62 protein-coding genes and 2 tRNA genes (1 of these 64 only partly in view) are annotated in these 81,141 nt (G+C 52.6%); 49 read left to right on the top strand and 15 right to left on the bottom strand.

The annotated features are described in order from the left end of the window. The 5 genes from FFI90_RS17630 to FFI90_RS17610 all read left to right on the top strand — a co-directional run. Positions 1 to 1,176, top strand: a 1,176-nt coding sequence (locus tag FFI90_RS17630; protein ID WP_246123654.1) for a TolC family protein, incomplete at its 5' end; no start/stop codon positions are given. Between the two features lie 319 nt (positions 1,177 to 1,495). After that, complete coding sequence (locus FFI90_RS17625) at positions 1,496 to 1,864, top strand: hypothetical protein (protein WP_094625228.1); 369 nt, start codon at positions 1,496 to 1,498, stop codon at positions 1,862 to 1,864. Positions 1,865 to 1,868: 4 nt separating this feature from the next. Then, the gene (locus FFI90_RS17620; protein ID WP_144779944.1) at positions 1,869 to 2,831 is read left to right on the top strand and encodes a DUF932 domain-containing protein; all 963 of its coding nucleotides are present in this window, start codon (positions 1,869 to 1,871) and stop codon (positions 2,829 to 2,831) included. A gap of 87 nt (positions 2,832 to 2,918) precedes the next feature. After that, positions 2,919 to 3,920: a YqaJ viral recombinase family nuclease gene (locus FFI90_RS17615; protein ID WP_144779942.1), complete on the top strand. Its 1,002-nt coding sequence runs from the start codon at positions 2,919 to 2,921 to the stop codon at positions 3,918 to 3,920. Positions 3,921 to 3,980: 60 nt separating this feature from the next. After that, complete coding sequence (locus tag FFI90_RS17610; RefSeq protein ID WP_133006099.1) at positions 3,981 to 4,868, top strand: recombination directionality factor; 888 nt, start codon at positions 3,981 to 3,983, stop codon at positions 4,866 to 4,868. A gap of 213 nt (positions 4,869 to 5,081) precedes the next feature. Here the strand turns inward: FFI90_RS17610 and FFI90_RS17605 are convergent, their stop codons facing one another. Next, positions 5,082 to 8,021 carry a DEAD/DEAH box helicase gene (locus tag FFI90_RS17605; RefSeq protein WP_144779940.1) on the bottom strand — a complete coding sequence of 980 codons (2,940 nt, stop codon included), beginning with the start codon at positions 8,019 to 8,021 and terminating at the stop codon, positions 5,082 to 5,084. Between the two features lie 269 nt (positions 8,022 to 8,290). Here FFI90_RS17605 and FFI90_RS17600 point away from each other — a divergent pair, with 269 nt between their 5' ends. From FFI90_RS17600 to FFI90_RS17580, 5 genes are all read left to right on the top strand, one after another. Then, the gene (locus FFI90_RS17600; RefSeq protein WP_144779938.1) at positions 8,291 to 11,170 is read left to right on the top strand and encodes an SNF2-related protein; all 2,880 of its coding nucleotides are present in this window, start codon (positions 8,291 to 8,293) and stop codon (positions 11,168 to 11,170) included. Positions 11,171 to 11,310: 140 nt separating this feature from the next. Further along, on the top strand, positions 11,311 to 12,414 hold the full coding sequence (locus FFI90_RS17595; RefSeq protein ID WP_144779936.1) for an AAA family ATPase: 1,104 nt from the start codon (positions 11,311 to 11,313) through the stop codon (positions 12,412 to 12,414). Further along, positions 12,411 to 13,001: a DUF4276 family protein gene (locus tag FFI90_RS17590; protein ID WP_133006095.1), complete on the top strand. Its 591-nt coding sequence runs from the start codon at positions 12,411 to 12,413 to the stop codon at positions 12,999 to 13,001. Before FFI90_RS17595 ends, FFI90_RS17590 begins: the two co-directional genes overlap by 4 nt. A 44-nt stretch (positions 13,002 to 13,045) precedes the next feature. Further along, positions 13,046 to 16,414, top strand: a complete 3,369-nt coding sequence (locus FFI90_RS17585) for a site-specific DNA-methyltransferase (RefSeq protein WP_144779934.1) — start codon at positions 13,046 to 13,048, stop codon at positions 16,412 to 16,414. A gap of 10 nt (positions 16,415 to 16,424) precedes the next feature. Then, on the top strand, positions 16,425 to 19,772 hold the full coding sequence (locus tag FFI90_RS17580; RefSeq protein WP_144779932.1) for a DEAD/DEAH box helicase family protein: 3,348 nt from the start codon (positions 16,425 to 16,427) through the stop codon (positions 19,770 to 19,772). 84 nt (positions 19,773 to 19,856) lie between these two features. On the opposite strand, the gene FFI90_RS17575 is transcribed toward FFI90_RS17580, so the two are convergent. Further along, entirely contained in the window at positions 19,857 to 21,167 is a 1,311-nt protein-coding gene (locus tag FFI90_RS17575; RefSeq protein ID WP_144779930.1) for a hypothetical protein, read from the bottom strand. 99 nt (positions 21,168 to 21,266) lie between these two features. On the opposite strand from FFI90_RS17575, the gene FFI90_RS20535 reads away from it, so the two are divergent. The 6 genes from FFI90_RS20535 to FFI90_RS17545 all read left to right on the top strand — a co-directional run bounded on the left by FFI90_RS20535 (position 21,267) and on the right by FFI90_RS17545 (position 26,958). Then, positions 21,267 to 21,497 (top strand): helix-turn-helix transcriptional regulator, encoded by a 231-nt coding sequence (locus FFI90_RS20535; RefSeq protein ID WP_144779928.1) that lies wholly within the window; start codon positions 21,267 to 21,269, stop codon positions 21,495 to 21,497. Continuing rightward, the gene (locus FFI90_RS17565) at positions 21,494 to 23,008 is read left to right on the top strand and encodes a YfjI family protein (protein WP_144779926.1); all 1,515 of its coding nucleotides are present in this window, start codon (positions 21,494 to 21,496) and stop codon (positions 23,006 to 23,008) included. Before FFI90_RS20535 ends, FFI90_RS17565 begins: the two co-directional genes overlap by 4 nt. A gap of 273 nt (positions 23,009 to 23,281) precedes the next feature. Further along, complete coding sequence (locus FFI90_RS17560; RefSeq protein ID WP_144779924.1) at positions 23,282 to 23,998, top strand: YagK/YfjJ domain-containing protein; 717 nt, start codon at positions 23,282 to 23,284, stop codon at positions 23,996 to 23,998. 753 nt (positions 23,999 to 24,751) lie between these two features. Next, on the top strand, positions 24,752 to 25,252 hold the full coding sequence (gene pncC / locus FFI90_RS17555; RefSeq protein WP_144779922.1) for a nicotinamide-nucleotide amidase: 501 nt from the start codon (positions 24,752 to 24,754) through the stop codon (positions 25,250 to 25,252). Positions 25,253 to 25,417: 165 nt separating this feature from the next. Then, entirely contained in the window at positions 25,418 to 26,467 is a 1,050-nt protein-coding gene (gene recA, locus FFI90_RS17550; RefSeq protein WP_144779920.1) for a recombinase RecA, read from the top strand. Positions 26,468 to 26,487: 20 nt separating this feature from the next. Further along, the gene (locus FFI90_RS17545; RefSeq protein WP_144779918.1) at positions 26,488 to 26,958 is read left to right on the top strand and encodes a flavodoxin family protein; all 471 of its coding nucleotides are present in this window, start codon (positions 26,488 to 26,490) and stop codon (positions 26,956 to 26,958) included. 7 nt (positions 26,959 to 26,965) lie between these two features. Here FFI90_RS17545 and FFI90_RS17540 read toward each other — a convergent pair whose 3' ends face one another. Further along, positions 26,966 to 27,343, bottom strand: coding sequence for a PilZ domain-containing protein (locus FFI90_RS17540; RefSeq protein ID WP_144779916.1), 378 nt, complete (start codon positions 27,341 to 27,343; stop codon positions 26,966 to 26,968). A gap of 245 nt (positions 27,344 to 27,588) precedes the next feature. Here FFI90_RS17540 and FFI90_RS17535 point away from each other — a divergent pair, with 245 nt between their 5' ends. Genes FFI90_RS17535 through FFI90_RS17525 form a run of 3 tightly spaced genes read left to right on the top strand, consistent with a single transcriptional unit; the run spans position 27,589 to position 32,296 of the window. Next, the gene (locus FFI90_RS17535) at positions 27,589 to 30,000 is read left to right on the top strand and encodes a Lon protease family protein (RefSeq protein ID WP_144779914.1); all 2,412 of its coding nucleotides are present in this window, start codon (positions 27,589 to 27,591) and stop codon (positions 29,998 to 30,000) included. Between the two features lie 39 nt (positions 30,001 to 30,039). Beyond that, a complete protein-coding gene (gene fixJ, locus FFI90_RS17530) occupies positions 30,040 to 30,666 on the top strand; it encodes a response regulator FixJ (protein ID WP_144779912.1) in 627 nt (208 codons plus the stop codon). A gap of 46 nt (positions 30,667 to 30,712) precedes the next feature. Beyond that, positions 30,713 to 32,296, top strand: coding sequence for an ATP-binding response regulator (locus FFI90_RS17525; protein WP_144779910.1), 1,584 nt, complete (start codon positions 30,713 to 30,715; stop codon positions 32,294 to 32,296). Here FFI90_RS17525 and FFI90_RS17520 read toward each other — a convergent pair. Next, the gene (locus FFI90_RS17520) at positions 32,293 to 33,168 is read right to left on the bottom strand and encodes a MaoC/PaaZ C-terminal domain-containing protein (RefSeq protein ID WP_144779908.1); all 876 of its coding nucleotides are present in this window, start codon (positions 33,166 to 33,168) and stop codon (positions 32,293 to 32,295) included. The genes FFI90_RS17525 and FFI90_RS17520 overlap by 4 nt on opposite strands. A 308-nt stretch (positions 33,169 to 33,476) precedes the next feature. On the opposite strand from FFI90_RS17520, the gene FFI90_RS17515 reads away from it, so the two are divergent. Both FFI90_RS17515 and FFI90_RS17510 read left to right on the top strand, forming a co-directional pair. After that, complete coding sequence (locus tag FFI90_RS17515; RefSeq protein WP_144779906.1) at positions 33,477 to 34,508, top strand: AraC family transcriptional regulator; 1,032 nt, start codon at positions 33,477 to 33,479, stop codon at positions 34,506 to 34,508. 134 nt (positions 34,509 to 34,642) lie between these two features. Further along, positions 34,643 to 34,719, top strand: a tRNA-Asp gene (locus tag FFI90_RS17510). A 58-nt stretch (positions 34,720 to 34,777) separates the two neighbouring features. Here the strand turns inward: FFI90_RS17510 and FFI90_RS17505 are convergent. Continuing rightward, positions 34,778 to 35,659, bottom strand: a complete 882-nt coding sequence (locus FFI90_RS17505; protein ID WP_144779904.1) for a LysR family transcriptional regulator — start codon at positions 35,657 to 35,659, stop codon at positions 34,778 to 34,780. Between the two features lie 196 nt (positions 35,660 to 35,855). Here FFI90_RS17505 and FFI90_RS17500 point away from each other — a divergent pair, with 196 nt between their 5' ends. After that, positions 35,856 to 36,983, top strand: a complete 1,128-nt coding sequence (locus tag FFI90_RS17500; RefSeq protein WP_144779902.1) for an S-(hydroxymethyl)glutathione dehydrogenase/class III alcohol dehydrogenase — start codon at positions 35,856 to 35,858, stop codon at positions 36,981 to 36,983. A gap of 212 nt (positions 36,984 to 37,195) precedes the next feature. On the opposite strand, the gene FFI90_RS17495 is transcribed toward FFI90_RS17500, so the two are convergent. After that, complete coding sequence (locus FFI90_RS17495) at positions 37,196 to 38,239, bottom strand: AraC family transcriptional regulator (RefSeq protein ID WP_144779900.1); 1,044 nt, start codon at positions 38,237 to 38,239, stop codon at positions 37,196 to 37,198. A 146-nt stretch (positions 38,240 to 38,385) separates the two neighbouring features. Here FFI90_RS17495 and FFI90_RS17490 point away from each other — a divergent pair, with 146 nt between their 5' ends. The 21 genes from FFI90_RS17490 to FFI90_RS17390 all read left to right on the top strand — a co-directional run bounded on the left by FFI90_RS17490 (position 38,386) and on the right by FFI90_RS17390 (position 65,505). After that, a complete protein-coding gene (locus FFI90_RS17490; RefSeq protein WP_144779898.1) occupies positions 38,386 to 40,455 on the top strand; it encodes an NADPH-dependent 2,4-dienoyl-CoA reductase in 2,070 nt (689 codons plus the stop codon). Positions 40,456 to 40,568: 113 nt separating this feature from the next. After that, complete coding sequence (locus FFI90_RS17485; protein ID WP_144779896.1) at positions 40,569 to 41,813, top strand: DNA repair protein; 1,245 nt, start codon at positions 40,569 to 40,571, stop codon at positions 41,811 to 41,813. A 137-nt stretch (positions 41,814 to 41,950) separates the two neighbouring features. Further along, complete coding sequence (locus FFI90_RS17480) at positions 41,951 to 42,835, top strand: NAD(+) kinase (RefSeq protein ID WP_144779894.1); 885 nt, start codon at positions 41,951 to 41,953, stop codon at positions 42,833 to 42,835. Positions 42,836 to 42,837: 2 nt separating this feature from the next. Next, positions 42,838 to 43,857, top strand: coding sequence for a metallophosphoesterase (locus FFI90_RS17475; RefSeq protein ID WP_144779892.1), 1,020 nt, complete (start codon positions 42,838 to 42,840; stop codon positions 43,855 to 43,857). A gap of 49 nt (positions 43,858 to 43,906) precedes the next feature. Beyond that, a complete protein-coding gene (locus FFI90_RS17470) occupies positions 43,907 to 44,770 on the top strand; it encodes a rhomboid family intramembrane serine protease (protein WP_144779890.1) in 864 nt (287 codons plus the stop codon). Between the two features lie 166 nt (positions 44,771 to 44,936). Next, entirely contained in the window at positions 44,937 to 45,230 is a 294-nt protein-coding gene (locus FFI90_RS17465) for a YeaC family protein (RefSeq protein WP_144779888.1), read from the top strand. A 35-nt stretch (positions 45,231 to 45,265) separates the two neighbouring features. Next, positions 45,266 to 46,066: a DUF2797 domain-containing protein gene (locus FFI90_RS17460; protein WP_425463113.1), complete on the top strand. Its 801-nt coding sequence runs from the start codon at positions 45,266 to 45,268 to the stop codon at positions 46,064 to 46,066. An 83-nt stretch (positions 46,067 to 46,149) separates the two neighbouring features. Next, the gene (gene pepN, locus FFI90_RS17455) at positions 46,150 to 48,801 is read left to right on the top strand and encodes an aminopeptidase N (RefSeq protein WP_144779884.1); all 2,652 of its coding nucleotides are present in this window, start codon (positions 46,150 to 46,152) and stop codon (positions 48,799 to 48,801) included. A 135-nt stretch (positions 48,802 to 48,936) separates the two neighbouring features. Further along, positions 48,937 to 50,325, top strand: coding sequence for a DUF1329 domain-containing protein (locus tag FFI90_RS17450; protein ID WP_144779882.1), 1,389 nt, complete (start codon positions 48,937 to 48,939; stop codon positions 50,323 to 50,325). Positions 50,326 to 50,468: 143 nt separating this feature from the next. Continuing rightward, entirely contained in the window at positions 50,469 to 51,617 is a 1,149-nt protein-coding gene (locus tag FFI90_RS17445; protein ID WP_144779880.1) for a WD40/YVTN/BNR-like repeat-containing protein, read from the top strand. 45 nt (positions 51,618 to 51,662) lie between these two features. Further along, a complete protein-coding gene (locus FFI90_RS17440; protein ID WP_144779877.1) occupies positions 51,663 to 54,047 on the top strand; it encodes an efflux RND transporter permease subunit in 2,385 nt (794 codons plus the stop codon). 185 nt (positions 54,048 to 54,232) lie between these two features. Further along, positions 54,233 to 55,216 carry a TAXI family TRAP transporter solute-binding subunit gene (locus tag FFI90_RS17435; protein WP_144779875.1) on the top strand — a complete coding sequence of 328 codons (984 nt, stop codon included), beginning with the start codon at positions 54,233 to 54,235 and terminating at the stop codon, positions 55,214 to 55,216. Between the two features lie 80 nt (positions 55,217 to 55,296). Further along, a complete protein-coding gene (locus tag FFI90_RS17430; protein WP_144779873.1) occupies positions 55,297 to 57,906 on the top strand; it encodes a TRAP transporter permease in 2,610 nt (869 codons plus the stop codon). Between the two features lie 201 nt (positions 57,907 to 58,107). Further along, positions 58,108 to 60,033 (top strand): threonine--tRNA ligase, encoded by a 1,926-nt coding sequence (thrS, locus tag FFI90_RS17425; RefSeq protein ID WP_144779871.1) that lies wholly within the window; start codon positions 58,108 to 58,110, stop codon positions 60,031 to 60,033. Next, positions 60,030 to 60,575: a translation initiation factor IF-3 gene (gene infC, locus FFI90_RS17420; RefSeq protein ID WP_186318013.1), complete on the top strand. Its 546-nt coding sequence runs from the start codon at positions 60,030 to 60,032 to the stop codon at positions 60,573 to 60,575. The genes thrS and infC overlap by 4 nt, the downstream gene beginning before the upstream one ends. 94 nt (positions 60,576 to 60,669) lie before the next feature. Beyond that, positions 60,670 to 60,861, top strand: a complete 192-nt coding sequence (rpmI, locus tag FFI90_RS17415; protein WP_144779869.1) for a 50S ribosomal protein L35 — start codon at positions 60,670 to 60,672, stop codon at positions 60,859 to 60,861. A gap of 45 nt (positions 60,862 to 60,906) precedes the next feature. Beyond that, positions 60,907 to 61,260 (top strand): 50S ribosomal protein L20, encoded by a 354-nt coding sequence (gene rplT, locus FFI90_RS17410; RefSeq protein ID WP_144779867.1) that lies wholly within the window; start codon positions 60,907 to 60,909, stop codon positions 61,258 to 61,260. Between the two features lie 161 nt (positions 61,261 to 61,421). Continuing rightward, entirely contained in the window at positions 61,422 to 62,420 is a 999-nt protein-coding gene (gene pheS, locus FFI90_RS17405; RefSeq protein WP_144779865.1) for a phenylalanine--tRNA ligase subunit alpha, read from the top strand. Positions 62,421 to 62,480: 60 nt separating this feature from the next. After that, entirely contained in the window at positions 62,481 to 64,853 is a 2,373-nt protein-coding gene (gene pheT / locus FFI90_RS17400) for a phenylalanine--tRNA ligase subunit beta (RefSeq protein ID WP_144779863.1), read from the top strand. A gap of 3 nt (positions 64,854 to 64,856) precedes the next feature. After that, on the top strand, positions 64,857 to 65,159 hold the full coding sequence (ihfA, locus tag FFI90_RS17395; RefSeq protein ID WP_071264800.1) for an integration host factor subunit alpha: 303 nt from the start codon (positions 64,857 to 64,859) through the stop codon (positions 65,157 to 65,159). Further along, positions 65,140 to 65,505 (top strand): MerR family transcriptional regulator, encoded by a 366-nt coding sequence (locus FFI90_RS17390; RefSeq protein ID WP_144779861.1) that lies wholly within the window; start codon positions 65,140 to 65,142, stop codon positions 65,503 to 65,505. Before ihfA ends, FFI90_RS17390 begins: the two co-directional genes overlap by 20 nt. A 68-nt stretch (positions 65,506 to 65,573) precedes the next feature. Here FFI90_RS17390 and FFI90_RS17385 read toward each other — a convergent pair whose 3' ends face one another. Continuing rightward, the gene (locus tag FFI90_RS17385) at positions 65,574 to 65,762 is read right to left on the bottom strand and encodes a YgaP family membrane protein (RefSeq protein WP_144779859.1); all 189 of its coding nucleotides are present in this window, start codon (positions 65,760 to 65,762) and stop codon (positions 65,574 to 65,576) included. Between the two features lie 116 nt (positions 65,763 to 65,878). Here FFI90_RS17385 and FFI90_RS17380 point away from each other — a divergent pair, with 116 nt between their 5' ends. Then, entirely contained in the window at positions 65,879 to 66,487 is a 609-nt protein-coding gene (locus tag FFI90_RS17380) for a Crp/Fnr family transcriptional regulator (RefSeq protein ID WP_144779857.1), read from the top strand. Positions 66,488 to 66,558: 71 nt separating this feature from the next. On the opposite strand, the gene FFI90_RS17375 is transcribed toward FFI90_RS17380, so the two are convergent. After that, positions 66,559 to 67,992, bottom strand: coding sequence for an aldehyde dehydrogenase family protein (locus FFI90_RS17375; protein ID WP_144779855.1), 1,434 nt, complete (start codon positions 67,990 to 67,992; stop codon positions 66,559 to 66,561). A gap of 178 nt (positions 67,993 to 68,170) precedes the next feature. Here FFI90_RS17375 and FFI90_RS17370 point away from each other — a divergent pair, with 178 nt between their 5' ends. Beyond that, positions 68,171 to 68,809: an SDR family oxidoreductase gene (locus tag FFI90_RS17370; protein ID WP_144779853.1), complete on the top strand. Its 639-nt coding sequence runs from the start codon at positions 68,171 to 68,173 to the stop codon at positions 68,807 to 68,809. A gap of 231 nt (positions 68,810 to 69,040) precedes the next feature. On the opposite strand, the gene FFI90_RS17365 is transcribed toward FFI90_RS17370, so the two are convergent. Both FFI90_RS17365 and FFI90_RS17360 read right to left on the bottom strand, forming a co-directional pair. Then, positions 69,041 to 69,117 (bottom strand) — tRNA-Pro (locus tag FFI90_RS17365). 161 nt (positions 69,118 to 69,278) lie between these two features. Then, positions 69,279 to 70,922 (bottom strand): FMN-binding glutamate synthase family protein, encoded by a 1,644-nt coding sequence (locus FFI90_RS17360; protein WP_144779851.1) that lies wholly within the window; start codon positions 70,920 to 70,922, stop codon positions 69,279 to 69,281. Between the two features lie 270 nt (positions 70,923 to 71,192). Between FFI90_RS17360 and FFI90_RS17355 the strand changes: the two genes are divergently transcribed. After that, positions 71,193 to 72,785 carry a BCCT family transporter gene (locus FFI90_RS17355; protein ID WP_144779849.1) on the top strand — a complete coding sequence of 531 codons (1,593 nt, stop codon included), beginning with the start codon at positions 71,193 to 71,195 and terminating at the stop codon, positions 72,783 to 72,785. A gap of 105 nt (positions 72,786 to 72,890) precedes the next feature. Here FFI90_RS17355 and FFI90_RS17350 read toward each other — a convergent pair whose 3' ends face one another. The 4 genes from FFI90_RS17350 to FFI90_RS17335 form a co-directional block, all read right to left on the bottom strand. After that, entirely contained in the window at positions 72,891 to 73,838 is a 948-nt protein-coding gene (locus FFI90_RS17350; protein ID WP_144779847.1) for an alpha-L-glutamate ligase-like protein, read from the bottom strand. A gap of 1 nt (position 73,839) precedes the next feature. After that, on the bottom strand, positions 73,840 to 75,357 hold the full coding sequence (locus FFI90_RS17345) for an inactive transglutaminase family protein (protein WP_144779845.1): 1,518 nt from the start codon (positions 75,355 to 75,357) through the stop codon (positions 73,840 to 73,842). After that, positions 75,357 to 76,157 (bottom strand): ATP-dependent zinc protease family protein, encoded by an 801-nt coding sequence (locus FFI90_RS17340; RefSeq protein ID WP_246123652.1) that lies wholly within the window; start codon positions 76,155 to 76,157, stop codon positions 75,357 to 75,359. The genes FFI90_RS17345 and FFI90_RS17340 overlap by 1 nt, the downstream gene beginning before the upstream one ends. Before the next feature lie 129 nt (positions 76,158 to 76,286). Further along, on the bottom strand, positions 76,287 to 76,661 hold the full coding sequence (locus tag FFI90_RS17335) for a hypothetical protein (RefSeq protein ID WP_144779843.1): 375 nt from the start codon (positions 76,659 to 76,661) through the stop codon (positions 76,287 to 76,289). 294 nt (positions 76,662 to 76,955) lie between these two features. Between FFI90_RS17335 and FFI90_RS17330 the strand changes: the two genes are divergently transcribed. Next, the gene (locus FFI90_RS17330; protein WP_246123650.1) at positions 76,956 to 78,374 is read left to right on the top strand and encodes a DNA recombination protein RmuC; all 1,419 of its coding nucleotides are present in this window, start codon (positions 76,956 to 76,958) and stop codon (positions 78,372 to 78,374) included. Between the two features lie 5 nt (positions 78,375 to 78,379). Then, positions 78,380 to 79,258 (top strand): hypothetical protein, encoded by an 879-nt coding sequence (locus FFI90_RS17325; protein ID WP_342779390.1) that lies wholly within the window; start codon positions 78,380 to 78,382, stop codon positions 79,256 to 79,258. On the opposite strand, the gene FFI90_RS17320 is transcribed toward FFI90_RS17325, so the two are convergent. Next, positions 79,255 to 80,280 (bottom strand): AraC family transcriptional regulator, encoded by a 1,026-nt coding sequence (locus FFI90_RS17320; protein ID WP_144779841.1) that lies wholly within the window; start codon positions 80,278 to 80,280, stop codon positions 79,255 to 79,257. The genes FFI90_RS17325 and FFI90_RS17320 overlap by 4 nt on opposite strands. Before the next feature lie 188 nt (positions 80,281 to 80,468). Here FFI90_RS17320 and FFI90_RS17315 point away from each other — a divergent pair, with 188 nt between their 5' ends. Then, positions 80,469 to 81,141 carry the 5' portion of a CaiB/BaiF CoA transferase family protein gene (locus FFI90_RS17315; protein ID WP_144779839.1) on the top strand. Its footprint extends 419 nt past the window's final position, so only the first 673 of its 1,092 coding nucleotides appear in the window; its start codon is at positions 80,469 to 80,471; its stop codon lies beyond the right edge, outside the window.

The raw sequence follows: 81,141 nt of genomic DNA, 5'->3' as shown, positions 1-81,141 counted from the left end.
GGCAGCCTCCAAACGGAATTCCGGGCTGAAGGATCTCTTTTTCGTCATCGTCTTCACCTGATTCATTATGTGAGTGATCATACACTCAAAATCAGGTGGCCAAAGTCACTATGCCACTACACAGATACTTGGGCCGACCCGGTCATCAAGTATGGCATTGCGCCTGAAACTCTAGAGGGACCTAATACAGTTGGGCATCGCTTTGAGGTAAGCCAGCAGCTGCCCTGGCCGGATCATCTGTCGGCGTCTCGCAAGGCAGCGGAGGCCGGAATGCTTGCCGTCCAGCAGGAGACTCAGTGGCTAATAAGGCAGCTGACAGCTCGCGTTAAGGAGGCGTATGCATATTGGTGGTATACCAATGAAGCGATCAATCTCCATCATGAGACACGCGCTTTGGTAGAGCAACTGGCCACCGTAACGGAACAGAGGCTTGACTATGGCATCGGCTCGCAAAGTGAAATGCTCAGGGTCAAAACGGAGTTGGACACTCTAGATGCCAGACTAGTAGAGCTGCAAGCGGAAAAGGCCGGGCTAGCCAGCGACCTGATTCCTCTGCTTGGGCGTCGTCCGACGGGGGCCAGTTTGCAACTGACGGAGGCATCTGAAACGCTTCTGTTCGCCGATGGACAGTTGGAACCAGATCATCCGCTGATTCGGGCAGCCGAGGCAAGGGAAGCCGAGGCGCGCGCGCGGCTGGATGTTGCCGAAGTCGATCGTAGACCTACGTTCACAGCTAATGCCGGCTATAACAGCCTGTGGGCTGACGAGAGAAAACGTTGGGTCGTCGGCATTGGCGTTCGGATTCCATTTAGTGGGCAGCGCCAGCACAGCGCCGTTCGAAAGGCGACTGCCGAAGCCTCACAAAAACGATGGCTGGCCACTCAGGCTCAGCGGGAATGGCGGGCTTCGATCGCTAAACTGAGGGCAAGCGTTGAGGCCGGCCATGGTCGCCTGAACATCCTCAACGAGCGACACTTGCCAAACCAGCGCGCGCACTGGGAAGCCAGTCTGAACGAGCTGGCCAGTGGCACTGGCAGACTGGAGGACGCAATAAATAGCGCAAGACAGCTTACTGGGGTCAAACTCCGTCGAGCTGGGGTGATCCGTGATCTATATAGTGCCTCGGCCGGATACGAAGCCCTGATACCGGTGCGTACTATCAATGCGTTAAATTAAAGAGGTAATTCAATGGTCAAGTCTTCGGGCATTTTGGATAGCACCAGAAAGTTCCATTCCAAATGCCCGAAGACTCGAAAAAACCACTTGGACCAAAACTCATGAACCTTCCTGAATGTTCGCTTTGCGACCAATGTGGCCACCAGGGCAATACAATGGGCGCGGTCTGGAGTGGTGTCCCAGGTTCAGGATCATCAGTTCATCCGCCTCGGTGCGGCCCTGCCAGGCATCGTTATTCGAACTAATCTCAAACCTATATCACCTCTGTGAACCAAGGCACCAACGGTGCCTTCCCTCCCAATTCACAGAGGTAATTCCAATGTCCGAACAATGCCCCAGATGCCTGTCCACCCGGATTGGCAGGAACAACTACGGAAAAAAGGCGGCTGGCGTGGTCGGTGCTGCCGCTGGCGTGTATGGCGGCTACGCCTCCGCAATTGCAGGTGCTCGAACAGGTGCTGTCGTTGGAGCGATGGCTGGCCCGGTGAGTGGTATCGGTGGTGCGGTGATCGGCGGTTTGCTGGGCGGTGTCACCGGTGTCTCCGCTGGCATCATCCTGGGCGATGTGCTCGATGAAGTCGTGCTTGATAATTACCGCTGCCTGGAGTGTGGTCATTCGTTCAGCATCGAACCTGACCCGGAAGACGAGACCACCGATAACCCCACCTCAAAATTCCCTAAGGAGTAACCCCATGGCTCATCTGATCGAGCAAATGGCCTACGTTGGCAAAACCCCTTGGCATGGTCTGGGGAATGAACTCACCTCCAACCAACCACTAGAAGTTTGGGCCAGGCAGGCTGGCCTCGACTGGCAGATCCAGGAAAGCCCCGTTCGCTACGTGACTAATGCCGGAAGCCCGCTGGGTGAGATCTTGTCCTACCCGGATTCCAAGGTGCTGTATCGCTCAGATACCAAAGCGCCGCTGTCGGTCGTCGGCAACCGCTTCAAGGTGGTTCAGCCCGAAGAGATCCTGGAGTTCTATCGGGATCTGACCGAAGTTTCCGGCTTTGAGCTGGAAACAGCCGGTGTGCTGAAAGGCGGCCGGAAAATGTGGGCGCTGGCTCGCACCGGCCAATCCGGTGTGCTGAAGGGCAATGATCAAACCAACGCCTACATACTGTTGGCCACGGCCTGTGATGGCACTATGGCCACGACGGCTCAATTCACCAGTATTCGGGTGGTGTGTAACAACACCCTGGCTGTGGCCTTGAAGGATTCCACAGCCAATGCCGTGAAGGTGAAGCACAACACGGCGTTCGATGCGGACCTGGTGAAGAAGCAACTCGGCATTTCAGTCAGTGCGTGGGACAATTTCATGTATCGCCTGAAAACCCTGAGCGAGCGGAAGGTGAAAACCACTGAGGCCAGGAATTACTTTCTGAAGGTGTTCACGGACGACTCCAGTACCGGCGTTGGCAAAACCAACGAACGGTCCATGGCCAAGGCCCTGTCCTTGTATGAAGGGGAGGGCATGGGCGCCACATTGGCATCGTCGGACGGCACTGCCTATGGATTGCTGAACGCAGTTACCGAGTTCATTGACCATCAACGCCGCGCCAAAACCGTTGACCATCGGCTGGATTCCGCCTGGTTCGGTAATGGCGCTTCCATCAAAAACCGCGCACTCGAGCAGGCCATGTCACTTGTGGCCTGACTTCTATCTCAAAACCCTAAAACCGCCATAAAGCCCACCGGAGCCTCGTGCTCTGGTGGGCTTTTTTTATGTCTGGAGGAAAACACCATGGGCATGAGCGCAAACGTCATTCAGAAGCAACGGCCAGCACTGCGGCTGGTTTCAACCAAAGGCCTCAGCCGTGACGAATGGCTGAAGGTCCGTAAACAAGGCATTGGCAGCAGTGATGCTGCGGCAGCGGTGGGCATGAACCCATACCAGTCTCAACTGGAGCTCTGGATGGTCAAAACCGGTCGAGATGCCGGTATGCCAAAGCCGGACTCGGATGATCCGGAATCACCGGTTTACTGGGGGCATATCCTGGAACCCATTGTGGCTGAGCAGTACAGCCGACAAACAGGCCGCAAGGTCCGGCGAGTGAATGCGGTACTGCAGCATCCTGATCCAGACAAGCACTGGATGTTGGCCAACCTGGATTATTCCGTGGTGGCTGATGACGAAGTGCAAGTTCTGGAATGCAAAACCGCTGGTGAGTTTGGGGCACGTCTCTGGAAAGGCGGTGTGCCCGACTACATCCAGTGCCAAGTTCAGCACCAGCTGGCAGTCACGGGCAAGCAGGCTGCGGATGTCTGTGTGTTGCTGTGCGGCCAGTCACTCAAGATCTTCCGAATCGAGCGAAACGAAGAGCTAATCGAAGCGTTGATCACACTGGAACGCCAGTTCTGGGATTACGTGGAAGCGGATACGCCACCCCCGGTGGATGGCACGGCGTCGGCAGAACGTGCGCTGCGCCATCTCTACCCCGAGGACCAGGGCGAGACCCTGGATTTCAGCGAGAGCAAGGAACTGTCCGATGCCTTCAGCGAACTGCTGGCGATTCGCTCTGAAATGGAAACTCTCAAGTCCACGGAATCTCACCTGAAGCAGCGCATTCAAAGCCACATGGGCGAGGCCTCCAAGGCCACGTTCCCGGGTGGCAGCGTGAGCTGGAAACGGAGCAGGGATTCCGTGGGGCTCAACGCCAAACAACTACTGAAAGACCAGCCGGAATTGCTGGAGCAGTATCCCCTCACCAAGCCGGGCAGTCGCCGGTTTCTGATCCATGCCTAATGTCCCCTTGGCCACGCGGGTGTAACGAGTGCCCCGTGGCCTTTTTTCAGGAGAATCATCATGATTAAAGGGTTAGCCATCACGCCTCCCGTGTTGGGGCGCATCAGTATTGGTCGGGTTGTTGAGAAGAACGGCATTCGGCTGCCACAGAAAGACAATCAATTCACCATCACCTCCCAGATCCAGGAAAAGGATGGCTGGGTACTGCACCCGCTGGATGAGGAGCTGAGAAAGGACGCACCCAACAACAAGCTGCGAACCATTCCGGTACGCATGCTGTTCAACGAGGCAGACCTCAACCTGCGCGCTGAATACACCATGTTCGACCGCAAAAGTGGTCGGCCCATGTGTGTCGGGAACGGCGATGCCTGCAAGCGCCTGACGCAATCCGGTGTCCAGTCATTACCGTGCCCTGGGCCAACGCTGTGCGAGTTCGGCAAAGGTGGCCTGTGCAAGCCCTACGGCCGTCTGAACGTGAAGATCGGTGACGACAATGATCTCGGCACCTTCATCTTCCGCACGACGGGTTACAACAGCATCCGGACACTTGCGGCCCGACTGAGCTATTACCAGGCGGTGTCTGGCGGTTTGCTGGCCTACATGCCGCTGGAACTGAAGCTACGGGGCAAAAGCACGACGCAGAGCCGACGGACGCCCATTTTCTATGTGGATTTGGTGATCAAGGAAGGGTTGTCATTGCAGGAAGCGGTAGCGGAGGCAAAAGAAACAGCCAATAAGGTGGCAGAGGAGGGCATTGACCAAGCCGCGCTGGATGCGGCGGCTGCCAAGGGGTTTGGGAATGCGTTGTTTGAGTATGATGAGGACGAGATGACTGAAGTTGTGGAAGAATTTTATCCACCTATTCCAGACGAAGCCTCTGCTCAAAGCCCAGCTGTAGTTTCAGAGCTTAGAAAAAACCTAGTGATTAACAAGTCCGTTACCGGATAGAGCTCATGGAAAAGAGTGGCCCTTATTGGCCACTCGCTTTCTTTTTTTTTGTTTGGATTGACGAGAGTTTATTTGCCAAGTCATGGATAAAGGTCAGAGGTGAAAGCGGTGGTTACAAGAATTGTTGGCGCCGAACAGAAAACCACCAACAAACTGTGGCGGCATAAGCGAAGTAGGTACCGGAGGTGCGAATTACCGCGTGATTACAGTAGATTACGGGCTAACAATGACCTTGATGTCCGATCCTGTGATGCTCTTGATGTATGAGTAGCTTGTTCCCAAGACGGCAAGCTGCTCCTTCGATACCTTCTGCGCTGATATTGCGGGTTGCACGATAATAAATTTGAAGATTAGCTCGTGGTCATAGCATTTGTTGCGCAGAATCTCCAGCTGTTGGGGGGTGCCTTTTAGGATTCTGTCGAAGTCCTTGAGCAGTGATTGCTGGTAGCGCTCCATCAACCTATTGAAGAACTTCTCGCCGGTGTACAGCCATTTCACCGATCTGGATGCCTGACCGCATACCTCATAGACGTCGGCGACTCGCGCACCGGGCGCGGCTACACCATCCTTCATTGGGCAGAATTTGCAGTGGTAGAGGTCTACGTAGATCACATCCTTGCTTTCCCGGATTGCCACCAGGTCAGCGATTTCGCCTTTACCGTCATCGTTGAAGACGATCGAATATTCGTCAGCGATCTTGGTGAATGTGAAGCCTTGTACTGAGTCCGTACGTTGCTCCGCACGCATGGACTCTTGATGGATTTTGGTTGTCCCCCAATTCCATGGTTCGAGCAAGCCGGCCGGTAATTTGACATCCACGCTGTTGAGCGAGTAGTGACGGTAGTTGCCCTGCACCATGGAACCGTCGACCTTGAGCAACACAAGCGGCTCTGCGTCCAAGTATGAGTCCAGTGGCATTTCGTGTGGGTAAAGGATCTGTAAATCAGGGCAGGAGGTCTTGTACCCGTCCTTCAACAAATTAATGGTGATAGTAGTGAGGCGACGCTCCTCTTCATCGTTGACCGCGACCAAGACGGGGATCTCTAGTGTCTGTGGGCCACTGTACTCAGGCTTACCAAGCTCGACGTCAAGAAGGTTGAAAGTCTCTCCCCGAAAATACAGCGAGATCCTTTGCTCGTTTTCGATCGCGATTGACTCAGGCCAATCGGCGTAGAATAGGCCTTCTGGCCATCGGTCCTTGATTTGGTCAACACGCATGACATTTTTGAGCACGTCACCAGGGTCGATGGTGTTGTCGTTGAGTTTGACCGACATGCGCTTACACCACTCGACCCAGTAGTTGATCGGAGAGGAGTTCATCTCCCAGATCTTGCCTTTGTGCGAGCAGCCCACTGTGGTTCGTTCTCCACCATCAAAACCGGTGGCGAAGATGTTGGATTTTGTCGCGTTGCCCTTTTCAATGTCGCTGATCACCTGGTTGATATCGCGCCCCACATGCATCGTGAACCGCAGGTCTTTTCGAGCGCGGGACAAGCCAACGTTTTGCAGCTTCATCAGCTTGATGTCTTGTAGCGTACGGAAGGTCGGCTCACCGTTGATGCGACGAGAGTCTTTGGCCACTAGGTTGAGAAAGCGAGTTGCTTGGGTGTCGTCACCTGAGGTGTGAATAAACAAGGTTTTCTGTGCCTTGTTATAAAATGCGATGTACAAATTCCAGTTAGTATCGACTATTTCTTCGGTCTGAGCCCATCCAACCAGTGCCTCTCGCCGAGTCACGGCAATAACTGTGTCGGCCTGATCATTGATCGAGATATACTTCAGCGTTTCTCTACGCCCATCCAGACTCTGCGCTCGATGTGGCGTCCAGTCTCCGGGGGAGAGGTGATACGCCACGGCGCTGATTTTAGGGTTCGGGTTCAGCCCAAAAATCACTTGGGCATCGTCCCGATCAGTGAATTGCTCATTAAAGTCCTCTTTCATTATTTCCCGGCCGACTTTTTGCTCACTCACGTTGCGAATGACAGCCCCCCAGTCAGCACTCTCCTTGTAGAGGTCTGCCATCTGATGATCGGTCTTTTGGTTAGCGATGTTCGCCACGAACTTGGCATCACCAAGGGCGGCATCGACTCTCGTCAGCCGGCCAATGAATTGGAGGGTCACTGCAGGACTTTGGTGTTGATCATGAATGGCGGCGATTTTCAGCTCAGGCAGATCGAAGCCCTCTCCTAGCATGTCGACACAAACGATGATCCGGTGCTTTTTCTTGACGATATTCGCCAGAACCTTGGCTTGGTTCGGCACCTTGCTATGGATTAAAACTGGGGTCAGGTCGGCGTGCTGTTTGTAAATCTCGAACAGGTCTTTCGCACGCTTTTGCGACTTGGACCGTACGATCATCAAGTGGTTATACCCCGCGTCGAGATCACCCCTGAGTAACTCAACCGCCTTGTCCGCAATGGCCTGGTCGGACAATTTAAGGTTGTACTCTCGTACCGGATGAAACTCGATGCCTTTGAAATAGCCATCGAGCTGCGCATCCCGAAGAGGGTAGTTGTAGATGATCTTTCCAGCCAGAGCCAGACCATCTTCCCGGAATGGCGTCGCTGTGAACTGAATACAAGGTTTGCCCCCGAAGGCAGTTCTGATCCGGTTCCAACTAGTTGCCGCGACGTGGTGTGCCTCATCGATCATCAGGTGGCTGCATGTTTTCACCAGCGCGCTCAAGGCGGCTTCGTCGAACAGCTGCAGGGCTTGCGGAGTGGCCACAATGATATTAGAGGCAGCCAATTCAGCAACTTGTGCCTCTGACATCTTCGAGTCGATGGCAGTAACGATAGGATTGAGAGCTCTATCTGATACCGCCCCTACATTACGAAGTGTCTTCAGTTCAGCGCATTTGTTCACCAATTGAGTTCTGAGGGCGTCCGAAGGTACAAGAATCAGTGTCCGATTCATTCTCGCAGCGATTAGCAGTGCGAGCATTGTGTCGGTTTTGCCCGTGCCCGTGGGCATGACTACGGTAGCCCTAGTGGTTGGGTCGACCACCAGATGGCCAAGGGTAGCGTAAAGAGCAGCCAGTTGTGGCTTTCTCAGGCCAGGCGTCTTGGTCTCAGGGTCGTCTTGGCCGAAATTAAAGAGGTGGTTTTTCCAACTCTGGTATACATCTGAATGAGTGATTACTGCGTCGTCCATGGCGGTTACCTGAGAGAAGAAAGAACTTCCTGATTAGGGCAAAAAATGGTATCACGCCCCTACTGCTTGCATAACCCTGTCTAAATACGAATCTGAAGACCAACACTTTTCTAATGAAACTCATTCAAGCTTTGGATGAAGGACGCTATAAAGGTTTGGTAGCGAGCATACAGCAACAGTGATTCTGGGTAAGCGACGGGTACTATTGATTCTTGCCGTTAGCAGGCTACAGTTGAAACTGCTTGCGCCTCCAAAAAAGGAAGTAACTCATGACCATAACGGACTACCACGCCAAGTATTTCGCCTACGAGCTCACCAGGCAGCGCCGTGGTGGTGATGTTGGTCGCCTCACTCAGTCCTTGTTCGATGCTTCGGTAGATCTCAACCCCCACCAGATTGACGCAGCGTTGTTCGCTCTGCAGAACCCGCTGGTTAAAGGCGTGATTCTGGCGGATGAGGTGGGTCTGGGTAAAACCATCGAGGCAGCCCTGGTGCTGGCTCAGTACTGGGCAGAACGTAGACGGCGGTTGATCGTGGTATGCCCGGCGGCGCTGCGTAAGCAATGGGCGAACGAACTGGCAGAAAAGTTTCATCTGCCATCGCAGGTGCTAGATGCGCGCACCTACAAGGAATTGCGGAAGCAAGGGATCGCAGATCCGTTCGACCAACCTGGCGTCAACGTTATGTCCTATAACTTTGCCGCCAAAATGTCGGATAAATTACGGCTTACTCCGTGGGATCTGGTTGTATTCGACGAGGCCCACAAACTCCGTAACGCCCACCGGGAAAGCCACCGCACCGGCCAGGCCATCAAGGAAGCGTTTGGTGCCTGCAACAAGTTGCTGCTGACCGCCACGCCCCTGCAAAACTCACTCATGGAGCTGTACGGCCTATCAACGGTCATCGACAGCCAGTTATTCGGTGATGCGCTCAGCTTCCGGCGTCAGTATCTCCGTGGTGGAGAAGATCTGGAGGGGCTGAAAGACCGACTTCAAGAATTCACCAAGCGGACATTGCGCAAACAGGTTCTGGAATACATTCGGTATACGCAACGGCGCGCGATCACCATACCTTTTGCCCCGTCGGAAGATGAGCTGCGGCTCTATCATCTTGTTTCGGCCTATCTTCAGCGGGAAAACAGTTATGGCGTTCCGCTGCAACAGCGCCACCTGGTTACTTTGGTAGTCCGGAAGCTCCTTGCCTCTTCCACCAGCGCTATTATCAACACGCTAGAGACAATGATTGACCGGCTGAAACGGCTGGAGCAAGCGCAGGAAGATGAAGACAACTGGCTGGAAAAATTGATTGGCAGTGAAGATGTCGAAGACGACTTCCTTGATGAAGCGGCCGTAGAGGAGGGCGTATACGAGGCTGATGTTGAAGAACAGCGTGAGCCCATACAGCTGGATCGTCTCCGTGGCGAAATTGCGGAGCTGGAACAGTATTTAGATCTGGCTCACAAGATTACGGAAGACGCTAAATCAGGGGCCTTGCTGAATGCCCTTGAGCAAGGCTTCAGCCACATGACCGAAATGGGCGCTGAACGTAAAGCCGTGATCTTTACGGAAAGCCGGCGTACCCAGGAATACTTGCTGCAATTCCTGGGGCGCCATGGCTACCTTGGCAAGGTCGCAACGTTTAGCGGGACCAATAACTCAGCGACGACGCAGGCAATTTATAAGCGTTGGTTAGCCCGGAATGAAGGCTCTGATCAAATCACCGGAAGTCCAGCGGTTGATCGCCGAACGGCGATTATTGATCACTTCCGGGATGACGCAGAAATACTCATCGCGACCGAGGCGGCGGCAGAGGGCGTAAACCTGCAGTTCTGCAGTCTGGTGGTGAATTACGATTTGCCTTGGAACCCTCAGCGTGTAGAGCAACGTATTGGCCGCTGCCACCGCTATGGTCAAAAGTTCGATGTGGTTGTCATCAACTTTCTCAACCAGAAGAATGAAGCTGATCGGCGGGTTCTTGAGCTGCTCAGCGAGAAGTTTCATTTGTTCGATGGCCTGTTTGGCGCGTCAGATGAAGTGCTAGGCCGAATCGAGTCCGGTGTCGACTTCGAGAAGCGCATAGCGGCCATTTACGACACGTGCCGCTCTCAGTCAGAGATAGAGCGGGCCTTTAATGAGCTTCAGAAAGAACTGGAAGAAAACATCAATCTGAGAATGCAGGAGACCCAGGAAAAGCTCCTGGAGCATTTTGATGCGCAAATCCACGACCTGCTCAAAATCCAGCGTGAGCGTGCTGAGCAACAGCTGGATCGGGTAAGTCGTTTATTTTGGCAACTGACCCGTCATCAACTGGCTCGGTTCGCCACTTTCGACGAAAAGCGTCTTGCCTTTGATCTGAAAGAAAGCCCCTTGGCCAAGGTGCCCTCAGGAGCTTATGAATTGATTCGCAAAGGCGAGAAGCCATCAGAGCATGCTCACCTCTACCGCTTGAGCCACCCGCTAGGTGAGTATGTTTTGGACACCGGGCGCAGACTGGAAACGCCGGTTACCGAAATGGTGTTCAACCTTTCCGGGCACGAAGCGAAGCTTTCCGCCCTCCAGAACCTGCCGGAAAAATCTGGGTGGCTAGAGCTTAATCTCCTGGAGTTGCAAAGTTTTCAGCAGGAAGAGCATCTGGTCTTTACCTCAATCACCGATGGTGGAACATTGCTGGATGAAGAGCAGTGCGAGCTCATCTTCCGGTTGCAAGGTGAGGCCTTATCCAGCAACTCGGATGGCCCTGAGGTTCAGCCCGATAGTCTTTTGACTGAAACCGTTACCCGACAGCTGGACGCTCGGCTCAGCCGGTTGTTGGATGAAAACAACCAATACTTTCAGCGAGAACGCTCAAAGCTTGAAGCCTGGGCGGATGATCAATTATTGAGCGCAGAACAAAAGCTAGAGGATACCCGGGCACGAATCAAAGAAGCCAAACGGCAGGCTAGAATGGCTGAGAGCGTTGAACAGCAGAAGCACGCCGAGGAGGAGCTGCAACGTTTGAGTCGGTTGCAGCGCAGGCAGCGACAGGAAATATTTGATGTTGAGGATGAAATTGAAGCCCGCCGAGATGCATTGATTGATGCCCTGGAAAGGCAAATGCATCAAAGCAGCAGCTCTCATCATCTGTTTCGCATTCGCTGGCGCCTGGAATAGAATCAAGGTCAAAACAAATTAGAGATTACCCCGGCATTTGTGGGAGAATTCCGCCCATTTTGATCTACCGGCAAGCCAGACTAGCTGGCCAGGTCGATTTGTCCGTACTGGACGTAGGTATCTGACGGGAAAGCTTAATCATGCCTAAGCTAGGTTATCTGAACCATCTCAAGCTGAGCGGTTTTCGTTCAATCAAGGAAATGGACCTGCCCCTTGGCCGGCTCAACGTCCTGATTGGGCCTAACGGCGCCGGGAAGTCCAACTTCATCAACTTCTTCCGCTTCATGAACAAGCTGCTCCAGAAAGATCTCCAGCTCTATGTGGCAGAGCAGGGTGGAGCTGATGCCGTTTTGCACTTTGGGCGGAAGCAAACGCCGGTACTCTCAGCCAATCTGAGATTTGATCCCAATTCCTACACTTGTGAACTGATGCCAACAAACGATGGTCGTCTGGTATTCCAGTCTGAAACCTGTCGTTTTGACGGCAACAAAATTGGGTATGGCGGTGGGCTTAAGCAAAAGAATTTGGCCGACCCTGGGGCAGCAGAATCAGGCTTGCCAAAGCCTAACACCGCGACCATTGCGGGCCACGTTGCTGGGTACATCGAAGATTGGAAGGTCTACCACTTCCACGACACCAGTAAAACTGCTGTTATTAAGCAACCGTGCGAAGTTCAGGACAACGAACGCTTGAGAGAGCAAGGTGAAAACCTCGCGGCGTTCCTGTTTGACGTACAGGAACATCAGCCGGAAGCATACCAGCGAATCGTTACAACCATTCAGCGCGCGGCACCGTTTTTCCATGACTTCATCCTGGAGCCCGATCGCCACAATGACAGAAAAATCCGGCTCCGTTGGAAGCATAAGGGCAACGATGCTTATTTTGATGCCCATTCGTTGTCTGATGGGACTCTTCGCTTTATTTGCCTCGCAACGCTGCTGCTTCAACCAAAGTTGCCGTCGGTGATCCTATTGGATGAGCCGGAATTGGGCTTGCACCCGTACGCGATCCAGTTGCTGGGTTCCATGCTGCGTTCTGCAAGCGAGAGCACACAGATTATTGCCTCAACCCAGTCTGTAACCCTGGCCAACGAGTTTCAGCCAGAAAACGTGATTGTGGTAGAGCACAGGGACAACAACTCTCAGTTCCGGCGGCTTGAGCCGAAAGCCTTTGAGTCCTGGTTGGAAGACTATCGCCTGGGCGACCTGTGGGAGAAAAACCTGCTTGGAGGCACGCCCCTATGATCAGGCTTGGAGTCAGTGTTGAGGGGGCGACGGAGCGGGAATTTGTTACCAGAGTTCTCGCTCCTTTTTTGAGCCAGCATGGCATCTTTGCCAGCCCGATAGACATGCGTGGCAAGGTATCACTGGATCGCATCGGTAACGAGTTGAAACGGTTGATCCCGGCCTTTGATTACGTGACCACATTTTACGACTACTACGGCTTCCATAAACGCCCAGAGGGTGGCGTGGAAGCCGTTGAGCATGCCATTAAAGAGCTCCTTGAGCCGGGACAACAACATCTCTTGCTGCCATATGTGCAGCTATACGAATTCGAGGCGTTGGTGTTGGCTGCGCCAGAACAGGCGGAGGATACGCTTGGCGTAAATGGCCTGGCCGAACAGCTGAGGCAAATCGTCACAACAGCAGGTGGCGCCGAAAATGTAAACGACGGCTATGAAACCTGCCCCTCCCGCCGAATTAAAGGCCTGGCTGCCACCTACGACAAAAAGCTCCACGGCCCGGTAATACTCGAACAATCACTGGATGCCGTACGCAATCAGTGCCCCAGATTTAACGCTTGGGTTTCAAGCCTCCTCGAATTGGCCTGAATCTACCCCAACCTGCCAAGTTTGATCTTTAAACAGGGAATACCATGAGTAACGCGACACAGCAGTTCAAGGCCCAGCAACGTCGACAGAAATTTGCCGACCTTTTGCGCGAAATGTTCCAGCTGAATCAGCCAGAACTGGATTTCGGGCTCTATCGCATTATGCATGCCCGTAAAGACGACATTAATCGGTTTATTGATCAGGACCTGCCGAGAATCACGCAGGAAGCATTTAGCCAATACGCCAGCCAGGATCAGGCACAGCTTGAAGCCGAATTGGAAGAGCACATCAAGAGCGCGAAAGGCCTGGGTATGGACCCGGACGCGATTCCCAAAGTGCAGGAGATTAAACAGCAACTGCAGGGTGGATTTGATCTGGCTCGGGAAGAGGGCGAAGTCTACGATGCATTGGTCACCTTCTTTAATCGTTACTACAACGAGGGCGACTTCCTGTCACGCCGGGTCTATAAAGACGGCACTTACGCGATTCCCTACCAGGGGGAAGAAGTGGTGCTGCATTGGGCCAACAAAGACCAGTATTACATCAAAAGCAGCGAAACCTTGCGGGATTACAGCTTCCGCCTGAACCCGGATGCTGGCCCTGGCGAAGATCCCATGCGGGTTCATTTCAAGCTGGTGGATGCGGAAGCCGGTGCCAAAGACAACAACAAAGAATCCACTGATAGTCGCCGAGTCTTCGTGCTGGATGCAGAGAACCCGTTTGAGCTGATCACAGGTGAAGCAACCGAGTACGGTGACCAGCATACCGAACTGCAATGTCGGTTCGTGTTTCGGCCTGCAACGGAAAGCGACTGGACAGAAGCCGAGAAGAAGAAGGCGACAGCTGCAGCCCAGAAGAAACCGCCGACACAAGATGCGCTCCGAGCGATTGCTGAAGAAAGGCTTTTGGGAGCAGTCTCTGATTTGCCCGAGCCTTGGAAAAATGCGTTGGCAAAGCCTTACCGTAAAGCCGATGGCAACCAGGCTGATTATTCAATGCTGGCTGGGCAACTGAATAACTACACCAAGAAGAATACGTTTGATTATTTTATCCACAAGGATCTTGGTGGGTTTTTGACGCGGGAGCTAGATTATTTCGTTAAAAACGAGATTTTGAATTGGGATGATATTGCATCATTGAAAAAAGATACAGCCAGGATTAGCCCCCTGCTTAGCAAGATTGATGTTATTAGGTCGCTTGCCCAAACGATAATTAAATTTCTGACCCAATTGGAAGACTTTCAAAGACGGCTATGGCTAAAGAAAAAATTTGTTGTCGGCGTTAATTATTGTGCGAGTCTGGGCAAGCTGAGCTCTGAATCTAAAATCCTCAAGGAGATCTTGGGTAGCGAAAGACAGTTATCTGAATGGCGGGAAATATACTCGATTGATGTAGCCGAGATTAGAGATTTTTATAATGAACAGGGTGGCGAGGCTGTGGCGCAGCACCCAAAATATAAAAATATGATAGTAGATACAAAAAACTTCGACTCTGACTTTAAAGAAAGATTTATTTCTGCTTTCGATAATATCTCTGAAGAGTTAAATGGTGTCCTTGTAAAAGCTGAGAACTCACAGGCGCTTCGTCTCCTTAAATCGGAGTATTCGAACAAGGTGAAGCTTATTTACATTGATCCACCTTACAATACTGGCGGAGACGGTTTTTTATATAAGGACACCTTCCAGCATTCGAGTTGGTTATCAATGATGGGCGATAGAGTTGAGTTGTCATCTTCATTTTTGTCAAATGATGGCGTTTTTGTGTCAAATATTGACGGAAATGAGGCTAGTAGGTTTGATTTGCTTTTGTCCGATATTTTTGGTGAAAGTAATAAAGTAGGAACGCTGGTATGGAAAGGGGCAACAGATAATAATCCTACTCGGATTGCTACTGAGCATGAATACCTAGTTTCCTATGCAAAATCGAAGGATGATCTCGAATCCCATTGGAGTACCTCGAGCAACGAAACTAAGCAATGGATAATGTCAGAGTTCGAGAGTATAAAGTCTAAATCAGAAAGTTTGGAGCAACTCGAAGAGACCTTTCACAGTTTCATGAGGTCCAACAAAAATCAGATCGGTGATCTTTATCGTTACAGAAACGTGGACGAAGAAGGTCCTTTTGTTGCACGGAGAAATATGGAGAACCCTGGTAAAAGGGGGTATGACTATGATGTTATTCATCCGGTGACTGGAAAGCCTTGCACTAAGCCATATTGGGGCTGGCGCTTTTCTGAAAATAAGATGAATAGTTTTCTGAGCGAAGGTCGTATTATTTTTGGTGATTCAGAACAAAAAATACCAGAACTTAAAGTGTATCTTCGCGACGTTCGCTTTCCCCTTCGAAGTGTTTTTAATCTTGATGCCAGAAAAGGGTCAAATGACCTAGACAAGCTTTTTAATGCAAGGGATGTGTTTAAAAATCCAAAGCCAAAAGATCTTGTCTCAAAGATTCTTCCATATATGACTAGTGATAACAGCTTTGTTCTAGATTTATTTGCTGGATCGGGTACGACCGCTCATGCCATCATAGATCAAAATAGAGAAGCGGAGTCAAATATCCGGTACATGTTGGTTGACCAAGGCGACCATTTTGATAAAGTCCTAGTTCCTCGTATAAAAAAATCTGTTTATAGCTCCACATGGAAGAGTGGGGCACCAGTGGATAATGAAAGCGGGACTCCACAGTTCTTTAAGTACTTGGCATTGGAAAGCTACGAGGACACTCTTGGAAACTTGGCATTCTCCACGCCAAGTGGAGCTTCTAGCTTGTTCGGATCTACTGATAAAGAATTATCTACTGCATGGCAGTCATATTTAATTAACTATATGTTGGATATTGAAACTAGAGGCTCTCAATCATTATTGAATGTGAATTCATTCAGTGATCCTAAAGGATATCGTTTAAACGTTCGTTCCCATGGTGGGGATGAAACGAAGCCTGTGAACGTTGATCTTCTGGAGACTTTTAACTATTTGTTGGGCTTGGAAGTCGAACATATTGCCGCCCCCATTCACTTCGAGGCTGAGCTGAACCAAGGCGAATACGGCCGCTGGCAGGCGAAGGTTAAGCGCAGTGAAACCGGCAAGTGGTGGTTCCGAACCGTCTACGGCACGAATCGGGCCGGGCAGCAGGTGCTGGTGGTATGGAGAAACCTACCGTCGGTCATTGATGGTGAGGCGGATGGCATCCAGAAGGACAATGCCGTGTTGGATGCGGTACTGATCGAGAAGCTCTCTATTCGCCTGACCGAAAGCCAGGACGACGAGATCGACGTGCTGTATGTAAACGGCGACCACAATATCAGTATCCCCCGCTCCCGCAAGGGTGAACCCATGGAGCAGGCGCGTATCCAGCTGATTGAGGAAGCGTTTCATCGGCTGATGTTCGCTGACACCGAAGCGGTTCACTGAGGGGAATATCATGGCAGCACGGAAATCCGCCAAGGGCAGCAAACAGACGTTGCCCTTCCGCCATCACCTGGTGCTGAACCAGTGGTTGTTCTCTCTGTTCGGCTTCGATTCTCTCAGTGGGCAGTTTGATTTGGGAAACCGGGAAGCGCCAACGCTTGAGGCGTTCCGGGACCGTTTCCAGTTGATCGGCGAAACCAGCGGCCGAAATGCCGAGGGGGAGCACCTGCTGATCCAGAGAATCCGGGAGAATCTCAACGAAAATGCCAAGCTGAGCGATGAGCAACTGCTGGAGTACGACCGCCGGATAAAGCAGCTGACGGATACCATCAATAACGCGCGCCTCACCTCTGGTGAGGAGCCAATTGAATGGAAGTATTTCCAGTACTTGATGCTGCTGTTCACCGAGATCTACCTGGACTACCTGTTCACCAAACCGGATGAGTTGCTGGAGGCGCTCAACGAACAGATTGAGCGTTGGAATGATCACTGGGTTGTGGAGCAGGGCTTTAATCACAAACCGCTGGATTTACTGAACCCGGAGGATGATCTGTGGCCGCAGCTCAACATGGTGGCCTATTGGAGCGCGACGGGCTCCGGTAAAACCCTGATCATGCACGCGAACATTCTGCAGTATCGCTTCTACCTGCAGCGGTATGGAAAAGCCGGGGATATCAACAAGATTATTCTACTGACCCCCAACGAGGGGCTTACCCAGCAACACCTGCGTGACCTGGACAAGTCCGGAATCAGGGCCAGTGAGTTCTCTGCCCGTGGTGGCGACCTGTTCGCTCAAGATGTGATTGTCATCGACATTAACAAGCTCCGCGATAGTGAGAAGAAGAAGACGGTTGCGGTCGACTCCTTCGGCTCCCGCAACCTGCTGTTGGTGGATGAGGGCCATCGGGGAACGGCCAGTGGGGGTGGTAGCTGGTACGAATACCGGCAAAAATTGTGTTCGTTGGGTTTTTCTTTCGAATACTCCGCTACGTTTGCTCAGTCAGGCTCCAAACACGAGAACCTGCGCCAGACTTATACCAAGGCTATTCTGTTCGATTACTCCTACCGACATTTCTACGGGGATGGCTATGGTAAGCAATCCCAGATTCTGAACCTGCAGGCGAATCCCAATGCCCAGGATGAATTCCGATATCTGGTTGCCTCGTTACTGAGTTACTACCAGCAACTACGGTTGTTCGAAGAGCAAAAGGCCAGCTTCAAGCCCTTTAACTTGGAGAAACCGCTGTGGGTGTTTGTAAGCTCTAAGGTAACGGCAACGCTGTCCAGCGGCGAAGCTTCAGACACCGTTCAGGTGCTGGCATTTATCGACCAGGTATTGCACAAGCAGGAAGAAACGGTCGCCGCGATCGATTACCTGCTGAAGCGCGGCATGGTTGCCAAGGGTGGTATCGATCTGTTGCATGGGCGGTTCAATTATCTGAAAGAACTGGGTGAAGGCGGGGATGCGCTGTACCAGGATCTACTGGACAGGGTATTTAATAGTAGTGGCGGTCGACTCCACATCGAAAATATCACCGGCATCCCTGGTGAGATCGCGCTTCGGGCTGGCACGTCAGACACCCCGTTCGGTGTCATCAACGTGGGGGATGATACAAAGCTGGTCAAACTCTGCGAGAAGCACGACCTGTTCACTCAGGATTCTCGTTTTAGCGAAAGCCTGTTCCATGGCATCAATACCGACGGTTCGCCGGTCAACCTACTGCTGGGCTCGAAAAAGTTCACCGAGGGCTGGAGTAGTTGGCGCGTTTCCAACATGACGTTGATGAATGTTGGCAAGAATGAGGGTGCGCAGATCATTCAGCTGTTCGGTCGCGGTGTAAGGCTGAAGGGCTGGAAAACAACGCTAAAGCGTTCTGCCGAGCTGGCAACCGGATTGAAAGAGGCCGGTATAGAGCGGCCTGAGCACATCGGTGTCATGGAGACACTGAATATTTTCGGGGTGAAGGCCGATTACATTGCTCAGTTCCGGAAAGAGCTGGAAGACGAGGAGATTCCGGTTAACGAGGGTCTCGAAGAATTCGTGCTTCCGTTGAAGCCGATGAAAGACCTGCGTAAGGATCTTCATGTCGTTCGGGTGAAGGAAAGCATTGCCAATAAGGCCATTGGCGGTTCCGGTACCGCATTTCAGGAACTTGCCGAACAGGTGGTACTGAAGGCTCCAGGTGAGTTGCAGCCTACTGAGATCGATTACTTCTGCAATCCGCCGAGGGTCAGCCTGGATTTCTATCCCCAGGTTGGACTGTTCGCAACCGACAAGAAGGGCGTTCAGAACACCGGAGCCAAGATTCAGCATCTAAAGCCGACTCACATTGCACTGCTGGATATGCAGCGCCTGTATTTCGAGCTGCTGGCGTTCAAGCGGGACAAGCGCTGGTCAAACCTGACCATCACGCCGGATGTGGTTGAAAAACTCCTGACTGATAACCGGTACGATTGGTACCGGCTTTATGCCCCTGATGAGGCCATGGAGTTGGGTCGGCTGGAGAAAATGACGCTATGGCATGACATGGCGATCTCTCTGCTCAGAAAGTACTGTGAGCTGTTCTATGGCTTCCGCAGAAAGCAGTGGGAGGCGGACAAGCTTGAATACCGGCCTATTACTGAGAACCGGAAGTATTTGCCTGGTGTCAGCGAGGCGGCACCAGACGGCAGTTACACGATCACGCTGGACCGAGTACGGCATGACTCATTGATTAAGCAGCTGTCCAATCTCCGCGAAAGTATTGCCGAGGGGGATGTGGACTTCTGGAATCAGAAGGTTGCAGAAGGGCTGGAATTCATTTGGTGCGAACGACACTTCTATCAGCCTCTGCTGGCGTCGACACAAGGCTTGGACTTCCATGTAAGCCCGGTTTCACTGAACAAGGGTGAGGCTGATTTTGTGCGAGATGTACAGGCAGCCACAAAATCTGGTGCGTTTGAAGGCTACGAAGTCTACCTGTTGCGGAACCAAACCGGGCAAGGTGCCGTAGGTGTGTTCGTCGACGGCGGCTTTTACCCGGACTTCATCTTGTGGCTAGTGAAAGGCCAGTCGCAAAAAGTCGTGTTCGTCGACCCGAAAGGCCTCCGCCATCACAAACCGGACGATCCCAAAGTTCGCTTCCATGAGACCATCAAAGATATCGAGCGAGACCTGCGCCAGCAGCAACCTGAGAACGCCGGAATCGAGCTACATGCCTTCCTGATCTCGGAAACCCACTCCTCCCAACTGGTGAGTCAGTGGAGGGATGCTGCGGGTCAGCCCGTGACACGCGAGCTTATGGAAAGCTGGAATATCCTCTTCCGGGAAGAGGATGACCGATATATTGAGAAGCTGGTTGAGAGCGTTTCTGGCGTTTAGAGGTGGAGTTAATTTGGGGTATTGCCCGGGAATAGTGTTCAATTTCCGGGCTTTTTCCCTGAAAAGAAGTGAGAAAGTGACTGCTCAGCTTTTTCGTCTTCTGGATTTTACATCTTGAGGCGCAAGGAATTCGAAATTTCGAATGCAGATATCTGTTAGTTCAAAATCCGCCTCCATTTCCCTCGTCACTGTTTCAAGAGCGCCCAGTGAGTCCCCAAATTTTGTTGTTTTTGCTGGCGAGTCATATTTGTTGAAGTTTTTGAGGTAGAATTCAAGAGCTTCCGGTTTTTGGCGTTTTAGTTTATCTATTAAGTCTCTTGTAATACTTTTTCTGCTTCGGGAAGGTGTTGCGATATTTTTTTGGTCCCACAGGTAAAGCCCTACCGAGCGACGTACGTTACTTTGTTCTACGCTCCAGCGCTTATGTATAAGCCCTTCACTTAATCTGAGGCGATCTATTGTAGATGATAGATTTCTCTTCGCTTCTTTTTTTGCCTTAGCTCTATTTTTTTTAAAGCCGCCCAGATCTTCTGGTTCTGCGATTAGCGACAGTCCGTCTTTATAGTCATTTAAATGATCGATTTGAAGTTTGATTGTATCTAATAAGTTTCCGATGCTGCACTGCTTCCTATCTACGTAGAAAGCTATCTTGTGATTATTGTGATCACCGATAACCTGGTTTCCAGGGAGTTGCCAGGAATTACTTATCTCATATTTTATTTTTGAAAGACTTTCGTTTTCATTAAAAAATAACAATAGATCCCATGGTTCGATTATTGCTGTATGGTACTCTTTTATTGATATTTGGATGCCTTGGGGATGGTTTCCCCTTTTTGGGAAAACAAAGTAAGGGTGGTGGGCGAGGTATTGATAGCCCAGGTTTTTAATAACAAAAGCCTCCAGTATATCTGCTGAGCTTGTTAGAGAAGTCCAAAGTTCAGTAATGACAAATCCATATTTGTACGTGAGATCATGCAGCCGAGATACAACATCTATTTCGTCACGGGTGAGGGTGTTGATGAAATCGTTATGGAGGCCTCGTTGCGATTCAGCGCGAATGTCGATGAAGCCGTCGGCTAGAACTCTTTTATGGAAGGCGTATGTGATGCAAAAGCAAAATTCATGTAGTTTCGCAGCCAATTCTCTCTTCTTGAAAAAAAGCTCCCATGGTCCAGGTGGTGAGTGCTTTTCCAGTAAAAGAGCTGCTTCATCAATCAGGTAATCTCTTTCTTGCATGCCACGATCTTTGGCGCTACCTGGTTGCCATAATTCAGGGTGAGCATGGCGGCTAGAATATAAAAAAAGCCAGAGATCGCGGTGTCGTTGCTCGGCAAAACCTTCATCCAGCGTGTTCTGCAAATCGACATAACTCATTGATGGTGAAGTTCTTTCCATGATTTTGCAGCTATCTCCCACGGGGTTTTGATGTCTCGATTTGGATGATTCTGGTTCCATTGTAGCTGAACCCACATCGTACTTTGTACAGGAGGCTGCATGACCGCACCATCGCCAACTACCGCCGGATCTTTGAGGATTCTCAAAATCCATGAGGTTCTAGAAATGACGTCTCTTTCGCGAGCGACCCACTTCGCGAAACTGAATGTGAATTCCTCAAGCTACGACCCGGACTACCCAAAACCCATAAAACTAGGAGCGCGATCGGTTGGTTACGTTGAGCAAGAGGTCATTGACTGGCTGCAGGCGAGGATGGAGGCCCGGTCATGAATCTGCCAGATACTCTTCCGGGACTGCCAGTAATGAACCAGACGCTGCCGGCGCCGGACTCATGTCCAATGACACACAACCTTGTTTACTCGTTGTTGAGGAAAACCCAGGCACCAGCTGACTTGATTTTGCTGTCAGCATTGTCGACTTATTCCCTTCTTTTGCAGGGCAGGGTCGATGTTGAGCGACCGGGAGTAGGGGTGGGTCCGGTCTCACTTTTTGGGTTAACGATTGCCGATTCCGGGGAAAGGAAATCTACGGTTGCTCGTCTTTTGGAGAAGCCAGTCGTTGAGTTTCAAGCTAGTCAAAATGAGGAGTACGCAGAAAAACTGGCCAACTATGAAGCTGAGACCGAAGTTTTCCAGGACGCGGTAAAAGTCTTGAGGAAGAAAATATCAGGCAGACTGAAAAAGGAACTAAATGTCGATGATTTGAAGCGTCAACTAGTGGAATTGAGGAGGCACAAGCCGAAAAAGCCAAGAAAATTTCAGATGATTTTTGAGGATGTGACAACTGAAGCAATTGCTCTTGAGTTAAACCATGGATGCGGGAGCGCAGCTCTGGTATCTGATGAAGGCGCTACCATCTTGAATGGCAGGATTGTCCAAGATTTACCACGGCTTAACAAGCTTTGGTCAGCTGAGTCGTTCAACGTTACTCGTAAAAGTTCCGAGAGCTTTACTGTAGATGATGCCCGCTTGACTGTCTCTATCATGGCGCAGCCAAGCGCGGTAGCTAAGTTTATGAAAAAAAGAGGAGATGAGTCACTCGGGATTGGTTTTTTGGCGCGCTTCCTCGTGTGTAATCCAGATAGCTCACAGGGTACAAGGCTGTTGAGGGGATCGCTTGAAGGAGATTGTGATGGTTATCAAGACTACCTTCAAAGAGCAAAGGAAATACTTCGTACAAAAGAGGGGTATGTTGAAAACTCAAAGCCTGGTAGGAAGATACTTCGTTTTACTGAGGAAGCCAAGATTTACTGGGAGTGGCTTTACAATGAAATCGAACAAAATTTACAAGTGAATGGACGATTTCAGTATGCGAAGGATCATGGCTCAAAACTCGCTGAAAATATTACTAGGATTGCCGCACTGTTATCCTGTATTGAGTATGGGGAGGATCAGAAAATATCGGTTGATGTTCTGAAAGATGCAGAAGTGATGGGCTTTTTCTTCTCTGACGTCTTTTTACGGTGCTTTAAGTCGACTCCCGAATATGTGAAAGATTTGGAGGCGCTTAGAGATTATATTCAAGGCGTACGGGATGACGGCCGTCGTTTCGTTAGGAAAAACAAGATTCGTCAGAGTGGGCCTTCTCGCATGAGGAATAAGCCTGTTCTAGATTTTAATTTGGATAAATTGGCTCGGCTTGGGGAGATTTCTATTCTTGTTGCCCACAGCGGCATGGTGGTTATTGATTTATACCCGAGCTATTTTCATGACGACTTACAATGGAGTCATTTTTGTTTGGAAAACAGAGTCCCGGCCACCGACTACAAAAGCTTGTTGTAATTTCGCGGCCTATTTTGGGGTTTAAAGTACGATATTCCTGATACAAATATCAGGAATATCAAGATTTCTCGGGGTTCGCGCAACGCCAAGGGTTAATATTTAATAATTTTTGATTTTTCTATTTACCGTTGCGTCTTTCTGTGCTTGGCGGGCAGTTTGGGGTGCTTGCGAATAATCCTGCATGCGGTTAATAGTAATATTGTATTTTATGCATCAGCATTTATTTGATGTTGGCATGTTGGAATAGATGTAAAGGATGATTAGGGGTTGTTGATGATCAAATATATAGAAACGCAGAGGAAGAGATTGGTGGAGAACCCAAACCTTAATCTTCATTATGATAATCGATATCTTGGCCTGCCGGTACAGACATCGGCAGGCCCTTTGGTAAAAGAATGGTTAGAAAGAATTAGACTAAGTATTCTGGAGCAGCTGGCAAAACATAGCCGAGTTCTAGCCATTAGAATCGATCTCAGGTTTCCATCTAACTACTGGGGGTATGAGGAAGAGTTTCTTGGGAATGAATTTATAACGGATTTTAGAGCCCATCTTAAGCGAGAACTTGACCGGCTTCCTCAAGATAGAAATCATGATTTAATGCTCTTGTGCGCTCGAGAGTATGATAAGCATGAGCGCAAACCACACTTTCATCTCCTTATTCTTTTAAATGGGAATGCTTTTCGGGGGACTGGAAAGTGGGATTTATCATGTGAAAATCTTTATACCCGCCTTCATGAGGCATGGGCTTATGCACTCGGCATGAGGGCGCCCGAAATTCAGGGCTTGATTCAGTTCGCCAATGGGAGTGCGTTTGAGAGCAGAGGGCAGAGCTACGTTCGTCATGGCTCCATGCTTCTGGACAGAGGAGATGGACAGATGTTCCAGGATCTATTTTGGGTAAGCTCTTACTTGGCCAAAGTGGCAACAAAAAACTTCCATGATGGTTGTCGTCCTTTTGTATCTCCGCGTCTGAAGTTTTCGGACTGGTAACTTCAGGTTTCTGCGTAATCGCCTGTACAAGGCTCAGTGATCGTTCTATTTGATCGCCGAGTTTGTGCCCTTGGCAGTCTACAGGCATTTTTTTAAGGAGGCCGTGTGATCCCGTGGCCGGCCTCCTGAGCTTATCTCATGCCCTTTAGGCGCGCTCTAAGATCACTTTTGTTTATGAAGGTGCATACATCGCACCGTCGGGCTTCTCAGCGCCTATCAGTTGCTCGCTCTCGTTAGCCGTCCCGTACCTGTGTACTAGCCAGCTCATCACGGCTCCAACCTTTTAAGTTTTCCTCTGCAATCCGCAACTACAGGGGCGATGCTTGGTTCAAAGTATGGTGGCTCTCCGGCCGTATCTATAATCCATCAGGCAGTTATCAATGCATCTTTCGTGGCACCACGTCACAGCGCACGTTAAAACATACTGGGATTTTGAGTGGTATAGATCGATCTGAGGTTGAGCCAGGGTACCGGTGAGCCACGATTTAGTAGGCGCCTCGCTGTCGGTTTGGGCCAAAGTGGTCCAGGTAGATCTATTGCAGTCTCGGGGTAAAGTGTAACTTTAAGTGTAGCTATTTTTTGAGTTTAATAAAAAGTCTTTATAAAACAGTGTTAACACACTCATGCATCATCGGGGTGTGCTTTGGTAAATCGTTCTGAGCTGCTGACATGGACGAGTCCGGATAATCTTGCTTTGGGTGAAGCCACGGATTGTAAGAAAATAACGCCCGCGATGAAACGAAGGAGAACATTATGCCTGCCAGTGACCATGAACTCGAACAAGCAGGAGAAAAGTTGGCTGAGCAGTTGATTGCGGCTGGCCTGACTGTGGTAACTGCTGAGAGCTGCACCGGAGGCTGGGTCGCCAAGGTGCTGACTGATAAGGCGGGCTCCTCCGCCTATGTCGTTGGCGGTCTGGTTACCTACAGCAATGACGCCAAACAGCAACTGCTCGGGGTTACCGATGCCTCTCTGGACAACCACGGAGCTGTCAGCGAGCCGGTGGTCCGGGAAATGGTTGCGGGCGCATTGGCCACAACCGGAGCCGGTGTTGCGGTGGCTATTAGCGGCGTCGCGGGGCCCGGGGGCGGCAGTGAAGAAAAGCCCGTTGGCATGGTCTGGTTCGCCTGGGGTAGCAGCGTGGGAACCACTGAAGCGGTAGTGCGACATTTCAGCGGGGATCGTGATCAGGTACGCCGGCAGGCAGTTCTCTTTGCTCTGCAAGGTGTTAGTGAGTTTTTGGTAGGAGCATGAGCAATTCGATAATAACAGGGGTTGGCCTCTCCTTCGGGGTATGTTTTAATACTGTTCAAATATACAGGGAATTCGCTGTTACCGTTGTACAGGTTCCCGTTTAACTACACCTCCACCGGCTTGCCATATCCTGCCGGCGGCCAAGGCAACAGAGGGTTTGCACTGATGGAAGACAACCGCAAAAAAGCATTGAGCGCAGCACTGGGCCAGATTGAGCGCCAGTTCGGTAAAGGCGCAGTCATGAAGATGGGTGACCAGCCCCGCGAAGCCATGCCTGCGGTCTCCACCGGTTCTCTGGGGTTGGATGTTGCTCTGGGTATAGGCGGCTTGCCTTATGGTCGGATTGTTGAAATTTACGGTCCTGAAAGCTCCGGTAAAACAACCCTGACCCTTCAGGTGATTGCCGAAGCGCAGAAAGCCGGCAAAACCTGTGCCTTTATCGATGCCGAGCACGCCCTGGACCCGATCTATGCAGAAAAGCTCGGTGTCAACGTGGATGACCTTCTGGTTTCCCAGCCGGACACCGGCGAGCAGGCTCTTGAAATTGCAGACATGCTTGTGCGCTCCAACGCGGTAGACGTCATCATTGTTGACTCTGTAGCTGCTCTGACCCCGAAAGCTGAAATTGAAGGCGAAATGGGTGACAGCCACGTTGGCCTCCAGGCCCGGTTGATGTCCCAAGCTCTGCGCAAGCTCACCGGTAACGTGAAGCACGCTAACTGCCTGATGGTTTTCATCAACCAGATTCGTATGAAGATCGGCGTGATGTTCGGTTCACCCGAAACCACCACCGGCGGTAACGCTCTGAAGTTTTACTCATCTGTGCGCCTTGATATCCGCCGCATCGGTGCGGTTAAAGAGGGCGATGAAGTCGTAGGTAACGAGACCCGCGTCAAGGTCGTCAAGAACAAGGTGGCGCCGCCTTTCCGCCAGGCCGAATTCCAGATCCTTTATGGCAAGGGCATTTATCACATGGCTGAAGTGCTCGATATGGGCGTTAAAGAAGGCTTTGTGGACAAGTCCGGCGCTTGGTATGCCTACAACGGTGACAAAATCGGCCAGGGTAAAGCCAACGCTTGCAAGTTCCTGGAAGAGAACCTGGAAATTGCCAAGGAAATTGAAGCCAAGGTGCGTGAAAGACTGATGCCTAAGCCGGTTGCCAAGAAAGACGCCGCTGCTGAAATACCGGCAGAAGTGGATGGTGAACTGCTCTAAGACAGCCCGGGAGGTGCGTTATGGACCGCAAAAAGAAATTGCTCATTGTTTCCCATGCGCCCTCCCCGAATACCCTCACCCTGCGCAACGCTGTTGCACAGGGTGCAGACCATGAAGATATTGAAAACGTTGAAGTAACCGTGCTGGCGCCACTGGATGCCGGCCCGGATGATGTTCTCGCCTGTGACGCCATTATCCTCGGCACCACTGAAAACCTCGGCTACATGAGCGGCGCTTTGAAGGATTTCTTCGATCGCAGCTACTATCCCTGTCTGGAGAAAACCCAAGGGCTGCCATTTGCCTACTATATTCGCGCGGGCCATGATGGCACTGGAACACAGCGCGCCATCGAGAGCATCACAACAGGGCTCCGTTGGAAAGTTGTGCAGCAGCCTCTGCTATGTCGTGGCGAGTACCGGGATGAGTTTGAAGATCAGTGCCGTGAGCTGGGAATGTACGTTGCGGCCAGCCTGGATGCCGGGCTGTTTTGAAAACTTGTTAATTGGCGAACCGGTTATAGAGGCCTTCAATGCGTGACAGGGCATTATCCACAGCTCTGGAATATCCCTTTTTATTGAGACAATAGCTGAACTGCACGCTTACCCTGTAACCGGTCTGGAAGGGACGACACTCCACAACCTGGGCGCACACGCTCGATTCATTGATATATTTGCCTTCGAAATCCATCAGCAAACGCGTGCCCGGTTCAACAGGGCGTGGATAGAGAACCGCCATGCCGTAGCGATTAAGATCAAGGCAAGTGGCTGATGCAGGGGGCTTGCCGCGGCTGAAAATTCCCCGCTCGTGAACCTGCACTCTCAGGCAGGAAGCCGGGTAGCGATCCTTGATCCTGCGATCGGTGGAGTCACTCGTCATAGATCGGCATCCATTCAAGTTTTGTCGTTGTTATTACTCGCCATAGGACTAAAGCACAATGGTCGTGAGAGTAAGTGTAGTGCGCGGACAAAGATCCGGACAATGATCCCCGACAAAAACGTGATTTTCATCACAAAGTGACGCTTTTGGAAACGTTTACTACAATTCTTTTCCTCGGGCGCGACAGACCGGTCCGCAAAACCTACAATGACCGGCCAATGAGTCAACCGTTACAGGACCCAACCTTGAAGTCACTGTCTCTGCATCAGCTTTACAAACCCTGTGTTCTGAAAGATCTGCCGTTCAAATCCACCAGACAACTGGAGCCACTGGCTGAAATCGTAGGTCAGAACCGGGCTCAGGAAGCGGTACGCTTTGCGTTGGCCATGCCCCATGGAGGTTATAACGTGTATGCCGTGGGCCGTAACGGCCTGGGTAAGCGCACAATGATGCTGCGCTACCTTGAGCATCACCTGGATACCGATCAGCAAAGTCACGACTGGTGTTATGTCGCCGACTTTGAAGAACCGCGGGTTCCCAAGCTGCTGCAGTTGCCAGCGGGCAAGGGTGTGCGGCTGAAGCAGGATATGGAAAAACTCATGAGCCGGCTGGTCAAGGTTATTCCACAGACTTTCGACAGTGACAGCTTTCTGGAGCGCTCCGAGCAGCTCAAGGAGGAGTATGGAAAGAAACAGGAAGATGAGCTTGAGAAAGTAGCCGCGCAGGCGCGTCGCAAAAAAGTCAGCCTTACGATTACAACGCCTGGTGGCTACCGCCTGGTGGCGATGAAAGGTGACAAGCCCCATACCGCAGAGACATTCAAGGCGCTCACAGATGCACAGAGGGAAAAGTTTGAGGATTCGGTCAACAAGCTGGAGAAAAAGCTCCGGCAGGCGCTGCGCAAACTGGCTGACTGGGAGCAGGAGTATGCCGACAAGCAGCAAGCACTGAACAAGGAGACTCTTGAGGGTATATCCGGCCACCAGATTGATGAGCTGATTGAGGCCTACAAGAACCTTCCGGATGTGGTTTCCTACTTCGAGGCCGTGCGGGCGGATCTGGTTGAGAATCTTGAGATCTTTCTCGACGACAACGAAGAGCAGGCAGCCATTGCTTACGCGTCGCTGGATAAAAAGATGCCGCGGCGATATCTGGTTAACGTTCTGGTGCACCAGAAAACCAATGAAGTTCCAATGGTGGTTGAAGACAACCCGACCTACCACAACCTGTTCGGGTACGTTGAGAACGTTACCTACAAGGGCACCGTGTTCACGGATTTTTCCCTGATTCGGGCGGGCAGCTTGCACCGGGCCAACGGCGGTTATCTGTTAATGGATGCCATCAAGATGCTGGAGCAACCGTTTGTCTGGGATGGGCTTAAAAGAGCACTGCGAGCCCGTTCCATTCAGATTAACTCCCTTGAGCGTGAGCTAACGCTTTCCGGCACGATTTCGATTGAGCCCCAGGGTGTGCCGCTGGATGTAAAACTCGTGCTTTTCGGCGATCGCGAAACCTGGATGCTGCTACAGGATTACGATCCTGAGTTTGCTGAACTGTTTCGGGTAACAGCAGACTTTGAGAACGAGATGTACCGCTCGGAAGACAGCCAGGTGATGTACGCAAAGTTCATTGCCAGCGTGGTTAAAGAAAAGAACCTTCTGCATTGCACAAATAGGGCAGTGGCTAGGATCATAGAATACAGCGCCCGCATGGCAGAGCATCAGGACAGGCTTTCATTGCATGCGGCAAATATTGCCAACCTGCTTCGCGAATCGGACTTCTGGGCGAGGCAGGCTGGCGCCAAACTGATTCAGGATGTGCATGTAGAGCGTGCTCTGGAGAGTGCCAAATACCGCAGCAGCAGGATTCGTGATCAGTTTTACGATTCGATTCGTGACGGCTCTACGCTGGTATCAACCGAGGGTGCGGTTGTCGGGCAGGTGAATGCGCTTTCTGTGCTGTCTACCGGCGGGTTTGAGTTCGGGCTGTCCAACCGTGTAACCGCGACCTGCTATTATGGAGATGGCGGAATTATGGATATTGAGCGGGATGTAAAGCTGGGCGGTAATATTCACTCCAAAGGCGTGATGATTCTCAGCTCATGGCTGGCCTCCCACTTTGCCGTGACAGATCCGATGCACCTCTCTGCAAGCCTTACGTTTGAACAGAACTATGGCGAGGTGGACGGCGACAGTGCATCGCTGGCAGAGCTCTGTGCGCTAATATCTTCGCTGTCGGGTATCCCTGTGCGACAAGATCTGGCGATTACCGGCTCTGTTAATCAGTTTGGTGAGGTGCAGCCTATCGGTGGGGTGAACGAGAAAGTTGAGGGTTTCTTTGCTACCTGTCAGCTCAAGAGCGGGCTGACGGGTACCCAGGGCGCGATCGTGCCTGTGAACAACGTGCAAAACCTCATGCTGGATAGCGAAGTGGTTCAGGCAGTTCGTGAGGGCCGATTTGCCGTATACGCTGTTTCGAATGTTGAAGAGGCCGTTACTTTGCTGCTGGGCAAGCCAGCGGGGAAAGTGGACAGTAAAGGCAGCTATCCGAAGCAAAGCGTTTTTGGCATTATCCAGCAACGGCTTGAGAAAATGCGCGAGCACGAGCGTCAGGAACACCACGCCCGTGACGATCAAAAAGATCCGTCAATTCACTGAGCGGCGGTCACAATAAAACAGACAGGAGAGAACAGGCCCATGACTGATATTCAGCAAACTGTATACGTGGTAGAGGACGACGAAGCCGTTCGTGACTCACTGGAGCTGTTACTGAAGTCCGATGGCAAGCTGGTCAAGACCTATGAGAATGCTGCCGTGTTCCTCAAGGATTACTCCGAAAAGATGGCCGGCTGCATTGTGCTGGATATCCGCATGCCGGGTATGGATGGCATGGAATTGCAGAAGAAGCTGAACGAGAAGCACTCTATTCTGCCAATCATTTTTGTGACCGGGCACGGTGATGTGCCCATGGCGGTCGATGCCATGAAGGAAGGCGCTGTAGACTTTATCCAGAAGCCCTACCGTGAGGAGGCGTTGCTCGAGAAAATTGAAGCTGCGCTGGAGCAGGACCTGGAGCAGCGTAAAACGCTTGATGAGAAGCAGGAGATTGTTCGTCGGATCAAGAGCCTGACCCCTCGGGAGCACGAAATCATGGACCGAATGATAGAGGGCCAGGCTAACAAGGTCATCGCGATCGAGCTGGAAATCAGCCAGCGTACGGTAGAAATTCATCGCTCCAGAGTCATGCACAAGATGGGTACCCATTCACTGGCACATCTGGTCCGCATGGTGCTGTCCGTAAAGAACCTTATCGACGCGCGGTAATACCACCGGCATTATGCGGTTATCTTATTGACCGGCCTTTTATTATATGACTGAAGTTGTCAGTGAAAATGCAGAGGTTACGGTTCTGCTTGTGGATGACAATCCTCAGAACCTGAAAGTGCTCTATGAGACACTGAAAGACAAAGGCTATCGGCTCCTGATTGCCAATGAAGGCGAAAAAGCACTGGATCTTGCTCTCCGGCACCAGCCTGAAGTCATTCTGCTTGATATCATGATGCCTGAAATGGATGGTTATGAGGTGTGTCAACGCCTCAAAGCCGATCCGGCTACCTCCGACTGTGCAGTTGTATTCCTCTCAGCGCTGGATGATCTGCAAGCCAAGGTAAAAGGCTTCTCGCTCGGCGGCGCCGATTATATTTCAAAGCCGTTCCAATCTCTTGAGGTCATTGCCAGGGTCAAGACCCACGCCCGCGTGATCCGGCTTGAGCGTGAGTTGCAAGCGCGTAACCGGGAGCTTCAGAACGACCAGACGCGCATTCTCAATTCCATCAGCGAAGGGATTTACGGCCTTGATGAGCGCGGTACAATTGAGTTCGCTAATCCTGCCGCAGCCGTTATCATGCGGTGCCCGGTAGAGAGCCTGATCGGCCGTAATTTTTTTGACACTCACTTCTCAACAGCAGCCGAGTGCCCGGCTGGCCTGCCGGTTCACGCCACCTGTAGTCAGGGTATTGCCGAGAACCAGCGCGATATCCGGATGCAGCGTACGGACGAAACAGGATTTCCCGCTGAATATCGTTCCACACCCAAGCACGATGGTGACGAACTGCATGGAGCTGTTGTTGTGTTTCGTGATATCACCATTGAGCTGGAAAACGAGCGGGCGCTCGATGAAGCTCGCGAGCTGGTTCAGGAGCAGCGTGATCAGCTGGCGCACACGTCTCGCCTGACCACGATGGGTGAGATGGCTGCGGGTGTTGCCCATGAGGTAAATCAGCCGCTGACGGCAATTGCAAATTACGCTCGCGTGTCCAAGCGGATGATGTCTATTGAAAATCCGAACCTGACCTTACTGCAGGAAACCCTCGACAAGATTGAGGCGCAGTCTCACCGCGCCAGTGAGATTATTCGCCGGATCCGACGATTTGTGAAAAAGCCGGCGACGGGTAAGGAAGTTCTTTCCGTATCAGCGCTGCTGGAGGACACGCGTCAGTTTGCAGAAGTGGATGCGCGTAACAATGATGGAGCGATTGAGCTGATTGTGCCGGCGGATCTACCCGATATTCTGGCAGATCCGGTTCAGGTGCAGCAGGTTGCCCTGAATCTGATACGAAACGCGCTAGAGGCTACGCGTAGTGCGGAATCTGACTCGCCAGTGGAAGTGAGTGCGAGAGTTACAGCTGATGGCAATGTCCGGGTTGAGGTTCGCGACTACGGTATCGGGCTAGCTGAAGATGCAGAAGAAAAACTGTTCTTGCCGTTTTATACCACCAAAGACGAAGGTATGGGCATTGGCCTGCCTACCTGTCGCTCCCTGATACAAGCGCAGGGCGGGGAAATAGGTTTTGAGCGACCGGGAGATGGCGGCGCCTGTTTTTTCTTCACGCTTCCCGTTGCCGGCGCGGCCGGCACAACGTCCTGCCCATCAAGTGATGAGGGCGCCGTTTAAAGCCATTCTAAGTGCCCGCTGAGGTGCGGTGCGTCGCCTCTGGCGTTCAGCAGTTGATAATCCAGTTCATTTTTTCCGGTTCGCCAGTTTAGCTGCGCAGTGCCCGGTAAAAAGAGCGGTTTCTTGAAGTGACAGCTCACTCTTACCGGTCCCGGTTGCCAACCACTCTGTTGTTCCAGAATAGCCAGTGCATGTGCCTTGCTCCACATCCCGTGCGCTATTGCCCTGGGAAAGCCAAAAGCTTTGGCGCTCAATGCGTGCATGTGGATCGGATTACCGTCTCCGGAAACTTTTGCGTACTGGCGGCCGATGGATTCCGGCGCCTCGATCTCCGCCGTATCCGGGAAATGCTCCAACGGCGGTGGTGCCGATGTTGCGCCTGGCTCAGCGTGCTTTTCAGGTTGGCGGTAGAGCATGGTGCTGGTCTCCTCCCAGACCACGGTGCCTGCGGAGCTGGCGGTTGTAATCATGCCGAATTCTATGCCGCGGCCGGTGCGCTCCTGACTCCCCAGGCGGACTTCCAGCTTCAGGGTTTCACCTATTCCGATGGGTCTATGCTGAGTTATGGTGTTACGCAGATGCACCAGCCCCAGAAGCGGTAGTGGAAAGGCCTTTTCGGTCAACAGTTTCAATTGGAGCGGAAATGCAAGAATGTGGGGCCAGGTCATGGGTATGTGATTGCTGGCTATGAACCCACAGACGCGCTCGTATTGACGCAAGTCATCACTGACGGTGTGCGCACAAAGCAGTTCAGCGGAGAGTTCTGGAATTGTAACGTCTACACCGGACGTGCCTTTTTTCGGCAGGAGAGCCTTGCCGAAAAGCGGGAGCAGTGCCGGTGGAGTGTCTTGGTAAACAAGTGTGTTTGGCATGGTGTTCTCCCTGATATCCGGTGTATTCATGGATGGAGCATGAAGGATTGTCAAAAGATGACGAATGCTGGTGCCCGTTATGTCTGGATTCTGGTACAACTGTGAGTCTGTGGCCTGATATGCTCTAATGTAAGACGATAGTATAAGACGGTCTTTGAGCAAGCCTCGCAAAAACCAAAGCTCACGGAACTGGGTATCAATCCGGTTGGTAGTCTGGCAAACCCGTTCAGACGAAGCATTGACTTGGGGTGTTCTGGCGTATGTCTGCCGGGCCAAAGTAGTATCCAATAAATACAAAGCGGGACCTTATGCAAGAACTACGTGACGCAGGCGTGATGTTGCGCCTCATCTACGAGGCGATGAAAAAGAAGGGTATTGATACCGATCTCATTTTCAGCCGGTTGGGTATTAATGCGGATTATGTTTACACCGAACAGCTCCGTACTCCTCACAGCGCTCAGACGTTTTTCTGGCAGGCCGTGGAAGACGTGTCCGGTGATCCTGATATCGGTCTTCATCTCGGCCAGCTTCTCCCTGTCTACAAGGGGCAGGTTCTGGAATACCTTTTCCTGAGCAGCCCGACGTTTGGCGAAGGACTGCGTCGAGCGAAGAATTATCAGCGCCTGCTCAGCGATGCTGCGAACACCGATTTTTTCATTGAAGGCGATGATGCCTGTATGGTGCTGGATGCCGCTTCGGATGATGTTCGTCGCCTCCAACATTTTAATGAGTGTTTTGTGCAGGGTTTGATCACGTTTTTTCGCTCCCTTACCGATGGCGAGTTTCACCCCTCGCGAATCGAATTTGAGCATCAACGTCATGAGGGGCACGACCATGTGAAAGACGTGCTGGGGTGTGACGTGGTATTTGGTGCTAAAGAAAACCGACTGTACTTTCCAGCCAGCTTGCTTTCCCATGCCTCGCCTCACGCGGAACCGGAGCTTCTGGACTTGCATGAGCGCTTTGCCAGCGAGCAGGTTGCCCGCCTCGAGAAAAAGGATATTGTCGGGCAGGTGGAGCGGATTGTTGCCGAGTTGCTGGATAGCGGTGAGGTCACACTGGATGCGGTGGCGACCCGGCTGGATATCAAGCCCCGCACCCTTCGCACACGGTTGACTGAAGCTGAAAGCAGTTTTAACCAGGTGCTTGCGGATTTCCGGTACCGCCTCGCCCGGCAGCTTTTGGCGACAACGGACGAGTCTATTGATGAGATTGTCTACCTGACCGGATTTTCGGAGCCAAGTACGTTTTATCGTGCGTTTAAACGCTGGTCGGAGATGACTCCCATTGAATATCGAAAAACAGCGCAAGGCAAAGATGCGATGGTTGATGCCATGTAATACGCTGGCTTTCTGAATTATTTCAGAAAAGGCGTTGACATAATCAGGCACCTCTTTATAATGCGCTCTCGTTGTTACCGAGCAATTCAAGAAGGGTTGCAAAGCCTTAAAAAGCAATCGGTTATGACTTTTGCGGAGCGGTAGTTCAGTTGGTTAGAATACCGGCCTGTCACGCCGGGGGTCGCGGGTTCGAGTCCCGTCCGCTCCGCCACTTTTTCGAAAAGCCGTTAGCTAGTTTTAGCTAACGGCTTTTTTCGTTTCAATTCCCGCTAAATTGCTCCCGGTTGCAGGGATTCGTCCAGATAGTCCAGCAGCATGCGTACCTTCGGTGATAAATGGCGATTATGGGGATAGACAGCCCAGATGCCGTCATCGGCCTCCTGATAGTGCGCCAGAAGAGGGATCAGCTGGCCCGAATCCAGAGAAGGTTGCACGTAGTAATCCGGCAGCTGGACAATGCCGATGCCTTTCACGGCCGCATCCAGCAAGCCCCACCCGCTATTACACCTGACATTGCCAGTGATCCGGATATTGCGAGGCTTGCCTTGCTCCTGAAAGCGCCAGTAATCCAGATTGCCTTGCAGACAGTTATACTGCTCCAGCTCCGATAGCGAGTGAGGAACCCCGTAGGTCGCCAGATAATCCGGTGAGGCGCAAACATGCAGGGTTCTTGACGATAACCGCTTGGCCATCATGCTGGAGTCTTCCAGCTTGCCCATTCGCACTGCCAGGTCGTAACCCCCCGCAACCAGGTCCAGCTGTTGATTGGTCAGGTTCATTTGCACCTCAAGTTCCGGATAACGCAGTACAAAGTCGTTAACCAGAGGCGCGATGACTTTTTCCCCGAAGGTCACCGGCGCAGTCATTCGCAACTTGCCCTTGGGGACGAGTTGAAGATTGGTAATCGAGCGCTCTGCCTCTTCAAGCCCATCAAGTACTTGCCGGCATTGTTGATAATAGCTTTGCCCGGTTTCAGTCACCGATACTTTGCGGGTGGTTCGATAAAACAATTTGATTGATAGCCGGGCTTCCAGTGCGCTGACTTGCCGACTAACCTGAGCCGTCGAGATGCCCAGTTTTTTCGCGGCTGCGGTAAAGCTCTCGGCCTCTGCCACCGCCACGAACTCACTAATCCCTTCCCACATCAACATTTTCTGCCCCCTTGGGCGCCGCCGGAATATACGTAGAGAAAAAATGCGCTACGTTGGAAAGCGTGTTCACTATTGTTACTCAATGGCAAAAGTGAATTGATACTTTATGGGATTATCGCCTTTTTTGAAATGAATATAATGCCCCCAACAAATGGCGGAACCCTCTGCCTGAGCATTAGAACGACTGGAGCTCCGTATGACCCAAACAATCAAATCCAAAGCCGCCATCGCCTGGGGCCCGAACCAGCCTTTGTCTATCGAAGAAGTTGACGTGATGCCGCCTCAGGCCGGCGAAGTTCGAATACGCGTTGTTGCCAGCGGCGTATGCCACACCGATGCCTTTACCCTGTCTGGTGACGATCCAGAGGGCATCTTTCCGGCGATCCTTGGCCACGAAGGTGGCGGCATTGTGGAATCGATCGGCGAAGGCGTGACCAGCGTCGAGGTAGGCGACCACGTAATCCCGCTCTATACACCTGAGTGCGGTGAGTGCAAATTCTGCACATCCGGCAAAACCAACCTGTGCCAGAAAATTCGTGAAACCCAGGGTGAGGGGCTGATGCCAGACGGCACTAGCCGCTTCTCCAAAGACGGTCAGCCCATTTTCCATTACATGGGATGCTCGACCTTCTCCGAGTACACTGTGTTGCCGGAAATTGCTCTGGCCAAAGTGAATAAAGAAGCGCCGTTGGAAGAAGTTTGCTTGCTCGGGTGTGGTGTCACCACTGGCATGGGGGCTGTCATGAACACTGCCAAGGTAGAAAAGGGCGCCACAGTGGCCATCTTCGGCATGGGCGGCATTGGGCTATCGGCCATTATTGGTGCCACCATGGCCAAGGCCAGCCGCATCATTGCTATCGACATTAATGAGAGCAAGTTCGAGTTGGCACGCAAGCTGGGTGCAACTGATTGCATCAACCCGAATGATTACGACAAGCCGATTCAGGAGGTTATCGTCGAGCTGACCGATGGTGGCGTGGACTATTCGTTTGAATGCATTGGTAACGTCAACGTGATGCGTTCAGCTCTGGAGTGCTGCCACAAAGGCTGGGGCGAGTCGGTGGTTATAGGGGTGGCCGGCGCCGGCCAGGAAATCTCTACTCGTCCATTTCAGTTGGTAACCGGCAGGGTCTGGAGAGGCTCCGCCTTTGGCGGCGTCAAGGGTCGCTCCGAGCTGCCAGGAATCGTCGATCGATATATGCAGGGTGAGTTCAAGCTTGACGATTTTATTACTCACACGATGGGCCTGGAAGGGATCAACGAAGCGTTCGATCTGATGCATGAAGGCAAGAGCATTCGCACCGTTATTCACTTCGACAAGTAATCGAAATGGTCGCCCGTGCCTTGTGCGGGCGATCGTTATTTTGAGGTAGTCCCATGAATGTCGAAAACCTGAGTCGTAACAAAAGCTTTAGTGGCTGGCACAAACAGTACTGCTATTATTCGGAAGTCCTGAATTGAACCATGCTTTTTGCAATTTACCTGCCACCCCAGGCATCAAATGGTGACAAGGTGCCCTTCTTGCCCCGGAGCGTTTTACCGGAACTGTTTCCGGTGCTCTCCCGGGCTGAGTCCAAACCAACGCTGGTATGCTTTGTGAAGCGCTGCAGGATTGGAAAAACCGAGAAGCCAGGCGATCTCCGACAATGACGTCTCGGTTTCCCGGATATAATCTCGTGCCAATTGCTTTCGGGTGTCATCCATCAGTTCCCGGAAGCCAGTGTTCTCTGCAGATAGCTGTCGTTGTAATGTCCATGGTGTAACGCCCAACTTCGAAGAAATGGTCTCCAGGCTCGGCGTTTCTCCTTTAAACAGGGGGGTGAGCAGCTTTCTTACCCTGTCTCCGGTTGTCCAGCCTCGCTGAATTTCCCGTAATTCCTCGTCACAAAGGCGCGCGAGTTTCTCGTGCATGGCTGCTTGTGTCTGCACGGTTCCCTGGCTCCAAATATCCTGTCTGACGGTCACGCTATTCATGTCAGCTCCGAACTGGACCGGACAGCGAAACCAGGCTTCAAACATCTCGTCCAGGCCTGTGGAGGGATATTCTATGGATACTCTTTCCAGTACATCCCACTGTCCGGTAACCGTACGTAAAAATTGCGTCCAGGCGCCCAGTACCGAGTCCACAACAAAATAGTTGAAAGAGTTATAGGGGCGGATGGAGTAGAACTGCAGCCTCCGTTTTTCCGGTTCTGCTTTTGGGGTTCCCCGGCTATTGCGGCTGGTCAGCAGTGAGTAGCGGATGAGTGTCTGTATGGCGGTTCCGGCCGTGCTGGCTGATTCACCCGCAAGGCCTGCGATTCCGGCATCGACAGGCCGCGACAGAGCGCCCATGCGCAATCCCAGCGCGGTATTGCCACAAGCCTGAATGGCCGCATGGCCCAGCCTCATGAATCGTGGAATGCTGATTCGAGCAGCGGATGAAGTGAGGGTCTGATCACTGAGTTGAAAGCGACGTGTCAGATCCGCCACATTAACGCCTTCCGCTTCAGCGGCCCGGAGCAAAACGCTCACATAGAGAACACTGATGTCGCCAAGAGGGTCCTGGTTGGGAGGAGGTTGAAGGTCGTATCGGTCCATGGTGGCTCGCCTGGAGTCTGTCGTCTGAAGATAGCAGAATGTTATTCAGGGATATTGTTGAATACAACCTGCATCGGTAATTTAGTCACCATTAAAAGAAACGGGGCGCCAAAGTCCCCGAAAATGATTATTTGAGGAGACTAGTCATGACCACCAACACGATGCCAGGCGTTGCCAAATACCCGAATTTGCTTGAGCCGCTTGACCTTGGATTCACCAAGCTGCGTAACCGTACGCTGATGGGGTCCATGCATACCGGCCTTGAAGAGGCCAAAAACGGCTTTGAGCGTCTCGCGGCGTTTTACGCGGAGCGGGCCAGAGGTGGCGTGGCACTGATCGTTACGGGTGGTATCGGTCCCAACCCTGAGGGCGGCGTTTTTCAGGGCGCGGCCAAAATGACCAACGACGAAGAAGTGGAAAAACACAAGATTATCACCAGCGCCGTGCATGAAGCCGACGGCAAGATCTGCATGCAGATTCTTCATGCTGGCCGTTATGCCTACTCCCCGGCGCTCGTTGCACCCTCTGCTATTCAGGCGCCCATCAACCCGTTCAAGCCCAAAGAACTGGATGAAGCCGGTATTGAAAAGCAGATCGAAGACTACGCGGTGTGCGCGCAGCTTGCACAGACAGCCGGTTATGACGGTGTCGAGATCATGGGCTCTGAAGGCTACTTCATTAACCAGTTTATTGTTGCCCACACCAACCACCGCACAGACCAATGGGGCGGCAGCTATGAGAACCGCATTCGCCTGCCGATCGAAATTGTGCGACGCGTTCGTGAACGCGTCGGCGAAAACTTCATTCTGATTTACCGCCTTTCCATGCTCGACCTGATTGAGGATGGCAGCACTTGGGAAGAAGTGGTGCAGCTGGCCAAGGAAATCGAAAAAGCCGGCGCTACCATTATCAATACCGGCATCGGCTGGCATGAAGCCCGGGTGCCTACTATCGCGACTTCGGTTCCCCGTGGAGCCTTCACCAAGGTGACCGCGCGTCTCAAAAGCGAGGTCAGTATTCCTCTGGTTACTACAAACCGGATTAACATGCCGGATGTTGCCGAAAAAATTCTGGCGGAAGGCGACGCGGACATGGTGTCGATGGCTCGCCCGTTCTTGGCGGATGCGGATCTTGTGCAAAAAGCTGCTGAAGATCGTGCAGAAGAAATCAATACCTGCATCGGTTGTAATCAGGCGTGTCTGGATCATACCTTCGGAGGCAAGCTGACTTCGTGCCTGGTTAACCCGCGCGCTTGTCATGAAACCGAGCTGACCTTTGTGAAAACAGCCTCACCCAAATCAATTGCTGTGGTGGGTGCCGGGCCTGCGGGAATGGCGTTTGCTTCGGTTGCAGCAGAACGCGGCCACAAAGTGACGCTGTTTGATGCCGGCAAAGAGATTGGCGGTCAGTTCAACATTGCCAAGCTGATCCCGGGCAAAGAGGAATTTTACGAAACCCTGCGCTACTACCGTGTGATGCTGAAAAAGCACGGCGTAGATGTGCGGCTCGAAACCCGCGTGAGCGTGGATGAACTGAAAGCAGGCAATTTTAATGAGGTTGTTCTGGCAACCGGTGTTGCGCCCCGGATACCGGATATCGAAGGCATAGATCATCCGAAAGTAATCGGCTATCTCGATGCTCTTCTGGAGCGCAAGCCTGTAGGTCAGAAAGTGGCGGTTGTTGGTGCCGGTGGTATCGGCTTTGATGTGTCGGAATTCATCGTGCACAAGGGCACTTCGGCTGCGTTGGATGCCGGTCACTTCATGCGCGAGTGGGGTGTGGATCTGACGGTGGAGCACCGTGGTGGTATTAAGGGTGTAACGCCGGAAGTTCCCGAGCCTGCCCGTGAGGTGTTCCTGCTGCAGCGCAAGTCGTCGAAAGTTGGCAAAAACCTGGGCAAAACCACTGGGTGGATTCACCGGACGTCCCTCAAGAACCGTAAAGTCCAGATGATGCCGGGTGTGACTTACCGCAAAATCGACGACGAAGGGCTGCACATAACGGTCACTCCCAAAGGAGCGGAGCAGGGAGAGGATCGCGTTTTGCCGGTAGATACCATCATTCTCTGTGCTGGCCAGGAGCCCCTGCGTGAGCTGCAAAGTGGGCTTGAGTCGGCCGGGTTGCCCGTGCATCTGATCGGTGGGTCAGATGTGGCAGCAGAACTGGACGCCAAGCGCGCTATTGATCAGGGCAGTCGACTCGCCGCCAGTATCTAACCAAAGAGCCTGATCACAAAACGTTGCAGTTTTTCTCTTTGCACCGGAAACTCTCTGGCTAGACTATGAAGTTTGGGTCTGCCAGAGAGTTTTTGGATTTTAGGGAGTCTGCAATGGTTTCTGCCGGCCAGGCAACGGACAATTATTCGGCGGTTTTCTTTTTCGAAGGCAACGAAGTAGCTCGTCAGATGCGTGCCAGTGAGTTTGGTGCGTTCCTGGATGGCTATGTTGGTCTGTCGGACCTTGCAGAAACCGATGTAAAAGCAGTATTGGTGGATCTGAGCGGCGATCTTCTGGTGCGCGCGCTTGTGTTTTTCCGTATCTGGTTCGATGAGGAAGGCAGGGCCGACAGCAGCTGGAACGTGCCCATTGAAGAGCTTGCCGCCCGCGGTGCCAAAGGTCCGAACATGGGCGGCGGCGCTATTCGTCTTGTGTGTCGCAGCCAGTGTCCGGAACCCCAGTACGCCTCCGAGTTATGGGATCCGGATATGACCCCGGGCAATAACCATTTCCAGGTGATCCGCAAAGCCGTTAACGCAAATACTCTCAAATTTCGCCGTGTTGAACCGGAAGAAGAAAACATTCCTGTGCTTCGTGCCGGGCAGGAAGACTCCGCTTTGTCTGAAGAGACTCGCACCGAGGCAGATCGTTCGCGCTTGGCTCAATTGATCCGCGAACAGCGGCTACGCATCAAAACCCTGCAAAGTGTCCATCGGGATATGCTTTCCGAAGTACAGCGTGAGCACCGGCTTGAGATCAAAGCCCAGCGCAACGACATCGAAGACATCAGCCAGAAGTATGAACGCCAGCGCCTCAGTAACGATCAGTTGAAGCAGCGATTGGCCGAGCGTAATCAGCAATATCTGACCATGCAGGAGCAGATGGTGACCGGTGGCGCTGGCAAAGAGCGTGATGATGCCAATGTGAATGCTGAGTTGGTATTGCTAAGGGAGCAGCTTGATCGTAAAAGGCGCGAGTTGGAACACAGGGATGAGAAGTTTGTTGCTCTCGAGCAAGAGCTGTACGAACTCAGACACCGTGAGCCGCCCGAAAGCTCCATTTTGGGCCACTTAAAGGGACAGTCTGTTTTCCTTGTAGCCTATCACCCGGGGGTTGGGCACCTGACCCTGCCATACGACGATATTGAAACCTACTTCCGTAATCCCATCGCTTATGCATCAGAGCGCTGCGGCATGAACGAACCATCCTACCTTCAATGGCTTGAGCACTATGAGAACCCGTTGTGCCAGCACTCTGTCGGAAGTGGAAAGCAATGTGGTGAACCCTTGCTGCGGGTAGGTCAGCCAGGGGATTTCCAGCCCGGCGTCGATGACCGCTGCGAGAACCACCAGCCCTGAATTTTATGGGCCAATCAAGCGGCCCCAAAGAACTTTTTTCAGTATCCGGGTGACTTTCGTTAGACTGTAGGTCAGATTGATATAGGCGTCGGCGGGCTTGTCCGCTTGCGTCGTATTCCGACACCACAGGAAGCTTCATGGATCAGTTCAGGAACATAGGCGTTATCGGCCGGATGGGCAGCGTTAAGGTGGTTGAGTCACTGCGCCAGCTCAAACAATACCTGGTCGCCAACCATTATCACGTCATCCTCGAGGAAGACACGGCCAGCATGTTGCCCGGCCATGGGCTGCAGGTTGCCAGTAAGAAACTCCTTGGCGAAATCTGTGATCTGGTAATTGTGGTCGGCGGTGACGGAAGCTTGCTGGGCGCAGCCCGAGAGCTGGCAAAGTCCAAGATCCCATTGCTTGGTGTAAACCGTGGACGGTTAGGTTTCCTTACGGATATTTCGCCCGTTGATCTTGAAGAGCGGCTGGGTAAGGTGCTTGAAGGCGAGTACATTGAGGAAACCCGGTTTCTGCTTGACGGCAACGTCGAACGCAACGGGCAGCCGTTAGGCTTTGGTACTGCACTGAATGATGTGGTGTTGCACCCAGGCAAGTCCACCCGCATGATCGGCTTTGACCTGTATATCGATGGTCATTTTGTATACAGTCAGCGTTCGGATGGCCTTATTGTTTCCACCCCCACTGGCTCAACTGCCTACTCGCTATCAGCGGGAGGGCCGATTATGCACCCGAAGCTCGATGCCATTGTGTTGGTGCCCATGTTCCCCCACACGCTCAGTAGCCGGCCGATTGTGGTGGATGGCAAGAGCGAAATAAAACTGGTTATCGGGGAGACCAATGAAACCTATCCGCAGATCAGCTTCGATGGCCAGATGAACATCGCCTGTGCGCCGGGTGACATCATTCGTATCGCGAAAAAACCGTTCAAGATCCGGCTGATCCACCCCACTGACCATAATTTCTACGCCACCTGCCGTGACAAGCTTGGCTGGGCCAGTGAAATATCAGCGAGTTGATTATGGCTGGAAGCAACCCTACCGCAAGTCGTGGTTACGACATTATCGGCGATATCCATGGCTGCGCGAACACGCTTGCCCGACTGCTTGAACAGATGGGTTACAGCAAAGTAAATGGTGTGTACCAACATCGCCGGCGCCAAGCCGTCTTCATTGGAGATATTATCGATCGCGGACCGAGAATCCGGGAAGCTCTTCACCTCGTAAGGAATATGGTCGAGCGGGGTTCGGCGCGGATCGTGATGGGAAATCATGAATACAACGCTCTGGGTTATTGCACGCGGGCACGGGCGGGCAGCGGCAAAACGTGGCTGCGTGAGCACACCCCTCGCCATGACCGGCTGATCCGCGAAACTCTTGACCAGTTTGAAGCTCACCCCCACGAATGGAATGATTTTCTTGAATGGTTTTACACCATTCCGTTGTTTATTGACGAGGACGATTTCCGTGCGGTACACGCGTGCTGGGATGGTAAACTCATCGAACAATTCAAACAGGCCCAGGGCGGTGCCTATATTGATGAGGACTTCCTTCACGCCTCAGCGGCCATCGACTCTTTCGCGGGCCAGGTTATGGATACGCTGTTAAGAGGCACGGATTTGCGCCTTCCTGAGGGTATGAAAATCCAAGGGCGCGATGGCTATGTTCGTGAGTTTTTCCGCACCAAGTTCTGGGCGGATAACCCCCGCACCTATGCCGATGTGGTTTTTCAGCCAGATCCCTTGCCTCCCGAGGTGGCGAGCAGGGTTCTCACTGACGATGAGCGCAAGCAGTTGATCAGTTATCCACTGGATGCGCCTCCTGTGTTTGTTGGTCACTACTGGATGGATAGTGAGCCGGCCCCGCTGAGATCCAACGTTGCCTGCATTGATTTCAGTGCCGTGAAATACGGCAGGTTGGTGGCTTACCGGATGGACGGTGAAAAGGTACTTTCCGGCGATAAATTTGTCTGGGTTAACGTGGCTCGTGATCACTACGACTCCCCGGATTACCCTACCAGCGAAGACAGCGTCGCTCGCTAACGCGGTTGTGTGAGCGAGCATCTGAATATTCCACGAGGCAAGGTCGATTGTGTACCGAGTAAAGCAGTTGGATGCGAGTTTGGATCTTGGCGGGTTTAGCCAGTGGTTGAGGAGCCAGGGCGTTCCCCACAGAATCAGTGCGGAGGGCGATTTTCAGGTGTTGTGGCTGGAAAACCAGGAACACGCTGAGCCAGTTCTGGAAGCCCTGGATCGGTTCCTGGCCGAGCCCGAAATCCGTCAGGCGGTTGAACATCAGAATCGTTCGCCGGTGTTTGTTCAAGGGCGTTGGCAGCCGTCGCCGCGCCATGCGCCGCTGGTTCTGGGTATCATCGTGCTCGGCGTGCTGATGGCCTGGTTCACCGGTCTGGGTAGTAATCAGTTTACGGCTAACTTGTTGATTATTGACCCCCGAGCTTACGGTTGGGGTAGCGTAGCCGAGCGCCTTGATGCGCTCTCTGCAACACTTGCCAGCGGTCAGGTCTGGCGGTTGTTCACTCCCGATTTTCTGCACTTCAGCTGGACTCACATTATTTTTAATTCCGTGATGTTATGGTTTTTGGGGAGCCAGATTGAATGGTTTGATGGCCGTACCCGGTTGGTCGTGCTTTTTATCGTTACCAGTCTCTTATCCAACGGCTTGCAATACATGATATCCGGGCCATTTTTTGGCGGCCTTTCTGGAGTTGTTTATGGAATTCTTGGTTATTGTTGGCTGAGCCAACGAACACTTCCCCGGTTTCAGTTCCCGCCCGCGCTTGTTACCTTTGCTGTGGTATGGATGGTCATCGGGTTTACGCCTGTACCGGAAATGCTGGGGCTGGGGCGTATGGCTAACGAAGCGCATCTGGGCGGGTTTGTCGCCGGTCTTGCGTTGGCAGCCATTTTGCCGGTTCGCGGAAAACAGCAGGCATAAAAAAACCCCACCAGAGGTGGGGTATAAAAGAAGCAGAATATGCCTCTGATGAGAGAGACCAAACGACACGACCGTCGCCATTTGGTAATGCAATGATAATCATTATCGTTTATGTCTGTCAAACGATTCGTCATACTTTTTGTGAAGGTTTTTTCAGGAGAGCCGGATGACTTACGAAGAACTTATCGAGCGGCTGGACCCCAACGTCTACCAGAACTTGCGTCGTTCCATTGAGCTCGGGAAGTGGCCGGATGGCCGCAAGCTCACACCGCGGCAACGTGAAATCAGCCTGGAAGCCGTTATCTATTATGAGAATCGACATGGTATTCCGGAGCAGGAGAGGGTGGGTTATCTCGACCGGGGCGCCAAAGCTGGTACTGCGTGCGATCCTTCCGTGCGCCGTGACCAGTCAGGCAATAATGATGTTGATCCCGATCAGTTTGTTGAGGTCAAGTCTTGAGCAGCCTTGCTGATGTAACCGGACGCCTGAGGAAAATGCCTGCAGATGCCGGCAATCCCGTGTCTTATGTATTGGCGGTAGGTGATACCCGTGTGCCTTTGAACGAGCTGATTGGCAAACCTTTACGCTTCGATTTTGAGGGCGTGATCCGTTGCATTCATTGCGACAGGAAAACAAAAAAGAGCTTTAACCAAGGATTTTGTTACCCCTGCTTCCGCAAGCTGGCCGCCTGCGACAGTTGCATCATGAGCCCGGAGAAATGCCATTACCATCTGGGTACCTGCCGCGAACCAGAGTGGGGCGAGACCCACTGCATGATTGAGCATGTGGTCTATCTGGCCAACTCGTCAGGCCTGAAGGTAGGCATTACTCGTGGTTCTCAGGTGCCAACACGCTGGATTGATCAGGGTGCTGTGGACGCCATTCCTATGCTGAGAGTAGCGACTCGTTATCTTTCCGGCCTGGTTGAAGTGGCTTGCAAAGCACATGTTGCAGACCGCACAAACTGGCGCGCCATGCTCAAAGGCGATGTTCCTGAGCTCGACCTTGTGCAGGAACGCCAGCGAATCCTGGCGTTAATAGCAGATGATATTAGCGCGCTACGGGAAGAGCATGGGCAGGATGCCGTCCGTGAAGTGAGCGAACAGGGACTTGATCTGAGTTATCCCGTGCAAACCTGGCCGGAAAAAATCAAGACCCATAACCTGGATAAAACGCCGGAAGTGGAAGGGGTTCTCGAAGGCATTAAGGGCCAGTACCTGATCCTCGATACCGGAGTGATCAATATTCGAAAGTTCACCGGCTACGAAGTCCGTTTCCGGGTAATGGGTGACTAGCTCACCCGTTCCCGTCCGATCTTATATTGCTTTTGCAGCCTGCCTTCTATGAATTGCAGGCCAGAGAAATCTGGAGACAGTCAATGCGTACCAACCAGCCCCAAACGATCTACCTGAGCGAATACAAAGTTCCTGCATACCTTGTGGATACCGTCGACCTTCGTTTCGAGCTTTTTGAAGAGGGTGCAAGGGTGCATAGCACGCTTGCCGTGCGCCGGAATCCAGAGTCCACCGAGGGGGCCGCCTCTTTAAGGCTGGACGGCGACAGCCTGAAGCTTGAGCGTGTTGCACTGAATGGTGAAGAGCTGGTTGAGGGTGATGACTTTGAAGAGATTGGCGGGCAACTTGTTATTACCAATGTGCCTGCCCAGTTCACGTTAACGGTCGTGACCTGGATTGAGCCCCAGAACAACACCCGCCTTGAGGGTCTGTATAAATCCTCGGGTATGTTTTGTACCCAGTGTGAAGCAGAAGGCTTCCGCTGTATTACTTATTTCCCGGATCGGCCAGATGTGATGGCTCGGTACCGCACTCGTATCGAGGCGGATAAGCTCAGTTGCCCGGTGTTGCTGTCCAACGGCAACGATGTAGAGAGAGGTGATCTTGAGAATGGTCGCCACTTCGTCACTTGGGAAGATCCGTTCCCTAAACCAAGCTATCTTTTTGCTCTGGTGGCAGGCGATCTCGTGGAAAAACAGGATACATTCAAAACCTGTTCCGGCCGGGACATCGATTTGCGCATCTACGTTGAGCCCCGGAACGCGGCCAAATGCGAACATGCCATGGATTCCCTCAAGCGCTCCATGCGCTGGGATGAGGAAACCTATGGTCGCGAATACGATCTCGACATCTTCATGATTGTCGCCGTGGACGACTTCAACATGGGCGCCATGGAAAACAAGGGTCTGAACATTTTCAATTCCTCCTGCGTTCTCGCCAGCCAGGAGACTGCCACAGACCTCGCGTTCCAGCGTATTGAGGCCATTGTTGCCCATGAGTACTTTCACAATTGGTCCGGCAACCGGGTAACGTGCCGGGACTGGTTTCAGCTGAGCCTTAAAGAAGGGTTTACCGTCTTCCGGGATTCCACCTTCTCGGCGGATATGGGCTCACCAACGGTGAAGCGTATTGAAGACGTGACACTCCTTCGCACTGCGCAATTTGCTGAAGATGCCGGCCCCATGGCGCACCCGGTTCGTCCGGCCTCGTATATGGAAATTACGAACTTTTATACCCTCACCATCTATGAAAAGGGTGCAGAAGTCGTGCGCATGATTCACACCCTGCTTGGTCCGGACATGTTCCGTAAAGGCAGCAATCTGTACTTCGAGCGCCACGATGGGCAGGCCGTAACCACCGATGATTTTGTAAAGGCGATGGAAGATGCGTCCGGCCGCGATCTTACACAGTTCCGCTTGTGGTACGACCAGGCGGGCACGCCGGTGCTGGCGGTATCCGACGATTATGATGCAGAGCGGGGTATATACAGCCTGAGGATTCAACAATCTGTTCCGGATACGCCAGGCCAGACCGGCAAAAAACCTCAACACATTCCGTTTGCGCTGGGTCTGTTGGGCGCTGCTGGTGAGGCTTTGCCTCTTTTGCTTGAAAGTGGCGACAAAGCCGCGGGCGCGCCAACCGAGCGCGTTCTTGAGCTGACTGACGCAAGCCATACCTTCGAGTTCCACGGCCTGGCTCAGAGGCCAGTGCCCTCGCTGCTGCGCCACTTTTCTGCGCCTGTGAGGGTGATCTATCCCTGGAGCCGCGAACAGCTGGTGTTTTTGATGAGCCACGATCTAGACGGTTTTAATCGCTGGGATGCTGGTCAACGCCTCGCTGTTGATGTGATTCAGTCGCTGGTTGGCTTCTCTGATGACGCTGGAGTTGAACCCCGTCTTGTGCAGGCATACCGTGCCTTGCTCGGCGACCTGGCACTTGATCAGGCGTTGGTGGACAAAATGCTGCAGTTGCCTTCTGAGGCCTACCTGATTGAGTTGGCGGCCAGCCCCGATGTTGCAGCCATTCACCGCGCCCGTGAGCAAGTATTCCATCACTTGGCGACGTCGTTGCGAGAGGAGCTGATCGCCTGTTATCACCGGAATTCGGAAGCCGGTACTTACGAGGTTACACCCGAGTCAATTGCCCGCCGAAGCCTGAGAAACACCGCGTTGGCGTGGCTGTTGATGATCAGCGACGACACCGGGCGCGATCTGGCTCTGCAGCAGCTCCGTGATGCGGATAACATGACCGATCGCATGGGCGCGCTGCGTGCTTTGGTCAACTCCGATTACGCGGCTGAGCGTAGTAAGGCGCTGGAGGACTTCTATGAGCGGTTCCAGGATGATCCTCAAGTAGTCGAGCAATGGTTTGCGGTTCAATCGTCCAGCGATCGTGCAGGTCAGTTGCCTCAGATTCACGCTCTGCTTACGCACCCGGCATTTGACTGGAAAAACCCCAACAAAATACGCTCTGTCGTTGGTGTATTTGCCGGCCAGAATCTGGCTGCGTTTCATAACCCGGACGGCTCAGGCTATGCGTTCTTGGCAGATCAGGTGTGCCGCCTGGATGACAGTAATCCACAGATTGCGGCTCGACTGGTGAGCCCACTTACGCGCTGGAAAAAGTTTGCGCCAGCGTACAGCTCACTGATGCGGTCGGCTCTGGAGCGAGTTCGGGACAAGTCCGGGCTTTCTGCTGATTTGTATGAGGTGGTGCATAAAAGCCTGGGAGGCTGACAGCCTGTAACAAAATCGCACTTTCGGTCGATAGACAACCTTGACGAATCGGTTAGTCTGACGGAGAACCTGGCTCTCCGTCAGTTAATAATAAAAGCCTTCTCACAGGCATCCAGTCGAATTCAGGGTTATACAATGAACTATAAAAAGAGTGTGATACTCGGAGGGTTGTTCGCCCTCTCGATAGCATCCGCCTCTTCCTGGGCAGCGGTTTCTTCAGGTGAAGCTTCACGTCTCGGCCGGGATCTTACGCCGTTTGGCTCGATCAAAGCCGGAAACGATTCAGGTACTGTTCCGGCCTGGACCGGGGGGCTTACTGAGCCTCCCGCCGGCTATGAGGGTGCAGGTCAACACCACATCAATCCGTTTCCGACTGACGAGGTGCTGTTCACAATCAATGCCGCCAACAAAGACCAGTATGCGGAGCATCTCACGGATGGCGTTCGTGCCATGCTTGATACATACCCCACCAGCTTCCGTTTACCGGTTTACCAATCCCGTCGCACCCACGCCGTTCCCGATTGGGTGGCCGAGAATACCCGTGAGAATGCTGTAAGCGCAGAAATTGTCGGCAAGGGCGAGGGGTTGAAGGGTGCCTATGGTGGTTATCCCTTCCCGATTCTTAGCGGGAATAATGAGCAAAAAGCATGGCAGGTGATCTGGAACCATCTGACACGTTGGCGTGGTGTTTCAGGCACTCGTCGGTCCAGTGAAGTGGCTGTGCAGAGCAATGGCGACTATTCGCTGGTTACCTCTCAGCAGGAGGTTTTTTTCAATTTTTACAGTCCCGACGGCAGTGAAGATGATCTGGATAACATCATTTTCTATTATCTCTCGTTTACCCAGTCTCCGCCTCGCCTTGCGGGGGGAGCCATTCTTATCCATGAAACCCTGAATCAAATCATCAATCCGAGGAATGGCTGGGGCTACAACGCTGGGCAGCGACGTGTGCGCCGGGCGCCAAACCTGGGTTATGATTCGCCGATTGCGGCTGCGGACAACCTCCGGACAGCAGACGACACAGACATCTTCAACGGTGCTCTGGATCGTTATAACTGGACGTATGAAGGCTTGAAGGAAATCTACGTTCCCTACAACAATTACCTTATCGGCGAAAAAGGCACGCCTTATTCCGAAATTCTTGGTATCTCTCACCTGAACCCGGAGCTGACTCGCTGGGAACTCCATCGGGTGCACGTGGTGGAAGCCACGTTAAAAGGGAGCGAGCGTCACATCTATCATAAGCGCCGTTTTTACGTAGATGAAGACAGCTGGAACACAATTCTGCTTGATCAGTATGACGGCCGTGGTGAGTTGTGGCGCGTTACCATGGGTATCGCCAAAAATTATTATGAACTTCCGGGTGTGTGGACCGTTCTTGACGTCTATCATGATTTACAGGCGCGTCGTTATCACGTACTAGGTCTGGATACGGAAGAGCCCAATACCCGGGTCTTCACTGAAGATGTTCCAAACAAACGTTATTTTTCTCCGGCCTCCCTGCGTCGCAGAAGTGTCCGCTAAGGCAGGCATCTAACAGTAGTGGGCTTAAAAATAGCCGTCCGGCGGCTGACATACCGGTAACCGATGGTGCCGGTACGTTTTGTTATTGCCGGCACTGCTGGCCAGGGACAAACAGTTAAAACAACATAAGATAGGCAATCTGAATGGCTATAAGGTTGACGTGCAAAACTCTGGGGGCAGCGTGCCTTGGGCTTTCCATGGTCTGGTCCGCACCGGCAGCGTTTGCGCTTGCGGATATCATTGAAACTCCGGCCCGACAAACTGACCTGGCTCCCGAAAAGCTTCTTAACGATGCAGTGCGTACGGGTGAACGCATCGTCGCCGTCGGGGAGAGGGGGCACATCATTTACTCTGACGATGACGGGCAAACCTGGGGGCAGGGTAGTGTTCCGGTTTCTGTGACGTTGACGGCTGTAAGTTTTGGGTCAGAAACTCATGGTTGGGCCGTCGGGCACAGCGGGGTTGTACTTTATACCGAAGATGCCGGGGAAAACTGGAGTTTGCAGTTAACCGGCGTTGATGCCGCCAAGTTGGCAATTGCCAGCAGGGAAGACCAGATTGCAGCCATGGAAGAGCGCATTGCAGAGGCGCCCGAAGACGAAAAAGGCGATCTGGAGTGGGCACTGGATGATCTGTTTTTTACCATGGAAAACATGCAGGCAGATCTCGATGTTGGTCCGGTAAACCCGCTGCTGGGTGTTTGGTTTGAGAACGACCAACACGGTTTTGTGGTGGGTGCCTACGGCATGATCCTGCGCACAAAAGACGGTGGTGAAACCTGGAAAGACTGGTCGTCACAGATTGAAAACGCACAGAATTTCCACCTTAACAATATCGCCCGTATAACCGGCGGTGGGCTTGTGATTGTTGGCGAAGCCGGGCAAATTCACGTGTCTGTGGATGGCGGGGATACATGGGAGCGACGGGAAAGCCCTTATGAAGGTTCGCTTTTCGGTGTGATTGGGACAGGCCAGGTCAACGAAATTCTGGCATTTGGTTTACGTGGAAACATGCTGTTTTCTACCGATCTGGGAAAAAGTTGGCGCATGGTCCCGAACAGTGCAGGCGCCACACTTAATGACGGGTCTGTGGCTGATGACGGCCGGATAACCCTGGTAGGCAATGGCGGAACGGTGCTCATGAGTGGCAATGGTGCTGAATCATTCCGGGAATATTTCCGCGATGACCGAGCAGGTGTCATGAGTGTGGTTCCGGTTTCTGGAACCAACCTTCTTATCGTGGGTGAAGGCGGCGTAAAAATTACAGACGCTCGCGGAAAGAACCTTCAATAACGCCCTGATGTGGCAACAACCGAAAAATAATAGAGGGGCTTTTGAATGTCCAACCCGAACCATGACAAGGGTGAGCACTACCTGACGACGCCCAAGGCAGAGCCGTTTCTGGAGCGTCTGATTTTTAACAATCGGGTCGTTATCCTTATCGGCTTTCTGCTGCTGACGGCGTTTCTGGGCTATAACGCTGTAAAAATCCAGCCGGATGCCAGCTTTGAGCGAATGATTCCGCTTGAGCATCCATACGTTATCAATATGCTCGATCACCGTAATGACCTGGAAAACCTTGGCAACTTTGTGCGTATTGCCGTGGAGACCAAAACCGGTGATATTTTCTCGCCTGAGTACATGGAGACGCTCAAGCAGATCACCGATGAGGTTTTCTATCTTGATGGTGTTGATCGCTCTGGCCTGAAAACCCTGTGGACATCAAACGTTCGTTGGGTGGAAGTAACCGAGCAGGGCTTCCAGGGCGGTACGGTCATTCCGGACGGCTATGATGGCTCTCCAGCAAGTCTGGAGAAGTTGCGTCAGAACATTCTTCGTTCCAACGAGGTAGGGCGACTGGTTTCTGACAACTTCAAATCCACGATTGTGTACGCTCCGCTTTATGAAAAGAACCCGGAGACCGGCGAGCCATTGGACTACGGCACTTTTTCCCGGCAGCTGGAAGAGAAAATCCGGGATAAATATGAAGCCCAAAATCCTAATATCAAAATTCACATTGTTGGTTTCGCGAAAAAGGTCGGCGACCTGATTGAGGGCATCGGTTCTATCGCCTGGTTTGCGGGCATTACGATTCTGCTGACGACTCTGTTGTTGTTCTGGTACTCCCGATGCATTACCGGCACGCTAGTGCCTGTATTTACCTCCATTGTTGCGGTCTTCCTGCAGTTGGGTGCACTAAGGCTGCTGGGCTATGGATTGGACCCCTACTCGGTATTGGTGCCTTTCCTGGTCTTCGCGATTGGTATCAGCCACGGCGTACAAATTGTTAACGCCATGGCGGTCGAAGCCGGGAAAGGTTTTGACGCGGAAACCGCTGCCCGCCTCGCATTCCGCGCTTTGTATATTCCCGGCATGCTGGCGCTGATCTCTGATGCGTTCGGTTTCCTAACGCTATTCTTTATCGAGATCGACGTTATCCGGGATCTGGCCATAGCGGCTGGTTTAGGTGTGGCCTTCGTTATCCTCACCAATCTGGTGCTTCATGTCCTGATTATGTCCTACCTCGGTATTTCCAAGGGTGGTGTTAGTCATGTGCAGAATCTGGGTGAGAAGCAGGATCGCAAATGGCGTTTGATGTCCTACTTTGCGCATCCCGGGATTGCACCGATTTCGCTGCTTATTGCCGTGATCGGATTGGGCCTCGGTCTTTACTACAAGCAGGGTCTGAAGGTAGGGGATCTTGACCAGGGCGCGCCGGAGCTTCGTGCCGACTCGCGCTACAATCTGGATAACGCCTATATCATTGATAACTACTCCACCAGTGCGGATGTGCTGGTTGTGATGGTTAAAACGCCTGAAGAGCAATGTACTCAGTACAACGTTTTGCGGGCTATGGATTCCTTGCAGTGGGAGCTGCAGAACACGCCAGGCGTTCAATCCTCGGCCTCGCTTGCAGACGTTTCCAAAATCGTAACCAAAGCGCTGAATGAGGGTAACTGGAAGTGGTATGAGATTTCCCGCAACCAGACCATTATTAACGCTTCCATCCGGGAAGCCCCGACTGGCCTTATTAACACCAACTGTAGCCTGACTCCGGTGCTTGTGTTCCTCGAGGACCACAAGGCTGAAACGCTGGAAACTGTGGTCGAGAGGGTTGAAGTGTTTGCCGAGGCTAACAGTGATGAAAATCACACGTTCCTGCTGGCGGCAGGTAATGCCGGTGTTGAAGCGGCAACCAATGAGGTTATCGCCAACGCCAAGGATATGATGCTTATTCTGGTTTACAGTGTGGTGAGCCTTCTTTGCTTTGCGACGTTCCGTTCCGTTCGGGCCGTGCTGTGTATCGTAATCCCTCTTGGTCTGACGTCGATCCTGTGCGAAGCGATCATGGCGGTATCGGGTATCGGCATCAAGGTGGCAACTCTTCCGGTTATAGCGCTTGGCGTCGGTATTGGTGTCGATTACGGCATTTATATCTACAGCAAGCTGGAAAAATATCTACTGGAAGGCAAAACGCTTCAGGACGCCTATTTCGAGACCCTTCGTTCAACGGGTAAAGCTGTCATGTTTACCGGCGTAACGCTTGGGCTCGGTGTAGTGACCTGGATTTTCTCACCCATCAAGTTCCAGGCAGATATGGGCTTCCTGCTGTTCTTCATGTTCCTCTGGAATATGGTTGGAGCAATCTGGCTGTTGCCGGCGCTTGCGCGGTTCTTGCTGCGGCCGGATCAGATGGTTGCCAAAGCACGGGCTGCTAAATAGAATCTGCAGTCAGTGACAAAAAAGCCCGCATTGCGGGTTTTTTTGTTTCTTACTCAATTGGTTAGCGACCTACTCCATACTTTATTTATCGTGTGAAGTGGTCTATGTTCTACTATGAGGGCGATGCATGCCCGCTTGCTCAGGCGGGCAGTTGATTACAACGATGAAAATAAGGAATTATTCACATGACACTGAAACTTAAAGCCTCCGCATTTGCAGTTGCTGCGGTGGTCAGCCTGGGTGCTGCCTCTACCGCTGTTTCCGCACAGGAACAACGCTTTGTTACTATCGGAACCGGTGGTGTTACCGGTGTTTACTATCCTGCAGGTGGAGCTATTTGCCGCTTGGTCAACATGGACCGTAAGGAACACGGGATCCGTTGCTCTGTAGAGAGTACGGGCGGCTCCGTTTACAACCTGAATGCAATTCGACAGGGCGAGCTCGATCTCGCAGTTGCCCAGTCTGACTGGCAATACCACGCCTACAATGGCACCAGCCAGTTCAAGGACGACGGCGCCAACGAGAAGCTGCGAGCCGTGTTCTCTCTGCACCCCGAGCCGTTCACCGTAGTAGCCAGCAAAGGTTCAGGCATCAAGAACTTTGAAGACCTCGCCGGCAAGCGGGTCTCTGTGGGTAACCCGGGTTCTGGCCAGCGCGCTACTGCCGAAGTGCTCATGGATGAAATGGGCTGGACCATGGACAAATTCTCTCTGGCTGCCGAGCTGAAGGCTGCAGAGCAATCGCAGGCTTTGTGCGATGGCAACATTGATGCCTTCTTCTACACCGTGGGCCATCCATCCGGTGCCATCAAGGAAGCGACGACTTCTTGCGACAGCGTTCTTGTAAACGTCAATAATGAGTCGGCCAAAAAACTGATCGATGACAACCCTTACTACCGGAAAGCGGTCATTCCTGGAGGCATGTACCGGGGTTCCGACAACGACGTGACCACTTTTGGTGTGGCAGCGACGTTTGTATCGTCTACCGATGTGCCCGACGAAGTGGTATACGAAGTGGTCAAGGCCGTGTTTGAGAACTTTGACAGCTTCAAGCGTCTGCACCCGGCTTTCGCCAACCTGAAGAAAGAAGAGATGGTGTCTGATGCCTTGAGTGCGCCATTGCACCCCGGCGCAGCCAAGTACTACAAGGAAGCTGGACTGACCAAGTAAGTCCATACCCCGCCGCCGGCGCATCCCTCGGTGCCCGGCGGTCATTTCGCTTTTCCATTATTCATTAACAGGATCATGCTATGACCGATAGCGAACCGAAAGGCGGGGGTGCCATCGACCAACAGGGCGTGGAACAATTCCTTCAAACCGAAACCGGGGGAAGGGCGGCCACTGGGTCGGCCGCCATTATTCTTTTCACGGTGCCTTTACTGTGGTCTCTTTTTCAGCTTTGGATAGCCTCTCCGCTGCCCTTTATTCTGGAATTCGGCGTCTTCAATTCTACTGAAGCCCGCTCTATTCATCTTGCGTTTGCCTCTTTTTTAGCGTTTTCTGCATTCCCCATGTTCAAGGGTCGGCACACCAATCACGTGCCTGTTTACGACTGGATCCTGGCTCTGGGTGCGGCGTTTACCGCCTCTTATTTGTATGTATTCTATGACCAGCTGGCAACTCGTCCTGGCGCACCCGAAACCCAGGACCTGATTGTCGCCCTGACGGGGCTGGTGTTACTTTTGGAAGCCACAAGACGCTCATTGGGCCTGCCGCTTGCGGTAGTCGCTGCGGTGTTTGTCATTTACGCCCTGGGCGGGCCCTTCATGCCAGAGGTTATTGCCCACAAGGGTGCGAGCCTGAGCAAGCTGGCTTCGCATATGTGGCTTGGCACTGAAGGCGTATTTGGTGTGGCGCTTGGTGTGTCCACCAGTTTTGTATTCCTGTTTGTGCTGTTCGGTGCCTTGCTGGAGCGTGCTGGTGCAGGTAATTACTTTATTAAAGTCGCCTACGCCATGCTTGGTCACATGCGCGGCGGCCCTGCCAAAGCTGCCGTGGTGGCCAGTGGCCTTAGTGGCATTATTTCCGGTTCTTCTATCGCCAACGTTGTCACCACCGGCACTTTCACCATCCCGCTCATGAAGAAAGTAGGTTTTCCGGCAACGAAAGCCGGCGCCGTGGAAGTCGCAGCCTCGACCAATGGTCAGCTGACACCGCCGATCATGGGTGCCGCCGCGTTTTTGATGGTCGAATACGTCGGTATCTCGTACCTCGAAGTGATCAAGCACGCCATTTTGCCGGCGATGATTTCCTACGTGGCGCTGATTTACATCGTGCACCTGGAAGCTTGCAAGATGAACATGAAAGGCGTTGAGCGGCTCAACAAGCCGACTCTGGCGCAGCGCATGCTGGTGTGGGTGATGCTTCTGCTGGGGCTGAGTGCGCTTACCTTGGCAGTATACTATGGCATTGGCTGGACGAAAGACGTGTTCGGCAGCGCGGCCATATGGGTGCTTACGCCGCTAATGGTGGCGATCTACATTGCGCTTGTCGGTTACGGTTCGCGCTTCCCGGATCTGGAGGAAGACGACCCGGACTCGCTCATGGACAAGCTGCCTCCGGTGGGGGATACGGTGAAAACGGGCCTGTATTTCCTGCTGCCCGTGGTGGCTCTGGTGTGGTGCCTCACAGTAGAGCGTTTCTCGCCGCAGCTGTCGGCCTTCTGGGCGACGGTGTTTATGGTATTTATCATCGTCACCCAGCGTCCTCTGAAAGCCTTCTTCAAAAACAGCGGTAATTACGTGAGCAGTCTGAAGCAAGGCGGAGCAGACCTGACTCATTCCCTGGTTACCGGCGCCCGCAACATGGTGGGCATTGGTGTCGCGACCGCCACCGCCGGTATTGTAGTGGGTACGGTTACGCTGACAGGCATAGGTCTGGTGATGACTCAGTTTGTTGAGTTTATCTCCGGCGGTAACCTGCTGTTGATGTTGGGCTTCACCGCCATTATCAGCCTGATACTGGGCATGGGTCTGCCAACGACTGCCAACTACATTGTGGTGTCTACTCTGATGGCGCCGGTCATCGTCACCCTGGGCGCAGAAAACGGTCTGCTGGTGCCATTGATTGCGGTACATCTGTTTGTGTTCTATTTCGGTATCCTGGCGGATGACACGCCACCGGTGGGTCTGGCGGCCTATGCGGCAGCTGCGATTTCGGGGGCTGACCCGATACGAACGGGTATTCAGGGTTTCACCTACGATATACGAACCGCCATTCTGCCATTCATGTTCATCTTCAATACCCAGTTGTTGTTGATCGGGCTGACCGGCTGGTTCGACTTGCTGGTCACGGTGTTCAGTGCGGTAACCGCCATGCTGGTTTTCTCCGCTGCAACTCAGGGTTTCTGGTTTACCAAAACCCGCTGGTGGGAAACCATCGGTTTGTTGCTGATTACCTTCACCCTGTTTCGCCCGGGTTTCTGGTGGGATGAAATCTACCCGCCTACCAATGACCGGCCCGGCGTGGAGCTGCTGCAACATGTGGATGAGGTGGCGGCCGACCAGCCCATCGTTCTTCAGGCCTCGGGTATGTCGTTGTCTGGCGACGACACTTCGAAGTATCTGCAGTTGCCGCTGCCAGCGGGCGATACGCCTGAGCAGCGGTTGGCCGCAGCCGGCCTGGAAGTTTCTGAGGCAGGTGAGGTAATGAACGTCGAGTTCGTAAACTTTGGCAGTGATGCGGAAAAAGCCGGGCTGAGCTTTGGCTGGACCATCGATACGGTGCAGGTAGCGAATCCGCGACCGCCGAAAGAACTGATGTTCATTCCGGCACTGCTGTTGCTTGGCTTGCTTGCTTACTTGCAGTTGCGGCGCAGGGCCGGTGAGCCCGAACGGCCGGACTTTGTGCCCTCGCGTTAGGCGGCGGGCACGGACATCGGTTCAGGCAAAACGCTAAGCAAAACCCGGCATTAACCCGCCGGGTTTTTTTCTGTTAAACTCCCTCCCTTCTTTGGCACCGCGGTTTGTATCGCGGCGGCTATTAACACAAGTGGTCTTTGGTATAGATCACCGCTGAGGTCTCTCTAGAGCATTCTCTAGAACAATCGCCAGGAGCGCACCATGCCCGTAGTAACCCTGCCTGATGGCAGTCATCGCAGTTTTGCCGAACCCGTTAGCGTACACGATGTCGCCGCCGATATTGGCGCCGGTCTGGCCAAGGCCGCACTGGCCGGTAAGGTCGATGGCAGCCTGGTCGACACCAGCCATATGATCGAACATGACGCAGATCTCGCCATTATCACAGAGCGCGACGCTGACGGCCTTGAGGTTATTCGCCATTCTACGGCCCACCTGCTGGCCATGGCTGTCAAAGAGCTGTTTCCGGAAGCCCAGGTCACCATCGGACCAGTGGTAGATGACGGTTTTTACTACGACTTCAAATACGACCGCCCCTTTACCAATGAAGACTTGGCGCGTATTGAAAAGCGCATGGCGGAATTGGCCAAGCAGGATCTGCCGGTTTCCCGCTCGGTGATGTCCCGAAACGAAGCCGTTGCACTGTTCACTGAAATGGGTGAAGAGTACAAAGTTCGCATTATTGAAGACATTCCCGGCGAGGAGGATCTGTCGTTTTACCGTCAGGGTGATTTTATCGATCTGTGCCGCGGCCCGCACGTGCCGAGCACGGGTAAAATGAAGGCTTTCAAACTCACCAAGGTTGCCGGGGCCTACTGGCGTGGCGATACCGGCAACGAACAGTTGCAGCGGGTATACGGCACTGCCTGGGCCAGCAAGAAGGATCTGAAAGCCTACTTGCATCGCATCGAAGAAGCCGAAAAGCGTGACCATCGCAAAGTGGGCAAGAAGCTAGGCCTGTTTCATATGCAGGAAGAAGCTCCGGGCATGGTGTTCTGGCATCCGGATGGCTGGACTGTGTATCAGGAGATTGAGCAGTACATGCGCGATATCCTGCGCCGCCACGGGTACCAGGAAATAAAGACACCTCAGATTGTCTCCCGCGTGCTCTGGGAAAAATCCGGCCATTGGGACAAGTTCAAAGAGGGCATGTTCACCACTGAGTCAGAAAAACATGACTTCGCCATTAAGCCGATGAATTGCCCGTGCCATATCCAGGTGTTCAATCAAGGCCTGAAAAGCTACAAGGACTTGCCGCTGCGGTTGGCGGAATTCGGTTCCTGTCACCGCAATGAGGCTTCCGGTGCGTTGCACGGGTTAATGCGGGTGCGTGGTTTTACCCAGGATGACGCCCACATCTTCTGTGAGGAAGACGCGATTCAGAAGGAAGTGTCCAGGTTTATTGACCTGCTGCATGAGGTCTACAAGGATTTTGGTTTTACCGAGATTTTGTACAAGCTGTCTACACGCCCGGAAAAGCGCGTGGGTTCTGATGAAGTTTGGGATAAATCCGAGGCTGCATTGGAAGAAGCGCTGAACCGTGAGGGCGTCGACTGGGAACTTTTACCGGGCGAAGGCGCTTTTTATGGACCGAAAATCGAGTTTTCTCTTAAGGATTGTATCGGTCGGGTATGGCAATGTGGCACCATTCAGGTAGATTTCTCAATGCCTGGTCGCTTGGGCGCGCAATACGTCGCTGACAATTCAGAGCGTAAAACGCCGGTCATGTTGCATCGCGCGGTTCTTGGTTCGTTCGAGAGGTTTATTGGTATTCTGATTGAGGAGTACGAGGGCGCGTTCCCGACCTGGCTGGCTCCGACTCAGGTGGCAATTCTCAACATTACCGATAATCAGCGTGATTATTGTCAGAATCTGGCGAAAAAGTTCGATTCTTTAGGCTTTAGGGTTAATGCTGACTTGAGAAACGAGAAGATCGGCTTTAAAATCCGCGAGCATACTATTAACAAAGTTCCCTACCTTGTCGTTGTCGGCGATAAAGAAGTCGAAAACAACGCCGTTGCGGTGAGAACCCGCAAAGGTGAAGATTTGGGAACCCTATCGCTCGAAGCGTTTGAACAACTTCTGAAGGAAGATGTTAAGCGTAAGGGCAGAATCAAGATGGAGAATTGACTATTAAACAGCGAACGAATCGGGGTGGGCGTACTCCAAAGGCGCCGATCAATGAGAATATTGATGCAACTGAAGTCCGCCTGATAGATGCCGAAGGCAATCAGGTTGGTGTGGTATCGATCGAAGACGCCCTCAAGATGGCAGAGGAGGCGACCCTGGATCTGGTACAGGTTACAGATTCTGACCCGATCGTCTGTAAAATAATGGACTATGGTAAAAAAGTCTTCGACGAGAAAAAGGCGAAGGCTGCTGCCAAGAAGAAACAGAAACAGACGCAAGTTAAAGAGCTTAAGTTCCGACCAGGAACTGAAGAAGGGGATTACCAGGTAAAACTACGCAACCTGGTACGTTTCCTTGAAGGCGGGGACCGCGGCAAAATCACTATCCGCTTCCGTGGCCGTGAGATGGCACACCAGGAAATTGGTATGAAGCTCATGGAACGCATTGAAGCAGATATTGACGCGCTGGCTCAGGTAGAAATGCGGCCAAAAATGGAAGGCCGCCAGATGACCATGATTGTGGCTCCCCGCAAAAAGAAGTGAATTTGACTCAATGATTTGTCCCCTGCTCAAAGCGGGGGATTTGTCGTTCAGGTTCACATTGATGCACTAAAAACAGAATGCGGAGTTTTAAAAAATGCCTAAAATGAAAACCAAAAGTGGAGCGGCCAAGCGGTTCAAGAAAACTGCTACCGGCTTCAAGCACAAGTCAGCCTTCACCAGTCACATCCTGACCAAGAAGACCCCCAAGCGTAAGCGTCAGTTGCGTGGTACTTCATTGGTCGCCAAATCTGATGTGGCTTCCGTAAAGCGTATGCTCGGTCAATAACGCAGCAATACACTCACAACGGTTTTAAGGTAGAAGGATTAAAGTATGGCTCGTGTTAAGCGTGGCGTGGTTGCACGTCGTCGTCATAAGAAGATTTTAAAGCAGGCCAAGGGTTACTACGGTGCTCGTAGCCGTGTGTTCCGCGTTGCCAAGCAAGCGGTTATCAAAGCCGGTCAGTACGCATATCGCGACCGTCGTAACCGTAAGCGTTCATTCCGCGCTCTGTGGATTGCACGTATCAACGCCGGTGCCCGAGCTAACGGTCTGTCATACAGCCGTTTGATCGCTGGTCTGAAAAAGGCAAACGTTGAGATCGATCGTAAGGTTCTGGCTGACCTGGCCATGAACGAGCAGCAGGCGTTTGCCGCTGTTGTTGATACAGCCAAAGCATCTCTCTGATCGCTTAGCTCTTTCATCGATTGCGAATCGATCCGGTGTCAGGCGCTTATCCATTAAGCGCAACAGACACTGTTTAATAGGGGAAGGGCACGCTCTTCCCCTATTTTTGTTTCAAGATTTCAATTTTTTGAAATTCTCACTTCTGGTTTGGAGCAGGGTCAATGGAAAACCTGGAGCAACTGGTTCAGGGCGGTTTGGCAGCAGTAGAACAAGCCGACAGCTTGCAGGCGCTTGATCAAATTCGTGTGGAATACCTCGGCAAGAAAGGCGTAATTACCCAGCAAGCGAAAACTCTGGGCAAGCTCTCTGCAGAGGAACGTCCCGCAGCCGGCCAGAAGATAAATGAGGCAAAAGGGCAGGTTGAGCAAGCAATTAATGCGCGGCGCAGTGACCTTGAGCGGATTGTCATTGAACAGAAGCTTGCCGGTGAATCCATAGACGTAAGCCTTCCTGGTCGCGGTCAGGATCTTGGTGGATTGCACCCGGTTACCCGAACCCTCCAGCGCATCGAAGACTTCTTTTCCCGTGCCGGCTACACCGTAGAGCAGGGACCGGAAATTGAAGATGACTACCACAACTTCGAAGCTCTCAACATTCCGGGCCACCATCCCGCCCGGGCTATGCATGATACCTTCTATTTTAATCCCGGCACCTTGCTGCGCACCCACACGTCCCCGGTGCAGATTCGCACCATGGAAGCCGGAAAACCCCCGTTTCGCATGATCTGCCCAGGGCGGGTCTATCGTTGTGATTCGGATATGACCCATACCCCGATGTTCCATCAGGTTGAAGGGTTGCTGGTCGAAAAAAATGTCAGTTTTGCCGATCTGAAAAGTACGGTAGAAGAGTTTCTTCGGGTGTTTTTTGAGCGCGACCTTCAAGTGCGCTTTCGTCCGTCCTATTTCCCGTTCACTGAGCCCTCCGCCGAGGTGGATATTGAGTGGGGTCGGGAAGCCGATGGCAGCATCAAATGGCTGGAAATTATGGGTTGCGGCATGGTGCACCCCAAGGTATTCGGGTATTGCGGCATTGATGCCGAGGAGTACCGGGGCTTTGCATTCGGTATGGGCGTAGAGCGTCTGGCCATGCTCCGTTATGGCGTGAACGACTTGCGGATGTTCTTTGAGAACGATCTGCGTTTTCTGCGTCAGTTCCGTTAATACGGCGCTTTATGGCATCCAAATCAAACGTCGAAACCGCATCAGAATAAGGCAATAACCATGAAATTCAGTGAGCAGTGGCTGCGCGAATGGGTTAACCCGGAAATCAGCTCTCAGGAGTTGATGGACCAGATCACAATGGCAGGACTGGAAGTCGATGGCTTCGAGCCTGTAGCCGGTAAATTTCAAGGGGTGGTGGTTGGAGAAGTGCTGTCTGCGGAGCCCCACCCGGACGCCGACAAACTCCGTGTGTGCCAGGTAAGTGATGGCAACCAGACCGTTCAGGTTGTGTGCGGTGCTCCGAACGTGCGTCAGGGTATCAAGGTGCCTTTTGCCGTGATTGGCGCAGTACTGCCCGGTGATTTCAAGATCCGGAAAGCAAAACTCCGTGGCCAGCCGTCTGAAGGAATGCTGTGTTCAGGATCAGAGCTGGGATTATCCGAAGACCATGACGGCATCATGGAGCTGCCTGGCGATGCACCGGTAGGGGTAGCGGTAAGTGATTATCTCAAGCTGAACGATGTTGCCATCGATGTGGATCTGACACCTAACCGCAGTGACTGCCTTTCTATCAAAGGTATTGCTCGTGAAGTTGGCGTTCTGAACAGTATCGTTCCCCAGGTGCCGCAGATCGACCCGGTTGAGGCTGTGCACTCTGAGGTGCCCGATATACGTATTGATGCTCCTGCGGGCTGTCCGCGTTACCTGGGCCGTATTCTTCGCAATGTGGATCTCCAGGCAGAGACACCCTTGTGGATGCAGGAAAAACTCCGGAGATCCGGCGTTCGTTCAATTGATGCGGCTGTGGATGTGACCAACTTCGTGATGCTGGAGCAGGGGCAGCCGCTGCACGCATTTGATCGCGATGAGATAAGCCAAGGCATTGTCGTGCGTATGGCACTTCCGGCAGAGAAGCTGGTGCTGCTGGACGGCCAGGAAGTTGAGCTGACGGAGCAGACGCTCGTTATCGCAGATCATGAAAAGCCCATTGCTATAGCCGGTATTATGGGTGGCGAGCATTCAGGTGTTAGCCCCAAAACACGCGATCTGGTACTTGAAGCAGCCTACTTCGACCCGATCACCCTCGCGGGCAAGGCTCGACACTACGGCTTGCATACGGATGCGTCGCACCGCTTTGAACGTGGTGTTGACTATGAACTTGCCCGTAACGCCATGGAGCGTGCAACCCGCTTGCTCATGGACATTGTAGGCGGCGAGCCTGGTGAAATTGTTGAGGTGGTCAGTGCTGAGCATCTGCCGAAAGAGCGCACCATTGATCTCCGTTCACAGCGTCTGGCCGATGTTCTGGGTCTCGACATCGACCGCACCAAAGTTGAAGAAATCCTGATTCGGCTTGGTTTGACCATCGGTAAATTGTTGAAGAACGGTTGGCGCATCAATGTCCCCAGCTTTCGCCCCGATATTTCCATTGAAGAAGACTTAATCGAAGAAGTGGGTCGAATCTACGGTTACAACAACCTGCCGGTTACCGAGCCGACTGGCTCCCTTGGTCTCAAAGCAAACGAAGAAGCTGTTCGCCCGGTTTCAGCGATACATGATTACTTTGTTTCCCATGGCTATCAGGAGGCGATCACCTACAGCTTTGTGGATCCGAAGGTGCAGGACCAGATAGATCCCGAGCATGAAGGCATTGCGCTGGCGAATCCGATTTCATCGGATCTGTCGGTGATGCGGACAAGCCTCTGGAGCGGTCTTCTGAAAACGGTTGCCCATAACCAGAACCGGCAGCAGTCACGCATTCGGTTGTTCGAAACAGGTTTGCGTTTCCTGCAGGATGATCAGCGCATTGACCAGCGGCCGATGTTGGCGGGCGTGGTAGTCGGGTCACAATACCCTGAAAATTGGGTAAACGGTCGCAGAACCGCGGACTTCTTTGATGTAAAAGGAGAGTTGGAAGGGCTGTTCAGTTTGCTGGGTATTGAAGTCGGGTTTGTGGGAAGCCGACATCCGGCTCTGCACCCGGGCCAGACAGCTGAACTCCTTCGGGATGGCGAACATGTCGGATGGCTGGGCACATTGCACCCGCAAGTTCAGAAAAATCTTGAACTTAATGGCACGATTCTGATGTTTGAGCTATCCTTGAATTCGATCATTACCGGATATGTGCCTAATTTCAAAGAAATTTCAAAATTTCCGGAAGTTCGCCGGGATTTGGCTATCATTATCAGTAGTGAAGTTGCGTTTGCCGATGTTGAGCGTGTAGCCCGAAAGCATGCCGGCGAGCGACTTACGGCGTTGCGTGCGTTTGATGTATACGAAGGAGAGAGCCTGGGTGAGGGCAACCGAAGCCTGGCGTTAAGTCTGTTCTGGCAGCATCCTGAGCGCACGTTGAATGAAGATGAGGTGCATTCGCTCTTCAACGGTGTCATCGACGCATTGAAGGAAGAGTTGGAGGCAACACTGAGGAGTTGAGAGATGGCGGCTTTGACGAAAGCGGAAATGGCGGAGCGCTTGTATGAGGAATTGGGCCTGAACAAACGCGAAGCCAAGGAAATGGTGGAAGCTTTTTTCGACGAGATCAGAGGCGCGCTCAGCCACAACGAACAGGTAAAACTGTCGGGTTTCGGGAACTTTGACCTGCGTGATAAAAAGCAGCGTCCTGGACGAAACCCGAAAACCGGTGAAGAGATTCCTATAAGCGCCCGACGTGTTGTTACGTTTCGCCCGGGACAGAAACTGAAACAGAAAGTAGAAGCGTATGTTGGAACCCAGTCATAACAACGAACTCCCCGCTATTCCCGGGAAGCGTTACTTCACGATCGGTGAGGTAGCGGATCTATGTGCAGTAAAAGCCCATGTGCTGCGCTATTGGGAGCAGGAATTCCCGCAGCTGTCCCCTGTAAAGCGCCGGGGTAACCGCCGGTATTATCAGCGTGCGGATGTCATTACCATCCGGCAGATACGCAGCTTGCTATACGAACAGGGATACACGATTGGTGGTGCCAAGCAGAAGCTTAGCAGCCATGAGGTGAAGGACGATACCACTCACTACAAGCAGCTTATTCGGCAGATGATATCCGAGCTGGAAGAGGTGCTGGATGTGCTCAACGCATCCGTAAAATAACCAGGCTCGCCAAACAAAAAAGCCGAAGTGATTCTCCATCACTTCGGCTTTTTTGTATCTGGCTTAACTTACTGCTTTTTGCAGGTTTTTATACCGAGCAGTGAATACGCTGGGCAGTTGCCCATCAGCGCAGTCGCCAAGAGCACAATGCCAATCCAGCCCCACGGTGTTTGTGGTCCGACAAACACCAGCCCCAGAAGTATAATTCCGACAAGGGCACGAATGATCCGGTCTGCAGAACCCATATTAACGCTCATGATCCGTTCTCCTGTGTTGGTACGAGGCTACGGTTGCTACTTTAGCGCTCACAGCGAGCCAGTTCAGTGATAAAGTCACACTGGTGTTGTCAGTATAAAAAGCACAGGGAAAGCTCATGTTGCGCCACAGTATTCTGGAAATCCTGCCTCCAGAGCTCCGAAAGGAGGCTGCTGAAAGTATTCAGGTTATGCGTTTTCCGCCCGGGAAAATCCTGTTTAGCGCGGGTGAGCATTGCAAAGGCCTGCCCCTGATGCTTAGTGGTGCCGTTAAAGTGCAGATGACAGGCATTTCCGGTAACAGCATCGTGTTGTACCGCATGGGCGCCGATGACATTTGTACCTTGTCGATTGGCTGCCTGATGACAGGCTATGGTTATCGGGCAGAGGCTTTTGTAGAAGAGGAGTCTGTAGCTGCTCTGGTTCCTCGAGGCCTGTTTGACCGGCTGATGGATCAGTCAGCTGCCTTTCGTCTGGGAATTATGGAATCGTATGGGCGTCGACTTGACGACCTTATGTTGCTGGTGGAAGAGGTGGCCTTTCGCCGAATGGATGAGCGCCTTGAGGAATGGTTAGCCGCGCGGTGCAGTCCTATCCATATCACTCATCAAGCGCTTGCAGTTGAGCTGGGAACCGCCAGAGAGGTTGTAAGCCGGTTGTTGAAAGAGCTTGAACGCAAGGGCAGGGTGCAATTGTCACGTGGTAGAATTGATGTGACGGGCTTGTAAGGCAATCGCCCCGGAGATCCTCTTTGGCGCTCCGGGGCGATTGGTTATGCTTTAACCAACTGTAGTAAACCTTACCAGTCGGTGACAGATTTAACTTCAAGGAACTCTTCCAGGCCCCAGACACCACCTTCGCGGCTGCCATTGCCGGACTGCTTCATACCGCCGAATGGAAAGCCTGCCGATCCGGACTTGCCGTTAATTTCCACCATGCCCGATCTGACCTGCCTGGCGACCCTGCGGGCTTTGTCTTTGTCAGAAGTCTGGATGTAGTTAGTAAGCCCGTAGAGCGTATCGTTCGCCAGCTCTATCGCTTCTTCTTCTGTTTCAAAAGGCGTGATGGCCAGAACCGGACCGAAAATCTCTTCGCTCCAAATGGTCATGCCGGGTGTTACATCCGCGAACACGGTTGGTTTCACGAAATAGCCTTCCTCAAATCCTTCTGGCCGGCCTTCGCCACCAGCGGCCAGCGTCGCACCTTCTTCGATACCCTTTTTGATCAACGCCTGAACCTTCTGGAACTGCTGCTCCGAGACTAGGGGTCCGATATGTCGACCTTCGTTACCTGCGAGACCCACGTCGGTTTTACCTGCAATCATAGCTGCGGTTTCAACCGCCTGTTTGTAAACAGACTTTTCCACCAGCATTCGTGTAGGAGCGTTGCATGATTGGCCGGAGTTAGCGAAGCAGTGGCGTACACCACGGGTCACTGCTTTCTCATCAGCGTCCGCAAAGATGATATTGGCGCCTTTGCCGCCCAGCTCGAGACCGATTCGTTTCATCGTGTCTGCGGCAGCAATTGTTATCGCTTTGCCGGCGCGAGTGGAGCCGGTAAAGCTGACCAGATCAACATCCGGATGCTCGGAGAGTTGCGAGCCAACGCCTGCGCCATCGCCGTTAACAAGGTTGAAAACGCCATCCGGGAAGCCCGAGTTGTCAATCATCTCGGCAAGAAGCATTGCCGACAGGGGCGAGATTTCAGATGGCTTGATAACCACCGTGCAGCCTGCCGCTAGCGCCGGAGCTACCTTCAGCATTACCTGGTTCATCGGCCAGTTCCAGGGAGTTATCAACGCACAGACACCTACCGGCTCGTGCAGAATGATGTTGTCCGGTGCGTGGTCACCCAGGGGGTGCTCAAAGCTGAAAGACTTCAACGCGCGAATGGTGTTTTTCAGGTGTGCCGCGCCGGCGCCAACCTGTGCGCTTCTTGCAAGATCAATGGGGGCGCCCATTTCCTGGCTGATGGTTTGAGCCATCTCTTCAGCGCGGGCCTTATAGATTTCGAACAAGCGTTCAAGCAGCTCAATACGCTGTTCTTTGGTAGAGGTCGACCAGGCGGGGAAGGCCTTTCTTGCAGCACTGACAGCGTTGTCCGTATCGGCCTTTGAACCCAGTGTTATCGTGGAAAATCCTTTCTCATCAGAAGGGTTGATAACGTCCAGGTGCTGGGTTCCCTCAGGTGTGACCCATTTCCCATTAATGTAAAACTTGGTTGCATCCATCATGATTCAGCTCTTCGTTGGGAATTTTAGCCATGATAGCAGATTGGTGGGCTGTAGAGCCTGGGCAGGTGAGGGCGCTAAGCTATTTCATCTAAAACGGGAGGGCATGGGTTGAATTGAGCGAGTCTTGCACTGATCTATAGATCGTAACCATTAGAAATAACCAATCAGGAGATTCGCCATGCATGTGTTCATTGCGGGAGCTAACGGACAGATAGGGCAACACCTGTTGCGTGAAATGGCAAACAGCGATCATGAGGTGCGGGCCATGATTCGGCACCCCGACCAAGGGCCGGAATTGCAGCAGTTGGGCGCTACTGAAACCGTGTTGGGAGATCTGGAGAAAGATTGCAGCGAGGCTATGAAAGGCTGTGATGCAGTCATCTTCGCCGCTGGCTCCGGCCCGCATACGGGGCCGGAAAAAACCACTGATGTCGACCAGAATGGTGCTATCCGCCTGATTGATACGGCCAAGGCCATGGGTATAAAACGATTTGTCATCGTGAGCAGTATTGGTGCGGAGGAGCCGGATAACGGGCCTGAAAAACTTCGTCATTATCTGCAAGCCAAGCACAACGCCGATGAGCATTTGAAAAACAGCGGCCTGAATTACACCATTGTTCGCCCGGGTCAGCTTACCAATGACGAAGGTACGGGCAAGGTTTCGGTCAGTGTGAGGCCGGAGGAAATCGGTAAAATTCCACGGCAGGATGTTGCACGCGTTTTGCTGGCGACTCTCGATGCGGATACAACCGGTGACAGTGTCTTTTACGTGGTGTCTGGTGATACGCCTGTGGCTGAGGCAGTTGCAAAACTGTAAGGTCCGGAGGTTCTGGCGATCGAGAGTAACGCAGATTTCTAATGCGAAGAGATCTGTGAAAAGCGTTATCTGTATCCCGGTGAATCCGAATGCCTCTTCTACAGCCTAACAGGCAGAAGAGGCGGCGTATTCAAGGTATCTGCAGAGCAGAAGCTTTTTGGATTTATACTGGATTGCCCAAACACAAAAAAGGCAGGCGCTGTGCAAGCGCCTGCCTTTTTTAAAAAAATATGGTCGGGACGGTAGGATTTGAACCTACGACCCCTTGCACCCCATGCAAGTGCGCTACCAAGCTGCGCTACGCCCCGATTTGCTAATTTCAGTCATTTCAAAGCCGGTCTTTGATGCCAAGCGTTGATGACATGTGCCAAAGAGACTTAAAGAGGAATCTCAGTGGCTTAGCGGGAGCGAAGTCTACACTAGCCCAAAGCAAAAATAAACAGACTTTGCGGGTTTTGCCCCTGGATTTTTAGCGAAGCTTGGTTTCTCTGAGCCGCTGCACGAACTCTGGCGGATCAAAGCTGTCTGGTTCCGATACGGCCCAGTATTTATCGAAGACCGCCATCCCTGTTTTACCTTCCAGCAGTGCGCCGGGTGCCAGGAAGGGAAATAGATCGATGTAGGCATGCACTTTTGTTTTTGATACCCGACGAACGATGTGCTCAGGCCCTAGCTCGCCAGGATGGCGCAAGCCGGAGGCTTCCAACAGGTTTTGCAGGGCATCCAGAGTGTTTTTGTGGAAGTTGTATACCCTTTTGCTTTTGTCTTCTACATCCAGCTTTTTGCTTCTTCTGGGGTCCTGAGTTGCAACCCCGCTGGGGCAGCGACCCGTATGGCAATTCAGAGCCTGAATGCAGCCCAGTGAAAACATGTAGCCGCGGGCAGCGTTGCACCAATCAGCGCCCAAGGCCAGCGTACGCGCAATGTTGAATGCCGAAGTGATTTTCCCGGCGGCACCGATGGCGACATCTTCCCTGAGATTGGTGCCCACCAGAGTGTTGTGTACCAGAAGAAGCGCTTCGGTCATGGGCGTGCCGATGCGATTGATAAACTCCAGCGGCGCGGCGCCGGTGCCGCCTTCGCCGCCATCCACAACAATAAAGTCGGGTTTGCGCCCGGTCTCCAGCATCGCTTTAACAATGGCAAACCACTCCCAAGGGTGACCGATAGCCAATTTGAAGCCGACCGGTTTGCCTCCGGATAGCTCGCGAAGTTGGTCGACAAATTCCAGCATTTCAATGGGCGTTGAAAATGCCGAGTGCTGTGCGGGCGAAGTGCAGTCTTCGCCTACGGATACGCCTCGGGCTTCCGCAATTTCAGGTGTAACTTTGGCGCCGGGGAGAATGCCTCCGTGCCCGGGTTTTGCACCCTGAGATAGTTTGACCTCTATCATTTTTACCTGATCGAGCGTCGCGTTTCTTGCAAACTGTTCCGGGCTGAATGAGCCATCTTTATTCCGACAACCGAAGTAGCCGGAGCCTATTTCCCAGACCAGATCGCCCCCTGGTTGCTTGTGATAGCGAGAGATGGAACCTTCGCCCGTGTCGTGATAGAAGCTGCCCATTTTGGCCCCTGTGTTCAGGCTCAGAATCGCATTCGCAGAAAGTGAACCAAAGCTCATGGCAGAGATGTTGAAAACGCTTGCGTTGTAGGGCTTGGCGCAGCGCGAACCAATCTGAATGCGGAAGTTGCTATCCGCGATTTTAGATGGTTTGAGGGAATGATTTATCCACTCGAAGCCGTCTTCGTACATTTTCAGTTGCGAGCCAAATGGGCGTTTGTCCAGCACGTTTTTGGCACGCTGATAGATAATGTTGCGCTGATCCCTGGAAAAAGGCTGCTCGTCGTTATCAGACTGAATAAAGTACTGGCGAATCTCCGGCCCTATGGATTCAAAAAGATAACGGAAGTGCACCATGATCGGATAGTTGCGACTGATGGTGTGCGCTTTTTGTAACATGTCGTAGGTGCCAAGAACCGCCAGGGCGCCGAATATGCCCGGGAAAATATAACCCGCCTCAAAGTGCAAGCTGAGCGCCAGAGAGACAATAAAGCCCGTAATGCTTATTACGTAGGCTGAGTAGCGCATTGGGAACGTGGTTGTTTTCTCCATGAATATCTCGTTTGGCTCCGTGGGTGCTTTCTATGGTGGCTTTTGTCTTTTTTTCAGCGTCCAGTATATCGATACGGCGCTTGACTGATATCCGATTGGTGAAGCTTTTGGTCTCGACGCTCTGAATCTAGTCTATTCTGTCAACTGGTGTTCCCGATCATGACGTTTTGATGTTTTGAGCTCAAAACATTAATATGGCGCGCCTGTAACGTTTGAATCCAGATTGTGAAGAGTATTCGTTACTAAATTCAGAACCAGGAGGCGCCAAACGTGGGCGACGTAGTTAAAGACGAGTATCAAACGGATTACGTGGCCGGCCAGGATAATGTCAATCCATTCGGGCTGGATCTACACGCACCGGTATTTCCGATCACCGCAATACTGGTGGTTGTTTTTGTCATAGGGACACTTATGTTCCCGGAGGCGGCCAAGGAATTGCTGGATGGCGCCAAACTGGACATCATCGCAACCTTTGACTGGTTTTTTCTGCTAAGTGCCAACATCTTTGTCATCGTGTGTATTGCGTTGATTTTCATGCCTGTGGGGAAAATTCGCCTGGGTGGAATGGATGCCAAGCCTGAGTTCTCTACCCTGTCCTGGTTTGCCATGCTGTTTGCAGCTGGCATGGGTATCGGCCTGATGTTCTGGGCAGTTGCAGAGCCCGTGGCCTACTACACTGGCTGGTTCGGGACGCCTTTTGACGTGGCTGCCAACACGCCTGAAGCTCGTGATCTTGCCATGGGCGCCACCATGTATCATTGGGGCCTTCATCCTTGGGCGGTTTATTCTATTGTTGCGCTTTCATTAGCGTTCTTTTCGTTCAATAAGGGTATGCCACTGACCATCCGTTCTGCCTTTTTCCCTCTGCTGAAGGATAAGGTGTGGGGCTGGCCTGGTCATATTATTGATATCCTGGCAGTTGTTGCGACCATTTTCGGCCTGGCCACCTCTCTTGGTTTCGGTGCGCAGCAAGCGGCTTCCGGCTTGAACTACCTGTTTGGCATGGGTTCTGGCATCAACGTTCAAATGGCTATCATCGTTGGTGTGACCGCTGTTGCGCTTATGTCTGTGCTGCGTGGTCTTGACGGCGGGGTTAAAGTGCTAAGTAACATCAACATGGCCTTGGCGGGCATCTTGTTGTTCTTCATTATTTTTGCCGGCCCAACCATGAGCATTCTGGAAAACATCTGGGCGACCAGTGTCAGCTATGTGACCAACATTGTGCCATTGAGCAACCCGTTTGGGCGTGAAGACGAAACCTGGCTGCGTGGCTGGACGGTGTTCTACTGGGCCTGGTGGATTTCCTGGTCACCTTTCGTAGGGATGTTTATTGCGCGGGTTTCCAAAGGCCGGACTGTTCGTGAGTTTGTGACAGCTGTATTGATCATACCGACAGTGATTACCACGGTATGGATGAGTTCGTTTGGTGGCTCAGCGCTGGAGCAGATTGATAAAGGTATCGGTGTGCTTGCAGAAAAGGGCATCACTGACGTTTCTCTTGCCACGTTCCAGATGTTTGAACACCTGCCGTTTACAGGCATCTTGTCGTTTATCGGCATTGTATTGGTGCTGGTTTTCTTTATAACGTCTTCGGATTCTGGTTCGTTGGTTATCGACAGCATAACTGCCGGAGGCAAAACTGATGCGCCCACAGCACAGCGTGTGTTCTGGGTGGTGATGGAAGGGGCCATTGCAGCGGCTTTGATCTTTGGCGGCGGTGCAGATGCGCTGGGTGCCATCCAGGCAACCGCAGTCAGTGCTGGCTTACCTTTCACTGTAATCCTGCTGATCATGACCTGGGGCCTGCTGAAAGGTCTGACGCATGAGCGTAAGTTGCTGATTGCCAGAGGCGAGATGTCGTAATGGTGTAAGCAATAAAGCATAAAAAAACCGGAGCCTCGGCTTCGGTTTTTTTATGCTTGTCATTCGAGCAATCAGAAAAATCGACTGGACCGGAGTGCTTGCGGCTTAGAGGCTGGCGAAGGTTTTCATTGCGTAGTTTGCCCGCTCTCTGGGCGTAAAGTGTGGGCGTTTCAGACTTTCAATAGCTCTCAGCCTTGGCAGCAATCCGCGTCCGTTGGCCATTTGAATTGCCAGACCGGGGCGAGCGTTGAGCTCAAGCAACAAAGGGCCTTCATTGGCATCTACCACAAGATCAACACCCATGTAGCCCAGGCCTGTTGCTTCATAACAGCGTGAGGCCATTTCGAGCATCTCTTCCCAGTCCTCAATGTTGATGTTTTCCAATGCCAGACCGGTGTCGGGATGAAGCGTGATAGGGCGGTTGAATTGCACCGCATTCAGGCTTTTACCTGTGCCTATGTCGAGGCCCACGCCTACCGCGCCCTGGTGCAGGTTGGCTTTGCCATCAGATGCAGTGGTTGCAAGCCGCAACATGGCCATAACCGGGTAGCCCTGAAACACGACGATCCGTATATCCGGAACACCTTGGTGAGAGTATCTGGCAAGAGAAGGGGCCGACTCCACCAGATTTTCAACAATGGCGACATCTGGCGTGCCGGCCAGAGAATAGAGGCCCGCCAGAATGTTAGTCAGGTGTCGCTCCAGCACAGGCGCGCCAACTCTGGCCCCGGAGGCTTTTACAAAGTACTCCTCATCCCGGCCCGTGATCACTGTAATGCCTTTTCCGCCGGAGCCTTTCGCAGGCTTGATGGCGAAGCCCGCAAGCTCATCGGCCATTTCCCTGAAGTGGGAAATTTCGTGCTGTTGTTTCACGACCTGCAGGAGTTTGGGCGTTTTTACGCCATACTCTGCAACAACCAGTTTTGTTTTGAGTTTGTTGTCTACCAGCGGATAGGACGAGCGTTCGTTGTAACGCGCAATATAGTCCACGTTGCGCTGATTCATGTTCAGCATGCCCAGCCGTTTAAGTGCGCGCGGCGAGATCCAGTCCATATCAGTCGTACACCTTCATTGGCGTAAAGCGTCTAAGCTCGGTGAGCTTGTAGCCAGTGTACTGACCCATTAGGAGAATCAGCCCCAGAACTGCAAAGTGAAGCTCGGGGAAGTTGAACGTCAGATGGCCCGCCAAAGGAGCGCTCATCAGCAAATAGGCACAGATCGCAACGAACAGACTGCCGGACCCCTGAACCAGAACTTCCTGGCCGCCTTCTTCCTCCCAGAGAATGGACATACGCTCAATCGTCCAGGCAATAATGACCATCGGAAAGAAGGTTACCGTCATGCCTGTATTGAAGCCCATCTGATAGCCAAAAATACTTAAGCCGGCCGTAATGAAGATGACCAGAATAATCAGCGCAGATATCCGGGATACAAGCAAAAGGTTCAGGCTGGAGAGGTACCCTCGCATCGCCAGGCCAATGGAAACCACCGACAGGAAGGCGATGAGGCCAGGCACCAGCGTGGTTTGAACAAAGGCAACTGCAATCAGTACTGGCATGAAAGTGCCTGACGTACGAATACCGATCACGATACGCATGAATGCAACCACCAACGCTCCGAGTGGCAGCAGAAGCAGCATGCGGAACATGCTTTGCTCTTCAATCGGGAGTTCATAGAAACTCAAAAAGCCGAGACCATTGCCCTTGGACTGCATGCCTGCAAGCTGGAGGGCTGGCACGGTTTGCCGAAGCATAGAAAAGCTGATCTCGGAATTGTCGCCACCGACAACATCCAGCAACGATTCGGAACCTTGTCGCCAGAGCAGCAGGTCGTCCGGAACGCCCTGAGCCGCCGTTTTCGGGTTAAGCGTGAGCCAGCGTTCGCCGTTATAAATTTGCAGGAAGGGGATCAACTGCTGTCGCCGCCGTGCATCTTCAAGCTTGAGGCCATCGGCTGTTCTGGCAGGGATGCCGGAATGGTTGAGCATGTTAACCAGTAGCTGAAGGTAGTTTTCCTCGGAGACGAGAAGCGTTGTGTTTTGAATACGGGTATCTGGCTGCATCAGCCGAATCAGCTCCCGCGTCATGCTCTCTGGCGTGCTTGAGCGTGCTTCAGCCTGAGCCAGAATTTCCCGAACAGCCGTCGCTTGGGGCTCTTCCCAGAACAATTGTTTGGTTTTGGGCGGCTGAGCGGGTGGTGCAGGCTCCGCCCCCGGGTCGGGTATGAACTGGGCCTTGAAATACAGTGTTTGTGGACCCGTTACTTCACGCTTGGTCCATTCCGCACGACGGCTTCCGGGCTTGTCGATAATTGAGAAGCCATAGCCAGGAGACGCTGCCTGTTCTGTCAGAATCTGGAATCCGGGCGGTTGTGCCGGGACGTTCAGGCTGGCCACAACGGAGTCGTTCGCGCCGTCAAAATCAACACGGGCTTCCACCATCCAGACGGGGCGTTGCTCGCCGGTTAGCCAGGGAATTCCAAGCTCTATGTGTCGCCAGACAGCTAAAGAAATACCTGCGCTGATAAGCAGGAAAACGGCAATATAAAACGGTAAGCGGGAGGGGCTAGTCACTATTTTTTCCCGTTGTCATTATCGTTACGGATTGATTCTGGCAGTTCCGTTGCATACTCCTTGCCGACATCAATCAGCATAACATCCCGGAGCACGTTCCGGCCGATAAGAGCCTGATAAGTAAGATTGCTTCGGTCTGCGAGCGTGAATTCTGCAACCTGTTGGTGGTCGCCGATAGAGAACTGAAGCTCAACAACAACGCGCCGCTCCGCCTCATCGGCGCTGGCCTGGATGACTTTCACGCGGCGAGAGATCTCTTTTTCGAGGGTGACAAAGTCTTCTGTGCCTGGCACAGGAACATCAAAGCGAACCCAGTTGCTTCCGTCGCGCTCAAAGCGGGTGATGTTACGTGCGTCGATCGAGGACGTTTCAGCTCCGCTGTCAATCCGGGCTTTGTAGATCAGTTCCGGGCCGGCCAGATGGAAATTCTCAACCTCACCAACCACCACTTTTCCCTTGAGCCGGTCAGCGTGGCCTTTTACTTTATCGGAGGCGGGACAGGCCTTCTGAGCCGGAATCGGAGGACAGGAGGGCTTCGCAACCTGAGTCGCAATTGCCTCCAGCACTTTTTGCGTGGCAACCTCGTTGCTCTCTAAAACCTTCTCATGACGAACCGTTGCGTTCTGCTCCATGGTTACCAGAGTGGCACGCTGGCTTTGAACTGAGGCATTCATATCGCCCAGGTCAGATTTAGGAACCATGAAATACCTGTCTGCCGAACATCCCGTCAGCAGAACAGTGCCTGCAAGAACTGCAACGGAGAACGTCGATAGACCAGCTCGCAATCGTTTAGAAGACATGAAAAACCCCTGAGCCGGTTGCCGGTCACACGCGGAATACCACGAGTATGACGGTCTGAAAGTGTGGAACTGAGAATATCTGGAGCGGAAGTATACAACAACCGACCTGTGTATTTGCTTTACAGTTGGTTAAGGGGAGAAAAAATGACGAGTGCCGAGCACCTCGTCAGAACGCAGGTACTCTTGGATAACCGGGGAGCAATTCAGATAAAACAACAGCAGTTCGCGCTGAATGTCCTGATCCTGCACTCGCGCAGCATAAGTGATCAGGTCGCGTATGGCATCGTCACTGTTGGTTTCAGCATCGGCAGGGCTTTTGCCGTACCGACTGTTCAGCAGGGAGGTCAGCCGTTCCAGGTGAAACTCACCGGTGTGGGTGATGTGAGGAAGGATGCGAAACTCGCTTGAGCCATACATCCCGGGCATGCTTTCTTTGCACTCATTGCCGGAGCAGTCAGCCTGCAGGAAGTCCGCGCCCAGCTTTCGCCAGAGTTCTTTCAGCATGTTCGTCTATCCGTGTTGGCTCTGGTTCGGACTGTGAGTGTGCCCGAATGCCGTTAAAAAAGCGTAATGCCACTAACGGCAGGTTACGTTTATCTTTCTAATGGATATTACGTCCCGCGTCCAGAGACGGATTCAGGTGCATTACCAAATTGCCAAACAGTCGTGATGCAGGCCACGCGCCCACCACAGCCGAAGACCGACAAAGAAAAGCCCATTACGATCCAATAGAATGTAATACGTGCGTAAGCTAACGTTAATGCGGATAAATACGTAAAAGTCAGAGGAGTCTTGTCTGTGCCTGAGGCCGTCAGTGAATTTGTGGTATCCCAACCGGGGTTAGTGGCGGCAATTTTGACGTTGCTATTGGTACCCACAGTTATTGTTGCCGTATTTCTGGCGAGGGCCAAGGCGGAAAATCGGGCGGCGGGCCTGCAAGCTGACATAGCAGCTCACAGCCGCCGGATCGGAGAATTGTTGGAAGAGCGCCAAAATCAACGAGCGAAGATTGATGATCTGGCGAGTGAGCTGAGCGAAGCTCGTGCAGTTCTGCGAGAGCAGCAAGTGGTGCTGAAAGAAGAGCGGCGTTCGACTACCGAGAAACTTGCGCTGTTGGAAAACAATCGGGACGCCCTGAAGCAGGAGTTTGAAAATCTCGCCAACCGGATTTTTGAGCAGAAAAACGAGCGTTTTACCCAACAGACACGCACAAGCCTCGATACCCTGCTTAACCCATTTCGGGATCAGTTGCAGGATTTCCGCAAGCGGGTGGAAGATGTATACACCTCAGAAACCCGGGATCGGCAGGCCCTTCGCAGCGAGATAAAATCCCTTCAGGACCTTAATCGACAAATTACCGAAGAGGCCGCCAACCTCACCCGGGCCCTGAAAGGCGATAAAAAGATTCAGGGTAACTGGGGTGAGTTGATCCTTGAGCGGGTTCTGGAGAAATCCGGGCTGCGCAAGGGTGTTGAATATGAAACCCAGGGCAGCTACCGGGACGGCGAAAACCAGCTGCTGAGGCCAGACGTAGTGGTGCACCTTCCTGATAGCCGAAATCTGGTCATCGACTCCAAGGTGTCTCTTCTGGACTATCAGAAGTGGGTGGTCGAGGAAGACGACAGCGCCCGGGAAGAAGCACTGAAAAATCACGTGGACGCGGTGCGCAACCACATTCGCACTCTCAGTGAGAAAGACTATAGCCAGCTTGGGGGGCTGCACTCGCCTGACTTTGTTTTGCTGTTTATGCCCATAGAACCGGCATTTGTGGCGGCTTTTCAGCAGGACGAGAACCTTTTCTCGGAAGCGTTTGAGCGAAAGATTATTGTAGTAACACCCACAACACTGCTGGCGACACTCCGCACGATTGAAAACATCTGGCGGTATGAGCGCCAAAGCCAGAATGCGCGACTGATTGCTGAGCGCGCGGGCGCAGTTTATGACAAACTCAGGGTGTTTGTGGAAGCCATGGAGCGCCTTGGCGGGCAACTGCATACCGCACAGGTTACCTACGATTCGGCTATGAACACGTTAACCAGAGGGCGCGGCAACCTTATTTCCCAGGCAAACCGGTTTGTTGAGCTTGGAGTGCGAGTTAAAAGGGAACTGCCGAAAGCAATTACGGATCAGGCCGAGGTCGATTCCGAGCAGGAAACACGTCGCGAACAGCCGGGTTCAGAAAGACAAGCAATTGGTGCAGATAACGAACAGGAGTAACGACCATGGCAGTAGGTTTTGGGAATATCCGTTTTTCAGCCTTGATAACAAATGGTAAGCATCTGGCAAGAGTTATGGTTATCACTTCAGCGCTGTTTGCGGGGCAGGCCGCTGCGCTGGCACCAGAGCACGAAACCCGCAGGCTGATGCTGGCGATCGAAGAATCGGTAGCCGCCGAGAACTGGGGCGAAGCCAGTGAATACCTTAACCGCTTACAGCTTCTTGACGCGGAGAAGCCGGCTGATTACAACTACTACCGTGGCAGAGTAATGCTGCAGTCTTCGCATTTCAACGAAGCCCAGTCGGCGCTTGAAGCTTACGTGACCAAGGCGGGTACAGAGGGCAGTCATTATCAGGACGCTCTGAAGCTGATCACCGGAATTGAGCGCGCAAGAAAAGAGAAGTCTCAGGTGACGCAGGTTGGTGCTGAAGCCAGGATCGCCGTGATTGAGCCTGCGGGCGTCAAGCGAAGCGCGTCTTTGCGCCAGCTTTACCTTACAGACTCTGACCGCGAAGCGCTCATTTTACACCTTAACAGTCTGCTGGGTGTTGCCGGGTGGCGACAGGACCAGGCGATTGTGCGTATCGACCGCCCCGCGGATATTGAATATCGGTTGAGCAGCGGAGGTGACGCCATCTCTATTCAGGAAATCCGGCGTAACAGCTCCGGAGGCGTTGCACGGACAACCAGCCAGATTCCGGTTTTTGGTGTAAAACCTCAAGTAGAATGGGGATGTGAACCTGCGGTGGCTACCTGCTGGGTATACGATCCGAGAGACGGCTCGCGCTTGCTCCAGCTTTCTCCAAACCGCAGCCAGGTTGAGGAAATAGCGCAGACTCTGGGCAAACTGATCCGCAATTTGCAGGCCCCTTCGGGCTCCTAGTGCTCAATCCTGATGTTACCCCGCTCGCCTTCGCGATGGGCGCCCGGGGTAACCCCTGTCCACTTTTTGAACGCACGGTGAAAGGTTGAGGGCTCTGTGAACCCGACTTTTTCCGCGATGTCATTAATTGAGAGTTCCTGCCGGCTCAAGTAGTAAATTGCCATGTCCCTGCGCAGCAAATCCTTGATCTCCTGAAACGACGTGTTTTCCTGCTTAAGCCTTCGGCGCAGTGTTTGGGGGCTGGTGTGCAGTTCGGTCGCAATCCATTCAAAGTCGGGCAGGGGTTTTGAAAAGTCCCGGCCGATGAGCGCTCTGATCTTGCCTGTAAAGGTATTACTCTCGTCTGGTCGGGATAAGAGATCCGCTGGTGAGGTTTTCAGAAACTGACGGATCTCTGGTTTGTCACGAATGACCGGGGCAGCCAGGAAGCGTTTATCAAACGTCAGGGCGGTGCAGTCAGACTCAAATTCCAGAGGGCAGTGAAAAATATGGCGGTATTCATCGCCATGAGTCGGCCTTGGGTAGTTGAACTCTGCTTTCTCAAGCTCCACCGGTTGCCCGATCAGCCAGCTACCTAACCGGTGCCAGATAACCAGTATGCTCTCCCGCAGAAAGTAATGAGGGTCGTGGATCTCACCTTCCATATGGGCAACCAGCCGAACCTTCTGCGTATCGGTTTCCAGTTTCATGGCAACCATAGGGTCAAACAGCCGGGAAAACTGGTATGCCCTGTCGTAAACAGCCTCCAGCGTAGGGCAGTCAATAACCAGCGCACACATAGTGGCGAACGTGCCAACCCTGGCCCGCCGTGGTCCCATGCCCATGAATTCATCATCCATGCGACTCCAGGCAATCTGTAACAACAAACTGAACTGATCGCTGCTAACTCTCGCCATCTCGATGCGCAGAAGTTCGGGGGGGATACCTGCTTCCCGGAGCATTTCCCCGGTATCAAACCCCAAGTGCTCAGCGCCGGCCAGGGCGGCCTGCACAAAGTGCCGTGAAACTGTCAGATCAGACATCTAACTCGCCAATTCATGAAAACGAGACCTATCATAAAACCCCCCGGTCACAATGCAACCGAAGCGACTGTAAGAATCGGCTAATGGGAATGGTGAAACAGGCAGTTGGCCTTCACGGCAAAAGCGTGCAGCATGGAGTTACTCTCAAAAAACAAACAGAACAACACATTACAAAGAAGGAGAACACCATGGCAGGTCCGTTGGCCTCGATGAAAATTCTGGATTTCAGCACCCTGCTGCCCGGGCCATACGCCACCATGCTACTGGCAGATATGGGCGCGGAAGTTTTACGAGTCGAAGCTCCAGATCGGGTAGACCTTACACGTGTAATGCCGCCCCACGATGCGGGAGTGAGCACAGCTCATGGGTTTCTGAACCGGGGCAAGCAGTCTCTTGCGCTTAACCTGAAAAAAGAAGGCAGCAAGGAAATGATTCTGGAACTGGTCAAGGAATACGACATTGTGGTCGAGCAGTTCCGCCCCGGTGTGATGGATCGCCTTGGTATAGGTTATGAAACCCTGAAAGCGGTTAACCCCAAGCTTATCTACTGCGCCATTACCGGATACGGCCAAACGGGTCCTTACAAATACCGGGCAGGGCATGACATCAACTACCTCGCTCTTGCCGGCGTAAGTAGCCATTGTGGCCGTACCGAGAGTGGTCCGCCCCCCATGGGCATTCAGATTGCCGATGTTGCAGGTGGCTCCCACCATGCGGTAATGGGCATACTCGCGGCGGTGATACATCGCCAGCAAACGGGAGAAGGGCAGTTTGTCGATATCAGCATGACCGACGCCGCCTTTGCACTCAACGGCATGGCCGGCGCTGCTTGCCTGGCCGGCGGTCAGGAGCAGAAACCGG

The organism is Marinobacter maritimus (genome assembly GCF_007671675.1).
Taxonomy (GTDB): Bacteria; Pseudomonadota; Gammaproteobacteria; order Pseudomonadales; family Oleiphilaceae; genus Marinobacter; species Marinobacter maritimus.
Note: the sequence above shows the minus strand (reverse complement) of the source record. Positions and strands in the feature narration are given on the sequence as shown.

Excerpts from the sequence above, each read along its gene's own strand:
- FFI90_RS17625 (WP_094625228.1), top strand. The coding sequence starts at position 1,496 with ATGTCCGAACAATGCCCCAGATGCCTGTCCACCCGGATTGGCAGGAAC.
- FFI90_RS17620 (WP_144779944.1), top strand. The coding sequence starts at position 1,869 with ATGGCTCATCTGATCGAGCAAATGGCCTACGTTGGCAAAACCCCTTGG.
- FFI90_RS17615 (WP_144779942.1), top strand. The coding sequence starts at position 2,919 with ATGGGCATGAGCGCAAACGTCATTCAGAAGCAACGGCCAGCACTGCGG.
- FFI90_RS17610 (WP_133006099.1), top strand. The coding sequence starts at position 3,981 with ATGATTAAAGGGTTAGCCATCACGCCTCCCGTGTTGGGGCGCATCAGT.
- FFI90_RS17605 (WP_144779940.1), bottom strand. The coding sequence starts at position 8,021 with ATGGACGACGCAGTAATCACTCATTCAGATGTATACCAGAGTTGGAAA.
- FFI90_RS17600 (WP_144779938.1), top strand. The coding sequence starts at position 8,291 with ATGACCATAACGGACTACCACGCCAAGTATTTCGCCTACGAGCTCACC.
- FFI90_RS17595 (WP_144779936.1), top strand. The coding sequence starts at position 11,311 with ATGCCTAAGCTAGGTTATCTGAACCATCTCAAGCTGAGCGGTTTTCGT.
- FFI90_RS17590 (WP_133006095.1), top strand. The coding sequence starts at position 12,411 with ATGATCAGGCTTGGAGTCAGTGTTGAGGGGGCGACGGAGCGGGAATTT.
- FFI90_RS17585 (WP_144779934.1), top strand. The coding sequence starts at position 13,046 with ATGAGTAACGCGACACAGCAGTTCAAGGCCCAGCAACGTCGACAGAAA.
- FFI90_RS17580 (WP_144779932.1), top strand. The coding sequence starts at position 16,425 with ATGGCAGCACGGAAATCCGCCAAGGGCAGCAAACAGACGTTGCCCTTC.
- FFI90_RS17575 (WP_144779930.1), bottom strand. The coding sequence starts at position 21,167 with ATGGAAAGAACTTCACCATCAATGAGTTATGTCGATTTGCAGAACACG.
- FFI90_RS20535 (WP_144779928.1), top strand. The coding sequence starts at position 21,267 with ATGACCGCACCATCGCCAACTACCGCCGGATCTTTGAGGATTCTCAAA.
- FFI90_RS17565 (WP_144779926.1), top strand. The coding sequence starts at position 21,494 with ATGAATCTGCCAGATACTCTTCCGGGACTGCCAGTAATGAACCAGACG.
- FFI90_RS17560 (WP_144779924.1), top strand. The coding sequence starts at position 23,282 with ATGATCAAATATATAGAAACGCAGAGGAAGAGATTGGTGGAGAACCCA.
- pncC (WP_144779922.1), top strand. The coding sequence starts at position 24,752 with ATGCCTGCCAGTGACCATGAACTCGAACAAGCAGGAGAAAAGTTGGCT.
- recA (WP_144779920.1), top strand. The coding sequence starts at position 25,418 with ATGGAAGACAACCGCAAAAAAGCATTGAGCGCAGCACTGGGCCAGATT.
- FFI90_RS17545 (WP_144779918.1), top strand. The coding sequence starts at position 26,488 with ATGGACCGCAAAAAGAAATTGCTCATTGTTTCCCATGCGCCCTCCCCG.
- FFI90_RS17540 (WP_144779916.1), bottom strand. The coding sequence starts at position 27,343 with ATGACGAGTGACTCCACCGATCGCAGGATCAAGGATCGCTACCCGGCT.
- fixJ (WP_144779912.1), top strand. The coding sequence starts at position 30,040 with ATGACTGATATTCAGCAAACTGTATACGTGGTAGAGGACGACGAAGCC.
- FFI90_RS17525 (WP_144779910.1), top strand. The coding sequence starts at position 30,713 with ATGACTGAAGTTGTCAGTGAAAATGCAGAGGTTACGGTTCTGCTTGTG.
- FFI90_RS17520 (WP_144779908.1), bottom strand. The coding sequence starts at position 33,168 with ATGCCAAACACACTTGTTTACCAAGACACTCCACCGGCACTGCTCCCG.
- FFI90_RS17515 (WP_144779906.1), top strand. The coding sequence starts at position 33,477 with ATGCAAGAACTACGTGACGCAGGCGTGATGTTGCGCCTCATCTACGAG.
- FFI90_RS17505 (WP_144779904.1), bottom strand. The coding sequence starts at position 35,659 with ATGTTGATGTGGGAAGGGATTAGTGAGTTCGTGGCGGTGGCAGAGGCC.
- FFI90_RS17500 (WP_144779902.1), top strand. The coding sequence starts at position 35,856 with ATGACCCAAACAATCAAATCCAAAGCCGCCATCGCCTGGGGCCCGAAC.
- FFI90_RS17495 (WP_144779900.1), bottom strand. The coding sequence starts at position 38,239 with ATGGACCGATACGACCTTCAACCTCCTCCCAACCAGGACCCTCTTGGC.
- FFI90_RS17490 (WP_144779898.1), top strand. The coding sequence starts at position 38,386 with ATGACCACCAACACGATGCCAGGCGTTGCCAAATACCCGAATTTGCTT.
- FFI90_RS17485 (WP_144779896.1), top strand. The coding sequence starts at position 40,569 with ATGGTTTCTGCCGGCCAGGCAACGGACAATTATTCGGCGGTTTTCTTT.
- FFI90_RS17480 (WP_144779894.1), top strand. The coding sequence starts at position 41,951 with ATGGATCAGTTCAGGAACATAGGCGTTATCGGCCGGATGGGCAGCGTT.
- FFI90_RS17475 (WP_144779892.1), top strand. The coding sequence starts at position 42,838 with ATGGCTGGAAGCAACCCTACCGCAAGTCGTGGTTACGACATTATCGGC.
- FFI90_RS17465 (WP_144779888.1), top strand. The coding sequence starts at position 44,937 with ATGACTTACGAAGAACTTATCGAGCGGCTGGACCCCAACGTCTACCAG.
- FFI90_RS17460 (WP_425463113.1), top strand. The coding sequence starts at position 45,266 with ATGCCTGCAGATGCCGGCAATCCCGTGTCTTATGTATTGGCGGTAGGT.
- pepN (WP_144779884.1), top strand. The coding sequence starts at position 46,150 with ATGCGTACCAACCAGCCCCAAACGATCTACCTGAGCGAATACAAAGTT.
- FFI90_RS17450 (WP_144779882.1), top strand. The coding sequence starts at position 48,937 with ATGAACTATAAAAAGAGTGTGATACTCGGAGGGTTGTTCGCCCTCTCG.
- FFI90_RS17445 (WP_144779880.1), top strand. The coding sequence starts at position 50,469 with ATGGCTATAAGGTTGACGTGCAAAACTCTGGGGGCAGCGTGCCTTGGG.
- FFI90_RS17440 (WP_144779877.1), top strand. The coding sequence starts at position 51,663 with ATGTCCAACCCGAACCATGACAAGGGTGAGCACTACCTGACGACGCCC.
- FFI90_RS17435 (WP_144779875.1), top strand. The coding sequence starts at position 54,233 with ATGACACTGAAACTTAAAGCCTCCGCATTTGCAGTTGCTGCGGTGGTC.
- FFI90_RS17430 (WP_144779873.1), top strand. The coding sequence starts at position 55,297 with ATGACCGATAGCGAACCGAAAGGCGGGGGTGCCATCGACCAACAGGGC.
- thrS (WP_144779871.1), top strand. The coding sequence starts at position 58,108 with ATGCCCGTAGTAACCCTGCCTGATGGCAGTCATCGCAGTTTTGCCGAA.
- rpmI (WP_144779869.1), top strand. The coding sequence starts at position 60,670 with ATGCCTAAAATGAAAACCAAAAGTGGAGCGGCCAAGCGGTTCAAGAAA.
- rplT (WP_144779867.1), top strand. The coding sequence starts at position 60,907 with ATGGCTCGTGTTAAGCGTGGCGTGGTTGCACGTCGTCGTCATAAGAAG.
- pheS (WP_144779865.1), top strand. The coding sequence starts at position 61,422 with ATGGAAAACCTGGAGCAACTGGTTCAGGGCGGTTTGGCAGCAGTAGAA.
- pheT (WP_144779863.1), top strand. The coding sequence starts at position 62,481 with ATGAAATTCAGTGAGCAGTGGCTGCGCGAATGGGTTAACCCGGAAATC.
- ihfA (WP_071264800.1), top strand. The coding sequence starts at position 64,857 with ATGGCGGCTTTGACGAAAGCGGAAATGGCGGAGCGCTTGTATGAGGAA.
- FFI90_RS17390 (WP_144779861.1), top strand. The coding sequence starts at position 65,140 with ATGTTGGAACCCAGTCATAACAACGAACTCCCCGCTATTCCCGGGAAG.
- FFI90_RS17385 (WP_144779859.1), bottom strand. The coding sequence starts at position 65,762 with ATGAGCGTTAATATGGGTTCTGCAGACCGGATCATTCGTGCCCTTGTC.
- FFI90_RS17380 (WP_144779857.1), top strand. The coding sequence starts at position 65,879 with ATGTTGCGCCACAGTATTCTGGAAATCCTGCCTCCAGAGCTCCGAAAG.
- FFI90_RS17375 (WP_144779855.1), bottom strand. The coding sequence starts at position 67,992 with ATGATGGATGCAACCAAGTTTTACATTAATGGGAAATGGGTCACACCT.
- FFI90_RS17370 (WP_144779853.1), top strand. The coding sequence starts at position 68,171 with ATGCATGTGTTCATTGCGGGAGCTAACGGACAGATAGGGCAACACCTG.
- FFI90_RS17360 (WP_144779851.1), bottom strand. The coding sequence starts at position 70,922 with ATGGAGAAAACAACCACGTTCCCAATGCGCTACTCAGCCTACGTAATA.
- FFI90_RS17350 (WP_144779847.1), bottom strand. The coding sequence starts at position 73,838 with ATGGACTGGATCTCGCCGCGCGCACTTAAACGGCTGGGCATGCTGAAC.
- FFI90_RS17340 (WP_246123652.1), bottom strand. The coding sequence starts at position 76,157 with ATGTCTTCTAAACGATTGCGAGCTGGTCTATCGACGTTCTCCGTTGCA.
- FFI90_RS17335 (WP_144779843.1), bottom strand. The coding sequence starts at position 76,661 with ATGCTGAAAGAACTCTGGCGAAAGCTGGGCGCGGACTTCCTGCAGGCT.
- FFI90_RS17325 (WP_342779390.1), top strand. The coding sequence starts at position 78,380 with ATGGCAGTAGGTTTTGGGAATATCCGTTTTTCAGCCTTGATAACAAAT.
- FFI90_RS17320 (WP_144779841.1), bottom strand. The coding sequence starts at position 80,280 with ATGTCTGATCTGACAGTTTCACGGCACTTTGTGCAGGCCGCCCTGGCC.